This window comes from Streptomyces sp. NPDC040410 (genome assembly GCF_055595715.1).
In genome coordinates, this window is record NZ_JBVIVK010000012.1 from 169,568 (window position 1) to 283,665 (window position 114,098).

93 protein-coding genes, 2 tRNA genes and 5 pseudogenes (1 of these 100 cut by a window edge) are annotated in these 114,098 nt (G+C 71.2%); 49 read left to right on the plus strand and 51 right to left on the minus strand.

Annotation, left to right across the window (positions count from 1 at the left end; genetic code table 11):
• Positions 1 to 435: 435 nt before the first annotated feature.
• The 7 genes from ACZ562_RS24035 to ACZ562_RS24065 all read right to left on the minus strand — a co-directional run bounded on the left by ACZ562_RS24035 (position 436) and on the right by ACZ562_RS24065 (position 6,921).
• A tRNA-Lys gene (locus ACZ562_RS24035) sits at positions 436 to 509 on the minus strand.
• Positions 500 to 1,117: a bifunctional DNA primase/polymerase gene (locus ACZ562_RS24040; RefSeq protein ID WP_471182608.1), complete on the minus strand. Its 618-nt coding sequence runs from the start codon at positions 1,115 to 1,117 to the stop codon at positions 500 to 502. The genes ACZ562_RS24035 and ACZ562_RS24040 overlap by 10 nt, the downstream gene beginning before the upstream one ends.
• A gap of 113 nt (positions 1,118 to 1,230) precedes the next feature.
• Complete coding sequence (locus tag ACZ562_RS24045) at positions 1,231 to 1,596, minus strand: hypothetical protein (protein WP_471182611.1); 366 nt, start codon at positions 1,594 to 1,596, stop codon at positions 1,231 to 1,233.
• 298 nt (positions 1,597 to 1,894) lie between these two features.
• A complete protein-coding gene (locus ACZ562_RS24050) occupies positions 1,895 to 3,235 on the minus strand; it encodes an AAA domain-containing protein (RefSeq protein ID WP_471182612.1) in 1,341 nt (446 codons plus the stop codon).
• A complete protein-coding gene (locus tag ACZ562_RS24055; RefSeq protein WP_471182614.1) occupies positions 3,232 to 4,854 on the minus strand; it encodes a hypothetical protein in 1,623 nt (540 codons plus the stop codon). The genes ACZ562_RS24050 and ACZ562_RS24055 overlap by 4 nt, the downstream gene beginning before the upstream one ends.
• Complete coding sequence (locus ACZ562_RS24060) at positions 4,845 to 6,017, minus strand: hypothetical protein (protein WP_471182616.1); 1,173 nt, start codon at positions 6,015 to 6,017, stop codon at positions 4,845 to 4,847. The genes ACZ562_RS24055 and ACZ562_RS24060 overlap by 10 nt, the downstream gene beginning before the upstream one ends.
• Positions 5,968 to 6,921, minus strand: coding sequence for a phosphatase PAP2 family protein (locus ACZ562_RS24065; protein ID WP_471182618.1), 954 nt, complete (start codon positions 6,919 to 6,921; stop codon positions 5,968 to 5,970). The genes ACZ562_RS24060 and ACZ562_RS24065 overlap by 50 nt, the downstream gene beginning before the upstream one ends.
• A gap of 259 nt (positions 6,922 to 7,180) precedes the next feature.
• Between ACZ562_RS24065 and ACZ562_RS24070 the strand changes: the two genes are divergently transcribed.
• Complete coding sequence (locus ACZ562_RS24070; RefSeq protein WP_471182620.1) at positions 7,181 to 7,774, plus strand: histidine phosphatase family protein; 594 nt, start codon at positions 7,181 to 7,183, stop codon at positions 7,772 to 7,774.
• 341 nt (positions 7,775 to 8,115) lie between these two features.
• On the opposite strand, the gene ACZ562_RS24075 is transcribed toward ACZ562_RS24070, so the two are convergent.
• The gene (locus ACZ562_RS24075) at positions 8,116 to 9,561 is read right to left on the minus strand and encodes a tetratricopeptide repeat protein (protein WP_471182622.1); all 1,446 of its coding nucleotides are present in this window, start codon (positions 9,559 to 9,561) and stop codon (positions 8,116 to 8,118) included.
• Between the two features lie 298 nt (positions 9,562 to 9,859).
• Between ACZ562_RS24075 and ACZ562_RS24080 the strand changes: the two genes are divergently transcribed.
• The 3 genes from ACZ562_RS24080 to ACZ562_RS24090 all read left to right on the plus strand — a co-directional run bounded on the left by ACZ562_RS24080 (position 9,860) and on the right by ACZ562_RS24090 (position 11,708).
• Positions 9,860 to 10,264: a hypothetical protein gene (locus tag ACZ562_RS24080; RefSeq protein WP_471182625.1), complete on the plus strand. Its 405-nt coding sequence runs from the start codon at positions 9,860 to 9,862 to the stop codon at positions 10,262 to 10,264.
• A gap of 51 nt (positions 10,265 to 10,315) precedes the next feature.
• Positions 10,316 to 11,185, plus strand: coding sequence for a spermidine synthase (locus ACZ562_RS24085; RefSeq protein ID WP_471182631.1), 870 nt, complete (start codon positions 10,316 to 10,318; stop codon positions 11,183 to 11,185).
• A gap of 79 nt (positions 11,186 to 11,264) precedes the next feature.
• Positions 11,265 to 11,708, plus strand: a complete 444-nt coding sequence (locus tag ACZ562_RS24090; RefSeq protein WP_471182634.1) for a GNAT family N-acetyltransferase — start codon at positions 11,265 to 11,267, stop codon at positions 11,706 to 11,708.
• A 3-nt stretch (positions 11,709 to 11,711) separates the two neighbouring features.
• Here the strand turns inward: ACZ562_RS24090 and ACZ562_RS24095 are convergent, their stop codons facing one another.
• On the minus strand, positions 11,712 to 12,230 hold the full coding sequence (locus ACZ562_RS24095) for a hypothetical protein (RefSeq protein WP_471182637.1): 519 nt from the start codon (positions 12,228 to 12,230) through the stop codon (positions 11,712 to 11,714).
• A 97-nt stretch (positions 12,231 to 12,327) separates the two neighbouring features.
• On the opposite strand from ACZ562_RS24095, the gene ACZ562_RS24100 reads away from it, so the two are divergent.
• The 3 genes from ACZ562_RS24100 to ACZ562_RS24110 all read left to right on the plus strand — a co-directional run bounded on the left by ACZ562_RS24100 (position 12,328) and on the right by ACZ562_RS24110 (position 16,021).
• Positions 12,328 to 13,032, plus strand: a complete 705-nt coding sequence (locus ACZ562_RS24100) for a response regulator transcription factor (protein WP_471182640.1) — start codon at positions 12,328 to 12,330, stop codon at positions 13,030 to 13,032.
• Entirely contained in the window at positions 13,029 to 14,432 is a 1,404-nt protein-coding gene (locus ACZ562_RS24105; protein ID WP_471182642.1) for a sensor histidine kinase, read from the plus strand. The genes ACZ562_RS24100 and ACZ562_RS24105 overlap by 4 nt, the downstream gene beginning before the upstream one ends.
• A gap of 140 nt (positions 14,433 to 14,572) precedes the next feature.
• On the plus strand, positions 14,573 to 16,021 hold the full coding sequence (locus ACZ562_RS24110) for a glycoside hydrolase family 18 protein (RefSeq protein ID WP_471182645.1): 1,449 nt from the start codon (positions 14,573 to 14,575) through the stop codon (positions 16,019 to 16,021).
• A 169-nt stretch (positions 16,022 to 16,190) separates the two neighbouring features.
• On the opposite strand, the gene ACZ562_RS24115 is transcribed toward ACZ562_RS24110, so the two are convergent.
• From ACZ562_RS24115 to ACZ562_RS24130, 4 genes are all read right to left on the minus strand, one after another.
• Entirely contained in the window at positions 16,191 to 17,630 is a 1,440-nt protein-coding gene (locus ACZ562_RS24115) for a GH1 family beta-glucosidase (protein ID WP_471182648.1), read from the minus strand.
• Between the two features lie 128 nt (positions 17,631 to 17,758).
• Positions 17,759 to 18,667, minus strand: a complete 909-nt coding sequence (locus ACZ562_RS24120; RefSeq protein WP_471182651.1) for a carbohydrate ABC transporter permease — start codon at positions 18,665 to 18,667, stop codon at positions 17,759 to 17,761.
• 12 nt (positions 18,668 to 18,679) lie between these two features.
• Positions 18,680 to 19,693 carry a carbohydrate ABC transporter permease gene (locus tag ACZ562_RS24125; RefSeq protein ID WP_471182872.1) on the minus strand — a complete coding sequence of 338 codons (1,014 nt, stop codon included), beginning with the start codon at positions 19,691 to 19,693 and terminating at the stop codon, positions 18,680 to 18,682.
• Positions 19,694 to 19,698: 5 nt separating this feature from the next.
• The gene (locus ACZ562_RS24130) at positions 19,699 to 21,018 is read right to left on the minus strand and encodes an ABC transporter substrate-binding protein (protein WP_471182653.1); all 1,320 of its coding nucleotides are present in this window, start codon (positions 21,016 to 21,018) and stop codon (positions 19,699 to 19,701) included.
• A gap of 409 nt (positions 21,019 to 21,427) precedes the next feature.
• Between ACZ562_RS24130 and ACZ562_RS24135 the strand changes: the two genes are divergently transcribed.
• Positions 21,428 to 22,483 carry a LacI family DNA-binding transcriptional regulator gene (locus tag ACZ562_RS24135; RefSeq protein ID WP_471182656.1) on the plus strand — a complete coding sequence of 352 codons (1,056 nt, stop codon included), beginning with the start codon at positions 21,428 to 21,430 and terminating at the stop codon, positions 22,481 to 22,483.
• Between the two features lie 135 nt (positions 22,484 to 22,618).
• On the opposite strand, the gene ACZ562_RS24140 is transcribed toward ACZ562_RS24135, so the two are convergent.
• The 4 genes from ACZ562_RS24140 to ACZ562_RS24155 form a co-directional block, all read right to left on the minus strand.
• Positions 22,619 to 22,691 (minus strand) — tRNA-His (locus tag ACZ562_RS24140).
• 114 nt (positions 22,692 to 22,805) lie between these two features.
• Positions 22,806 to 23,408, minus strand: a complete 603-nt coding sequence (gene orn / locus ACZ562_RS24145) for an oligoribonuclease (protein WP_471182659.1) — start codon at positions 23,406 to 23,408, stop codon at positions 22,806 to 22,808.
• Between the two features lie 104 nt (positions 23,409 to 23,512).
• On the minus strand, positions 23,513 to 24,754 hold the full coding sequence (locus ACZ562_RS24150; protein ID WP_471182662.1) for a helix-turn-helix domain-containing protein: 1,242 nt from the start codon (positions 24,752 to 24,754) through the stop codon (positions 23,513 to 23,515).
• Positions 24,755 to 25,132: 378 nt separating this feature from the next.
• The gene (locus tag ACZ562_RS24155) at positions 25,133 to 25,438 is read right to left on the minus strand and encodes a hypothetical protein (protein ID WP_471182664.1); all 306 of its coding nucleotides are present in this window, start codon (positions 25,436 to 25,438) and stop codon (positions 25,133 to 25,135) included.
• Between the two features lie 319 nt (positions 25,439 to 25,757).
• On the opposite strand from ACZ562_RS24155, the gene ACZ562_RS24160 reads away from it, so the two are divergent.
• Positions 25,758 to 26,285 carry a universal stress protein gene (locus ACZ562_RS24160; protein ID WP_471182666.1) on the plus strand — a complete coding sequence of 176 codons (528 nt, stop codon included), beginning with the start codon at positions 25,758 to 25,760 and terminating at the stop codon, positions 26,283 to 26,285.
• A gap of 150 nt (positions 26,286 to 26,435) precedes the next feature.
• Positions 26,436 to 26,999 carry a GPR1/FUN34/YaaH family transporter gene (locus tag ACZ562_RS24165; RefSeq protein ID WP_471182669.1) on the plus strand — a complete coding sequence of 188 codons (564 nt, stop codon included), beginning with the start codon at positions 26,436 to 26,438 and terminating at the stop codon, positions 26,997 to 26,999.
• Positions 27,000 to 27,099: 100 nt separating this feature from the next.
• On the opposite strand, the gene glmS is transcribed toward ACZ562_RS24165, so the two are convergent.
• Complete coding sequence (glmS, locus tag ACZ562_RS24170) at positions 27,100 to 28,917, minus strand: glutamine--fructose-6-phosphate transaminase (isomerizing) (protein ID WP_471182672.1); 1,818 nt, start codon at positions 28,915 to 28,917, stop codon at positions 27,100 to 27,102.
• An 11-nt stretch (positions 28,918 to 28,928) separates the two neighbouring features.
• Positions 28,929 to 29,186, minus strand: a complete 258-nt coding sequence (locus ACZ562_RS24175; protein ID WP_471182675.1) for a hypothetical protein — start codon at positions 29,184 to 29,186, stop codon at positions 28,929 to 28,931.
• On the opposite strand from ACZ562_RS24175, the pseudogene ACZ562_RS24180 reads away from it, so the two are divergent.
• Positions 29,163 to 29,627: pseudogene (locus ACZ562_RS24180) on the plus strand (fibronectin type III domain-containing protein); the annotation flags it as partial. The gene ACZ562_RS24175 and the pseudogene ACZ562_RS24180 sit on opposite strands and share 24 nt — an antisense overlap.
• Before the next feature lie 181 nt (positions 29,628 to 29,808).
• On the opposite strand, the gene ACZ562_RS24185 reads toward ACZ562_RS24180, so the two are convergent.
• The 11 genes from ACZ562_RS24185 to ACZ562_RS24235 form a co-directional block, all read right to left on the minus strand.
• Complete coding sequence (locus tag ACZ562_RS24185; RefSeq protein ID WP_471182678.1) at positions 29,809 to 30,693, minus strand: DUF4429 domain-containing protein; 885 nt, start codon at positions 30,691 to 30,693, stop codon at positions 29,809 to 29,811.
• Positions 30,694 to 30,883: 190 nt separating this feature from the next.
• A complete protein-coding gene (locus ACZ562_RS24190; protein WP_471182681.1) occupies positions 30,884 to 32,653 on the minus strand; it encodes an IucA/IucC family protein in 1,770 nt (589 codons plus the stop codon).
• On the minus strand, positions 32,650 to 33,204 hold the full coding sequence (locus tag ACZ562_RS24195) for a GNAT family N-acetyltransferase (RefSeq protein ID WP_471182684.1): 555 nt from the start codon (positions 33,202 to 33,204) through the stop codon (positions 32,650 to 32,652). The genes ACZ562_RS24190 and ACZ562_RS24195 overlap by 4 nt, the downstream gene beginning before the upstream one ends.
• Positions 33,201 to 34,487, minus strand: coding sequence for a lysine N(6)-hydroxylase/L-ornithine N(5)-oxygenase family protein (locus ACZ562_RS24200; protein ID WP_471182688.1), 1,287 nt, complete (start codon positions 34,485 to 34,487; stop codon positions 33,201 to 33,203). The genes ACZ562_RS24195 and ACZ562_RS24200 overlap by 4 nt, the downstream gene beginning before the upstream one ends.
• Entirely contained in the window at positions 34,471 to 35,913 is a 1,443-nt protein-coding gene (desA, locus tag ACZ562_RS24205; protein ID WP_471182691.1) for a lysine decarboxylase DesA, read from the minus strand. Before desA ends, ACZ562_RS24200 begins: the two co-directional genes overlap by 17 nt.
• Before the next feature lie 141 nt (positions 35,914 to 36,054).
• Entirely contained in the window at positions 36,055 to 36,963 is a 909-nt protein-coding gene (locus ACZ562_RS24210) for a siderophore-interacting protein (RefSeq protein ID WP_471182694.1), read from the minus strand.
• Between the two features lie 41 nt (positions 36,964 to 37,004).
• Positions 37,005 to 38,051: an ABC transporter substrate-binding protein gene (locus ACZ562_RS24215; protein ID WP_471182697.1), complete on the minus strand. Its 1,047-nt coding sequence runs from the start codon at positions 38,049 to 38,051 to the stop codon at positions 37,005 to 37,007.
• A gap of 475 nt (positions 38,052 to 38,526) precedes the next feature.
• Positions 38,527 to 39,687 carry an acyl-CoA dehydrogenase family protein gene (locus ACZ562_RS24220; RefSeq protein ID WP_471182700.1) on the minus strand — a complete coding sequence of 387 codons (1,161 nt, stop codon included), beginning with the start codon at positions 39,685 to 39,687 and terminating at the stop codon, positions 38,527 to 38,529.
• A 5-nt stretch (positions 39,688 to 39,692) separates the two neighbouring features.
• The gene (locus tag ACZ562_RS24225) at positions 39,693 to 40,640 is read right to left on the minus strand and encodes a hydroxymethylglutaryl-CoA lyase (protein ID WP_471182703.1); all 948 of its coding nucleotides are present in this window, start codon (positions 40,638 to 40,640) and stop codon (positions 39,693 to 39,695) included.
• On the minus strand, positions 40,637 to 42,709 hold the full coding sequence (locus tag ACZ562_RS24230; protein ID WP_471182706.1) for an acetyl/propionyl/methylcrotonyl-CoA carboxylase subunit alpha: 2,073 nt from the start codon (positions 42,707 to 42,709) through the stop codon (positions 40,637 to 40,639). Before ACZ562_RS24230 ends, ACZ562_RS24225 begins: the two co-directional genes overlap by 4 nt.
• An 8-nt stretch (positions 42,710 to 42,717) precedes the next feature.
• Complete coding sequence (locus ACZ562_RS24235; protein WP_471182709.1) at positions 42,718 to 44,334, minus strand: carboxyl transferase domain-containing protein; 1,617 nt, start codon at positions 44,332 to 44,334, stop codon at positions 42,718 to 42,720.
• Positions 44,335 to 44,429: 95 nt separating this feature from the next.
• Between ACZ562_RS24235 and ACZ562_RS24240 the strand changes: the two genes are divergently transcribed.
• From ACZ562_RS24240 to ACZ562_RS24255, 4 genes are all read left to right on the plus strand, one after another.
• Positions 44,430 to 45,023, plus strand: coding sequence for an SACE_7040 family transcriptional regulator (locus ACZ562_RS24240; RefSeq protein WP_471182712.1), 594 nt, complete (start codon positions 44,430 to 44,432; stop codon positions 45,021 to 45,023).
• A gap of 110 nt (positions 45,024 to 45,133) precedes the next feature.
• Positions 45,134 to 46,291, plus strand: coding sequence for an acyl-CoA dehydrogenase family protein (locus ACZ562_RS24245; protein WP_471182875.1), 1,158 nt, complete (start codon positions 45,134 to 45,136; stop codon positions 46,289 to 46,291).
• A gap of 36 nt (positions 46,292 to 46,327) precedes the next feature.
• Positions 46,328 to 47,197, plus strand: coding sequence for an acyl-CoA thioesterase (locus ACZ562_RS24250; protein WP_471182715.1), 870 nt, complete (start codon positions 46,328 to 46,330; stop codon positions 47,195 to 47,197).
• 253 nt (positions 47,198 to 47,450) lie between these two features.
• On the plus strand, positions 47,451 to 48,101 hold the full coding sequence (locus tag ACZ562_RS24255) for a maleylpyruvate isomerase N-terminal domain-containing protein (protein ID WP_471182718.1): 651 nt from the start codon (positions 47,451 to 47,453) through the stop codon (positions 48,099 to 48,101).
• Here the strand turns inward: ACZ562_RS24255 and ACZ562_RS24260 are convergent.
• A complete protein-coding gene (locus ACZ562_RS24260) occupies positions 48,022 to 48,828 on the minus strand; it encodes a phosphatase (RefSeq protein WP_471182721.1) in 807 nt (268 codons plus the stop codon). The two genes, ACZ562_RS24255 and ACZ562_RS24260, sit on opposite strands and share 80 nt — an antisense overlap.
• Before the next feature lie 62 nt (positions 48,829 to 48,890).
• Positions 48,891 to 50,381, minus strand: a complete 1,491-nt coding sequence (locus ACZ562_RS24265; RefSeq protein WP_471182724.1) for a PucR family transcriptional regulator — start codon at positions 50,379 to 50,381, stop codon at positions 48,891 to 48,893.
• A gap of 171 nt (positions 50,382 to 50,552) precedes the next feature.
• Between ACZ562_RS24265 and ACZ562_RS24270 the strand changes: the two genes are divergently transcribed.
• From ACZ562_RS24270 to ACZ562_RS24280, 3 genes are read left to right on the plus strand one after another with little or no spacing between them, the layout of a single operon-like run.
• On the plus strand, positions 50,553 to 52,016 hold the full coding sequence (locus tag ACZ562_RS24270) for a sodium:solute symporter family protein (protein ID WP_471182726.1): 1,464 nt from the start codon (positions 50,553 to 50,555) through the stop codon (positions 52,014 to 52,016).
• Between the two features lie 57 nt (positions 52,017 to 52,073).
• Complete coding sequence (gene speB, locus ACZ562_RS24275; RefSeq protein ID WP_471182729.1) at positions 52,074 to 53,042, plus strand: agmatinase; 969 nt, start codon at positions 52,074 to 52,076, stop codon at positions 53,040 to 53,042.
• Complete coding sequence (locus ACZ562_RS24280) at positions 53,039 to 54,724, plus strand: thiamine pyrophosphate-binding protein (protein WP_471182731.1); 1,686 nt, start codon at positions 53,039 to 53,041, stop codon at positions 54,722 to 54,724. Before speB ends, ACZ562_RS24280 begins: the two co-directional genes overlap by 4 nt.
• Positions 54,725 to 54,742: 18 nt before the next feature.
• On the opposite strand, the gene ACZ562_RS24285 is transcribed toward ACZ562_RS24280, so the two are convergent.
• The gene (locus ACZ562_RS24285; protein WP_471182733.1) at positions 54,743 to 55,345 is read right to left on the minus strand and encodes a DUF7691 family protein; all 603 of its coding nucleotides are present in this window, start codon (positions 55,343 to 55,345) and stop codon (positions 54,743 to 54,745) included.
• A 112-nt stretch (positions 55,346 to 55,457) separates the two neighbouring features.
• Complete coding sequence (locus ACZ562_RS24290) at positions 55,458 to 56,261, minus strand: endonuclease I family protein (RefSeq protein ID WP_471182734.1); 804 nt, start codon at positions 56,259 to 56,261, stop codon at positions 55,458 to 55,460.
• 367 nt (positions 56,262 to 56,628) lie between these two features.
• On the opposite strand from ACZ562_RS24290, the gene ACZ562_RS24295 reads away from it, so the two are divergent.
• The 6 genes and pseudogenes from ACZ562_RS24295 (at position 56,629) to ACZ562_RS24320 (ending at position 64,662) form a co-directional block, all read left to right on the plus strand.
• Complete coding sequence (locus ACZ562_RS24295) at positions 56,629 to 57,366, plus strand: DUF899 domain-containing protein (RefSeq protein ID WP_471182736.1); 738 nt, start codon at positions 56,629 to 56,631, stop codon at positions 57,364 to 57,366.
• A gap of 119 nt (positions 57,367 to 57,485) precedes the next feature.
• The gene (locus ACZ562_RS24300; RefSeq protein ID WP_471182737.1) at positions 57,486 to 58,337 is read left to right on the plus strand and encodes a serine hydrolase; all 852 of its coding nucleotides are present in this window, start codon (positions 57,486 to 57,488) and stop codon (positions 58,335 to 58,337) included.
• Positions 58,338 to 58,457: 120 nt separating this feature from the next.
• Positions 58,458 to 58,691 (plus strand): annotated as a pseudogene (locus ACZ562_RS24305) (esterase-like activity of phytase family protein); the annotation flags it as partial.
• Between the two features lie 165 nt (positions 58,692 to 58,856).
• Positions 58,857 to 62,588, plus strand: a complete 3,732-nt coding sequence (locus ACZ562_RS24310) for an ABC transporter ATP-binding protein (RefSeq protein ID WP_471182739.1) — start codon at positions 58,857 to 58,859, stop codon at positions 62,586 to 62,588.
• A 75-nt stretch (positions 62,589 to 62,663) separates the two neighbouring features.
• On the plus strand, positions 62,664 to 63,050 hold the full coding sequence (locus ACZ562_RS24315) for a hypothetical protein (protein ID WP_471182740.1): 387 nt from the start codon (positions 62,664 to 62,666) through the stop codon (positions 63,048 to 63,050).
• A 163-nt stretch (positions 63,051 to 63,213) separates the two neighbouring features.
• Positions 63,214 to 64,662 (plus strand): aminopeptidase, encoded by a 1,449-nt coding sequence (locus tag ACZ562_RS24320; protein WP_471182741.1) that lies wholly within the window; start codon positions 63,214 to 63,216, stop codon positions 64,660 to 64,662.
• A 25-nt stretch (positions 64,663 to 64,687) separates the two neighbouring features.
• Here ACZ562_RS24320 and ACZ562_RS24325 read toward each other — a convergent pair whose 3' ends face one another.
• From ACZ562_RS24325 to ACZ562_RS24335, 3 genes are all read right to left on the minus strand, one after another.
• Positions 64,688 to 65,338, minus strand: coding sequence for a hypothetical protein (locus ACZ562_RS24325; RefSeq protein WP_471182744.1), 651 nt, complete (start codon positions 65,336 to 65,338; stop codon positions 64,688 to 64,690).
• Positions 65,339 to 65,477: 139 nt separating this feature from the next.
• The gene (locus tag ACZ562_RS24330; protein ID WP_471182747.1) at positions 65,478 to 67,313 is read right to left on the minus strand and encodes a glycoside hydrolase family 3 protein; all 1,836 of its coding nucleotides are present in this window, start codon (positions 67,311 to 67,313) and stop codon (positions 65,478 to 65,480) included.
• Positions 67,314 to 67,635: 322 nt separating this feature from the next.
• The gene (locus tag ACZ562_RS24335; protein WP_471182750.1) at positions 67,636 to 68,553 is read right to left on the minus strand and encodes a LysR family transcriptional regulator; all 918 of its coding nucleotides are present in this window, start codon (positions 68,551 to 68,553) and stop codon (positions 67,636 to 67,638) included.
• Between the two features lie 120 nt (positions 68,554 to 68,673).
• Between ACZ562_RS24335 and ACZ562_RS24340 the strand changes: the two genes are divergently transcribed.
• The 3 genes from ACZ562_RS24340 (at position 68,674) to ACZ562_RS24350 (ending at position 72,777) form a co-directional block, all read left to right on the plus strand.
• The gene (locus ACZ562_RS24340; protein ID WP_471182753.1) at positions 68,674 to 69,588 is read left to right on the plus strand and encodes an EamA family transporter; all 915 of its coding nucleotides are present in this window, start codon (positions 68,674 to 68,676) and stop codon (positions 69,586 to 69,588) included.
• Positions 69,589 to 69,592: 4 nt separating this feature from the next.
• The gene (gene aroA / locus ACZ562_RS24345; RefSeq protein WP_471182756.1) at positions 69,593 to 70,828 is read left to right on the plus strand and encodes a 3-phosphoshikimate 1-carboxyvinyltransferase; all 1,236 of its coding nucleotides are present in this window, start codon (positions 69,593 to 69,595) and stop codon (positions 70,826 to 70,828) included.
• 335 nt (positions 70,829 to 71,163) lie between these two features.
• A complete protein-coding gene (locus ACZ562_RS24350; RefSeq protein ID WP_471182759.1) occupies positions 71,164 to 72,777 on the plus strand; it encodes a hypothetical protein in 1,614 nt (537 codons plus the stop codon).
• Between the two features lie 37 nt (positions 72,778 to 72,814).
• Here ACZ562_RS24350 and ACZ562_RS24355 read toward each other — a convergent pair whose 3' ends face one another.
• Positions 72,815 to 73,765, minus strand: a complete 951-nt coding sequence (locus tag ACZ562_RS24355; protein WP_471182761.1) for a LysR family transcriptional regulator — start codon at positions 73,763 to 73,765, stop codon at positions 72,815 to 72,817.
• A 49-nt stretch (positions 73,766 to 73,814) separates the two neighbouring features.
• Between ACZ562_RS24355 and ACZ562_RS24360 the strand changes: the two genes are divergently transcribed.
• Positions 73,815 to 74,420 (plus strand): RBBP9/YdeN family alpha/beta hydrolase, encoded by a 606-nt coding sequence (locus ACZ562_RS24360; protein ID WP_471182764.1) that lies wholly within the window; start codon positions 73,815 to 73,817, stop codon positions 74,418 to 74,420.
• On the opposite strand, the gene ACZ562_RS24365 is transcribed toward ACZ562_RS24360, so the two are convergent.
• The 3 genes from ACZ562_RS24365 to ACZ562_RS24375 form a co-directional block, all read right to left on the minus strand.
• Positions 74,392 to 75,723, minus strand: a complete 1,332-nt coding sequence (locus ACZ562_RS24365) for an MFS transporter (protein ID WP_471182767.1) — start codon at positions 75,721 to 75,723, stop codon at positions 74,392 to 74,394. The genes ACZ562_RS24360 and ACZ562_RS24365 overlap by 29 nt on opposite strands.
• Positions 75,724 to 75,833: 110 nt before the next feature.
• The gene (locus ACZ562_RS24370; protein WP_471182769.1) at positions 75,834 to 76,634 is read right to left on the minus strand and encodes a sugar phosphate isomerase/epimerase family protein; all 801 of its coding nucleotides are present in this window, start codon (positions 76,632 to 76,634) and stop codon (positions 75,834 to 75,836) included.
• Between the two features lie 330 nt (positions 76,635 to 76,964).
• Positions 76,965 to 78,011: a LacI family DNA-binding transcriptional regulator gene (locus ACZ562_RS24375; protein WP_471182771.1), complete on the minus strand. Its 1,047-nt coding sequence runs from the start codon at positions 78,009 to 78,011 to the stop codon at positions 76,965 to 76,967.
• Between the two features lie 668 nt (positions 78,012 to 78,679).
• Here ACZ562_RS24375 and recD2 point away from each other — a divergent pair.
• Complete coding sequence (recD2, locus tag ACZ562_RS24380) at positions 78,680 to 80,938, plus strand: SF1B family DNA helicase RecD2 (protein ID WP_471182774.1); 2,259 nt, start codon at positions 78,680 to 78,682, stop codon at positions 80,936 to 80,938.
• A gap of 232 nt (positions 80,939 to 81,170) precedes the next feature.
• Positions 81,171 to 82,460: a citrate synthase gene (locus tag ACZ562_RS24385; RefSeq protein ID WP_471182777.1), complete on the plus strand. Its 1,290-nt coding sequence runs from the start codon at positions 81,171 to 81,173 to the stop codon at positions 82,458 to 82,460.
• A 696-nt stretch (positions 82,461 to 83,156) separates the two neighbouring features.
• On the opposite strand, the gene ACZ562_RS24390 is transcribed toward ACZ562_RS24385, so the two are convergent.
• From ACZ562_RS24390 to ACZ562_RS24400, 3 genes are all read right to left on the minus strand, one after another.
• Positions 83,157 to 85,400: a heavy metal translocating P-type ATPase gene (locus tag ACZ562_RS24390; protein WP_471182780.1), complete on the minus strand. Its 2,244-nt coding sequence runs from the start codon at positions 85,398 to 85,400 to the stop codon at positions 83,157 to 83,159.
• Between the two features lie 37 nt (positions 85,401 to 85,437).
• Positions 85,438 to 85,680 carry a heavy-metal-associated domain-containing protein gene (locus ACZ562_RS24395; protein ID WP_471182783.1) on the minus strand — a complete coding sequence of 81 codons (243 nt, stop codon included), beginning with the start codon at positions 85,678 to 85,680 and terminating at the stop codon, positions 85,438 to 85,440.
• Between the two features lie 83 nt (positions 85,681 to 85,763).
• The gene (locus tag ACZ562_RS24400; protein ID WP_471182785.1) at positions 85,764 to 86,459 is read right to left on the minus strand and encodes a TetR/AcrR family transcriptional regulator; all 696 of its coding nucleotides are present in this window, start codon (positions 86,457 to 86,459) and stop codon (positions 85,764 to 85,766) included.
• 185 nt (positions 86,460 to 86,644) lie between these two features.
• Here ACZ562_RS24400 and ACZ562_RS24405 point away from each other — a divergent pair, with 185 nt between their 5' ends.
• Together ACZ562_RS24405 and ACZ562_RS24410 are read left to right on the plus strand one after the other, a co-directional pair.
• Positions 86,645 to 88,852, plus strand: a complete 2,208-nt coding sequence (locus tag ACZ562_RS24405; protein ID WP_471182787.1) for an MMPL family transporter — start codon at positions 86,645 to 86,647, stop codon at positions 88,850 to 88,852.
• A gap of 197 nt (positions 88,853 to 89,049) precedes the next feature.
• A complete protein-coding gene (locus ACZ562_RS24410) occupies positions 89,050 to 90,093 on the plus strand; it encodes a zinc-dependent alcohol dehydrogenase family protein (RefSeq protein ID WP_471182790.1) in 1,044 nt (347 codons plus the stop codon).
• On the opposite strand, the pseudogene ACZ562_RS24415 reads toward ACZ562_RS24410, so the two are convergent.
• From ACZ562_RS24415 to ACZ562_RS24425, 3 genes and pseudogenes are all read right to left on the minus strand, one after another.
• Positions 90,074 to 90,675, minus strand: a pseudogene (locus tag ACZ562_RS24415) (GNAT family N-acetyltransferase). The gene ACZ562_RS24410 and the pseudogene ACZ562_RS24415 sit on opposite strands and share 20 nt — an antisense overlap.
• 62 nt (positions 90,676 to 90,737) lie before the next feature.
• On the minus strand, positions 90,738 to 90,938 hold the full coding sequence (locus tag ACZ562_RS24420; protein WP_471182792.1) for a helix-turn-helix transcriptional regulator: 201 nt from the start codon (positions 90,936 to 90,938) through the stop codon (positions 90,738 to 90,740).
• A 196-nt stretch (positions 90,939 to 91,134) separates the two neighbouring features.
• Complete coding sequence (locus tag ACZ562_RS24425; protein ID WP_471182795.1) at positions 91,135 to 92,052, minus strand: sugar phosphate isomerase/epimerase family protein; 918 nt, start codon at positions 92,050 to 92,052, stop codon at positions 91,135 to 91,137.
• Positions 92,053 to 92,216: 164 nt separating this feature from the next.
• Here ACZ562_RS24425 and iolC point away from each other — a divergent pair, with 164 nt between their 5' ends.
• Genes iolC through mmsA form a run of 5 tightly spaced genes read left to right on the plus strand, consistent with a single transcriptional unit; the run spans position 92,217 to position 98,322 of the window.
• Positions 92,217 to 93,167, plus strand: coding sequence for a 5-dehydro-2-deoxygluconokinase (gene iolC / locus ACZ562_RS24430; protein ID WP_471182797.1), 951 nt, complete (start codon positions 92,217 to 92,219; stop codon positions 93,165 to 93,167).
• Positions 93,164 to 94,045, plus strand: a complete 882-nt coding sequence (locus ACZ562_RS24435; protein WP_471182800.1) for a Cgl0159 family (beta/alpha)8-fold protein — start codon at positions 93,164 to 93,166, stop codon at positions 94,043 to 94,045. The genes iolC and ACZ562_RS24435 overlap by 4 nt, the downstream gene beginning before the upstream one ends.
• 7 nt (positions 94,046 to 94,052) lie before the next feature.
• A complete protein-coding gene (gene iolB / locus ACZ562_RS24440) occupies positions 94,053 to 94,901 on the plus strand; it encodes a 5-deoxy-glucuronate isomerase (RefSeq protein ID WP_471182802.1) in 849 nt (282 codons plus the stop codon).
• Positions 94,898 to 96,799: a 3D-(3,5/4)-trihydroxycyclohexane-1,2-dione acylhydrolase (decyclizing) gene (gene iolD / locus ACZ562_RS24445; protein ID WP_471182804.1), complete on the plus strand. Its 1,902-nt coding sequence runs from the start codon at positions 94,898 to 94,900 to the stop codon at positions 96,797 to 96,799. Before iolB ends, iolD begins: the two co-directional genes overlap by 4 nt.
• A gap of 14 nt (positions 96,800 to 96,813) precedes the next feature.
• Entirely contained in the window at positions 96,814 to 98,322 is a 1,509-nt protein-coding gene (gene mmsA, locus ACZ562_RS24450; protein WP_471182807.1) for a CoA-acylating methylmalonate-semialdehyde dehydrogenase, read from the plus strand.
• 61 nt (positions 98,323 to 98,383) lie between these two features.
• Here the strand turns inward: mmsA and ACZ562_RS24455 are convergent, their stop codons facing one another.
• Entirely contained in the window at positions 98,384 to 99,223 is an 840-nt protein-coding gene (locus ACZ562_RS24455) for an SCO4651 family lipoprotein (protein WP_471182809.1), read from the minus strand.
• A gap of 78 nt (positions 99,224 to 99,301) precedes the next feature.
• Between ACZ562_RS24455 and ACZ562_RS24460 the strand changes: the two are divergent.
• The 4 genes and pseudogenes from ACZ562_RS24460 to ACZ562_RS24475 form a co-directional block, all read left to right on the plus strand.
• A pseudogene (locus ACZ562_RS24460) lies at positions 99,302 to 99,630 on the plus strand (hypothetical protein); the annotation flags it as partial.
• Positions 99,631 to 99,848: 218 nt separating this feature from the next.
• A complete protein-coding gene (locus ACZ562_RS24465) occupies positions 99,849 to 102,485 on the plus strand; it encodes a CocE/NonD family hydrolase (protein ID WP_471182812.1) in 2,637 nt (878 codons plus the stop codon).
• Positions 102,482 to 103,336 carry an ABC transporter permease gene (locus ACZ562_RS24470; RefSeq protein WP_471182815.1) on the plus strand — a complete coding sequence of 285 codons (855 nt, stop codon included), beginning with the start codon at positions 102,482 to 102,484 and terminating at the stop codon, positions 103,334 to 103,336. The genes ACZ562_RS24465 and ACZ562_RS24470 overlap by 4 nt, the downstream gene beginning before the upstream one ends.
• A 147-nt stretch (positions 103,337 to 103,483) precedes the next feature.
• Entirely contained in the window at positions 103,484 to 105,046 is a 1,563-nt protein-coding gene (locus ACZ562_RS24475) for a vWA domain-containing protein (protein ID WP_471182818.1), read from the plus strand.
• Positions 105,047 to 105,298: 252 nt separating this feature from the next.
• Here the strand turns inward: ACZ562_RS24475 and ACZ562_RS24480 are convergent, their stop codons facing one another.
• Complete coding sequence (locus ACZ562_RS24480; protein WP_471182821.1) at positions 105,299 to 105,709, minus strand: rodlin; 411 nt, start codon at positions 105,707 to 105,709, stop codon at positions 105,299 to 105,301.
• Between the two features lie 465 nt (positions 105,710 to 106,174).
• On the opposite strand from ACZ562_RS24480, the gene ACZ562_RS24485 reads away from it, so the two are divergent.
• The 6 genes from ACZ562_RS24485 to ACZ562_RS24510 all read left to right on the plus strand — a co-directional run bounded on the left by ACZ562_RS24485 (position 106,175) and on the right by ACZ562_RS24510 (position 109,771).
• Positions 106,175 to 106,402 (plus strand): chaplin, encoded by a 228-nt coding sequence (locus ACZ562_RS24485; protein WP_471182824.1) that lies wholly within the window; start codon positions 106,175 to 106,177, stop codon positions 106,400 to 106,402.
• Positions 106,403 to 106,504: 102 nt separating this feature from the next.
• Positions 106,505 to 107,326, plus strand: a complete 822-nt coding sequence (locus ACZ562_RS24490; protein ID WP_471182827.1) for a chaplin — start codon at positions 106,505 to 106,507, stop codon at positions 107,324 to 107,326.
• Between the two features lie 213 nt (positions 107,327 to 107,539).
• On the plus strand, positions 107,540 to 107,779 hold the full coding sequence (locus ACZ562_RS24495) for a chaplin (protein WP_471182830.1): 240 nt from the start codon (positions 107,540 to 107,542) through the stop codon (positions 107,777 to 107,779).
• 186 nt (positions 107,780 to 107,965) lie between these two features.
• Positions 107,966 to 108,463 (plus strand): DUF5949 family protein, encoded by a 498-nt coding sequence (locus ACZ562_RS24500; protein ID WP_471182831.1) that lies wholly within the window; start codon positions 107,966 to 107,968, stop codon positions 108,461 to 108,463.
• The gene (locus tag ACZ562_RS24505) at positions 108,463 to 109,047 is read left to right on the plus strand and encodes a vitamin K epoxide reductase family protein (protein WP_471182834.1); all 585 of its coding nucleotides are present in this window, start codon (positions 108,463 to 108,465) and stop codon (positions 109,045 to 109,047) included. The genes ACZ562_RS24500 and ACZ562_RS24505 overlap by 1 nt, the downstream gene beginning before the upstream one ends.
• A gap of 199 nt (positions 109,048 to 109,246) precedes the next feature.
• A complete protein-coding gene (locus ACZ562_RS24510; protein WP_471182836.1) occupies positions 109,247 to 109,771 on the plus strand; it encodes a hypothetical protein in 525 nt (174 codons plus the stop codon).
• Between the two features lie 126 nt (positions 109,772 to 109,897).
• Here ACZ562_RS24510 and ACZ562_RS24515 read toward each other — a convergent pair whose 3' ends face one another.
• Positions 109,898 to 111,727 carry a DUF4012 domain-containing protein gene (locus tag ACZ562_RS24515; RefSeq protein ID WP_471182838.1) on the minus strand — a complete coding sequence of 610 codons (1,830 nt, stop codon included), beginning with the start codon at positions 111,725 to 111,727 and terminating at the stop codon, positions 109,898 to 109,900.
• A 9-nt stretch (positions 111,728 to 111,736) separates the two neighbouring features.
• Positions 111,737 to 112,339 (minus strand): annotated as a pseudogene (locus ACZ562_RS24520) (sugar transferase); the annotation flags it as partial.
• Between the two features lie 239 nt (positions 112,340 to 112,578).
• Here ACZ562_RS24520 and ACZ562_RS24525 point away from each other — a divergent pair.
• Positions 112,579 to 113,577: a UDP-glucuronic acid decarboxylase family protein gene (locus ACZ562_RS24525; protein WP_471182840.1), complete on the plus strand. Its 999-nt coding sequence runs from the start codon at positions 112,579 to 112,581 to the stop codon at positions 113,575 to 113,577.
• A 59-nt stretch (positions 113,578 to 113,636) separates the two neighbouring features.
• A protein-coding gene (locus ACZ562_RS24530; RefSeq protein ID WP_471182843.1) for a WecB/TagA/CpsF family glycosyltransferase crosses the window boundary here: on the plus strand, positions 113,637 to 114,098 show its 5' portion. The gene runs 342 nt beyond the window's last position; 462 of the gene's 804 nt are visible here — the first part of the coding sequence; it begins with the start codon at positions 113,637 to 113,639; its stop codon lies off the right edge, out of view.

Consider the following 114,098-nt stretch of genomic DNA (forward strand, 5'->3'; position numbering starts at 1 on the left):
TCGCGTGCGGGTTCGCATGGCGGCCTCACGGCCGTCGCGTCCGGCGGCGAGGGGGCGTGGGTGGCGGGGCCTCTGCCTTGAAGGTCGCGTGCGGGTCCGCATGGGCGGTCTCACGGCCGTCGCGTCCGGCGGCGTGGGGGCGTGGGGGCGTGGGGGCGTGGGGGTGTGGGTGGCGGGGCCTCTGCCTTGAAGATCGCGTGCGGGTTCGCATGGCGGGCTCACGGCCACTGGGTCCGGCGGCGAGGGGGGGCGTGGGTGGCGGAGCCTCTGCCTTGAAGGTCGCGCGGGTTCGCATGGCAGCCCCACGGCCACTGGGTCCGGCGGGGAAGGGGGGTGTGGGTGGCGGAGCCCCCACTGCGCGCGGCGAAGCCGCGCACGAACAACGATGGCGAGGAGGTTCGCGCTATCCGCGAACACGCCTCGCCATCGCCATCGTGCGCCGCCAGGGACTCGAACCCCGGACCCGCTGATTAAGAGTCAGCTGCTCTAACCAACTGAGCTAGCGGCGCCTGCTGACGTCGTAGACCTTAGCATCCTGATCGGCGGGAGGAAAAATCGATATCCGCACGGCCGCGCGAGCCGCCCGTACGGCCGCCCACAGCAGGATCTCCGGGCCCGGCAGCCAGGGCTGACGGGTGTCGGGGGCGACCAGCCAGCGGGCGTCGAGCCGGGGCGGGGAGGCAGCGGAGCCCAGCGGCGCGGGGACGGTCACCGCGTCGCCGGTGCCGTGGCACAGCAGTGGCGGGATCGACCCCGTACGAGCGCATCCTCCGTCCTCGGTGCCCCACTCCTCCCAGTGCAGCAGCGAGGGCAGCCGCTGTGCCGTGCCCGGCGCGGCGAACAGCAGCATGCGCCCGCGGAACGTCGCGACCGGCCCCGACCCCGGCCCCTCCTCCCACAGCCGGTCGGTCATCCGGCGCCCGAAGACCACGGGCGCGCTGACGACGTCGAAGACGGAACCGCAGGGCAGTACGACCGGTGCGTCCGGCCGCTCCTCCCAGAGCGCCAGCGTGCTGCGCGGATACGTTCCCGCCGAGGCGAGCCAGGCGGCTCCGTCCGGGGCGACCCCCGAGACGTCGAGGCGGGCGGAGAAAGGCTCGTCACGTGTACTGCTCATGCCGCCTAGATGTACCGGGTGTGAGCACTCTGTTCCCGAGAGTTGCCGGAATCCGGGACAGGGAGGGGCGGGAGAAGGTATCTTGCCCGGCTGGCATATGCCAGGGCCCGATTTCACACCGGGTCGACGTGTCCCCTGCCCTCGACCCCGCGCAGCAGATCCTGCCCGAACTCCACCATCTTCTTCGCGTAGTCCTCGGTCCACTCGGCCCGCGCCGCGATGTCCGCCGGCGTCAGGCGGTCGAACCGCCGGGGATCCGCCAGCTGGGCCGCCGCGATCGCCTGGAACTCCACCGCCCGGTCCGTCGCGGCGCGGAACGCGAGCGTAAGCTCCGTCGCCCGGGCCAGCAGCGCGCGCGGATCGTCGATCGACTCGAGGTCGAAAAAGTGCTCCGGGTCGTCGGCCGCCTGCGTGGGCTCGAAGAGCAGGGGCGCGGGGCGTAGCCGCGGTTCGTTCCGACGCGGCGTGGGCTCCGCCATGTCTTCTCCTCCTCGTGTTGCGGATGTCCGTCTGCTGCGGATGTCGCGGGTGACCCGTCTGCGGGGTGGGCCACCCTCCATTGTCCCGCGCCGGCGCAAGAGAGGCCCGTGTGATTCGTCTCCCGCTGGCCGGGCTGTGCTCACTACGCTGACCGAGGGTGCGCACGGCGAGCCTGGCGTGGGGATACATGTCGCTGAACGACGGGGGAACGACATGCCCGTGCTCGTACCGCAGGCAGGTCCGTAACGGGCGCGGGGGGCCGGCCCCCGTCAGGGGCACGACGGGGCCCGGGGCGTGTCACGGCCGCCAGCACACCCGGTGCTCGGCCAGCCGGGCCAGCACCGCGTGGTTCGCCTCCCATCCGTCCGGGAACTTCACGATCGTCCCGAGCTGCACCGGCTCCGTCGACGGATAGGCGTCCAGCAGGTCGCCCACGCCGGCCCGGCACACAACGATGCACGCGTGCCGGTGCCGGGAGGCGAGGACGCACAGGCGGCCCGTCTCCAGGTGGAACGCGGTGGCGTCGGGGCGGCCGGAGAGGGGGTGCAGGACGACCGTCACGTCGAACTCACGGCCCTGCAGCCGGTTCGCCGTGTCCACGGTGATGTCCGTGACGCCCAGCTCCGTCAGGGCCGCGCGGACCGCCGCTGCCTGGTCCCGGTGTGCCGTGCCGACGGCGATGCGGCCGGCGGTGAGGGGGGCCGGCCCGGCCGAGCGTTCCGACGTGGCCGCGCCGCCACGGTCCAGCAGGCGTCGTACGACCGTCGCCACCGCGCGGACCGCTTCCGGGTCCGTCCGCGGGGTGTGCCGCGCGGGCAGCTCCAGCAGGCCCCAGCCGCACTCGGCGGCCTCGTCGATCACCCGGTCGGGGCCGGAGCCGTCCGAGGGCACCGCGAAGGCGAGCCGCCGGTCGCCGTGGTCCGTGCCGCTGCGGAACGGGGTGTACGGGTAGAAGGCGTCGGACACGAGGGGCGCGGCGGACGCCGGGAGGCGCCAGGACACCGGCAGGCGGTGCTGCGGCAGCTCGGGGTTGTGGGCGAGCAGGGTCGTCACGGCGGAGGCCGACGGGTCGTACGACAGGCCCGCCCACTGCTCGCTGCCGACGACCGAGAACGGGTCCAGCTGGCCGGGGTCACCCACGAACAGCGCCCGTTCGAAGAGCCCGGCGACGGCGAGCAGCGCGTCCGAGCGCATCTGGTAGGCCTCGTCGACGATCGCGTGCCGCCATGGTTCGTCGACCTTGACGTGGGCCCACTTGGCGGCGGTGGAGATCACGACCGCGAGACCGGTCAGGTCGGCGGCCTTGGCCGACTTGCGGACGTTCGGCAGGTCGTCCAGCGCCTTGTCGTACGGGTCGGCGTCACTGCTGTGCAGGCGGCCCACCGGCAGGCCGGGGCTCTTCTCGGCGAGTCGGACGACGAGGTCGTCGACCTGGGCGTTGGTCTGTGCGACGACCATCAGCGGGCGTCCGGCGTCGGCGAGTTCCAGCGCGGCGCGCACGACGAGCGTGGACTTGCCGGCGCCGGGCGGGGAGTCGACGACGACACCGCGCCGCGTGCCGTGCAGGGTGTCGTGGAGGATCGCGTCGGTGGCCCGGGCGGCTGCGGCGCCCGGGTCGAATGCGGCCTGGGCGGTCACAGCACGTCCTCCGGGGTCATGGGGTCGGCGGCTTCCGGCGCGGCCGGCCCGCCCGGCGGGCCGCCGTGCGTCCACGGGGTCTGCTCCGGGTCGGGCAGCTTCGCCCCGCCGCGCTGCTCGTGCTCGAACAGGGTGAAGCAGACGCGGTCGCCCTTCTCGGGGACGGAGCCCGCCTCGGGCTCCTTGCCGCGGCCCATCTTGTCGACGATCCGCAGGACGACGAGCGTGGCACCCTCCACGGAGACCTCCGGGTCCTCGATGCCGACGTACTCCACGAATTCAGCCGCCTGCGGCTTGCCGCCCACCGAGCGGTAGACCCTGGCGCGCTCCCCGAGGTGCGGCCGGTCGTCCGTGCGGACGGTCACCAGCGGGCGTGGGCTGGGCCGCTTGCCCTCGCTGTACGCCATGACGACATCCGTGACCTCACCCGCGAACGCCTCCCCGGCCAGCCGCCGCCCCGCCATCACCATCGGGTCGTCGAGAGCCTCCTGGGCCTCCAGCCGGGCCTGCTCGCGCTCCCGTGTGGCGAGCTTGTTCGCGGCGGTCACCGCGTCGTCGCGGCGCGGCTGCGGGGGCTCGCCGGCGACGACGCGGTCGCGGTGGCCGGTGAACGACCAGCGGTCGCGCGTCCACCGCTCCTCGACGTGCCGGCCCGCGGGCAGCTCCCGCAGCAGGTCGAGACCGCGCCACACCGCGTCCCAGGCGGGCCGGGTGCGGCTCTCGACGAGGGCGCGGATCTCCCGCTCGGCGGCGCTGAGTGCGCCGAGCCGGTCGTCCGCCTCCAAGCCGTCCTCGGCGGCGGCCAGCGCGGTGCGGGCGCGGTCGTACCGCTCGATGGCGGGGGCGAGCAGCTTGTTGTCGAACGCCGGGTCGGTGGCGGGGCCCGCGGGCGGGCACAACAGCTGTCCATGGGCATCGCGCGCCAGCTCGGCCCGGAGCGCGGCCTCGGCGCCCGAGGTTCCCTCGGGTGGGTCGAGCCAGGCGAGCAGCGCGCCCAGGTGCTGGTCCTCCAGCGTGGACTGGCCGGTCGCCCAGTGCCGGGCGAGTACGTCCGTCATGGCCAGCAGCAGCGACGATCCGGGCACCCGGGCCCGCTCTCCGAAGTGGGTCAGCCACCGGCCGAGCAACGGCACGCGGGGCGGGGCCGGGTGCGGGGTCTCCGGGTCCTGTTCCGCCGTACGCCTGAAGCGCATGGAGCGCCCGAGCAGCCGTACGAGGTCGATGCCCGCGCGGCTCGGCACGATGAGTTGCGGGGCGTCCGCGCACAGTTCGACCTCGGTCTTGACCCGCTTGCCGGTCTCCGGGTCGGTCTCGGTGCGCTCGGCCGCCTCGACGGTGTCGGCGTACGCGTCGATGTACGGCAGGACGATGTCGGCGAGCTCGGCCAGGAACGCGAACCGCAGGTCGCGGTCGCGCGGCTGCGGTACGACGAGCAGGTGCGGTGTGTCCCGGTCGGTGCCGGCCAGCGCGGCGAGCGGGGCGCCGGCCTCACCGGCGGTGGTGAGCGGCACCAGGACCAGCGGCCGGTCCGACAGATACCGGTGCCGGACGGTGGCGGCGGGCTGGGCTCGGCCGGTGCTGACGGCCTCGAGACGGGCGAGGGTGGAGATCAGCGACATGCGGACGCCACCTCCCGGCCGAGCTCGCCGGGAGCAGCCCGGCGCTCACCCAGCGCCTCGGCCCGCAGGTCCGCCGCTCTGCGCAGCGCCGCCACCGCCGGATCCTCGGGATCGCCGGTTTCCCCGCGGGCCGCGGCCAGGACGTCCTCGACGGTCGTCAGACCTCCCAGCTCCGCCCGGACAGAGCGGCCGAGGGCCGTGACCGCGCCGGCCGTGCGGGAGCGGTCACGGCAGTGGAAGGCCAGTTCGCAGGCGGACAGGCACTCGGGCGCGTACGTCGCCGGGACCGACTCGACGGCGGCCGTCAGCTCGGCGGCGGGCAGGTCCGGGGCGAAGCACGTGCCCTCGGGGAGGGTCTCGGCGATGTCCTGGATGCGGGTGAGGCGGGCCAGCTGCCGGGCGGTGACCGCGCGCTGTTTGCGGACGTCGACGGCGGACGCGGTCGCCAGGTTGGAGAAGTCCTTGGGGCAGACGAGCAGGACTCGGTGGCGCACGCGCGGGGCCGGGGCGGTGTCCTCGGCGAGGCGGGCGGCGACCTCCTCCAGCGCGATCACGTACACCGCGGCCTGGCGCGCGGCCGCGCCCACCTTCGCCGGGTCCGCGGAGCCGTCCAGCATCGGGAAGGACTTGATCTCCACGACCGTCCAGCTGCCGTCCGGGTGCACCACCACCGCGTCCGGTTCCAGGAAGGCGGGGGAACCCGCGACGTCGAGCGCGAGCATCGGGTGGTCGAGCAGCGTCCAGGCGCCGGCCGCCGTGGCCTCGCGCAGGGCGAGAGCCGTACGCGCCGCACGACCCTCGGGGCCGATGGCTGACAGCTCGGGCACCCGGGCGTCCGACGGCGGCTCCGCTCCAGGGTCCAGCCTCTCGTGCACCAGCCGCAGCAGCTCCGCGCCGCCGTCCGCCTTGACGCGCGCCTCGAACGCGTTGCCCCGGGTGAGCGCGAACTGCGACTGTCCGAAGGCGGACGGCGAGCCCAGCGCGCTCGCCAGCGCCGCCTTGTTCACCCCGGCGCCGTCGAGGATCGCGCGCCGGTTGCACCCGGGGTTGGCCGCGAGGGCGGCCAGGGCGCGCGCGTCCAGTGCCTTGGCCGGTACGTCGGGACCGCGCAGGTCAGCGAGCCGCTGCCGGAGCGCCGTCCCCCGCGTCCGTGGGAGAGGCACCCGGCTCGGCTCCTGATGCGATCCGTGACTCGCGCTGCCGTGGAATTCGCTCACCCGCGGAAGTCTGGCATCCGCCACTGACAATCGGGGCCTCTGCGCCAACGGAGCGTGCTGCGACGAGTGCGCCCCGGCCCTCGAACCGGGCCCTGACCCGGTCCGCGCCCCGCATCACGGACGGCGCGAGCAGCAGTCCGGCCCCCATCACGGCCGCGCCCGCGACCGCGTCGAGGAAGTAGTGGTTCGCGGTTCCCATCACCACGATCGTGGTCAGCAACGCGTAGGCGACACCCAGGGTCTTGGCGGTAAGCGTCCCGCTGTACCGCCACAGAATGACGCCGCACCACAGCGCCCAGCCCACGTGCAGGCTGGGCATCGCCGCGTACTGGTTCGTCATGCCGCCCAGGCCCCGCGGTGCGCTCGCCTCGCCGCCCCACCAGCCGTACGAGCTGTACTGGGCCATCGTGTCGACGAAGCCGTGGCCGGCGGAGAGGAGGCGGGGCGGGCAGGTCGGCAGCAGGGTGAAGCCGATCAGGCCGATGAAGGTGGACGTCATCAGCCAGGTGCGGGCCGCACGGTAGTGCAGGGTGCGCGATCTGAAGAGCCAGACCAGGATCACGGGCGTGACCAGGTAGTGCAGCGACGCGTACCAGAAGTCGGCCGGGACGCCGAGCCACGCCTCGCGCGTGAAGAGGCGGTTGAGCGGGTGTTCGGCGTTGATGTGCAGGAACTTCTCGACGCGCAGGATGGCCAGGCCGTGGTCGACGGCGGTGGTGACGTCGCCCCGCGCGAGGAGCCGGCCGGCGGAGTAGCAGGCGTAGACCAGCAGGATCAGCGGCAGTTCGGTCCACCAGCGCAGGCGGGTCCGTGGGGCCGCCTCGATGCCCGGTATCTCGGTCTGCGGCATCCGATCGCCCTCCCCCTTCGATGTCGCGCGGCGCCCGGAGCTCCGGCCGTGCCACTTTACGGTGTACGCGCTCGCCCCCATGGGGCGCCCCCGGCCCTCGAAGACGCAGAGATCGCCCGGCAGGTTGCCCCCGGGTCTGCAGTCACATTCAGGCCCCGGACAGGGTGATGGATGATGGAGGGGTTCCGCCTCGCTATTTCCTCATTTCTTCATGTCCTCATGTCCTCTTGTCCTTTTTTCCTCGAAAGGTCCTCCTCGCATGGCACCGCGCATCCTGCTGGCCCGGCACGGACAGACGGAGTGGTCGTTGTCCGGCAAGCACACCGGCAGGACCGACGTGCCCCTGCTGGAGGAGGGCCGGCGTGGCGCCAAGCTGCTCGGCGAGCGCCTGAACCGGGCGCCGTTCGACGGGCTGGCCGGGGTCGAGGTGCGCACCAGCCCGCTGGCACGCGCGCGCGTGACGTGCGAACTCGCCGGGTTCGGCGAGCGCGCGAGCGCCTGGGACGCGCTGCTGGAGTGGGACTACGGCGCGTACGAGGGCATGACGCCGCAGGAGATCCAGGATGTACGGCCCGGCTGGCTGATCTGGCGGGACGGGGTGCCGCAGGGCGAGTCGCTCGCCGAGATGACCGCTCGGGCCGACGAAGTGGTGGCATGGGCGCGGGCGGCGGACCGGGATGTGCTGGTCTTCGCGCACGGGCACATACTGCGGTCCATCGGCGCGCGGTGGCTGGGCCTGCCGCTCGACTTCGCGGCGCGGATCCGCCTGAACCCGGCGTCGCTGTCCGTCCTGGGCTGGGCGTACGGGGAGCCGGCCATCGAGAGCTGGAACGACCTGGGCCACCTGGACTAGTGCCGCGTCAGCCAAGGTTCGCCCCGTCGCGGCGTCCGGCACGCCCTCTCGCCGCACCGGCCGAAAGCCCAAGTACGTCCAGTACGAGGACTTCCGGCCGGCACGCCGAGAGCACGCACCGGACGCCGCTCCTCGACGGGCAAACCTTGGCTGACGCGGCACTAGGCCCCATGCCGGTGACCGGGGGCTTCCAAGGTGTGCCGAACGGAGCATCGTTGCAGTTCAGGGACTTGCAGGCCTTGCTGAGTCAGTGGCATGGGGGCCAGGCCCTGCCGTCGCGTTCCCGCCTGCCCCGCGACGCGAACCGACGACAGGACCCCGAGCCCGCCGGGGCCGGCCGCTCACGGGTTGCGTGGCAGGCCGGCGTGCCGTTCCAGGAACGCCGACACTCCGGACGCCCGCCGGTGCGGCAGGAGCACCCGGGCCGTCCCGGCCAGCATCGCCTGGATGCGGGACGACTGCACCTCGCTCAGCAGGCCGAGGACCCGCATCCCCGCCGCCGCGGCTTCGTCGGGGCGGCCGCCGCGGGCGAGGTCGTCCGCGAGTTCCGCGGTGTACAGGGCGATGTTGCGCTTGAAGTGCGGGTCCTGCAGATGGGCCGCACGGCGCGCGTGCCGGGATGCGCGCGGCCAGTCGCCCAGGGTCGACCAGCACTGGGCCTCCAGCCCCTCCAGTTCGGCCTCGCCGTAGAAGCTCATCCACTCCGGGTCGGCGTCCGAGGAACCGCGCTCGAAGAGGGCCTGCGCGCGGGCGAGCGCCTGTTCACAGCCGGTACGGTCGGCGAGCCCCGCCCAGCCGCCGGCCTCGCGCAGCGCGAGCAGCGACATCAGGCGGGGGGAGCCCAGGGAGCGCGCGACGCGCTGTGCGGCCTGGGCCGCCCGTACCGCCTCGCGCGGCCGGCCCGAGTCGCGCGCGAGGAACGCCGTGTTGCAGAAGGCGTGCGCCTCCAGGGCGTCGTCCCCGGTCATCCGAGCGGTCGCGAGCGCCTCCGCGTAGTGCGAGCGGGCGTCGTCGAACCGGCCCGAGTCGTGCGCCAGCCAGCCAACGGAGATGGCGAGTTCACCCGCTCCGGAGTGGAGCCGGTCGGCGGTCGCCTGCCGGGTCGCTCCGGCGTCGAGCAGCGCGTACGCGGCGCGCAGCGGAGCCGCCGCCCGCCGGTAGAGGCCGTCCGCGCCGTGCCGGTCGTCGAGCAGCCGGATCCGGCGGACGGCTTCTTCGAGGGCACCCGCCTCGCTCGCCCCGACGCGGCTCATGGGCCGCTGTGCGGCCGCGGCGTCGGGCGCGAACGCCAGGGGGCCCAGTGAGGCGGCGGCCACGGTGGCGCCTCCGCCGGTCATGAATAGGCGACGCAGCACGTCGCTCTCCTCGTGGTTCTCGTGGTTCTCGCGGGTCTTGTGGTTCTCGTCGCTCTGGTGACGGTCGTGGTGCGGGTCGAGCGGGTCCCGCGTGTCATACGGCTGGCACTCCCCCTGCGTCTCATCCGTGGCGCGCGCCCGGCGTCCGCGTACGGACGAGCGGGGCGCGAAGCCCAGGTCGGTGAGCGTGCGGCCGGGGAACATGTGCAGGAACACCCGTTCGTACGCGTAGTTGGGGCAGCGGATCTCGCCGGCCTCGACCCGTCCGACATAGCGCGCGTCGCAGCTGACCCGCTCGCCGATCTCACGGGCCGCCCGTCGTACCGCCGCGGCGAACTCGGCCGGCGAGCGCTTTCCGCGCAACCGCCGGAAGGCGAGATTCGGCTGTGGTGGCGTGGGGGGCTGGGACGAGGTCACCGTTGACGACGCCATGGCCGGGTCCTCTCGTGCGAACCGTCGAACCATGCCGGGGTGGGGGTGAGTTGTCTCACTTGTCAGTGTGTTCACCCTGATTTCCGGCGGGCAAGAACGTACCTGCTGTGCCGGACCCGCCACGCAGTGTTTGGCTACAAAACCGGATATCTCATACGTGATCTGCCATGAACTGCCATCCTTTGCGGCGGACTTCTTCCGTAGCCGTTGACGCGCGGGCGCGTTGGACCCTGTGGACCGGGAGCCGCCCGACTCCCGACCCGCTCGTCCGAGGAGGCGTTCTGTGGTGGAGGCCGGGATGGAGACCAGGCAGAGCATCGATCCTGGTACGCCGTACAGCGCACCGTCGTGCCCGGGAGTCGCGTGCGATGTCGTCACGGTGCCGACGCGGCAGGGGCTGGAGGCGGTCGACATCCTGCGGCGCGGGGCGGGTGACGCGATGGGGCCCGTGCTGCACGACGACGGGGGCGACACGCTGGGTTTCGTGGTGCCGCCGGGGACCGCGGCGGCGTGGGACGTGCCGGGCAGCACGTGCACGGAGACCGAGGGCCAAGGGCCGAGCCCGAATCCCGAGCCGCCGGTGGAGGGCTCGGACTGGCTGCTGCCGCCCGGGGAGGCGGATCTCGCGACCGATCCCGTGGTGCTGCGGGCGGCGCTGGGAGAGGCGGCACGGTTGATCGAGGCGGCGGACAACTGTCGGTGACCTCGCGACGCCCGCTGGGCCGTCCTCCCCGAACGCCCTGATAATGACTTAATGGGAAAGTCCAGGAACCCCCGGCGTGGCGGCGGGTCTGCCGAAGCCGTCGTCGAGGCCGTCGACGGGGGGCTCGCCGAGCTCATACCCGACCGGGACCGGGCGCGGGCCTGGACGCTGCTGATCGACGGGGCGCCGCAGTCGCACGTCGACCTCGACGACCCGGCGTACCTCTCCTTCGAGTACCAGCGTCGCCTCGGGCACGTCATCGACCTCGCCGCCCCGGCCGGCAAGCCCGTGCACGCCGTGCACCTCGGCGGCGGCGCGCTGACCCTGGCGCGTTATGCCGCCGCCACCCGTCCCCGCTCCACGCAGCAGGTCGTCGAGCGGGACGCCGCGCTCGTCCAACTGGTGCGCCGAGAACTGCCGCTGGAGGCGGGCGCCCGGATACGGGTGCGGTCGGCGGACGCGCGGGAAGGGCTCGCCAAGGTGTCCGACGGCTGGGCCGACCTCGTCATCACCGATGTGTTCAGCGGGGCCCGTACCCCCGCCCACCTCACCTCGACCGAGTTCCTCGACGAGATCCGCAGGGTGCTGAAGCCCGGCGGGCTCTACGCCGCCAACCTCGCCGACGGGCCACCGCTGGCCCATCTGCGCGGCCAGATCGCCACCGCGGCCGACCGCTTCCCGGAACTCGCGCTGGTCGCCGACCCGACCGTGCTGCGCGGCAAACGCTTCGGCAACGCGGTCCTGGTCGCCTCCGACCACCCGCTCCCGGTCGCCGAACTCACCCGCCGGGCCGCCACCGACCCGCATCCGGGCCGCGTCGAACACGGCAGGCAGCTCACCGACTTCACCGGAGGGGCCGCCCCGGTGACGGACGCGGCTGCGGTGGCCTCGCCGGCCCCGCCGCCGTCGGTGTTCCGTTAGGTCCTGAAGTACCCCCGGCGCCGGCAGCGGCAGACGACGCGTGGCCGCCGCCGGCGGTGGCCGGGTTAGCATCGCGATCATGGCGGACTGGGAGATGCGGCCGGCTTCGGCGGCGGACGTCGAGGCGGTGGCCGGGCTGCGTGCCGTGGTGCTGCGGGCGGACCTGGAGCGCCTGGGCCGCTACGACGAGCAGCGCGTGCGGCAGCGGCTGCGGGACGGATTCGCCCCGGCGCACACCTGGGTGATCGAGGTCGGCGACGACTTCGCCGGGTGCGTCGCGCTGCGCCCGGCCGAGGACGCCCACTGGCTGGAGCACTTCTACCTGGACCCCGGCCTGCAGGGCAGGGGAGTCGGTTCCGCCGTGCTGCGCCGGCTGCTGGAGCGGTGCGACCACGACGGTGTCCGGGTCCGGCTGAACGTGCTGCGGGGCAGCGCGGCCCGGCGGTTGTACGAGCGGCACGGCTTCACGCTCGTGACCGAGGACCCGGTGGACGTGTTCCTGGTGCGCGAACCGGCCCAGTAGGCGTCAGTACGTGCCCACTTCGACCCGCGGCGGTCCGTCGTGCCAGGTGCAGAACAGCGACACCCGGTCCGCGCCCGAGGAGAACTCCACCCGGATCCACGACTCCGTCTTCCACACCTGCATCGACCAGCCCGATCCCGGCGTGGCCGACACCAGCGTCGCGGACGTCCTGCCGAGGTCGAAGACCACCCGGCCGCCGTCGGTGTCATAGCTCTTGACCCGGCCGGAGACGGTCGGCGAGGGGCCGGTGCTCGCGGTGGCGGTCCGCGAGGGCGTCGGAGTCGGCTTCCGGGACGGCTCGCTCGGCTTTCGCGACGGACTCTTCGACGAGGACGGCCGGTTCGTCGACGAGGCCAGCGGCTTCGACTCCTGCGTGGTCGCGTCGGCCGCCGTGATCGGCAGTGCGCGCGGCGGGTCGTACGCCGTGCCCGTCATCACCGTGTGGACGCCCCACCACGACAGCGTGACCGCCGCGCCCGTGGCGAGCGACCATGCCAGTACGTGTACGAGTCCTCTGCGCATCGCGGGCCATACTGCCTCACGCGTCCCACGGGGCGCACATGGTCGGAGTTATCCACAGGCCCGGCCGGGCCCGTCCGCATGGCGTACGGTGCCGCGCATGGCAAGTGTGCTCGTGGTCGAGGACGACCAGTTCGTACGCTCGGCGCTCATCCGGCATCTGACCGACGCCGCACACACGGTGCGCAGCGTCGGTACGGCGCTCGAGGCGCTGCGCGAGGTCGCCCATTTCCGCTTCGACGTCGTCATCCTGGACCTCGGACTGCCCGATCTGGACGGCTCCGAGGCCCTGAAGATGCTGCGCGGCATCACGGACGTCCCTGTGATCATCGCCACCGCGCGGGACGACGAGACGGAAGTCGTCCGGCTGTTGAACGCCGGAGCGGACGACTACCTCACCAAGCCCTTCTCCGTCGAGCACCTGTCGGCCCGGATGGCCGCCGTTCTGCGGCGGTCCCGCTCCCCCGCCGGGGACGTCCCGCCGTCCACCGTCATCCGCGTCGGCGGCCTGACCGTCGACCCGCTGCGCCGCCAGGCCGAACTGGACGGCGTACGGCTCGATCTCACCCGCCGTGAGTTCGACCTGCTCGCCTTCCTGGCCGGCCGGCCGAGTGTCGTCGTACCGCGCAAAGAGCTGCTCGCCGAGGTGTGGCAGCAGTCGTACGGCGACGACCAGACCATCGACGTCCATCTGTCGTGGCTGCGGCGGAAGCTGGGCGAGACGGCCGCGGCGCCGCGCTATCTGCACACCCTTCGGGGCGTCGGCGTGAAGCTGGAGCCGCCCGGAAGGGAGCCGTCGCGATGAGATGGGCACTGGTCAGGGTCTGCCTGGCGGTCACCGCGATGGTGGTGGTCGCCTTCGCGGTCCCGCTCGGACTCGTCATCAAGGAGATGGCCCGGGACCGCGCGTTCTCCAACGCCGAGCGGGAGGCCGCCGCCGTCGCCCCGGCGCTGTCCATCACCACCGAACGCGACCAGCTGGAGCGGGTCGTGGCCTCCGCGGGCTCCGACGCGGGGATGGCCGTGCACATTCCGGCGGGCGTGGGCGCGGCGGCCGTCGACCTCGGCCGGCAGCGAGCCGCCGACGAGGACATCGCGACCGTGCGGAAGCTGGGCCGCGCCTCCACCACCGCCGTGCCCGGCGGCTCCACGCTGCTCCAGCCGGTCGCGCTGAGCTCCGGCGAGATAGCGGTCGTCGAGGTGTACGTCCCCGAGGCCGAGGTCAGCAACGGCGTCGGCACGGCCTGGGCGGTGCTCGCCGCGGTCGGGGCCGCGCTCGTCGTTGGCTCGGTCGCCGTGGCCGACCGGCTGGGCGTGCGGATGGTGCAGCCCGCGCAGCGACTCGTCGAGGGCGCCCATGAGCTGGGGGAGGGGAAGCTGGGGGCCCGCGTACCGGAGGAGGGGCCGACCGAACTGCGGCTCGCGGCGGTGGCGTTCAACTCCATGGCCGACCAGGTCGTACAACTCCTCGCCAACGAGCGGGAGCTGGCGGCGGATCTGTCCCACCGGCTGCGTACACCGCTGACCGTGCTGCGGCTGAACGCGGCCTCGCTCGGCGACGGGCCGGCCGCCGACCAGACGCGGGCCGCCGTCGCCCAGTTGGAGCGCGAGGTCGACACCATCATCCGGACGGCCCGGGAGGCCAAGCCGCAGACCGCTGCCGCCGGTCCGGGAGCCGGGTGCGACGCGTCCGAAGTGGTCCGGGAACGGATGGGGTTCTGGTCCGCGCTCGCGGAGGACGAGGGCCGCAAGTGGCGGGTGGCCGGTGCGGACCGGCCGGTGCGGATACCCGTGGCCCGCACGGATCTGGCGGCCGCCCTGGACGCGCTGCTCGGCAACGTCTTCCGGCACACCCCGCAGGGCACGGCCTTCGCGGTCGACCTGCACAACGGCGAGGACGCGGTGATCGTGCTGGTGTCGGACGCGGGGCCCGGCATCCAGGACCCCGAGGCGGCCATGGCGCGGGGGCGGGGCTCCGGCAGCGACGGCTCGACCGGGCTCGGCCTGGACATCGTGCGCCGGCTCGCGGAGGAGACCGGCGGGGACGTGCGCATCGGGTCGTCCGTGCTCGGCGGAACCGAGGTGCGGATCTGGATCCAGCTGGACGGCAGAGAGCCGGTCCGGCGGGGGCATCGCGGGGCCGTGCGCCGCCGCCGACGCGGCAGATTGGTCTCTACCTTTAACCGCTCCCGATCCCTTCCTTAAGCGCACCCTAAGGTCCCCAACGCCCGTCCGGATCAAGCTATTTGCCCGATTCCGGATCGCTAGCGTGCTGCCGCATCCACCCCCCGGGAAGCCCTGGGGATTCCCCCGGGACCCCCGTGAACAGCGAAGGCAGGCACGCGATGAGCACGCACCGGCGCAAGGTCAGTGGCAGAGACAAGGCGATCGGAGGCCTGGTGGCCGCCGCCGTCGTGGGCGGCGGCGCCGTCCTGCTCACCGGCACCGCGCAGGCGGCCGGCGTCGGCGCCGCGTACACCAGGACCAGTGACTGGTCGAAGGGTTACACCGCGCAGTACGTCGTCACGAACAACAGCGGTGCGACCGAGAAGGACTGGACGCTGGAGTTCGACCTGCCCTCCGGGTCGAAGCTCGGCTCCCTCTGGAACGCCGAGTCGAGCGTCAGCGGGCAGCACGTCACCGTGAAGCCCGCGAAGTGGGACACCGACGGCCTGGCGCCCGGCAAGTCGGTCACCGTCGGCTTCGTCGTGAACGGCACCGGCAACCCGACCGGCTGTCTCATCGACGACGCGAAGTGCTCCGCGGACGGCGGCGCCACCCCCGAGCCGACCGGCCGCCCCACCCAGTCGCCCGCCCCTACGGCGACCCCCACGAAGACCTCCACCCCGACCCCCACCGCGACCGCGTCCCCCTCGGAGAGCACCGGCACCGGCACCCCCGCCACCGCCGGCTTCGCCCCGTACGTCGACACCTCCCTCTACCCGGCCTTCGACCTGGTCGCGAGCGCGAAGGCCACCGGCGTGAAGAACTACAACCTCGCCTTCATCACCGACGGCGGCGGCTGCACCCCGAAGTGGGGCGGTGTCACCGACCTCGCGAGCGACGGCGTGGCCTCCCAGATCGGCGCGCTGCGCGCCAAGGGCGGCGACATGCGCGTGTCCTTCGGCGGGGCCGCCGGATCCGAGCTGGCGACGACCTGCTCGTCCGCGGACGCGCTGGCGACGGCGTACGCCAAGGCGGTGGACGCCTACAAGCTCACCAAGGTCGACTTCGACGTCGAGGGCGGCGCGCTGCCGAACACGGCCGCGAACACCCGCCGCGCCCAGGCCATCGCCAGGCTCCAGCAGCAGCACCCGGGCCTCGACGTCTCCTTCACCCTCCCCGTCATGCCCGAGGGCCTGACACAGGACGGGGTGAACCTGCTCTCCAACGCCAAGTCCAACGGCGTGAAGATCAACACCGTCAACATCATGGCGATGGACTACGGGCCGGCGTACAGCGGCGACATGGGCACCTACGCCGTACAGGCGGCCACCGCCACGCAGGCCCAGGTCAGGAGTGTTCTCGGCCTGTCCGAAAGTGCCGCCTGGAAGACGGTCGCCATCACACCGATGATCGGTGTCAACGACGTCGCGTCCGAGATCTTCAAGGTGGACGACGCGTCCCAGCTGGTGGACCTCGCGAAGGCGAAGGGCCTGGGATGGCTGTCGATGTGGTCCTCGACCCGTGACAAGCAGTGCACCGGCGGCGCCAAGAACTCCGCGGACGCCACCTGCAGCTCCATCGTTCAGGAGGCGCACGCGTTCTCCAAGGCGTTCTCGGTCTACAAGTAGGACCTCGGCCGCTCACCGCCCGCCCGGGAGGCGCACAGCCACACGGCTGTGCGCCTCCTTCCGAGCCGGTCCGCACCACATCTGAGTAGGCCGCGCGAATCGAGGGCGCGGCACCTCCCTCCGCGTGCCGCGCCCCGTCCCCCGGTCCTGCCGGGTGCCGCTGGGCCGCCTACTCGACCGACGTCACCGCCGGAAGCGTCGCCGTGCGTGCCGCCTCGCCGTACCACCGCGCGCTCGACTTCGGGGTCCGGGCCAGCGTCGCGTAGTCGACGTACACCGCGCCGAAGCGCTTGCCGAAGCCATAGGCCCACTCGAAGTTGTCCAGCAGGGACCACAGGTAGTAGCCGCGGACGTCCGCGCCGTCGGCGATGGCGCGGCGCACCGCCGACAGGTGGCCGTGGAGGTAGGCGATGCGCTCCGGGTCGTGGACGCGGCCGTCGGGGTCGGGCTTGTCGTCGTAGGCCGCGCCGTTCTCCGTGACATACAGCGGCAGGCCCGGGGCCTCCCGCGTGTAGCGCATGATGAGTTCGTGCAGGCCCGTCGGGTCGATGGTCCAGCCCATCTCGGTGCGCTCGCCCGGCGTCTGGTGGAAGGCGACGTCGTCCGCGCCCGGCCAGGGGGAGTGCTCGCTGGCGCCGTGGCCGTCCGCGCGCGGGCGGTCGGCCTCCGGGTCGGCCGCCGACACGAGCGTCGGCGTGTAGTAGTTGAGGCCCAGCGCGTCCAGTGGCTGGTTGATCGCCTCCAGGTCGCCGTCGTGGACGTACGACCAGTCCGTGACCAGTTCCGTCGCGGCGAACAGCGTCTGCGGGTACGCACCGCGCAGCAGCGGGCCGTGGAAGACGCCGTTGGCCAGGTCGTCGATCCTGCGAGCGGCCGCGAGGTCCGCCGGGTCCTGGGAAAGCGGCCTGACCACCGACGAGTTGAGGCTCACCGCGACCGAGTTGCGGGCCGCCATGACCGACCGCAGGGCCGAACTGCCCAGGCCGTGCGCCAGGTTGAGGTGGTGGGCCGCCTTGAGCGAGGCCGCCGGGTCCGTACGGCCGGGAGCGTGCACCCCGGAGCCGTAGCCCAGGAACGCGCTGCACCACGGCTCGTTGAGAGTGATCCACTGCTCCACGCGGTCGCCGAGTGCCTCGCCGACGGTCTGCGCGTACTCGGCGAAGCGGTACGCCGTGTCCCGCTCCGGCCAGCCGCCCGCGTCCTCCAATTCCTGCGGCAGGTCCCAGTGGTAGAGGGTGACGGCCGGCTTGATGCCGTGCCCGAGCAGTTCGTCGACCAGGCGGCGGTAGAAGTCCAGGCCCACCTGGACGGCAGGGCCGCGGCCCGTGGGCTGGACCCGGGACCAGGAGACGGAGAAGCGGTAGGCGCTCAGGCCCAGCTCCGCCATCAGCGCTACGTCCTCGCGGTAGCGGTGGTAGTGGTCGACAGCGATGTCACCGGTGTCGCCGCCGGCGGTCTTTCCCGGCGTATGGCTGAAGGTGTCCCAGATGGACGGGGTGCGGCCGTCCTCCCGCACCGCGCCCTCGATCTGGTACGCGGAGGTCGCGGCGCCCCAGAGGAAGGCGGGAGGAAAGGCCACCGGGGTCACCGGCTGTACGGACTCAGGCATCAAAGCGCTCCCAAGGAGGTCGTGAAGACCGACGATTGAGGGGAGAGGGGAAGAGAGAAGAGAACAGGGGAGAGAAGGGGCCGAGGCGGCGCCGGCTCGGCCCCGTGGTCAGGGCTGCGGGAGGAGCCTCAGCCCTTGACGGCACCCTGCATGATGCCGCCCACGATCTGCTTGCCGAAGATCGCGAAGACGATCAGCAGCGGCAGTGTGCCGAGCAGCGCGCCCGCCATGATCAGGGACTGGTCGGGGGTGTACCCGCGACCCAGACCCGCGACCGCGACCTGCACGGTCGGACTGCCGTTCTGGCTCAGCACCAGGAACGGCCACAGGAAGTCGTTCCACGTCTGCACGAACATCAGCATGCCCAGGACCGCCATCGCGGGCCGGGCCGCCGGGAACACGATGTGCCACACCACGCGCCAGCTGTTCGCACCGTCCACCCGGGCCGCCTCGATCAGCTCGTCCGGCAGGGCCTGCAGCAGGTACTGCCGCATGAAGAACACTCCGAACGCACTCACCAGCGACGGCAGGATCACCGCCTGCAGCTGGTCGGACCAGTCGAGCTCGGCGACCATCATGTACAGCGGGATCACACTGAGCTGCGGCGGCACCATCATCGTGCCGATCACGATCAGCATCAGCGCGTTACGGCCCTTGAAGCGCAGCTTGGCGAATGCGAACCCGGCGATCGTCGACAGGACGACGATGGTCGCCGCCGACACACCCGCCACGAACGTGGTGTTGATGAACGCCTCGCCCAGACTGGCGTCGTTCCAGGCGATTTCGAGGTTGTCGAAGAGGTTCGAGCCGAACCAGAACGGCGGCGGGGTCTGCGCGAGCCGCTGGTTGTCGCGCGAGGCGGCGATCGCCGTCCACACCAGGGGGAACAGCGAACCGACGGTGAACAGGGCGAGGATCAGGTAGGCGACGGGCCCGGCGTGCAGCGTGCCGCCCGCGCGGGCCGCCTTGGGCGGCCTGGACCGCCTGGGCGGCTCGGGCGCCGCGTCGGCCGGGGGTTCCGTCAGGGTCGTCGTCACGGCCGGTTCTCCTTAACCACTGGCGCGCAGCCGGCGCGAGATGACGTAGTTGGCGATCCCGATCACGATGAGGATCAGGAACATCGTCCAGGCGATCGCCGAGGCACGGCCCAGGTGCTGGTTGACCCAGCCCTGCTCGTACAGGTACAGGCCGAGCGTCTGGAACTGGTGCTCCGCGCCGCCGGACGCGCCCTTGTTGGCGTCGAAGAGGAGCGGTTCGCCGAAGACCTGGCTGGCGCCGATCGTCGAGACGACGACCGTGAACAGGATCGTCGGCCGCAGCGACGGCAGCGTCACATGGAAGAACTGCTGCCAGCGGTTGGCGCCGTCGAGCGCCGCCGACTCGTACAGGTCCTGCGGGATCGCCTGCATCGCCGCGAGGTAGATCAGCGCGTTGTAGCCGGTCCACCGCCAGATGATGATCGACGACACGGCGATCTGCGAGGGCCACTTGTCGTTCTGCCAGTCGATCGCATCGATGCCGGCGAAGTGCAGCGCCCAGTTGATCATTCCGTAGTCGCGGCCGAAGAGCAGCACGAAGACCAGGGAGGCCGCGGCGATCGACGTCGCGTACGGCGCGAGCATCACGACGCGGTAGAACGTCGACGCGCGCAGCTTGTAGTTGAGGATGTGGGCGAGTCCCATCGCCGTCAGCAGCTGCGGAACGGTGGAGATGACGCCTATCGTCAGCGTGTTCTTCGCCGCGTTCCAGAAGAAGTCGTCGTCGAAGATCCGCGTGTAGTTCCGCAGGCCGGCCCACTCCATGTCGGTGGGCGCGGTCAGCTCGACCGTGTGCAGCGAGGCCCAGCCGGTGTAGATCAGCGGGAACAGGCCGAACGCGAGGAAGAGCAGGAAGAACGGGGAGACGAACGCGTACGGGCTCCAGCGCATGTCCCGCTGCCAGCGGCGGGAGAGCCGGGCCCGGCGGCGCCTGTCCGCGTCGGGCACGGCGTCGGCGGGCGGACGGCCCGGGGCCGCGCCCCCCTCCTTCACGGGGTGCGCGGCGGTGTCGTGCCGGGTGGCCATACCGGTCACTTCTCCAGGTTGTTGTCGATGGTCTTGGTGGCCGTGTTCCAGGCCTCGTCGGGCGACTTGCCCTTCGTGACCAGGATGACGCCGTTGTCCGTCAGGCCCTGCTGGATGATCTGGTCCTTCGGGCCGATGACCTGGACGGGGCTGGACCTGGCGGCCTCCGCGAAGATCTCGCCGATCGGGGCGTCACCGGTCATCTCGTTCTTGGCGCCGGTCACCTCGGGCGAGCTGTACGCGGCCTGCGCGCTCGGGAAGCTGCCCTGCACGGCGAACAGCTTGGCCTGCTGCTCGGGCGCGGTCAGCCAGGCGGCCAGCTCCGCGGCCTCCTTCACGTGCTTGCCGCTCTTCGGCACGGTCAGGAACGAGCCGCCCCAGTTGCCGGACTTGGGCGCGACGGCCACGTCCCACGTGCCCTTGGCGTCCGCCTTCGACTTGCCCTTGATGTAGCCGAGCATCCACGGCGGGCAGGCCATCGCCGCGAACCTGACGTTGGCGATCGTCTGGTCCCAGGCCGGCTGGAACTGCGTCTGGGCGCCGACCAGTCCGTCCTCGGCGGCCGTCGCGGTCAGGTCGAAGGCGCTCTTGACGGCAGGGTTCGTCTTGTAGACGACCTCGCCGGCGGAGTCGTAGAACTTCTCCTTCTCACTGCTCAGCACGGCGTTGAGCAGACCGCCGGGGGAGTCCATGAAGGTGGTGCCCTCGGGCGCCTTCGCCTTGTACTGCTTGCCGACGTCGATGAACTTGTTCCAGTCGCCGGCCCACAGCTTCCCGACGTCCTCGCGGTCGGTGGGCAGCCCGGCCTTCTTGAACAGGTCCTTGCGGTAGCAGATCGCCATCGGGCCGACATCGGTGCCGAGGCCGATCGTCTGGCCGTCCTTGGTGGTGGCCTGCTGCCACTTCCAGTCCAGGAAGCCGTTCTTGTCCACGCCCGAAACCTTGGAGAGGTCCTCGAGTTTGCCCGCCTGGGTGCTCACGACCTCGGCTATGTTGCCGACCTCGACGCCCTGGATGTCCTGCAGGCCGCTGTTGGTGGTGAGGTGGTTGACGAGCGCGGGGTAGTAGTTCTCGTTCCGCTCGGTGACGTTCTCGGCGATCTTGATGTTCGGGTGGGACTTCTCGTACTCGGCGTAGAGGCCGGCCTCCTTGAAGCCGAACGTGCCGAAAAGCCCCAGCGTGATCGTGGTCCTGCCGCTGCCGCCGCCCGACGGCGAGCCGTCGCCGTCGCCGTCGTCGGCACAGCCGGCCAGCAGCCCGGCGCCCAGCGACGCGACGGCCGCGAGGACCACCGCCTTGCGGGCGGTTCGGGTACGTGCTCGCATTGCGTCCTCCTGTTGCCCTGACGTGCCGACCCCCCGGCCAACTGCGTTGCTGGGCCCGTTGGTTATCGCTGCGGCTCGGGCGGGGAACGTGCGGGATGTGTATGTGTCAGGTACTGTGGGAGCGCTCCCATGAGTGATGTGTTGAAGAGTCGCCGCTTCGAGCGGGGGTGTCAAGGGTGCGGGCGCGGAGAGATGTGTTGAGTTGTCGGGCCGTTGACCGACCGCGGGGGACGGTGCCGACTCGGTCGAGGCCGGTGGTGTTCAGCCCGTCCGGCGTCCGGGGACGAGGCCCGTCCGGAGGCTGGACCGAGGGTCCGGGGGCTGCGGCTCCCGGCGGCGGTCACCGCAGCTGACGGGACTGTTAGATTCCAGGCCAGCCGTAAAGTGCGGGCTACAGGAGGCGGAGCCAATGGCAGGCCACGGAGCGCGGGGCCGGAGCGGAGGCCGGCCGACCTTGGAAGAGGTCGCCGCGCGTGCCGGTGTCGGGCGCGGGACGGTCTCCCGGGTGATCAACGGCTCGCCCAGGGTCAGCGACGCCACGCGCGCGGCGGTCGAGGCGGCGGTGGCGGAACTCGGCTACGTCCCGAACACTGCGGCACGGGCCCTCGCGGCCAACCGCACCGACGCGATCGCCCTCGTCGTCCCCGAGCCGGAGACCCGGTTCTTCGCGGAACCGTACTTCTCGGACATGCTCAAGGGCGTCGGAGCCGAGCTGTCGGACACGGAGATGCAGCTTCTGCTGATCTTCGCGGGCAGCGACAAGGAGCGCCGCCGCCTCGCCCAGTACCTCGCGGCCCACCGGGTCGACGGCGTCCTGCTGGTGTCCGTCCACGCCGACGACCCGCTGCCGGACCTGCTCGCCCAGCTGGAGATCCCGGCGGTGATCAGCGGCCCGAGGTCGGCCGCGGAGGCGCTGGCGTCGGTGGACTCCGACAACTACGGCGGCGCCCGCTCGGCGGTGGAGCACCTGCTGTCCCGCGGCCGCCGCGAGATCGCCCACATCACCGGACGGCTCGACGTGTACGGTGCCCAGCGGCGCGTCGACGGCTACCGCGACGCGCTGACCGAGGCGGGCCACAAGGTGGCCGAACAGCTCGTCGAACCGGGCGACTTCACCGAGGAGGGCGGCCGCCGCGCGATGGCCGCGCTGCTCGCCCGCCGCCCCTCCCTGGACGCGGTATTCGCGGGCTCGGACGTGATGGCGGCCGGCGCGCGTCAGGTACTGCGCGAGGCGGGCCGCCGTATCCCCGGCGACGTGGCCCTCGTCGGCTACGACGACTCGGCCATCGCCCGCCACATGGACCCGCCCCTGACGAGCGTCCGCCAGCCCATCGAGGAGATGGGCCGCCGCATGACCGGCCTCCTTCTGGCAGAGATCGCGGACCGCCGCCCGGCGGCGAGCCGGGGGCTGGAACGGCGGCAGGTGGTGCTGGCCACGAAGCTGGTGGAACGCGCGTCGTCGTGACGCGGTCATGGCCTGGGGAGGTTCGGGAGCCGGATCCCCGTCTCCAGCTCCACCCGGCTGGCGCCTAATGGACCGCGCGGGGGAAACGCGATCAGCCGGTGACCCTTGTCCGAAGGTCACCGGCTGACTACTCAGGGTGAGTGACGGGACTCGAACCCGCGGCATCCTGGACCACAACCAGGTGCTCTACCAGCTGAGCTACACCCACCATGACCGGCGGTTCGTCGCGTGGTTTCCCCGACCGGCTGAGAAAAAGTGTACAGGGTCCGAAGGGGTGCTCGCGCCAGGGTTTTGCGGCGCCCCTCCATGGCCCCTCGTGCGGCTACTGCGCAGGCAGGACGTGCTTGGCGGCGATCGTGCGGGCCGTGTCGGAGTCGGGTCCCGGCTGCGGTACGAAGATCGCCTCGCGGTAGTAGCGGAGCTCCGCGATGGACTCGCGGATGTCGGCGAGGGCGCGGTGGTTGCCGTTCTTCTCGGGGCTGTTGAAGTACGCCCGCGGGTACCAGCGCCGCGCCAGCTCCTTGACCGAGGAGACGTCGACGATCCGGTAGTGGAGGTAGTCCTCCAGCGTCGGCATGTCACGGAGGAGGAAACCGCGGTCGGTGCCCACCGAGTTGCCGCACAGCGGGGCCTTGCCCGGCTCCTTCACGTGTTCCCGTACATATGCCAGGACCTGCTCCTCGGCGTCCGCCAGCGTCGTGCCGCCGGACAGTTCGGTGAGCAGCCCGGACGCGGTGTGCATCTGACGCACCACCTCCGGCATCGTCTCCAGCGCCGAGTCGGGCGGACGGATGACGATGTCCACCCCCTCGCCGAGCACGTTCAGCTCGGAGTCGGTGACGAGGGCGGCCACCTCGATGAGCGCGTCGTCGGACAGCGAGAGGCCGGTCATCTCGCAGTCGATCCACACCATGCGATCGTTCATGCGACCACCCTAAGGCTGACATCCGCCGATGTGGTCCCCTGGCCTCGTCGGCAAAACGCCGGACGGGCTCGATGCCCGCCCGGCGTCACGAGGTACTCGTCCTCTCACGTACCGCTGCGCTGCCCCGGCAGGCTCGCCCGGCTCGCCAGGTACGCGTCCGGCAGCGACGCTCCCGCCCCCACCGCGCTCGCCGCCGCGGTGCGGCGGGACTGCAGCGGGACCGGACCGCCCTCCGGGTGCAGGGTGGGCGTCGGCCCCGCGGGGCCGAGGGAGGACGGTGCGCCGGCCGGGCCCGTGGCGCCCTCGCTGTCTGCCGGCCGCTCGCTCTGCGGCCTGCGGGCGCGGTACGCGGCCCGGTAGGCGGCCGGGGACGACCCGAGCTGGCGGCGGAAGTGGCCGCGCAGCGCCACCGGCGAGCGGAAGCCGCAGCGCCCCGCGACCTCGTCCACCGAGTAGTCCGACGTCTCCAAGAGGCGCTGGGCCTGCAGTACGCGCTGGGTGATCAGCCACTGCAGCGGTGCGCTTCCGGTCAGCGAGCGGAAACGGCGGTCGAACGTACGCCGGCTCATGTACGCGCGCGCCGCCAGCGTCTCCACGTCGAACTGCTCGTGGAGGTGTTCCAGTGCCCAGGCGACGACCTCCGCGAGGGGGTCGGCGCCGATCTCCTCAGGTAAAGACCTGTCGAGGTAGCGCTCCTGACCGCCGCTGCGGCGCGGCGGGACCACCAGGCGCCGGGCCAGGGCCCCTGCCGCCTCGTTGCCGTGGTCCGTCCGCACGATGTGGAGGCAGAGGTCGATCCCGGCCGCCGTGCCCGCCGACGTCAGGACGTCGCCGTCGTCGACGAACAGCTCTCTCGGATCCACGTGCACCGACGGATAGCGTTTCGCCAGCGTCGGCGCGTACATCCAGTGTGTGGTCGCGGGGCGGCCGTCCAGCAGGCCCGCCGCCGCCAGCACGAAGGCGCCGGTGCACAGCCCGACGATGCGGGCGCCTTCCTCGTGGGCCCGGCGCAGGGCGTCGAGCGCCTCCTCCGGCGGCGGCGAGGTGATCGAACGCCAGGCGGGCACGACGACGGTGCCCGCCCGCGAGATCGCCTCCAGGCCGTGCGGTGCGGTGAGTTCCAGGCCCCCTGTGGTCCGCAGCGGGCCTTCCTCGCCGCCGCACACGAGTAGTCGGTAGCGCGGCACGCCGGCGTCCTGGCGGTCGATGCCGAACACCGACAGCGGTATGGAACTCTCGAAGATGGGGCCGCCGCTGAACAGCAGCACCGCGACGATCTCCTTGCGGCGTCGCCCGGAAAGTTTCCGGGCCGCGTTTTCCGGCGCGGCAGTGGAGTCGTGGCTCATACTGCTAAGCCCCCCTCGGTGGTCGCGGCTCCTCGGTTGTGTCGCTCCTGCACGTTTCCCCTCGGTCCTGCACGAGTCCCCCGCCATAAGACAGTCAAGATCGAATCTACTGTGTCCCGTGGTGCCGGGGTGACAAGTTCAGCACCCGGCAGATTGTCGACATGGCAACTTGGCGTGAAGCATTCGATCACGAAGCGTTGCACTCAGGGGCCGTGCAGGGAAGTGCGCCTTGTCGCAGTGGCCAATCCCCGTAGGGTGCACAGGGCCCTCGGAGCCCTTTCCGTGCAGGTCGAACGGGGGTTGAGGGGTGGTCGGGGGAGGGGTTGCGGGTGACTCGGAAGTTGGCTGAAAAGAAGCGGGCGCTTGCGCGGAAACCGGTCAGACGACCGGTGTATTTCCCCCGGAGCGAGGTGTCCCTCTGTGTGCACGCGTGCCGCTTCTGTGACGGCGCTCGGGCGGATGCGGGTCCTCCTCGTCGAACGGGCGGGCCGCGCCGCGTTCGGACCGGCGCAGGAGGATACGGCAGACGGTCGTGACGGCGGCGAGCCCGAGAGCGGTACCGGCGGCGCCGGCCGGGGAGGCGCCGTGCCAGAGCAGGACCACCGGAACCAGGGCACAGCTGAACGCCGCCCAGCGGACCACGCCAGTCGCGGTGTCCTGCGCGGGCGTCCGGGGTCCGGGCATGGCGTGCTCCCTGTGGTGCGGTTCAGGGGGTTCAACGCGTGTTCGACAAGTCGGTCACCCGTGAATCCTGTGCAAACCGCCTGTACGCCGCAGCAACCATTGCGTTGCGGGCGCCACCTCGTGCATGCTCCCTGGAACCCCCGTCATGGGGGTCCCCCGGTTCGAGGGAAGTCGAGACCTGGGGGAGCGCGCGGGCACTGGGCCAAGGAGGCGTGCCGCCGTAACCTTGGGGGTATGGGGTTGGGAAGATGATTCCCGGACACAGCTCCGCCGCACACCGTCGTCCCACCCGACAAAGGATCAATACGCCGAGACAGCCATGGCCGGTCACGAATTCTTCGAACCCGCGGACCGCAAGCGGCCGGTCGCCGATCCCACGGCGTCCGAGCCCCTGGCGGCGGAAGAGTCACGCCGTTCCTGCGACCCCGCCTTCAGGCACGGCGTCGTGGTCGGCTTCGACGGCTCCATGTCCAGCGAGCGAGCTCTCGCGTACGCCGTCGGCATGGCCCACCGCTCCGGCTCGGGTCTGATCATCGTCCATGTCGCCAACCGGCTGCCCACCACGGTGTGGGCGGGCTGCGAGCCGCCGGTCTTCGTCGACGTGCCGGATCACCGGACGGAGGTGCTGGGCCTCGAACTCGCCTGTGCGGACCATCTCTCCGAAGTGCCCTGGATCCTCGTCGAGCGCGGCGGTGACATCTGCCACGAACTCGAGGAGGTCGGGCGGGAGTACGAGGCGGACGCGATCGTCGTCGGCTCCACGCACGGCATCGTCGGGCGGATCTTCGGGTCCGTCGCGGGGCGGCTCGCCAAGCGGGCGCAGCGGCCCGTCGTTGTCATTCCGTAACTCGCCGTTGTCCCAGGTGAGATGTGCCGTGTGCGTGGTCCGACCCTCTTGTGCGGTGCGTAAATCTACTCGCGCGTAGAGGTGTTTGTGCCCTTGTGAAGGGCATATATCGCTCACCGCACAACTGCACATGCATGAAGGGAGCCCGCCGTGGACAACGACGTCTCTGCGGGAAGCGGAACCACCACCGTCGGCCGACTCGCCCTGGGTATCACCCTGTTGGCATTCGGGATCGGGCACACCGATGTGATCGACGGTGTATCGGCCGCTGACGCCGTATCACTGGCCCACTACATAGGCGGCGTTGCGTTGTTCGTCGCCGGACTGCTCGCGTTCCGCGACCGTGACCCGGCAACCGGTACGGCCTACTCGGCGTTCGGCGCCCTGTGGTTCACCTGGGCCGTCACGGCGGGCAACACGATGTCCGCCAACGCGGCAGGGCTGTTCCTGCTGCTGTTCGCTCTCGTGGCCCTCTCGCTGACCCTCGCGGGCGGGGACCAACTCACCCAGGGCACCTACGGGTTGTTCTTCGTCTCCCTCGTGCTCCTCGCCATCGCGGAGTTCGCGACCAGCAGCAGTCTCACGAAGGCGGGGGGCTGGTTCGCCGTGGCGGCGGGCGCGGTGGCTTGGTACGCGGCGACCGCGGCGTTGGCCCACTGGCCGACGGCACTTCCCAGGCGCGCTGCCGGCCGAGGTGTGACGGCCACCGGCTGATCGGCAGCCGACGCCGGGGTATTGGGCGGCCCCGGCGATGAGAGCGGACCCCCCGTGCTTGATGGCAGCACGTGGGGGTCCGTCCTCCTCTGCGCGAGTCCTACTCCACCGTCACCGACTTCGCGAGGTTCCTCGGCTTGTCGATGTCCCGGCCCAGGGCCAAGGCCGTGTGGTAGGCGAGGAGTTGCAGCGGGATGCCCATGAGGATCGGGTCCAGCTCGTCCTCGTTCTTCGGGACGACGATCGTCTGGTCGGCCTTCTCCTGCTCCTGGTGGGCCACCGCGAGGATCCTGCCGCTGCGGGCCTTGATCTCCTCCAGGGCCGCGCGGTTCTTCTCCAGCAGGTCGTCGTCCGGGACGATCGCCACCGTCGGCAGCGCGGGCTCGATCAGGGCCAGCGGGCCGTGCTTGAGCTCGGACGCCGGGTAGGCCTCGGCGTGGATGTACGAGACCTCCTTGAGCTTCAGGGAGGCCTCACGGGCCACCGGGTATCCCCGGACGCGGCCGATGAAGAGCATCGAGCGGGCCTCGGCGTACTGCTCGGCCAGCTTCTTGATCTCCTCCTCGCGCTCCAGCATCTCGGCGATCTGGGCGGGCAGCCTGCGTAGGCCCTCGATGATCCGCTTGCCGTCGCGGACCGAGAGGTCGCGGGTGCGGCCCAGGTGGAGCGCGAGGAGGGCGAAGGCGACCGTGGTGTTCGTGAAGCACTTGGTGGACACCACGCAGACCTCCGGGCCGGCGTGGACGTAGATGCCGCCGTCGGCCTCGCGGGCGATCGCGGAGCCGACCACGTTGACGACGCCGAGCACCCGCGCGCCCTTGCGCTTGAGCTCCTGGACGGCTGCCAGGACGTCGTACGTCTCGCCGGACTGGGAGACCGCGACGTACAGCGTGTCGGGGTCCACGACCGCGTTGCGGTAGCGGAACTCGGAGGCCGGCTCGGCGTCCGCGGGGATGCGGGCCAGCTCCTCGATCATCTGGGCGCCGATCATGCCCGCGTGGTACGAGGTGCCGCAGCCGAGGATCTTCACACGGCGGATCTGCCGCGCCTCGCGGGCGTCCAGGTTCAGGCCGCCGAGGTGCACGGTGGAGAACCGGTCGTCGATACGGCCGCGCAGCACACGGTCCACGGCGTCGGCCTGCTCGTGGATCTCCTTGTGCATGTAGGTGTCGTGGCCGCCCATGTCGTACGACGCCGCCTCCCACTCCACGGTGGTCGGCTCGGCCGTCGTACGGGTGCCCTCGGTGGTGTACGTGCGGAAGTCGTCGGCCTTGAGCGTCGCCATCTCGCCGTCGTCGAGAGTCACTATCTGCCGCGTGTGGGTGACCAGGGCGGCGATGTCCGAGGCGACGAACATCTCCTTCTCGCCGATGCCGAGCACGACCGGGGAGCCGTTGCGGGCCACCACGATGCGGTCGGGGAAGTCGGCGTGCAGGACGGCGATGCCGTACGTGCCCTCGATGACCCGCAGGGTCTCGCGGACCTTGTCCTCCAGCTTCTCGCCCTGGGCGCGGGCGATCAGGTGGACGAGGACCTCGGTGTCGGTCTCCGAGAGGAACTCGACGCCGTCAGCCTCCAGCTTGCGGCGCAGGTCGGCGGCGTTGTCGATGATGCCGTTGTGGACGACGGCGACCTTGCCCTCGGCGTCCAGGTGCGGGTGGGCGTTCACGTCGGACGGGGCGCCGTGGGTGGCCCAGCGGGTGTGGGCGATGCCGGTGGTGCCCTTGAAGCGCGCCGGGACCTTGGCCTCCAGGTCGCGGACCCGGCCCTTGGCCTTGACCAGCTTCAGGCCGGTCGACTTCGGGGACGTGACGACGATGCCCGCGGAGTCGTAGCCGCGGTACTCCAGCCGCTGCAGGCCTTCGAGCAGCAGCGGAGCCACGTCACGCTTACCGATGTATCCGACGATTCCGCACATATATGTATTCCTCAGCCGTAGACCATGCGGCGCAACTGCCTGAGCGTAAGCTCTGGCGGCGCCACCGCCCGGTATTTCAGGTCCGCCTCGATCCGTTCGAAGATCTCCGTGTTGACCAGACCCTGGGCCTGGAGCTCGCGGTGGCGGCGACGGACGTACTCGTCGGCCGTCTCGTCGAAGTAGGCGAGCACGTCCTGGATCACGCGCAGCGCCTCGCCCCGGTTCAGGGGCGTGGACCGCATCAGATGATCAACAAGTTCGTCGTGCACCCGGTAGATCCTGGAGTACCGGAGGCAGTTTCGCAAGAATCCTGCCCGCTTTCGGGCACGTGCCACGGGCAGCGCACGATGATCCGGGGTGGCGCCGTCACGCTCGGCGCCGTCGTGGGTGGCGCGTTCGTACCGGGTGCCACCGCCCGGGCCGCCGTGCGGGCGCAGACCGTCACGGCGGCCCGAGAGCGTCGACGGCGCCCTCGCCGCCCCCTTCGGCCGTCACCTCGCCTACGGCAACGACCCGCGCACCGAGATCACCGTCTCCTGGCAGGTCCCGGTCGCGGTGGAGAAGCCCTCATCCGCATCGGCGCCCGCCCCTGGGACGTCTCCCGCAGGATCGAGGCCGAGGTGCGCACCCTGTACACCCCGGCCGGCGTCGGCACGAGCGGCGGCCACACGCAGTACTACCTCCACGCCGAGCTCACCCACCTGCGCCCCGAGACCCTCGCCTGGTCCCGGGTGCGCTACCTCGACTCCTCCTTCCTGCGCGTGGACGTCGCACCCGCGCCGAAGGGCCGATACGCCACGCTGAAGTTCCAGGGCATCGCCGAGACGGGTGACCGGATCGACCACTTCACCGGGGCACGCAAGGCCAGGTGACGTCCGGCCCGGGCGGTCCTCACATCCGCTTGAGGACCGCCTGCTTGGCCATCGTGAACTCCTCGTCCGTCAGCACGCCGGTGCGGTGCAGCTCCCCGAGCTCGCGCAGCCGCCTCAGCAGCGCGTCGTGGCCGTCCTCGGCGGCGGGCGGGAGCTGCCGGGGGACTTCAGGGTGCGGCTGTCGTACGTCCGTGGGGACGGCCGCGGCCGGATGCGTGAGCCGGGCCTGTACGGCCGCCGCGACCAGGCCCATCAGCGGGTCCTTCTTGAAACCCCACAGCTCCACGGCGTTGGGGTCGTACTTCGGCGGCGCCTTGGTGGGGGCGTGGCGCACGGTGAAGCGGAGGTGGCCGTTCTCCAGGCCGGCCGCCGGGTGCCACTCCACTGCGGTGATGTCGGTGAGCTCCAGGACGCGGGCGCCGGCGGCGGCCTTGGCGTCCTCCGTCTTCCAGTTCCACTCCAGGCGGACCCGCTCGCCGTCGAAGCTCGCGGTGCCGTCCCCGGCGGAGGCCGACAGCGGGACGGCCGGACCCGGCAGCAGGTACGCGTCCACCGGGCCGGCCGGGACCCGGTCCAGGAGCAGGGCGTCGCGGACCTCTTCCGCGAAGTACTCGGCGACGCCGTACCGGTCGGACTCGACGATCAGCTGGTAGGGGTCGTTCGGCTCGGTGAGCCGGCCGCCGGTCGCGTGCAGCAGCGGGTCGGCGCCGTCGCGCAGCCGCAGTCTCAACCGGCCGGCCTTCTTGCCCTGCTCGAACGAGATGCCGGCCAACGCGCCGAGAGGAACGACGAGTTCACCCAGGGTCTTGCGGAGCAGGCTGACGTTCTTGTCGCGCCCCGGTGTGAGTCGCAGGGCGTCGCCGTCGAAGACCCACGTGCCGTCCTTCTGGATGATTTCCGCCATGCGGGGATTGTTCCACCGGCTTGGCGAATGAGTGGTCTATACCTGACGTGGTCCATGCCCATCCCTGGAAGGGAGCGCATGTGACACGGCACCACAGATCGCCCCGCCTCCTCGGTGCGCTGCCCGGCAGGTGAGCGAGGCTGACGGGCACCCCGCGGGACCGTACCGCGGGGGGGCCCGTCCGTCTTGGTCAGAACCCGGCTATGGGGTTCTTCAAGTTGCCGACGAGCTGCAGCGCGCCGGACGGGTCCGCGAGGTCCACCATCTGCTCGTTGTTGCGCAACTGGAGCCGGTTGAGGCAGGACAGCGCGAACTCGGGGGCGAACATGTCGTACTGCCGGAACCTGTCGGCGAGTTCGGGCACCGACCGCTGGTAGTCGTGGGTGACCTCCGCGACCGTGCGCCAGAAGTCGTCCTCCTCCAGGATCCCCTCGGTCGCGAGGTTCGCGGCGAGGAAGCGGAAGAAGCAGTCGAAGACGTCCGTGAAGACCGACAGGAGTTTCGTGTCCTCCGGCACCTCCACGCGGATCCGCTGCACGTCGGGCGGCAGCACCGCGTCCGGGTCCATGACGACGATCTCCTCGGCGATGTCCTTGTAGATCGCGCGCCGGACCACGCCGTCCTCGAGGACGAGGATCACGTTCTCGCCGTGCGGCATGTAGACCAGGTCGTAGGCGTAGAAGCTGTGCAGCAGCGGAGTGAGGTACGCCCGCAGATAGTGCCGCAGCCACTCCTTGGGCGCGAGCCCGGACTGCTCGATCAGGGCGCCCGCGAACGAGGCGCCTTCGTGGTCCACGTGGACGAGGGAGGCCATGGTGGCGAGCGACTCGCCCTCCCGCAGGGACGCGGCCGGGCTCTCGCGCCACAGGGCGGCGAGCATCTTCCGGTACGGGGAGTAGCGGTCCGTCGCCGCCTCGTACTCCAGGTGCCGGTAGCCGACCGCCGCCCGCTCGCGGATGATCGACAGGCCCGTCGACTTCAGGACAGGGTCGCCCTCGACGAGCTGGGCGAGCCAGTCGTTGATCGCCGGGGTGGCCTCCATGTAGGCGGCCGAGAGCCCGCGCATGAAGCCCATGTTGAGGACGGACAGGGCCGTCTTCACATAGTGCTTCTCGGGGCTGGACTTGTTGAAGAAGGTCCGGATGGACTGCTGGGCCAGGTACTCGTCGTCGCCCTCGCCGAGGCAGACCAGGTGCCGGCGCGCGACCTCGGCGGCGAAGGTGACGGTGAGCTTGTTCCACCACTGCCAGGGGTGGACGGGTATGAGGAGGTAGTCGGCCGGGTCGAGACCCTGGCCGGTCAACTGCCGGTGGAACCGCTCGACCGTCTCCTCGCCCAGCTCCTCCCGCACAAAGGACTCGTACTCGATCCCGACGCCCGCGGTGAACGCCGCCCGCGAGCGGTGCGCGGCCAGCCACACCAGGCGGACCGGGCTCGCGGTCTCCGGCGCGTACGACAGGTACTCGTGGATGCCGAAGCCGAGCCGGCCGTTGTTGGCGACGAAGCAGGGGTGGCCCTCGGTCATCCCGGTCTCGATCGCCTGGAAGCCGCTCTTCACGAGCTCGGCGACCGGGATCTGCGGCTTGGTGAGCTTGTAGCAGATGCCGGAGAGGGTGGAGGAGATCTCCTCCAGGTAGACCGGCAGGATCTCGTCGCTCAGGCCCAGTGACTCCTTCAGCTCGATGAAGAAGTCCAGGGCGGCGAGCGGGAGTTCGCCGCCGTCGCGGTGGCGGGTGATCGAGCCGGCGTCCACCTGCCAGTGGTCGAGGGCCCGGCGGGTCGCGGTGAACCGGTAGAGCGTCAGGCCGTCGTCGCTGCGGACGGCGTACTCGTCGCCGTCCCGCTCGGGGGTGATCAGCCGCTCGTGCGCGAACTCGGCGAGTGCCTTGCGGACCAGCAGACGGTTGGCCTGCGCCCAGCGCTCGGGGGAGAGGTGGGCCACGGCGTCGGCGAGGCTCATCCGGCCACCCCCGTCGCCGCGACGAACTGCTCCCGCGTGCAGAAGCTCAGCAGCGCCTTCTTCTCCGGCTTCTGGATCTCGCGGGCGGGCACGAACCCGACGGCCTCGTTCAGGGCGTGCACCGCCTTGTTGCCCACGTCCGGCTCGACGACGACACGGGCGGTGGCGGGGTCCTCGAAGAGGTGCGCCATCACGGCGGTGATGACGGCCCGGGTGAAGCCGTGCACGGGTGTGCCGGCCGGGGCGACCAGGAAGTGCATGCCGACGTCGCCCGGCTCGGGCTCGTAGAGGCCGACGAGCTCGCGGTGCGCCGGGTCGTACTTCTCCATGAGGAAGGCGGGAACGCCGTCGCGCAGGCCGAGGTACGCGTGGTGGTGCTCGTCGGCCGAGATCTCCAGGTAGGCGCGCTCGACGTCCTCCGGCCTGGCGTCCTGCATCATCCAGAAGGCCGCCTTGGGGTGGGTGACCCAGCCGTGCAGCAGCTCGGCGTACTTCAGGGCGTCGAGCGGGCGGAGGGTCAGGGTTCCGACGCCGGTGACGAGGGTGCTCATACGGCGAACTCCTGGAAGGCGATCGTCTTCTCGACGGGGTAGTACTCCGTGCCGAGCAGCTCGCGGATGATGCAGCTGTTGCGGTAGGCGCCCATGCCGAGGTCGGGCGAGGTGATGCTGTGCGTGTGGACGCCGGCGTTCTGCAGGAAGACGCCCCGGCCGGAGGTGTCGATGGCGTAGTTGCGGGCCACGTCGAAGCGGCCGTGGCCGTCGAAGCGCAGGCGGTCGCGGACCGGCTCGAGGAAGGCCGGCGGCTGGTAGTGGTAGCCGGTGGCCAGCACCAGGCCCTCGGTGCCGATCTCGAAGTCCTTGTCCTGCTCGTCCTGGTGGAAGCCGAGCGTGTACGACCCGTCCTCGTACCGGGCGGCGGTCAGTGAGGAGTTGGTGAGCAGGCGGGTGGGCACCGGACGGTCGCCGCTCTCGACGTTCTTCTGGTACAGCAGGTCGAAGACCGAGTCGATCAGGTCCGAGTTGATGCCCTTGAACAGGCCCTTCTGCTGCTTCTCCAGCCGGTAGCGGGTCTCCTCGGGCAGCGCGCGGAAGTAGTCGATGTAGTCGGGCGACGTCATTTCCAGGGTCAGCTTGGTGTACTCCAGCGGGAAGAACCGCGGGGAGCGGGTGACCCAGTTGAGCTGGTAGCCGTGGTCGTCGATCTCGGACAGGAGCTCGTAGTAGATCTCCGCGGCGCTCTGCCCGCTGCCGACGATCGTGATCGACTTCTTCGCCTGCAGTTCCGCCTTGCGGTGCATGTACTGCGCCGTGTGGAGGAAGTCGCCGCCGAGGTCCTGGCACGCCTCGGGCACGAAGGGGACCGTGCCGGTGCCGAGGACCAGATGACGGGCGCGGTAGAGCGCACCGGCGCCGGTGCGCACGACGTAGCGCTCGTCCTCGAACGTCACCCCGGTGACCGTGGTGCCGAAGCGGATGCTGGAGACCTTGGAGGCGGCCCAGCGGCAGTAGTCGTCGTACTCGACGCGCAGGGGGTAGAAGTTCTCGCGGATGTAGAAGGGGTAGAGCCGGCCCTTCTCCTTCAGGTAGTTGAGGAAGGAGTACGGCGAGGTCGGGTCGGCGAGGGTGACCAGGTCCGACATGAACGGGGTCTGGAGGTGGGCGCCGTCCAGGAACATGCCCGCGTGCCACTCGAAGTCCGGCTTCGACTCGAGGAAGACGCCGTCGAGTTCGGCGATCGGCTCGGTGAGGCAGGCCAGGCCGAGGTTGAAGGGGCCGAGCCCGATGCCCACGAAGTCGTAGGTCTTCTCGGGGGATTCAGCAAGCGCGGTCAAGGGACTCTCCCAGGTACTGCTCGGCGTGGCCGGCGATCAGATCGAGAACGGCGGCGATGTCGTCCGTCGTGGTCTCGGGGTTGAGAAGGGTGAACTTCAGGTAGTGGCGGCCGCCCGTCTTGGTGCCCGCGACCACCGCGTCGCCGGAGGCGAACAGGGCCTTGCGGGCGTACAGGTTGGCGCGGTCGATCTCGGCCGGGTCGGTGACGGCCGCCGGGATGTAGCGGAAGACCAGAGTGGACAGGGACGGCTGGACGACCACGTCGAACCGGGGGTCGGCGGCAAGGAGCCGCCAGCCCTCCACGGCGAGGTCGCAGACCTCGTCGAAGAGCTCGCCGATGCCGTCGGCGCCCATCACGCGCAGCGTCATCCACAGTTTCAGCGCGTCGAAGCGGCGCGTCGTCTGCAGGGACTTGTCGACCTGGTTGGGGATGCGTTCCTGCACCATACGGCGCGGGTTGAGGTACTCCGCGTGGTAGGTCGCGTGGCGCAGGGTCGAGGCGTCGCGGACCAGGACGGCGGAGGAACTCACCGGCTGGAAGAAGGACTTGTGGAAGTCCACGGTGACCGAGTCGGCGCGCTCGATGCCGTCGATGCGGTCCCGGTACTTGAGTGAGGCGAGCAGTCCGCAGCCGTAGGCCGCGTCCACGTGCATCCACGCACCGAACTGGGCGCACAGCTCCGCGATTTCGGGCAGCGGGTCGATGGAGCCGAAGTCGGTGGTGCCGGCGGTGGCGACGACGGCCATGGGGACCAGCCCGTCCTTCTCGCAGCGCTCCAGCTCGTGGGCGAGCGCGACGGTCTGCATGCGCTTGTCGTGGTCGACGGGGATCGAGACGACGGCGTCCTGGCCGAGGCCGAGCAGTTTCGCGGACTTCTTCACGCTGAAGTGGCTGACCTCGGAGGCGAAGATGCGCAGTTCGGCGGACGAGTCGGCCTTTGACTCCTCGCGGGCCAGCAGCAGTGCCTGGAGGTTGGACTGGGTGCCGCCGGAGGTGAACACGCCGTCGGCGGCGGGGCCGAGGCCGATGCGCTCGGCCGTCCAGTCGATGAGCCTGCGCTCGATGAGGGTGCCGCCGGCCGACTGGTCCCAGGTGTCGAGGGAGGAGTTGACGGCGGACAGCACGGCCTCGCCCAACACGGCCGGGATGACGACCGGGCAGTTGAGGTGGGCGAGGTAGCGGGGGTGGTGGAAGTAGATCGCGTCCCGGAGGTAGACCTCCTCCAGCTCGTCCAGGACCGCCGTGGTGTCGTGCAGCGGCCTGTCGAGGTCGATCTGCTCGATACGGGGGACGAGGGCGTCGACCGAGACGCCGGTGAACGGACGGTCGGTGGTGGCGAGTTTGGCCGCCACCCGCTCCACGCCTTGTGTCACGGAGCGGCGGTAGTGCTCCGCGGTCGTGTCATTGAGCAGGTGCGAGCGCATGGTGGGGGTCCTCCGGTGGGGACGGTCCGGCGTGCGGGACGAAGAAGGGACGGAAGTCGCGGCTATCAACTTAGGTTAGCCTAACCTAAGTTGATACTCCAGACTCCGTCCCTCCCGTGACCGCCGTCACTTCGAGCGCGGCTACTCGCGCTCGCGCAGCTCTTCCTCGCTCAGCCCCTGCCGCCAGTAACCGACGAAGGTCACCCGCCGGCGGTCGACCCCGCGTTCGCCGACGAAGTGGCGGCGCAGCGCCTTCACGCAGCTCGACTCGCCCGCGATCCACACGTACGGGTGCTCGGCGGGCGGGAGCCCGGCGGAGCGGATCGCGTGGAGAGCCATGGGGGTGGGGGCACCGCCCACGCCCTCAAGGCGGTGGGGTGTCTCCACGCCGTCTTGGCCGTGCTGTGCGCGCACCAGCCAGGTGATCTCGGCGTCCGCCTCGGTCGCCAGGTCCTGGATGTCCCCGGCGTCGCGCACCTCCAGCCAGACCCGCGCGCGGGTGCCGGCCGGCAGCGACTCGACGATCGCGGACGCGGCCGGCACGGCGGTCTCGTCGCCCCAGACGACCACCAGGTCGGTGTCCTCGGGGGGCCGGAAACGGATCGCCCGGTTGTCCGCGATCGCCGGGCCGAGCAGCAGGACGCGCTCGCCGGCGGCGGCCCGAGAGGCCCACCGGGAGGCGGGGCCCGCCGGGACGGCCGCGCCTGGTTCGACGCCGTGCAGGACGAAGTCGATGTCGATCTCCGTCGGCTGCCCGTGCGCGTCGCGGCGCAGCTCCCGGAGCGTGTACGAGCGCATCACCGCCCGTACGTCGTCCGGGAGTTCACGCCACGCCTGCCACCAGCCGTCGCCCAGCTCGATGGGGACGACCGGTTCGCGCTGGCCGGGGTGCGGCAGGAACAGGGACAGGCTCTGGTCGCGCCCCTCGGAGTGGAACGCGGCCAGGTCGGGCCCCGCGAAGGTGACCCGGACCAGTGACGGGCCGAGCCGCCTCGTCCGTACGACCTGGAGGGAGAAGAAACGGAACGGGGCGGCAACGGCCGTCGTCATGAGGGCTCCTGAGGGGCAGGGCGTGTCAGGAAGGGCGGGGGTCAGCTGACCTTCTTCGCGTTCTCGAGAGCCGCGGCGAGGTCGGTGAGAAGCGGGGTGCACTTGTCGTACGACAGGATCGGCTCGGGGGAGCGCGCGATGACCTGGCCGGCCTTGACCGCGGGCAGCTTCTTCCAGGTGGCCTCGGTGACGTCGGCCGGCTGGATGGTCGAGGAGCGGTCGTCCATCATGATGATGTCGGCCTTGTACTTGTCGACGTTCTCCCAGCTCAGGCTCTCGTACCAGCCGCCACCCTCGGCCTTGGCCTTCTCCGAGGGCTCGACGAAGTTCACGCCGAGGGCCTTGAAGTACTCCAGGTCGATGGAGAGGTCGGTGCCGGAGACGTAGAAGAGTTCCTGGCTCGCGGAGCCGGCCATCACCTTGATGTCGGGCTTGGCCTTGGCGGCCGCGCGGAGCCGGGTGGCGGCCGCCTCGAACTTCTTCTTGGAGTCCGTGACCGCGGCGGCCGTCATGTCGGCGCCCAGCGATTCGGCGAGCTCCCACACGCGCTGCAGCGGCTCGGTGAGCTGGCGGTCGTAGACGGAGATGCCGACGCTGGGGGCCAGCTTGGAGATCTTGTCCTTGGAGGCCTCGGGCACGTACCAGAGGGTGCCGGCGTCGTCGAACATCGTGGAGACGAGGACCTCGGGCGCGAGCGCCGCGTACTTCTCGACGTTGAACTGGTCCCAGGCGTTGCCGAGGACGGTCACCTTGCTGATGTCCATGTCGCCGGCCTGGACGTCGGCCTTGCCGTCGGCGGTCTTGGTCGGTCCGAAGACGCCCTTGACCGAGATGCCGTAGTCGTACAGGGCGGCGGCGACGCCGGTGAACGCGACGATGTTCGCCGGGATCCTGTCGAGCTTCACGGTCGTGCCGCGGTCGTCCTTGAAGGTCCACGGGCCCGACTTGGCGGCGGTCGTCTCGTTGCTCGAACCACCGCTCTTGTCTTCGGCGTCACCGCAGGCCGCGAGCGCGGCACCGAGGCCGAGGGCGCCGCCCGCGGCGAGGATGCCGCGGCGGGTGAGGTGGGTGGCACGGGCGTTGGACATGAGTGTGGCCGCTTTCGAACGGGGCGGAGCGCCCGCCGGACAAGTTCGAAGGTAGGTTAGCCTAACCTCAGCTCGTGTCCAGAGGGTGGGCGCCCCTCCGCTCCAACCTGTGCGCAGCCTGTGGTGCGTCGGCCGTTCCGGGGTGGCTATGCCTTCGTGAACAGTTCCTCGTGTCCGCGGCCGTGACCGCACGGTCGAGCCAGGTGCCGAGGGTGTCTGGGCGTCGCCCAGACCGATCTCGGTGTATTCCGCCCAGTCCACTGCGGCCTCGCCGCCGGTTGGATTGCCGTGGGTTCCGGGAAGGTGATGCCGGCCTTCGGGAGGACCCGGGTGAACAGTCCCGGATCCTCCCTGAAGATCTGGTGCATCGCCTGATGCGCCGAGCTGACCGTGTGACGGAACGCAGTGGCTGCCATGCGTTTCGGTGGCCGGACGGGACGGACTCGGCCGTTCGGGTGACCTGTCAGTGGTCTGCTCAGCTCGTCAGCCCCAACTCCCGTGCGATCAGCATGCGTTGGACCTCGCTCGTGCCCTCGCCGATCTCCAGGATCTTGGAGTCGCGCCACATGCGGGCCACCGGGTACTCGTTCATGAAGCCGTAGCCGCCGTGGATCTGGGTGGCTTCGCGGGCGTTGTCGACGGCGATCGTGGACGAGTAGAGCTTCGCCAGTGCCGCCTCCTTCTTGAAGGGTTCGCCGGACACCAGACGGGAGGCCGCGTCACGCCAGGCGAGGCGGGCCGTATGGGCCTTCATCTCCATGTCGGCGACCTTGAACTGGATGGCCTGGTTCGCGCCGATCGGACGGCCGAAGGCCTGGCGCTCCTTGGCGTACTTCACCGACTCGTCCACACAGCCCTGCGCGAGGCCGGTGGCCAGGGCGGCGATGGCGATGCGGCCCTCGTCCAGGATGCGGAGGAACTGCGCGTAGCCGCGGCCCTCCTCGCCCAGCAGGTTCGCCGCCGGGACCCGCACGTCCGAGAAGGACAGTTCCCGGGTGTCCGAGGCGTTCCAGCCGACCTTCGAGTAGGGGGCGGCGACCGTGAAGCCCGGGGTGCCGGACGGGACGATGATCGCGGAGATCCGTGGCGCGCCGTCGGGCTTGCGGCCGGTGACGGCGGTGACCGTGACCAGGCCCGTGATGTCCGTGCCCGAGTTGGTGATGAAGCACTTCGTGCCGTTGATCACCCACTCGTCGGTCTCCGGGTCCAGGCGGGCCGAGGTGCGGGTGGCTCCCGCGTCACTGCCGCCGTCCGGCTCCGTCAGCCCGAACGCGCCCAGGATCTCGCCCGAGCAGAGGCGGGGGAGCCACTCGCGCTTCTGCTCCTCGGTGCCGAAGAGATGGATCGGCATCGCACCCAGCGAGACACCCGCCTCCAGGGTGATGGCGACCGACGAGTCGACGCGGGCCAGCTCCTCCAGCGCGATGCCGAGGGCGAGGTAGTCGCCGCCCATGCCTCCGTACTCCTCCGGGAACGGCAGCCCGAACAGGCCCATGCGGCCCATCTCGCGGACGATCTCGTACGGGAACTCGTGCCGCTCGTAGAGGTCGCCGATCTTGGGCGCGACGACGTCGTGCGCGAACTCCTCGACGGTGCGCCGGAGTTCTTCCAGCTCTGGGGAGAGTCGGTGGTCCATGACGGTCACTGCTCCTTGGTGTCCTGGTCCTCGTGGGACAGGGCTCGGACGGTGCGGGACGGGCTGGGTCGGCCCAGTCGGCCGGCCATCCACACGCTCGTGGCGACGAGACGGCCGAGGTCGACTCCGGTGTCGATGCCGAGCCCCCGCAGCATCCACACGAGGTCTTCGGTGGCGAGATTGCCGGTGGCGGACTTGGCGTACGGGCAGCCGCCGAGACCGCCCGCCGAGGCGTCGACGGTGGTGACGCCGTGCTGGAGCGCGGCCAGGGTGTTGGCGAGCGCCTGGCCGTAGGTGTCGTGGAAGTGCACGCCCAGCGCGGTGGTGGGAACGCGCTGTTCGTCGAGGGCGGCGAGGAGTTCGAGGACGTGGCCCGGGGTCGCCACCCCGATCGTGTCGCCGAGGCTCAGCTCGTCGCAGCCCATGTCGATCAGGGCCCGGCAGACCCGGACGACCTGGGCGATCGGCACCGGGCCCTCCCACGGGTCGCCGAAGCACATGGAGACATAGCCGCGGACATGCGCCTGGCCCGCCTTCGCCCGGGCGACCACCGGCTCGAACATGGCCAGGGCCTCGTCGACCGTCCGGTTCAGGTTGGCCTTCGCGAAGGACTCGGTGGCGCTGGCGAAGACGGCGACACGGCGGGCGCCGAGTGCGAGCGCGCGGTCGAGGCCGCGTTCGTTCGGCACGAGGACGGGCAGCTCGACCGGCAGACCGGCGACGAGCGGGAACAGCGCTTCCGCGTCCGCGAGTTGGGGCACCCACTTGGGATGGACGAAGCTGGTGGCCTCGATCGTCGTCAGACCGGAGTCGGCCAGCCGGCGGATGAACTCCGCCTTGACCTCCGTCGGGACGGTGCCCTTCTCGTTCTGCAGCCCGTCCCGCGCGCCGACCTCGTGGATCCGCACCCGTGCGGGGAGGCCCTGGGCCGGGACGGCCATCGGGAGTGTCATCGCTCCTCCTCTGCCGGGGTCTGTGCCAGGTTCTCTGCCGGGGCGATGACTGCCAGCACCTGGTCCATGGCGACCGTCGTGCCCGGTGTGACGTCCAGTTCGGCGACCGTGCCGGCGTGCGGGGCGGAGATGACGTGCTCCATCTTCATCGCCTCGACGACCAGCAGGCTCTGGCCGGCCGCCACCTCGTCGCCCACGGCCACCTTGACGACCGTGACCGTGCCGGGCATGGGCGCGGTGAGCGAGTCGGCGCCCGCGTGGGCCCCGCGGGTGAGGGACTCGGCGACCGGGTCGTGGTCGCGCACGTGCCAGGCGTCGCCGTCACGGCCCAGCCAGGTGCCGTCCGGCAGCGCGGCGAACGTGTGGGTGACGCCGTCGAGCGGGCAGGTGAACCGGGGCTCGTCTCCCGGCCGCGGGGGCAGGCCCCCGGATCCCCGCAGCGGGGTGTCCTCCCCGTCCAGGAGCACCTCGGCCCCGCCGTCCGCCATGCCGCGCACGCGGATGGTCACCGGGTCGTGTCCAGGCACCTGCAGGTGATGTGCCGTCCAGGCCCGCTCGCCGCCCAGGCGCCAGCCGTCCGCGGCCGCGAAGGGATTCACCCAGCCGGGACGGTGCGCGGGGGCGAGCGCGGCCTGGCGCAGCAGCGCCGCCGCCGCGTAGACCTCCCTCGGCACCTCGGCCGCCACGAGCCCCGCGACCTCCCGCTCGACCAGCCCCGTGTCCAACTCGCCCGCCGCGACCGCCGGATGCGCGAGCAGCCGCCGCAGGAACCCCGCGTTCGTCTGCACGCCCAGCGTCACCGTCCGCGCCAGAGCGGCCCGGAGCTTCCTGAGCGCGGTCTCCCGGTCAGGCCCGTACGCGATCACCTTCGACAGCATCGGGTCGTACAGGCTGCCGACCTCGGTGCCCTCGCTGAGCCCGGAGTCGGTGCGGACGCCGTCGTCCTGGGGTTCGTGGAGCCTGAGGACCGTGCCGCCGGAGGGCAGGAAGCCGCGGGCGGGGTCTTCGGCGCAGACCCGGGCCTCGATCGCATGCCCGGTGAGGGTGATGTCCTCCTGGGCGAAGGGCAGTCGTTCCCCTGCCGCGACCCGCAGCTGCCACTCCACCAGGTCCAGGCCCGTGATCAGCTCGGTGACCGGATGTTCCACCTGGAGGCGGGTGTTCATCTCCATGAAGTAGAACGACGACACGGGCGGTTCGAAGGGTGTCCCCCCGATGGGCGCAGTGCCGCCGGGGACGATGAACTCCACCGTGCCCGCGCCCCGGTAGCCGCAGGAGCGGGCGGCCTGGACCGCGGCCTCGCCCATCGCGGTGCGAGTGACCTCGTCCAGCAGGACCGACGGCGCCTCCTCGATGATCTTCTGATGACGGCGCTGGAGGGAGCACTCGCGCTCGCCCAGGTGGATCACGTTCCCGTGGCCGTCGGCCAGGACCTGGATCTCGATGTGCCGGGGCCGGTCGATCCACCGCTCGACGAGCAGGGTGTCGTCGCCGAAGGCGGCGCGGGCCTCGCGGCGGGCGGCGGCGATCTCGTCGGCCAGTACGGAGACGTCCCGCACCAGCCGCATGCCCTTGCCGCCGCCGCCGGCGGACGGCTTGAGCAGCACCGGCATGCCGATCCCGCGTGCCGCGCCGGCGAGCTGATCGTCCGTCAGTCCGCTGCCGGTGGACCCGGGGACCACCGGCACCCCGGCTGCCTTCACCGTCTCCTTGGCGCGGATCTTGTCGCCCATCAGGGAGATGGCGTCAGCCGGCGGTCCGATGAAGACCAGCCCGGCCTCGGCGCACGCGCGCGCGAAGGACGCGTTCTCCGCGAGGAAGCCGTATCCGGGGTGGACGGCCTGCGCTCCCGTGCGGGCCGCGGCATCGAGGATCCGCTCCGCCGACAGATAGCTCTCGGCGGCCGGCGCCGGTCCGATCCGTACCGCCGTGTCGGCCTCCCGGACGTGCCGCGCATTCGTGTCGGCGTCGGAGTGGACGGCCACCGAGCGCACGCCCAGGGCCCGGAGCGTCCGGATGACGCGGACCGCGATCTCGCCCCGGTTGGCCACAAGCACCGTGTCAAACATGGGTCCCCTCACATCCGGAAAACGCCGAACTGGGGGTCACCCAGTGGCGCGTTGGCGCACGCGGTCAGTGCCAGGCCGAGCACCTGCCGGGTCTCCAGCGGGTCGATCACGCCGTCGTCCCAGAGGCGGGCGGTGGCGTAGTAGGCGTTGCCCTGGCGCTCGTACTGGGCGCGGATCGGCGCCTTGAAGGCCTCTTCCTCCTCGGCCGGCCACTGCTCGCCCCCCGCCTCCAGCTGGTCCCGCTTGACGGTGGCCAGCACGGACGCGGCCTGCTCGCCGCCCATCACGGAGATCTTGGCGCCCGGCCACATCCACAGGAAGCGGGGCGAGTACGCCCGGCCGCACATCGAGTAGTTGCCCGCGCCGTACGACCCGCCGACCACCACCGTCAGCTTGGGCACGCGCGTGCACGCCACCGCGGTCACCATCTTGGCGCCGTGCTTGGCGATACCGCCCGCCTCGTAGTCCCTGCCCACCATGAAGCCGGAGATGTTCTGCAGGAACACCAGCGGGATCCCGCGCTGGTCGCACAGCTCGATGAAGTGGGCGCCCTTCTGGGCGGACTCGGAGAAGAGGATGCCGTTGTTGGCGACGATCCCGACCGGGTGGCCGTGGATCCGCGCGAAGCCGGTGACGAGGGTCTGCCCGAACTCGGCCTTGAACTCGGAGAAGCGGGAGCCGTCGACCACGCGCGCGACGATCTCGCGCACGTCGTAGGGGGTGCGGGGGTCGACGGGCACGGCGCCGTAGAGCCCGTAGGGGTCCACCTTCGGCTCCACGGAGGCCTCCACCGACCACGGCAGCGGCCCGCGCGCGGGAAGCGTGGCGACGATGTTCCGCACGATCCGCAGCGCGTGCGCGTCGTCCTCCGCGAGATGGTCGGTCACGCCCGACACGCGCGCGTGGACCTCGCCGCCGCCCAGCTCCTCGGCGGTGACGACCTCACCGGTGGCGGCCTTCACCAGCGGGGGCCCGCCGAGGAAGATCGTGCCCTGGTTGCGGACGATGACGGCCTCGTCGCTCATGGCCGGGACATACGCCCCGCCGGCCGTGCAGGACCCGAGCACCGCCGCGATCTGCGGGATCCCGGCGCCGGACATCCGGGCCTGGTTGTAGAAGATCCGCCCGAAGTGCTCGCGGTCCGGGAACACCTCGTCCTGCATGGGCAGGAAGGCCCCGCCGGAGTCGACGAGGTAGAGGCACGGCAGGCGGTTCTCCAGGGCCACCTCCTGCGCGCGCAGATGCTTCTTCACGGTCATCGGGTAGTACGTGCCGCCCTTGACGGTGGCGTCGTTGGCGACGATCACGCACTCGCGTCCGCCCACCCGCCCGATCCCGGCGATGACGCCGGCGGCCGGGGCCTGTCCGTCGTACATCCCGTCGGCGGCCAGCGGCGCCAGCTCCAGGAAGGGGGAGCCCGGGTCGAGCAGCGAGTCCACCCGGTCGCGCGGGAGCAGTTTCCCGCGCGCGGTGTGCCGGGCGCGCGCCTTCTCGCCGCCGCCCAGCCGGGCCGCGGCCAGCTTGCCGCGCAGTTCCCCGACGAGCGCGCGGTGTGCCTGCTCGTTGGCCCGCCAGGCCTCCGACGCGGGATCTTCCGCGCTCGTCAGCTCCGGTGCCTGTTGCATCCTGCGGTCCCCTCACCCAGCGATCGACTGTTAATGAGCGTTAACCATTTCCTTCAGGTTAACGAGCGCTAACCTCCCTGTCTAGAATTGCTTCCATGGCCACCAGAACCGACGCCCCCACGCGGCGCGAACAGATCCTGAAGGAGGCCGCCCGGCTGTTCGCCGAGCGCGGCTTCCACGGCGTCGGAGTCGACGAGATAGGAGCCGCTGTCGGCATCAGCGGACCGGGTCTGTACCGGCACTTCGCCGGCAAGGACGCGATGCTCGCCGAGCTGCTCGTCGGGATCAGCGGTCAGCTGCTGACCGGCGCGAAGCGGCGCCTGCAGGAGGCCGACGGGGTGGCCCCAGAGGCGGTCCTCGACTCGCTCATCGAGGGCCACATCGACTTCGCGCTCGACGACCGTCCCCTCATCACCCTGCACGACCGCGAGCTGGACCGCCTCCGGGACACCGACCGCAAGCTGGTGCGCCAGCTTCAGCGGCAGTACGTCGAACTGTGGGTGGAGGTGGTCCGCGAGGTGTACCCCGAGCTGGCCGAACCGTCGGCCCGCTCGGCGGTCCACTCGGTGTTCGGCCTCCTGAACTCCACCCCTCACCTGGGCCGTCCGGGTGCGCTCCCGGGCCGTGTGGGCACGGCGGCGCTGCTGCACCGGATGGCCAGAGGGGCCTTCGCGGCTGCCGGGGCGTGACGAGCGTTACGCGCCGACCCCTCTGGACGCCTCTCCCTACCGGCCGGTACGGTAATGATCTGAGCAAGCGCTTAGATATGGACCCTTTGAGCCAGGTGGAGGTGGCGGCGGTGCGCCGTACGGTGTTCAACGAGGATCACGAGGCGTTCCGGGAGACCCTCCGGGCCTTCATCGAGGCCGAGGTCGTCCCCGTGTACGACGAGTGGTTCGCCGCCGGCCAGGCGCCGCGCGACTTCTACTACAAGCTCGCCGAGCTCGGCGTGTTCGGCATCCGCGTGGACGAGGAGTACGGCGGCGCCGGCATCGACTCGTACAAGTTCGAGGCCATCATCTACGAGGAGACCTCCCGCGCGGGCGTCCAGTTCGGCGGCTCCGGCGTGCACGTGCTGCTCGGCCTGCCCTACATCAAGATGCTCGCCAGCGACGAGCAGAAGAAGCGGTTCCTGCCGAAGTTCGTCTCCGGCGAGGAGATGTGGGCCCTCGCGATGACCGAGCCGGGCGCCGGCTCCGACCTCGCGGGGATGAAGACCACCGCCAAGCTCTCCGAGGACGGCACGCACTACGTCCTCAACGGCGCCAAGACCTTCATCACCGGCGGTGTCCACGCCGACCGCGTGATCGTCTGCGCCCGCACGTCCGCCCCCACGGCCGAGGACCGCCGCTTCGGCATCTCCCTCTTCGCCGTGGACACCAAGTCCGAGGGCTACTCCGTCGGCCGCAAGCTCGACAAGCTCGGCCTGAAGACCTCCGACACCGCCGAGCTGGCGTTCGTCGACGTGAAGGTCCCGGTCGAGGACCTGCTCGGCGAGGAGAACAAGGGCTTCTACTACCTCGGCCACAACCTGGCCTCCGAGCGCTGGGGCATCGCCTTCGGCGCGTACGCGCAGGCCAAGGCCGCCGTCCGGTTCGCCAAGGAGTACGTCCAGGAGCGCACGGTCTTCGGTAAGCCGGTCGCCCACTTCCAGAACACCAAGTTCGAGCTGGCCGCCTGTCAGGCCGAGGTGGACGCCGCCGAGGCCGTGGCCGACCGCTCGCTCGAAGCCCTCGACGCGGGCGAGCTGACCCCCGCCGAGGCCGCCAGCGCCAAGCTGTTCTGCACCGAGGTCGCCCACCGCGTGATCGACCGCTGCCTCCAGCTGCACGGCGGCTACGGCTTCATGAACGAGTACCCGATCGCCCGCCTGTACGCGGACAACCGCGTCAACCGCATCTACGGCGGCACCAGCGAGATCATGAAGTCGATCATCGCGAAGGACATGGGTCTGTAAGCCCACCGCACCTACTGGCCGATACAACTGGACGTCATGAGCCAGGCACTCCACGATCTCCTCGATCTGCTCGACCTGGAGCAGATCGAGGAGAACATCTTCCGCGGCCGGTCCCGCTCCGCCGTGGTCCCCCGCGTCTTCGGCGGACAGGTGGCGGCGCAGGCGCTGGTCGCCGCCGGACGTACGGTCCCCGCGGACCGGCACGCCCACTCCCTGCACGCGTACTTCCTGCGCATGGGAGACCCGGGCGCGCCCATCGTCTACAACGTCGAGCGCATCCGCGACGGCCGCTCCTTCACCACGCGCAGGGCGGTCGCGGTCCAGCACGGCAGACCGATCTTCGCGCTCTCGGCGTCCTTCCAGACGTACGAGGAAGGCCTCGACCACCAGGCCCCCATGCCGCCCGCCCCCGATCCGGTGACCCTTCCCACCTCGCAGGAACGTCTGCGGGGCTACGACCATCTCGCTCCCGAGATCCTCGAGAGGTTCCTGGAGTCACGCCAGGCGATCGACCTGCGCTACGTCGACGAGCCGCCGTACGGGAAGTTCGGCGAGCCGCGCGAGCCGCACTCCCAGGTGTGGTTCCGCACCAACGGCAAGCTCGCTGACGACCCCCTGCTGCACGTCGTGCTGGCCACCTATGTCTCCGACATGACCCTGCTCGACTCGATCCTCCTCGCGCACGGCCGCGGCGGCTGGGCGGTCGGCGACGTCGTCGGGGCGTCGCTGGACCACGCGATGTGGTTCCACCGTCCGTTCCGGGCCGACGAATGGCTGCTGTACGACCAGGAGTCGCCGTCGGCACACGGCGGCCGCGGCCTCGGCCAGGCCCGCATCTACACGCAGGACGGCCGGCTCGCCGTCTCGGTCATCCAGGAGGGCCTGGTCCGCGTCCCCAGGCAGTGACTCCCTGGCCGCGGCCGCCCCGGGTCGGGTTCGATGGGTCCATGACAGTCACGTCGGAGACCTGGAACTGGCGGGGCGGACGGATCCGGGAGGCCTTCCCGGAGGCGGCGGACCGCACACTCGAGCTGCTGTCCGGGCCCGCCGTCGCCGCCGCCTGGGACAAGCCCGGCGCGCTCAGGGAGTTCAGCGTCCGGGGGCTCGCCGGGCACACCTTCTGGCCGGAACCGGCCTCCCGGGGCTGCTCGCGGACCCGGTGCCGGCCGAGCCGGTGGTGTCGTTGCGCGAGTACTACCTGGAGCGGGTCGTCTGGCCGGACGCCGGCGCTCCCGTCAGCGCACGGATCAGGCAGGGCGGAGAGGCGGCCGCGGCCGACGGGCACGAGGTGCTGCTCGCGCGCGTACGGGACGCCCTGGGGCAGCTGCGGACACTGGTGCCGGACGCACCCGCCGTACGTCCCGTCCGCGTCCCGTCCTGGGGCGACTGGTCCCTGGACCTCGACGACTTCCTGCCGACCCGGCTCATGGAACTCGTCGTGCACGCCGACGACCTGGCGTGCAGTGCCGCAGTGCCGGCCCCCGACTTCCCCGAGCGGGTGACAGCCCCCGTCGTGGAGCTCCTGGCGTGTCTCGCCGTCCGCCGCCATGGCACGGTCGACGTGATCCGGGGGCTGGCCCGAGCCGAGCGCGCCCCCGGATCGATCGCCGGTGTCCAGTTCCAGTGCCGCGTCGGCCAAGGTCTGCCCGTCAAGGAGCGGCGTCCGGTGCGTGCACCCGACGCCGCGGTGCCCGCCCTCCGGGCGGACGACGGGAATGCGGCGACAGGACCTAGGCCTGTCCGTCCTGGCCGGCGAGGCCCGCCTCCGCCAGCAGATACGCCGTCATCGGGTCGTAGTGGCGCGGGCTGAGCACGTGGTCGTCGAGGGGGACGGTCACCTGGAGGGTGCCCTCCGCCTCGGCGATGAACAGGGCCGGGTCGTTGCAGTCGGCGTAGCCGACGGAGTCGACGCCGTGCTGGCCCGCGTAGCCCGCCCAGCCGTGGTCGGCGACCACCAGGTCGGGCAGCGGGCGGCCCGAGCGCTCCAGGGCGGTCAGGATGGCCTTCATCGGCTCGCCGGAGTGCGTGTGCCACAGCGTGGCGCCGTGCTCGAGCACCGCCACGTCCGCGAACTGCATGACGTACCCCTCGTCCGTCTGCAGCCCGTCCGGGATGACGACGATCTCGCAGCCGGCAGCGCGCAGGGCGGCGGCCGTCGCGCGGTGCACGTCGAGGAGGCCGCCCGGGTGACCGGTGGCGAGGAGGACCCGCTGCTGGCCGTCGGCCGCCTTGCGCAGCCGGCCCGCGAGACGCTGCAGGGCGTCGACCGTCAGCTCGGGGTCGATGGTGTCCTGGCCGTACCGGTACTCGGGGTCGTCGTTCACCCCGACCCGCTCCGCCATCACCGCGAGCACGTCCTGTTCGTCGGTCCAGCGGTCGCCGAGTTCCAGGCCGAGCCAGAAGTTGCGGACGCCGTTCGCGAGCTGGCGGTAGTGGGAGAGGTTGTTCTCGCGGGGCGTGGCGACGTCGCCCGCGATGCGGGTCCGTACGAGGTGGTCGACGAGCTCGGCGCGGCTGGGTGTCCCGGGTATCGGCATGAACACCATTGTGGAGCAGGCGGCGGTGGGAGTTCTTCGCGTATCGCTCCCTGGGACGTGGGTCACGTGTCCCGTTGCCGCAGGGCGAACCACAGCTCCATGCGTACGTCCGGGTCGTCCAGGTCCGCGCCGAGGAGGTCCGCGCACCGGGCGATCCGCTGCCGGACGGTGTTGCGGTGCACGGCCAGGGCGACCGCCGTTCGGTCCCAACTGCCGTGCAGGGAAAGCCAGGTGCGCAGGGTTTCGGTGAGGGCCGGGGGCGCGGCGATGGGCGCGAGGAGGGCGCGGGCGTGGGCCTCGGCCTCGTCGGCGGGAACCAGGGCGGCGAGGTGGGGGCGGGCGCCGTGGCGGACCAGCGCCGCACGGGTGGCGCGGGCGCGGGCCAGGGCGCGGGCGGCCTGGGTGTCGGCGGCGGGCCACTCGTGCGCGGCGGCGGCGGCACTGACGCCCAGCGTCCAGCCGGGCTGCCGGGCCGGTTCGCGGTCGGCCGGCACGAGAACCCGTACGACGTCCTGCGCCAGGTCGACCAGCGGGGAGCCGAGAGCCGCGCCGAGCGCGGAGGCCGCCACGGCGTCGGGGGCCTGGGCGTCCGGTCGGGCGTGCACGACGAGCCACCGCTCTCCGCCGAGCAGCGGCGCGACCGCCTCCGGCGCGGCGCCCAGCAGCAGCCGTACGAGCGCCGAGGAGCGTTCCGCGCCCGCACCGCTCTGGTGCTCGCCGGTCAGCAGCGAGAGCAGCACGGCGGCGACGGAGGCGATGGTGTGGTCACCGGGCTCGCGATGCGGGGCGGCGACACCCAGCACGAAGCCCTGCCCGGTGCCGAGGGCGTAGGCGGCGAGGTGGGTGCCGGCGAAGATGTCCGTGGCGGAGGCGGGGGCGGGGGTGCGGCCGGGACGCACGACCTTCGCCAGCTCCGCCAGCGCCCCCCTTGCCCCCTCGCCGTGCGGCTCCCGTCCCGCCGACGCGATCTCCGCCCCCTCCGGGCCGTACAGCACCGACCAGCCCCCCACCCGCTGGGCAAGCCGGCGCAGTACCGACGGCACCGGGTCGGGGCGGGAGGCCGCGGCCGCCAGGCCCTGCTGGGCCGCCGTGACGCGACGGAGTTCGGCCAGGCGGGCCTGGGCCATGATTTGCCAGACCGCGCGGGCCACGCCCGAGAACGTGGTCTGCGGAGGGACCTCCAGGAGGGGGAGTCCGTACGCGTCGCAGGCCGCGACCAGCGCCCGCGGCACCGTGTCGTGCACGGGGGCCAGGCCGAACCCCAGGGCCGCGCCGCCCGCCGCCACGATCCGGGACACGTACGCGTCGAAGTACGTACCGGAGCCCGCGGCCTCCGGGATGTGTACCCCGGCGGTCAGCAGCAGCTCCCCGCCCAGCAGATACGGATACGGGTCCGCCATCTCGGAGGTGTGCGCCCAGTGGATCACGATGTCCGGATCGGCCGGACCGGCGATCCGGCGCAGGGCGAGGTCCTCGCGGGCCAGCAGGGCGGCGAGGGGCACGGGCGGTGTGGGGGGAACCGCAGGGTCCGGCACGATGGACGTTCCTTCCATCCGGCTCGGCTCGAATGGATGAAACGTACACTTCGCAGTCGCTTTCCAGCCACCTAGTGTCGGTCCCGACCGGCAGCCCGCGGGTACGGGCGGATGTCCCCGCGAGCCCCTGCCGACCGTCCCCGGTATCTGCACGACACGCCACAGACAGTGCGCGAAGGAGGCCCCAACATGGCCGTCGACTACACCGTGATCGTCGTCTATCTCGCCGGCATGCTGGCCATGGGCTGGTGGGGCATGCGGCGCGCCAGGTCGAAGAGCGACTTCCTCGTCGCCGGACGACGGCTCGGGCCCGCGATGTACTCCGGCACCATGGCGGCCATCGTCCTCGGCGGAGCCTCCACCATCGGCGGCGTCGGACTCGGCTACCAGTACGGCCTCTCCGGCGCCTGGATGGTCTTCACCATCGGCCTCGGGCTGCTCGCCCTCTCCGTCTTCTTCTCCGCCCGCATCGCCCGCCTCAAGGTCTACACCGTCTCCGAGATGCTCGACCTGCGCTACGGCGGCCGGGCAGGCGTGATCTCCGGCGTCGTCATGTGGGCGTACACCCTCATGCTCGCGGTGACCTCCACCATCGCGTACGCCACGATCTTCGACGTCCTCTTCGACATGAACCGGACCGTCGCGATCGTCCTCGGCGGCTCGATCGTCGTCGCCTACTCGACGCTCGGCGGCATGTGGTCGATCACGCTCACCGACATGGTGCAGTTCGTCGTGAAGACCGTCGGCGTGCTGCTCCTGCTCCTGCCGATCGCCGTCGTGAAGGCGGGCGGCTTCTCCGAGATGAAGGCGAAGCTGCCCACCGAGTACTTCGACCCGCTGGGCATGGGCGGCGAGACGATCTTCACCTACGTGCTGATCTACACCTTCGGCATGCTCATCGGGCAGGACATCTGGCAGCGCGTGTTCACCGCGCGCAGCGACCGGACGGCGAAGTGGGGCGGCACGGTCGCCGGCACCTACTGTCTCGCCTACGCCCTCGCCGGCGCCGTCATCGGCACCGCCGCCAAGGTGCTCTACCCCGACCTCGCCAGTGCCGACGACGCCTTCGCGACCATCGTCAAGGACGAACTCCCCGTCGGCGTAAGGGGACTGGTGCTCGCCGCCGCCCTGGCCGCCGTCATGTCGACGTCCTCCGGCGCGCTCATCGCCTGCGCGACCGTCGCCAACAACGACATCTGGTCCCGCCTGCGGGGCGTCGTGAAGGCCGACGGCGGGGAACACGACGAGGTCAGGGGCAACCGCGCCTTCATCCTGGTCATGGGTCTCGCCGTGATCTGCACGGCGATCGCCCTCAACAACGTGGTCGAGGCGCTGACCGTGGCGTACAACCTGCTCGTCGGCGGTCTCCTCGTCCCGATCCTCGGCGGTCTGCTGTGGAAGCGCGGCACCGCGCAGGGCGCCCTCGCCTCCGTCCTGGTCGGCGGCCTCGCCGTCATCGGCCTGATGGCGGGCTACGGCATCCTCGCCAACGAGCCCGTCTACTACGGCCTCCTCTCGTCGCTGGCCGCCTACGTCGCCGTCTCCCTGACGACCCGGCCGACCGACGCCGCCGTCCTCGCCGCCTGGCGTGAGCGCCTCGCCGGACGGGCCCCCGAACTCCCGTCCGAAGAGCGGGTCCCGGCTCCCCAGTAGAGTCGTAGGAAGACGCAGTACATACGCGATGAAGCGTAGGAAAGAAGGCATTTCCCGATGAGCAGCAACGAGACGCCCCGCGGCCCTGTCGACTCCTCCCGTATCCCGCGGTACGCCGGACCCGCGACCTTCGCCCGGCTGCCGCGCCTCGACGAGGTCGGCCGCGCCGACGTCGCCGTGGTCGGCGTGCCGTTCGACTCCGGCGTCTCGTACCGGCCGGGCGCCCGCTTCGGCGGCAACGCCATCCGCGAGGCGTCCCGGCTGCTGCGCCCCTACAACCCCGCACAGGACGCCTCCCCCTTCGCGCTGGCGCAGGTGGCCGACGGCGGCGACATCGCGGTGAACCCCTTCAACATCAACGAGGCCGTCGACACCATCGAGGCGGCCGCCGACGAACTGCTCGGCACCGGCGCCCGCCTGATGACGCTGGGCGGAGACCACACCATCGCGCTCCCGCTGCTGCGGTCGGTCGCGAAGAAGCACGGCCCGGTCGCCCTCCTGCACTTCGACGCGCACCTGGACACCTGGGACACCTACTTCGGCGCCGAGTACACACACGGCACCCCGTTCCGCCGGGCGGTCGAGGAGGGCATCCTCGACACGTCGGCGCTGTCGCACGTCGGCATCCGCGGCCCGCTGTACGGCAAGCAGGACCTCACCGACGACGAGAAGATGGGATTCGGCATCGTCACCTCCTCGGACGTCTACCGCCGGGGCGCCGACGAGGTCGCCGACCAGCTGCGCCAGCGCATCGGCGACCGCCCGCTGTACATCTCCATCGACATCGACTGCCTCGACCCGGCGCACGCGCCCGGCACCGGGACGCCGGAGGCGGGCGGCATGACCTCCCGCGAGCTCCTGGAGATCCTGCGCGGCCTCGCGTCCTGCAACCTGGTCTCCGCCGACGTCGTCGAGGTGGCGCCCGCGTACGATCACGCCGAGATCACGTCGGTGGCCGCGTCCCACACGGCGTACGAACTGACCACCATCATGTCCCGCCAGATTGCCGAGGCCCGCTCGAAGTGACCCACGACCACGACCTGGTGCTCCGCCCGACGCCCGCCCAGAGGGAGGCCGCGCTGAACCCGCCCCCCGGCCGCAACGGCGGAGACCTGGTAGTGGAGACCCTGGCCGGGCTCGGCGCGACGACCGTCTTCGGCCTGCCCGGCCAGCACGCCCTCGGCATGTTCGACGCGCTCCGCCGCTCCGACCTGAGGTACATCGGCCTGCGGGTGGAGAACAACGCGGGCTTCGCCGCGGACGCCTACGGCCGGGTCACCGGTGAGGCGGCCCCCCTCCTGCTCTCCACGGGCCCGGGCGCGCTGACCTCGCTGGCCGCGCTCCAGGAGGCCGCGGCCGCCTCGGCCCCGGTGCTCGCGATCAGCAGCCAGGTCCCCACCCCCGGACTGGGCGGCGGCCGTCACGGCTACCTCCACGAACTCCCGGACCAGGCGGCCTCGTTCCGGGGCGTGGTGAAGTCGGTCCACACCGTCCGCACCCAGTCCCAGATCCCGTCCGCGATCGCGGCGGCCTGGAAGTCGGCGCTGACGGCCCCGCACGGGCCGGTGTGGGTGGAGATCCCGCAGGACGTGCTGCTCGCCGGGACCCCCGTTCCGGTGGTGACGGCGGCGGACGCGACCCCCGACGAACTGCCGCCGCGCCCCGAACTGACCGCGGTGGCGGCCGACCTGCTGTCCCGCGCCGCGCGCCCCGCGATCATCGCGGGCGGGGGAGTCGTACGGGCGGACGCGTCGGGGAAGCTTCGTCAGCTGGCGGAGAAGCTCCAGGCCCCGGTCGTCACGACCTTCGGCGGCAAGGGCGCCTTCCCCTGGGGGCACCCCCTCTCGCTCCAGTCCTGGCTGGAGGACCGTCACACGACGGACTTCCTTCAGGACGCCGACGTCCTGCTCGTCGTCGGCTCGGGCCTCGGCGAACTCTCCTCGAACTACTACACGTTCAAGCCCAGCGGCCGCGTGATCCAGATCGAGGCGGACCTCGGCAAGCTGGAGTCCAACCACCCGGCGCTGGGCATCCACGCGGACGCGCGCCTGGCGTTGCAGGCGCTGCTGGAGACGGTGGAGCCGCGGGAGGACGAGACGGTCAGGGAGCGCGTACGGACCCTGCTGTCGCGGGTGCGTGAGCGCATCGACGCCCAGGAACTCACCCTGGAACAGGACGTGCTGGCGTCGGTGCGGGGGGCGCTGCCGGCCGACTCGCCCTCCTTCTGGGACATGACGATCCTGGCGTACTGGGCCTGGTCCGCCTTCGACGCGAAGGGCCCCAACCGCATGCACTCCGCCCAGGGCGCCGGCGGCCTCGGGTACGGCTTCCCGGCGGCGCTGGGCGCGGCGGCCGCCGAACCCACCCGGCCGGTCCTCGCGGTGTCGGGCGACGGCGGGGCCCTGTACTCGATCGCCGAGCTGGCGACGGCCCGGCAGTACGGCCTGAACGTCACCTGGCTGATCGTCGACGACGGCGGCTACGGCATCCTGCGCGAGTACATGACGGACGCGTTCGGCCAGGCCACGGCGACCGAGCTGAGCCGCCCGGACTATGTGGCGCTGGCCGAGTCGTTCGGGGTCCCGGGAGTGCGGACGACCCCCGAGACCCTGGAGCAGGACCTCGTCAAGGCACTCGCGTCCCCCGGCCCCTCGGTGGTCGTCCTGCCGGCACTGCTGCGGATGTTCGCGCCGACGCACCTCGGCTGACCGCCGCGGCGGGCCGGTTCAGCAGAACCAGAAGAAGATCGTGTCCAGCGTCTGGCCGAGCGTCCGGGCCTGCTCCCACTCCTCGGCCTCGAACCGCATGAGTTCGGCGAACTTGCGGGCCGTGTCCCGGTATTCGGGGTCGAGACGGCCGAGTACGGCCTCGTAGGAGTCGGCGAGCGCGGCCGCCCGCGGGGTGGGCAGGGTGCCGACGGAGGGGAACGCGTCGCCGGGATGGGGCAGCCTGAGCGGCGGCCCGCTGAACAGGAACGAGCCGGGCAGCAGGTCGGACGGTACGCCGTGCCGGGCCAGTTCGTCGTCCATGCGGTAGAACCAGGACGGCCGCCGCCACACCCCGAGGTCGGTCGTGTCGGAGAAGTGGGACGCCACCACCTCGTGGAAGGCGTAGGTGTACGCGGGGCTCATCTCGACGCTGGGCGCCCCGTCGATCAGTTCGTCGAGCGCCTGGCACACGGTCACGTCGAGGTCGATGTGCTGTTCACGGAACCGCGCGTCGGTCCGCGCGCACCGCTCGCGCACGACGCCTAGGACCCGCTCCTGCTTCTCCGTCCGCTCCACAGTGGTGAGGAGACGCATCACGTCCCGCATGTCCCCGGTGCTCATCTCCAGGCAGTGGCCCACTCTTTTCTCCCCTTCGCCGGACGACTGCGTCCATGATCCGCAACAGGGGAGAGGCGCGGTGCGGCGGGGGGCACCGCGCCCGGTTTCCGGGGTCCTACCAGATCGCCTCGACCCACTCCGGGTGGTCGACGAACGGGTTGCGGTTGTGCTGGTAGGTGTCGTAGATGACCTGGTTGCGGCGCTCCTCGAAGGCGTCCGGCGGGTCCTCGTCGTTCCACGCCTTCAGGACGGAGAGGCGACCGTGGCAGGGGACGCTGCTGTTGGTGACGAGGTCGTTGGGCTCCAGGTCCGGCCGGCCGTCGTCGCCCTCGTAGCGGACCGCCATGTAGAGGATCATGCGGGCCACGTCGCCCTTGACGGCGTCGCGGGGCTCGAAGGAGTTCGAGTCGGTGAGGCTGCCCCCGGAGTCGGTGAAGCTGCTGCCGCCGTTGTCGAAGTCCTTGTTGCCGCGGATGGAGTTGACCGTCACGTCCTCGGGGCGGATGTGGTGCAGGTCGGTACCCGGGCCGGCCGTGGTGCCGAAGTCGCCGTGCGACTGGGCCCACACGTGCTCGCGGTTCCAGTTGCCGGTGGAGCCGCCGTTGAGCGACTTGCTGCGCGAGATGCCCGAGTACAGCAGCTTGACGTTGCCGCCGTTGCCCGGGTCCTGGTCCGTGTCCTTCAGGGCCTCCCAGAGTGCCGAGTACGAGAGCTTGGTCTGGCTGCTGATGATCGTGTGCAGCGAGGACTTGAGGCTCGTGCCGGTCTTGCCGACCGCGTTCTTGTAGTACGTCGAGTCGTACGCGGTGGTGGTGGCCGCGGCCGGGGTCGCGGTCAGGGCCGGTGCGGTGAGGCCGACCAGCACGGCGGCGGTGGCGAGCGCCACCGACTTCCAGCGGCCTGTGTGTGTCGCCAGCATGTGGGGTGTCCCATCTACGCGGGTTGAATGGAGGCGGCAACGGGAGGGTGACATGGACATGCGAGCCTGTCCATGGATTCCACATGTCGATCGGGTGACCGGAACCGGCAAACCACCCTTTGTCCAGGCGAGTTGACCTCGTCGGGGGCGCCGGCGGAGGCCGGTCGGGGGCACGGTCTCGTGGTGGGCGTGGATCGGTGGCACATGTCACCCGCGCGTCGTGCGGGGCGGGGTGAGCGCGCGCTGTGCCGTACCCGGCCGGGTGTGAGAACGCAGAGGGCTCCGCAAAGAGATTTTGTCGCCGCGCGCGTACGGTGGACGCATGGCCGGTCGGGTCCGTTCTGCTCCCGCAGAGGAGGGAAAGGCAATGCCCGAGCACAAGGTGGGCACACGGGACGAGTTCGAGGCGGCCCGAGCGGAGCTGCTCGCGGAGGAGAAGAAACTCACCCGACGCAGCGACGAGCTCGCGCAAAAGCGCAGGGAGCTGCCCTGGGTGCCGGTCGAGAGGGACTACAGATTCGAGACCGAGGGCGGGTCCAAGTCGCTCGCGGACCTCTTCGACGGGCGCTCGCAGCTGCTCGTCTACCACTTCATGTTCGGCCCATCGTACGAGGCCGGGTGCCCGGTCTGCTCCTCGATCGCGGACACCCTCGACCCCAACACGGTCCATCTCAAGGGCCGCGACGTGACGCTGATCTGCTCCTCGCGCGCGCCGATCGACAGGCTCCTCGCGTACCGGGAGCGGATGGGCTGGAGCTTCGACTGGGTCTCAACCGTCGGCAGCGACTTCCACCGCGACATCGGCTTCATGTACACGGAGGACGAGCTGAGACCGTTCCTCGACGGCGACATCCCGCCGACGGTGAGTCAGATGGCGGAGCTGTGCGGCACGGACGTGCTCGGCTACGTCACCGAGGGGCCGGGGTTGAGCGCCTACGCGCTCTCGGAGGGCACCGTCTACCGGACGTACGTCACCACGGCGCGCGGCCTCGAACCTGCCATGCCCTACTACGGCCTCCTCGACCGGACCCCGATGGGCCGCCACGAGGAGGGCGAGCAGCTGCACTGGCTGCGCCGGCACGACGAGTACGGGCTCAGGAGCTGAGCTCGGAGCCGAGCCGCGCCCTTGAATCGGCGACGGACGTGGTGACGCTTTGGCCGGCCTTTGCCCAACGGCGCAGGTGACGCGTACAACCTTTCACGCCCCGGTGAGTCATCAGGGGCATGACTCTCGGGACATCCAGGCGTGCGAGACATCTCGCGGTGGCCCTCGGCGCCGGCGCACTCATAACCGTGGCGGCGGCCACGCCCGCCGCCGCGGCCACGACCGTCAGCTGCACATCCGGCACGGCGGGCCTGGCCACCAAGCTGAGGAACGACATCACAGCGGCACTCGCGAACCGCAGCGGCACGATCTCGGTCGGCCTCTACGACCGCTCCACCAAGACCACGTGCACCTTCCGCCCCGCAACGGCCTACGACTCCGCGAGCGTCGTCAAGGTCACCGTCCTCGCCACGCTGCTGTGGGACGCGCAGAAGACCGGTCGCACCCTCACCAGCACCGAGACCTCCCTCGCCAAGGCGATGATCACACAGTCGGACAACACCGCGACCAGCAAGCTCTGGAATCAGCTGGGTCTGACGAAGATCAAGGGCTTCCTCGCCGCGGCCAACATGGCCAACACCACGCCCGGCGCGGACGGCTACTGGGGCCTGACCCAGATCAACGTCACCGACGAGCAGCGCCTGCTCAAGCTGATCACCGCGCACAACACGGTGCTGAGCGACGACTCCCGTTACTACGTCCGCAAGCTGATGAGCCAGGTCGTCTCCTCGCAGCGCTGGGGCACGCCGTACGGCGCTCCGTCCACCGTCTCGGTGCACGTCAAGAACGGCTGGCTGGAGCGCGCCACATACGGCTGGCGGGTGCACAGCGTCGGCACGTTCAAGGGCGGCGGCCACGACTACATGATCACGGTGCTCACCCGCGGCAACACCACGATGACCTACGGGATCAACACCATCCAGGGCGTCGCCAAGGTCATCCACCGGGATCTGGCCGCTTCCACCGCCTGACGCATGGCGGCCTCCCGCACGTCACCGACCCGGCCCACGGTGATCATGCCCCTGAGAGCCGTACTCGCGACCGCCGCCGCCGGCCTGGCGGCGGCCGCCTGCCTGACCGCCGCCGGTCCCTCCGGACAGGACGGAGTGCGGCTGATCAAGAAGACACCACTGGCGGACATCGCCACCTGCCCGCCCCTGGGCGCCACCGCCAAGCAGCCCCAGCCCAACCCTCTCCTCGACAACATCGAGGGAATGGTGATCACGGGCCGGAGCAGGGGCAGTCTGACGGTGCTCCTGGCAAGCGACGACAACCAGAACCAGGCACAGACGACCCGTTTCTGCCGTCTCCGGGTGAGGACGTAGGCCTTGAGGGCCGGGGCGGTATGCGGCTCCGCCGCGTGGGCGTGACCAGCCACGACGTTGCCGGACCCGATAGACGACCAGAACCCGAATGTGACGGGGGGATGAAATCGTCCTTCGTTTGCGTTGGTGCCTTCCGGTAGATCAGGACGAACGGAGGGCACCCGCGTGGGACCGCAACGGGGATGGGCACGCCGACTGGCCGGCTACGCCTGGAGACATCCCAAGGACGTAGTCCTCGCCCTCGGCTCCTCCCTCGCCGGCATGGCCGTCATGGCACTGGTCCCGCTGGTCACCAAGGTGATCATCGACGATGTGATCGGCGACCACAGCCGAGACATGGCCCCCTTGGCCGGAGCCCTGATCGGCGCGGCCGTGCTCGTCTACGTCTGCACCTACGTCCGCCGTTACTACGGCGGCCGCCTCGCCCTCGACGTCCAGCACGACCTGCGGACCGAGATGTACGAGACGATCACCCGGCTCGACGGACGGCGTCAGGACGAGCTGTCCACCGGCCAGGTGGTCGGCAGAGCGACGAGCGACCTCCAGCTGATCCAGGGCCTGCTCTTCATGCTCCCGATGACCATCGGGAACCTGCTTCTCTTCCTCATCTCCCTGGTGATCATGGCGTGGCTGTCCCTGCCGCTCACGCTGGTCGCCCTCGCCGTGGCCCCCGCCCTGTGGTGGATCGCCAGGCGAAGCCGTACAAAACTGCACCCCTCCACCTGGTTCGCCCAGGCCCAGGCCGCCGCCGTCGCCGGCGTGGTCGACGGCGCCGTCAGCGGCGTACGCGTGGTGAAGGGTTTCGGGCAGGAGGAGCAGGAGACCGGGAAGCTGCGGGAGGTCGGCCGGCGGCTCTACGCGGGGCGGCTGCGCACGATCCGCCTGAACGCCACGTACACGCCGGCCCTCCAGGCCGTACCCGCCCTCGGCCAGGTCGCGATGCTCGCGCTCGGCGGCTGGCTGGCCGTTCGCGGCCACATCACGCTCGGTACGTTCGTCGCCTTCTCCACCTATCTCGCCCAGCTGGTCGGCCCCGTGCGGATGCTCGCCGTGGTCCTCACGGTCGGCCAGCAGGCCCGGGCGGGCACCGAACGCGTCCTGGAACTGATCGACACCGAGCCCTCCCTCGCCGACGGCACGAAGGAACTCCCCGCCGACGCTCCCGCGACCGTCGAGTTCGACGACGTGTCCTTCGGCTACGACCACGCCTCCGGCAGAACCAGCCCCGTCCTCGACGGGCTCAGCTTCGAGATCCGCCCGGGCGAGACCCTCGCCGTCGTCGGCGCCTCCGGCTCCGGCAAGTCCACCGTCTCGCTTCTCCTCCCGCGCTTCTACGACGTGACGCACGGCGCCGTACTCATCGGCGGCCACGACGTCCGCGAGCTGACCCTCGACTCGCTGCGCGCCGCCATCGGCCTCGTCCCCGAGGACTCGTTCCTCTTCTCCGACACCGTGCGCAACAACATCGCGTACGGCCGTCCCGACGCGACCGAGGAGCAGATCGAGGCGGCCGCCCGTGCCGCTCAGGCGGATCGTTTCATCGCCGCGTTGCCCGACGGCTACGACACCAAGGTCGGCGAGCACGGCCTCACCCTCTCCGGCGGCCAGCGCCAGCGCATCGCGCTCGCCCGCGCGATCCTCACCGACCCGCGGCTGCTCGTCCTCGACGACGCCACCTCCGCCGTGGACGCCCGGGTCGAGCACGAGATCCACGAGGCGCTGAAGCAGGTCATGGAGGGCCGGACCACCCTCGTCATCGCCCACCGCCGCTCCACGCTCAACCTCGCCGACCGCATCGCCGTCCTCGACGGCGGCCGCCTCGCCGACCTCGGCACCCACGACGAGCTGCAGGAACGGTCCGCCCTCTACCGCCGCCTCCTCACCGACCCCGACGAGCTCGGCGGCGTCTCGCCCGGCCACGCCCAGCCCGCGGCACCCCAGGAGGAGACCTCCGTACGCGACGAACTGGACGCCGAGTTCGACGCCGAGCGCGGCATCACCCCCAGGCTGTGGGCGGGGGAGCGCGCACAGCGGGACACCGCCATGGAGGGAATGCCCGCCACCCCCGAACTCCTCGCCCAGGTCGAGGCGCTGCCCCCGGCGGCCGACACCCCGGACATCGACGAGGCACGCGCGGTCACGCCCGAGGAGTCCTACGGCCTGCGCAGGCTCCTCGGAGGCTTCGGCCTCCCCCTCCTCGTCAGCCTCGGCCTCGTCGCAGTCGACGCCGGCATGGCCCTGCTGCTGCCGGTCATGATCCGGCACGGCATCGACAAGGGCGTCTCCGCGGTCGCCCTCGGCGCGGTCTGGACGGCCTCGCTCCTCGCCCTGCTCGCCGTCGCCCTCCAGTGGGCGGCCCAGATCGCCGAGACCCGGATGACCGGACGCACCGGCGAACGCGTTCTCTACTCGCTCCGGCTCAAGATCTTCGCCCAGCTGCAGCGGCTCGGACTCGACTACTACGAGCGGGAGCTGACCGGCCGGATCATGACCAGGATGACGACGGACGTCGACGCGCTGTCGACCTTCCTCCAGACCGGCCTGGTCACCGCCTTCGTCTCGGTCGTCACCTTCTTCGGCATCATGGGCGCCCTGCTGGTGATCGACCTACAGCTCGCGCTCGTCGTCTTCGCCACGCTGCCCCCGCTGATCGTCGCCACGTACTTCTTCCGCCGGGCGAGTGTGAAGGCGTACGAACTGGCGCGGGAGCGTGTGGCGACCGTCAACGCCGACCTCCAGGAGTCGGTGTCCGGGCTGCGGATCGTGCAGGCCTTCCGGCGTGAGCGGGACGGCGGGCGCAGGTTCGCTGAGCGCAGCGACAGCTACCGCCAGGCCCGCATCCGCGGCCAGTGGCTGATATCGATCTACTTCCCGTTCGTGCAGCTCCTGTCGTCGGTCGCCGCGGCCGCGGTGCTGATCGCGGGCGCGGGCCGGGTGGACGCGGCGACGCTCACCACCGGGGCGCTGGTCGCGTACCTGCTCTACATCGACCTGTTCTTCGCGCCCGTGCAGCAGCTCTCGCAGGTCTTCGACGGCTACCAGCAGGCGACGGTCTCGCTGGGCCGCATCCAGGAGCTGCTCCGGGAGCCGACGTCGACGCGGGCCGCCGACGAGCCGCTCGACGTGCCGTCCCTGCGGGGCGAGATCGCCTTCGAGGACGTGCACTTCGCGTACGGCGGGGAGGAAGAGGCGCTCAGCGGGATCGAGTTGCGGATCCCGGCCGGCCAGACCGTCGCCTTCGTCGGCGAGACCGGCGCGGGCAAGTCGACCCTCGTCAAGCTGGTGGCACGCTTCTACGACCCCACCGGCGGCCGGGTCACGGTCGACGGATCGGATGTGCGCTCCCTCGACATCACCGCGTACCGCCACCGCCTCGGGGTCGTCCCGCAGGAGGCGTACCTCTTCCAGGGCACCGTCCGCGACGCCATCGCCTACGGCCGCCCCGACGCCACCGACGCCGAGGTGGAGGCGGCGGCGCGCGCGGTCGGCGCGCACGAGATGATCGCCACCCTCGACGGCGGCTACCTCCACGAGGTCGCCGAACGCGGCCGCAACCTCTCCGCCGGACAACGCCAGTTGATCGCCCTGGCCCGTGCCGAACTGGTCGACCCGGACATCCTGTTGCTGGACGAGGCCACCGCCGCGCTGGACCTGGCCACAGAGGCCCAGGTCAACCAGGCCGCCGACCGTGTCGCCAGCCGCCGCACCACCCTCGTCGTCGCCCACCGTCTGACAACCGCCGCCCGCGCCGACCGGGTCGTGGTGATGGCCCACGGCCGGATCGCGGAGGACGGCACGCACGACGAGCTGCTCGCCCTCGGCGGGCCGTACGCCGAGCTGTGGCGGACCTTCGTCGGGGCGCCCGAGCCGGAGGAGACCGTCGCCGCGTCCCAGTGACGGTCGCGCAACCATCCGACACACGTCCTGCGTCCGTACACCAGTACGCTCATGTGCGGTGCGGGAGGGACGACAGTGGACAGTGGTGCGATACGCCGGCGGCTCGTGCTCGTCCTGGCCGTGCTGACCGCGTCCGTTCTGCTCGCCGTCGCGGCGCCCGGCGACGCACAGGCCGCCACGCCCTGCTCGGGCCGCAAGGTCAGGACGCTCCCGTTCAGAACCGGTGCCGTGCACGTCTACAAGCAGGGCGGCTACGTCTGCGCCGTCACCCTCACCAAGCGTCCCGGTACAGAGCGGTTCATGTCGGTCAGCGTCCAGGCGCGCGGCAACCGTCCGGTCGTCGACGACGGGCGCTACACCCACCGGGCCGGCCCGGTGACCGTGCACGCGGGCCACCGGTGCGTATGGGTCAAGGGCAGGGTCGGGCGGGGAACGGTCAGCTCCGGCTGGATCCTCTGCTGATCTCACGCTTTCCCGGGGCGGTTTCAGCTGGGCTTCTCTGGCGGGCCGGGTTCCTCTGGCCGGTTTCCCAGAGGGTTTTCCCCAGATCTCCCCATCTCCCCTGGTGCTGAAAGGAGTTGCTCCGCTAGCTTCCGGCGCACATCTGTCTCACAGGGGAGTGTGCATGCGCAAGGCGCTCAGATGGCTGCTGGCGCTCACGGTGCTCATGGGTACGGTGAGCACGGCGGGGGCGGCCACCGCCGCCGAGCCGGAGGCCACCGGCACCACCGCCACGACCGACACCGACATCAAGGACCGGCTGCTGTCCATACCGGGCATGAGCCTCATCCAGGAGAAGCCGTACAACGGCTACCGCTACTTCGTCCTCGACTACACCCAGCCGGTCGACCACCGGCACCCGTCCAAGGGCACGTTCCAGCAGCGGATCACCGTGCTGCACAAGGACGTCTCCCGCCCGACGGTCTTCTACACCAGCGGCTACAACGTCTCCACGACCCCGAGCCGCCGCGAGCCGACCCAGATCGTGGACGGCAACCAGGTCTCCATGGAGTACCGCTTCTTCACCCCCTCCCGGCCCGACCCGGCCGACTGGAGCAAGCTGGACATCTGGCAGGCGGCCGGCGACCAGCACCGCATCTTCAGGGCCCTGAAGTCCGTCTACACCAAGAACTGGGTCGCCACCGGCGGTTCGAAGGGCGGCATGACCGCCACCTACTACGAGCGTTTCCACCCGCGTGACATGGACGGCGTCATCGCGTACGTCGCTCCCAACGACGTCGTCAACGACGAGGACTCGGCGTACGACCGCTTCTTCGCGAAGGTCGGCACCAAGGAGTGCCGGGACCGGCTGAACGCGGTGCAGCGCGAGGCGCTCGTGCGCCGGGAGCCGCTGGAGAAGAAGTACGAGGCCGTCGCGGCCGAGAACGGCTACACGTTCGACACCATCGGCAGCCTGGACCGGGCGTACGAGGCTGTCGTCCTCGACTACGTCTGGGGCTTCTGGCAGTACAGCCTGCTGTCCGACTGCGACTCGGTCCCGGCGAACGCGGCGACCGCCACGGACGACGAGATCTGGAACTCCGTCGACACGATCTCCGGCTTCTCCTTCTACACGGACCAGGGCCTGGAGCCGTACACGCCGTACTACTACCAGGCGGGCACGCAGCTCGGCGCACCGACGATCCACTTCCCGCACATCGAGAGGAAGTACCTCCGCTACGGCTACCAGCCACCCCGGAACTTCGTCCCGCGCTCGATCCCCATGAAGTTCCAGCCCTCGGCGATGCGTGACGTCGACACCTGGGTCCGCCACAACGCCCGCCACATGCTGTTCGTCTACGGCCAGAACGACCCGTGGGGCGCGGAGCGGTTCCGTCTCGGCAAGGGCGCGAAGGACTCGTACGTCTTCACGGCTCCCGGCCTGAACCACGGTGCCGATGTCGCGGGCCTGGTCGCCGACGAGAAGGTCCTCGCCACGGCCCGGATCCTTCAGTGGGCGGGCGTGGCGTCGTCCGCCGTCCGGGCGAACCCGTCGGCCGCCAAGCCGCTGGCCGAATTCGATGCGAGGCTGGACAAGAGGGACATGGAGCGCGAGCCGGCGCTGCGTCCGTAACTCTTCAGCCGCGCCCGGCCGTTGCTCAGACCGGCCGGGCGCAGCCCACCGGATACGTGCCGCCGAGCTGAACGTACAGCGCGGTGGACACCGGGCACTTCGAGCGGCTGCCGACCGCCTTCGTCACCTTGTACTGCGGCTGCTTCCCGTCCTCGCCGTCGCACGCCGTCTCGCGGACCTTGCCGCCGCCCAGGCCGTAGACGCAGTCCCCGACGACGGTGCGCGGGCCGCCGCCGCCACCCGGGTCGCCGGGGTGCGGCGGCTGCAGGTTGCGCATGCAGGCGTAGCCCTTCGGGACCGTCCCGTCGCCGTCCTCGTCGAAGGACGGGCGCTGTTCACTGATGTGCAGGACGAAGTCGGTCGTCCCCGGGCACGGCGGACCGTCGCCCACCTTGCCGTCGTGGCGCGCCACGACTCGTGCCGAGGCGCGCTCACTGGTGCACGCCACATCGGTGAAGCCGGCCGTCCCGAAGGAACTGCACTCGTCGACCGCGAGGAACACCGCGCCGTGGCCGGAGGCCCGCGTCGCCGTCGCCGTGGCCGTCGGCTCCCCGCCGAGCCTGCCGTCCTCCTCGCCGCCCCCCGCACCGGACGCCGATCCCTGACATCCCGTCAGCAGCGCGGCGAGCAGCGCGAACAGCGCGCTGACCACCCCCACGGCACATCTCTCGCGCATCGCCATCCCCCGGCCACCCCCGTCCAGCGTGGCCCGCCGGGGCGGGCACACGCCAGATAAGTGGGATGCTTTGCGCCTTTTGGTGGTGATGCGCCGGGTGTGTGGCGTACGGGCGCTACGTCTGATACGAGTACGGCGCCTAGTACGACAGCCCGTACCCGACCGGATACAGCACCTGTGCCGGATCGTCCGCCCGCTGCACCGGCACCGGCAGCTTCCCGCGCGGCCTCACCTGCCCCGCCACCACGCGTGCGGCGGCGCGCAGTTCGACGTCGGTCCAGGAGTACGTGGCCAGGCAGGCGGTGACGGACGGCAGTTGGGCAACGTCGTACGGATTGCGGATCGCGACCGCCACCACCGGCTTCCCGGTCGCCGTCAACTGCTCGACCAGCGTCTTCTGCGAGCCGGTCGCGGTGACGTTGTACGTCCCGACCACCACCGCGTCCGCGGTCCGGGCCGCCTCGACGGCCTTGGCGATGGTAGCGGCCGACGGGGCCGTACCGGTGGACAGGGCCGTCGCGGTGAAGCCCAGCTCGGACAGGGCCGTCGCGAGCACGCCGGTGGGCGGTCCCGTGGTGCCGGACGGGGAGGCCGGGTCGGCGCCGACGACGAGGAGCGCCTTGTGGGTGCGCCGGGACAGCGGCAGCAGGTTCCCCTCGTTGACCAGCAGGGTCGTCGTCCGCTCGGCGATCCGGCCGGCCGCCGCCAGGTGCGCCTTGGTCCCGACCGTGCGGGCGACGCCGGCCCGGCTGACGTAGGGCTCGTCGAAGAGCCGCAGCTTCGTCTTGAGCCGCAGGATGCGCAGGAGGGACTCGTCCAGCCGGGACTCGGTGAGCTCACCGTCCCGTACTGCCTTGAGGACGGCGTTCCAGGCGACGTCCAGGGAGGGCGGGTTGAGGAGCTGGTCGGCGCCCGCCTTCAGGGCGAGCACGGGCACCCGGTCGTCGCCGTACTTGGTCCGCACGCCCTCCATGGTCAGCGAGTCGGTGACCACGACCCCGTCGTAGCCGAGTTCGCCGCGCAGGATGCCGGTGAGGACCGGGCGGGAGAGGGTGGCCGGGTCCCCGGAGCCGTCGAGGGCCGGCACCATGATGTGCGCGGTCATGATCGAGTCGATGTCCGCCTCGATCGCGGCCCGGAACGGCACCGCGTCCAGCGTCTCCCACAGCTCGCGGCTGTGTGTGATGACGGGGAAGCCGTAGTGGCTGTCGACGGCGGTGTCGCCGTGGCCCGGGAAGTGCTTGGCGGTCGCGGCGACCTCGGAGCGCTGGTACCCGGTGACCTCGGCGGCCACCAGCGAGGCCACCGCGGCGGGGTCGGCTCCGAAGGAGCGTACGCCGATGACCGGGTTGGCCGGGTTGACGTTCACGTCGGCCACGGGGGAGTAGTCCTGCCGGATGCCGAGCGCCCGCAGCTCGGCGCCCGCGAGACGGCCGAGGGTGCGGGCGTCGGAGCGGGAGCCGCCGGCGCCGACGGCCATCGCGCCGGGGAACAGGGTGGCGGGCTTGCCCACGCGCGCGACCATGCCGTGCTCCTGGTCGGTGGAGATGAGCACGGGCAGACCGCGCGGCTGATCGAGGGAGGCCCGCTGGATCCCGTTGGACAGGTCCGCGATCTGGTGCGGATCCCGGGTGTTGTGCGCCCAGGCGAAGTAGATGATGCCGCCGACCCGGTACTCGGCGATCAGCTCGGCGGCCGTGCGGACGCCGATCTCCTTGAGGTTGGCGTCGATGTCGGCCTGGTCGGGAGCGGTGGCGGAGTGCCCGTACACCCGCATCACGAAGAGCTGCCCGACCTTCTCCTCCAGCGTCATTCGGGAGATGAGCGTGCGGAGCCTCTTGTCGTCGGCGGGTGTTCCGGCGTACGCGGCGCCCCCGACCGCCAGGGAGGCCGAGACGCCGGCGGTCGCCGCGAGGACCGTACGTCTTGACGGGCTCGCGGTGTTTCCCGTGCTTCCTGTGCCGGAGTCGCGCACGTGCGCTCCTTCCCTCTGAAGGAAACTTCCGAGGAGTCACGAATATCCGGGAAGTTTCTGCCAGTCAAGGGAACGCGCAGCAAACCGAAGAGGGGCGCGGTGACCGAAGAGGGGCCGCCATCGGCGCTGTTGGAGGGGGGCGCGCCGATGGCGGCGTGCTGCCGGCCGCAGTACGGCGGAGAGGGTAAGTCAGCGATCGCAGCCAGCAGCGAGGGCCGACACCGCACCGCGGTGACTCTCCGGCAGCATGCGGGTTGGACGAGCGGGGACGGGGCTGGGTTCCCGGGTCCCGCCGGATTCCCGGAAGTTGGTGGCCGTGGGGTCAGCGGGACGCGTGGGCCGCCACACCGGGCCAGTGCCGCTGCAGCGTGCGCACGGTCTCCACGATCGCCGGACGCCCCGCGGCCCCCGTGCGCCACAGCGCGTACAGCCGCCGTACGGGCATGGGGTCGAGCGGCACCTCCACCGCCCCGCCGGGCAGCGGCCCGCGGCCCAGCCGCGGAATGAGCGCCACACCGAGACCGGCCGCGACGAGCGCGACCAGCGTCGGGTTCTCGTCGGCCTGGTGCACGATGTCCGGCTCATGACCGGCCGCCCGCAGTGTCCGTACCAGCCAGTCGTGGCACACCCGGCCGGGCGGCTGGCAGATCCACCGCTCGCCCCCCAGCTCCGCACGCCGTACGGCCGTCCGCCCGGCGAAGGGATGCCCCTCGGGCACCAGCAGATCGCACAGGTCGTCCCCGATGACCGCCTGCTCCACCCCGGCCGCGGCCGGCAGCGGCGCGATGTCCCAGTCGTGTGCGACGACGAGGTCGACCGCCCCCTTCGCCACCAGGTCCACGGACAGATGCGGGTCGATCTCGGTGAGCCGCGTGTCGAGCGCCGGATGCCGCTCGGCCAGCTCGGCCAGTACGCCGGGCAGCAGGCCCCGGGCCGCCGAGGCGAACGCGGCCACCGTCAGCCGCCCCGACGGCACGCCCCGCCGCTCCTCCAGTTCGGTCTCCGCCCGCTCCATGATGGCGATCAACTCCCGTGCGGTACCGGCAAGTTGCCGCGCCTCGGCGGTGAGCCGCACACCACGCCCCTCCCGCTCCAGCAGTACGGTCCTGGTCTCCCGCTCCAGCTTCGCGATCTGCTGGGACACGGCGGAGGGCGTGTACCCGAGCGCGGCGGCCGCCGCGCCGACGGTGCCGTGGACGGAGACGGCGTGCAGGGCGCGGAGACGCTGGAGGTCGAGCATGGGTGGCTCCCCTTGCGTGGGCGGGCGTGGCTCACATGGGGCACTCATTAGCAGTGCTTCATCCAACTATGCAGCAATCGTCGCTGGTGCTACATGGTCGTCGCACGTGATGCTCGACGCATGCGACCCGCACACCTCACCCTCGCCGTCCTCGTCGCCGCCGTCTGGGGCGTGAACTTCACGGTCATCGAGATCGGCCTCGACCACTTCCCGCCCCTGCTCTTCTCCGCCCTGCGCTTCCTGGTGGCGGCCGTCCCCGCGGTCTTCCTCGTGGGACGCCCGAAGGTCGCCTGGAAGTGGATCACGGCGGTGGGCCTGGCGCTCGGAGTGGCCAAGTTCGGCCTCCTGTTCGTCGGGATGGACGCCGGGATGCCGGCCGGCCTGTCCTCGCTCGTCCTGCAGATCCAGGCGGTGTTCACGGCCCTGATCGCGTTCGCGGTGCTCGGTGAACGCCCGTCCCGCATCCGGGCGTCGGGCATGCTGGTCGCCCTCGCGGGTATCGGCGTCGCAGCCGTGGACGAGGGCACCTCGGGCCCGCTCGGCGCGTTCGCGCTGGTCGTCGCGGCGGCGGCATGCTGGGGCGTCTCCAACGTCCTCACGCGCAAGGCGGCACCCCCCGACGCCCTGAACTTCATGGTCTGGGTGAGCACCGTCCCGGTCCTGCCCCTGCTGGCCCTCTCCCTCCTGACGGAGGGCCCGAGCCGGGACCTGGAGGCGCTGCGGAACCTCGACTGGCAGGGCGCGGGCACCCTCGTCTACGTCGCCTGGATCACCACCGTCTTCGGCTTCGGCGCCTGGGGGTGGCTGCTGCGCCGCCACCCCGCCTCCACCGTCGCCCCCTTCTCCCTGCTCGTCCCCGTCTTCGGGATGTCGTCCGCGGCCCTGTTCCTGGGCGAGTCGGTGAGCCCGCTCAGGTGGTGCGCGGCGGCCCTGCTCGTGGGCGGCGTGGCGCTGACCTCGGTGGCCCCCCGGCGTCGGGTCGCGGTCCATCCCGTGGACGCACCGGCGCCGGAGACTGCCGCCGTCCGATCATGAGGGCATGCCCGTAGCCGACATCCCCGGTTCCAAGTCCATCACCGCCCGCGCCCTCTTCCTCGCGGCGGCCGCCGACGGTGTCACCACGCTCGTACGCCCGCTGCGCTCGGACGACACGGAGGGCTTCGCAGAGGGTCTGGTACGGCTCGGCTACCGGGTGGGCCTGGCACCGGACGCCTGGCAGGTCGACGGCCGGCCGCAGGGCCCGGCGGTCACGGAGGCCGACGTGTACTGCCGCGACGGCGCCACCACGGCGCGCTTCCTGCCCGCACTGGCCGCCGCCGGCCACGGCACGTACCGCTTCGACGCGTCCGCGCAGATGCGGCGCCGCCCGCTGGGCCCGCTCAGCCGCGCCCTGCGCGACCTGGGCGTCGACCTGCGGCACGAGGCGGCGGAGGGCCACCACCCGCTGACGGTCGCGGCGGCGGGCGTCGAGGGCGGTGAGGTGACCCTGGACGCCGGCCAGTCCTCGCAGTACCTGACCGCCCTGCTGCTGCTCGGCCCGCTGACGCGCAAGGGCCTGCGGATCACGGTGACGGACCTGGTCTCGGCGCCGTACGTCGAGATCACCATCGCGATGATGCGGGCGTTCGGGGCGGAGGTGCGGCGGGAGGGGAACGTCTTCGTGGTGCCGCCGGGAGGTTATCGGGCGACGACGTACGAGGTCGAGCCCGACGCCTCGACGGCCAGTTACTTCTTCGCGGCGGCCGCCGTGACACCGGGCGCCGAGGTGACGGTCCCGGGGCTGGGGACCGGGGCGCTCCAGGGCGACCTGGGCTTCGTGGACGTACTGCGGCGGATGGGCGTGGAGGTGTCGACGACCGCGGAGGGCACGACGGTCCGCGGCACCGGTGAACTGCGCGGATTGACGGTCAACATGCGGGACATCTCGGACACGATGCCGACACTGGCGGCGATCGCGCCGTTCGCCGGCGGTCCCGTACGGATCGAGGACGTGGCGAACACACGGGTGAAGGAGTGCGACCGCCTGGAGGCGTGCGCGGAGAACCTGCGGCGGCTGGGGGTGGAGGTGGCGACAGGACCGGACTGGATCGAGATCCGGCCGGCGGCGCCGGCGTCGTACGCCGGGGCGGAGATCAAGACGTACGGCGACCACCGCATCGTGATGTCCTTCGCGGTCACCGGGCTGCGGATACCGGGTGTCTCGTTCGACGACCCGGGGTGCGTGCGGAAGACGTTCCCGGGTTTCCACGAGGCCTTCGCGCGGCTCGGGCGTTGACCTGGGCGGGCGGGGCCGGCCTGGAGGAACCCTGCCAGGAAGGCGCGTATGCGTCGTTCCGGGAGCTGTTGCCCTGCCTGACGGACGGCCAACTCGACGCCCTGCAGGCGGGCTTCACCTGGCTCGGTGCGTCCGCCCGGGGGTGATCCTGAAGCACCGCTTCCCTGCGGTGCACGTCACATCGCACGCCCCTATAGTGGCGACGACGCTCGGCCGAAGAGGGGGCACCAGTGGATGGTGGGTTGAAAGATGGGGCGCAGTTCGAGCCCTTCGGGAAACGAGCGGCCCAGCGACTCGACGAGTGGCTCGTTCAGACACGGCGCACCATGCGCCTGGTGCGGTGGCTGAACACCGGCCGCAGTGGCGCGAAGGTCGCCGTCGTGTACATCAACGACAGGGATGTAGACCGCCTGATTCGCAAGCTCGTACTGAAGCTCTGCGTGCGCGACGAGGGCTCTGTCGTCGAACCGGCCCACCACAGGGACGCCTTGCGATCTTGGCCCCGCCAGAACCCCGATTTCGTGGAGAACCACCTCGTCGAACAGCTCTATGACCCACTGCCCGTAGGTGACGGCAGCTGGTTCACGTTCCAGCGCATCGCGAGTGGCAGCCTGGAGGACATGGTTCCCCTCGCCGACCTGCAGACGAGTCCTGAGGTCGCCGACGTGGCCGGTGCGATCGTCCAGTCGCTGCTCCAGGACTGGAACCCCGACGAGGACGGCGGCGACGGCCTGACCGCACGCGACTTCGTGGTCGAGTTGCTCGCGCACCGCCTCGACGCGGGTGGCCCTCTGGCGCAGTGGGTCGGGCAGCTGCCGGGATTCACGGAATCGTCCCCGGCCTGGATCGTGTTACCCGGATACGCCGACCCCCTGCCCAACCCGCTTCACCTGGCCGACGATTCGCCTCTGAGCCGGGGGTGGATCTCCTACGCGGCGCGCGGCCGTGCACACGGCGATCTGCACCCCGGCAACATCATGATCCAGACCCAACCGACAGTGTCGGGGGCGGACTTCCGGCTCATCGACCTCTCCCGGTTCTCCGCCCAGGCGCTTCTCGCCCGCGATCCCGTACACCTGATGCTGTGCATGGTGAGGGACTATCTGCCGGGAATCTCCGGTGCGGGGCGCACTCAGCTCGTCGATCTGCTCGTCGGCCGTGACACCGCCGGCACTCTCGTGCCCCAGGGGCTCCACGACATCATCAAGAGCATGCAGGATGCTCCCTCCGGCTGGCTCAGGGAGCGGGCCATCAGCGCTGAGTGGCGGGACCAGACCCTCCTGTCGATTCAGGCGTGCGCACTGATGTTCACCGCGCGGCCAAGCCTCGACGCGGTCGACCGGTGGTGGTTCTTCCAGTTGGCGGCCGAGGCGGCAGCCGCCTACTTGCGGATCATCGACGCCTACGCCCCCGTCGACGCGCGCCCGGTGACCCCGCCTCCGAGTGCCACAGGCGAACGCGCTGAGCCAATGGTGAACACGGCCGTACCGACTCCTGCCGCCGTGCCGCGTAGTGAGCGGCCACAGCCGAAACACACATCTGACCTGGCGGTGCTGACTGCCGAACTCGTGGTGATGCGCGATTCGTTCAAACAGCCGCTCGGCAGGTTCCGTGCCACGCGGGCCGACCAGATCGGTCTCGACCTGCTGGACACTCTCGTGTTGATGTCCGTGGACAGACAGGACTGCCTTGAGGCGTGGCTCGACAACACCGGCTCACCCCCCGACCGATGGGTCAGAGCCGGCGTTCACGAGGTCCTCGGACGTCTCGCGGACGTGGTGCTGGAGGTCAACGTGTTGGGCGCTGCCCTGGAAGCCTTCTCACGCGGAGGCACGCAAGCGGACATCGAGCAGTTCAGGAACCTCGAAGCGGTCCGACGCCAGTCGGAGGAGAGACTGCGCGCGCTGCTCGGTTCCGTCAAGAAATTCCTGGCGGCGCTCAACGCATGAACGGTGCCTCGATCGGCAGGCTCCGGGGCGGAGGCCCTCAGCCGGCCCCACCCCCACCGGCCACCCTGCCTGCCGCCTCCCGCAGTTGATCCAGGACCGTCCTCAGTACCGGATCCCCCTCCGACCCCGTTCGTACGGCCGCGAAGACGTTCCGCGACGGCGGCTCGCCCTTGGCCGGGCGCAGGGCCAGGTTCCGGTGGGTGTGGAGAGAGCGCACCAGGCGGGGCACCAGGGCCACGCCCTGCCCCGCCTCCACCAGCCCGGCCAGCGCGGCCCAGTCGTTCACGGCGTGGCGGATGTCGGGGGTGAAGCCCGCCGCCGCACAGACCGAGCGGGTCACCGCGCCGCAGCAGCTGAGCGCGTTGCCGACGATCCAGGTGTCCTCGGCCAGTTCTCGCAGGGGCACCTCGGTGTGGTTCGCGAGTGGGTGGTCGGGCGGGAGGGCGACGTCCAGGACGTCGGTGAGCAGGTCCGTCCTGGTGTAGCGGCGGTCCGTGTGCGGGGGAGCCGCCGCGAAGTCGACGGCCACAGCCAGGTCCACCTGGCCGCCGTCGAGCGCGGTGAACAGATCCGGCGGTTCGGCCTCCACGACGTCGATCCGGACGTGGGGGAGGTGGTCGCGCACCCCTCGCAGGGCGGTCGGCAGCAGGCCCAGGATGCCGCTGGAGAAGCAGCCGACCGTCACCGTGCCCCGGCCGCCCTCCGCGAATGCGGCAAGGTCGGCGCGCGCCCGCTCCAGTTGGGCCGCGATGACATCGGCGTGCGCCAGCAGTACCTGGGCCTGGCCGGTCAGCCGTACGCCCCGGCCCTCGCGTTCGGTGAGCGGGACGCCCAGGTCCCGGGTCAGCGCCGTGATCTGCTGCGAGACCGCCGAGGGGGTCAGGTGCAGGGCTTCCGCCGTCCTCGCCACGCTGCCCCGGCGCTGGAGTTCGCGCAGGACGGTGAGGCGGCGCAGGTCAATTGTGAAGGCTGAGCTAAAGGGTTCCACCCTGGAAGATTAACTGGACCTGATGGTCTCGGTCGGAAATCATCGGGTCATGACTTCACCGCGCTCTTCCTACCTTGTCCTGCACGGCTGGCAGAACCACCGGCCCGCCCGTCACTGGCAGCACTGGCTCGCCGACCGGCTGACCGAGCTTGGGCACGACGTCACCTATCCGCAGCTGCCCGACCCGGACGACCCCGGCCTGGAGGTGTGGCTGGGTGAACTGGTCCGGCATCTCGACGGGCTCGACGCCCGTTCCGAGCGGGTCGTCGTCGCGCACAGCCTCTCCGTCGTGCTCTGGCTGCACGCCGTCGCGCGGGGTGTGCCGGGCCTCGACGGCGTCGACCGGGTGCTGCTGGTGGCGCCGCCGTCCGGGTCCGTGCTGGCCCGGCACCCCGAGATAGCGGAGTTCGCCCCGCCGCCGCTCGACGGCCTCGCCCTGCCCGCCCCGACCCGCCTCGTCGGGGGCGACGACGATCCGTACTGCCCGGAAGGCATCCAGGAGGTCTACGGCGACCCCCTGGGCCTCACCGCCGAACTCCTCCCCGCTGCCGCCCACCTCGACCTCGACGCGGGCTACGGCTCCTGGCCCTCCGTACTGGAATGGTGCCTGGACGCCGACACCAAGTTCACGGTCCGGCCGGAGCCGGAGCGGTAGCCGGGGGTTCCTCGGGCCCGCCCTCCGCCGCCACCGGCGGCCGTCCGTCCCCCGCGGCCGCCAGTCCCGCCGGCTCTGTCCCCGCTTTTGTGCCCCGCAGTTCCGGCGTGGTCACCCCCACCGCCGTCACCGCCACCAGGCACAGCAGGCCTCCCGTGACCAGGGCCGTCGCACCCGACGACCAGCCGGCCACCACACCGGCGCGCAGGTTGCCGAGGTGGGGGCCCGCCTGGCCCACGATCGTCTCGGCCGCCGTCACCCGGCCCAGCAGGGCGTCCGGGGTGCGGGTCTGCACGATCGTGGTACGGGAGAGGACGGCCAGCGCGTCCGCCGCACCGGCCAGCACCAGCATCCCGAGGCCCGCCCACGCGCTGGTCGTCAGTCCGAACAGGGCGAGGGCCACGCCCCACGTGGCGGCCGCGCACAGCATCACCGGCCCGGGGCGGGCCAGCCGGGTCACCGGACCGGAGAAGGCGGTCGTGGCGACGCCGCCCACGGCCAGTGCGGACAGGAACAGTCCGAGCGTGCGCGGATCGCCGCCGAAACGCTCCGCGTTGACCAGGGGGAAGAGGCTGGCCGGCATCGACAGGACCGTGGCGGCCAGGTCCGTCAGCAGCGCGCCGCGCACCACCCGGTGGCCGGTCAGGAACCGCAGCCCGTCCAGGACGCCGTGCAGGCCGGGGCGGGACTTCTCGCCCTCGGGCGGCAGCGCGGGCAGACCGAAGGCGCCGGCGAAGGACACCCCGAAGCTGAGGGCGTCCAGCAGGTAGCAGACGCCGATACCCCACCAGCCGAGCACGACGCCGGCGACGGCGGGGCCGACCAGCATCATCGCCTGGCCTGTGACCTGGTTCAGGGCCAGCGCCGCGGCCACCTGGTCCTTCGGCAGCAGCCTCGGCACGAACACGCCCGCCGCGGGCGCGCCGATCGCCCCGAACGACGCCTGTGCCGCGACCAGCGCCAGGACGACGGCCACCGGCAGGTGCCCGGTGAGACCCTGCACGGCCAGCAGCAGGGAGCACAGGGCCTGGCCGAAGGTGCCGAGGAGATAGACCCGGCGCCGGTCGGCCCGGTCGACCCAGGAACCGGCGAACAGGCCGATACCGATCATCGGCAGCGCCTGCGCCAGGCCGACCGCTCCGCTCCAGACCGAGCTGTGGGTCATGTCCCAGACCTGGTACATGACGGTGACCATGGTCATGAAGCTGCCGAGCGTGGACACCGTGCGCCCGATCAGCAGCCGCCGGAAATGGCGGGACGTCCGCAGAGGCCGTACATCGATCAGCGTACGGGTGAGGCTCATGAGAGGAGGACCGGGCTCGGCACGGGCTGATGCACGCCGGGGACCTTAACCGGCCGCCCCCTCCCGGGCCACCGGATTACCCGGGCCGGCTCACGCCGATGTACGCCGGCTCACGCCGAGTCGTTGAGCAGCCGGGCGAGGTGCTCGCGTCCCGGGCCCAGCAGTCCGGTCAGCGGCGCGGCGGACTCGTACCACCGCTTCTCGTACTCCCAGCACAGCCAGCCGTCCCAGCCGTGGCGGGACAGCACCTCCACGCACTCGGCGAGCGGCAGAACGCCCGTGCCGAGCGGCAGCGGCGTGGTGTCCTCGGCCGAGGCGATGTCCTTGACCTGCACGTATCCGAGGTACGGGGCGAGGGCGGCGTACGTCTCCGAGGGCTGCTCGCCGCCCAGCCAGGTGTGCATGACGTCCCAGAGCGAGCCGACCTGACGGTGGCCGACCAGGCCCAGGACACGGATCGCGTCGCCGGAGGTGCGGTGCGAGTCGTGGGTTTCGAGCAGGATTCGCACACCGAGGTCGGCCGCGTACTCGGCGGCGGTACCGAGGCGCCGGGCAGCCGTGGCGTCGGCCTCCTCGTGGCTCCCGTTCGTATCGGCGCCGGGGAAGACCCGCACGAACGGGGCGCCCAGGTCGCGGGCGAGGTCGAGGAGCCCGTGGATCTCCTCGATGACGGCGGTGTCGTCGCCGGGAGCCGCCACGCGCGCGTACCCGGCGAGGCCCAGCACCTCCACTCCCGCGGCCTTGAACTCGGCCGCCGCCTCGGCCCGCCCGGCGGGGTCGAGGCCGGGGTGGACCGGTTCCTCGGGATGGGCGCGCAGTTCGACGCCGTGGTAGCCGTGCGTGGTCGCGAGCCGCAGGACCTCAGGGAGCGGGAGGCCGGGGACGCCGAGGGTGGAGAACGCCAGTTTCATGGTCCCTACTGTCACTCGCCGGTGCTGTGCAGGTCCAGGCGCCAGTCCTGGCCGACCAGGTCCTTTTCCGAGGGAGCGATGCGGATTCTCGGCGACGAGGACGAAGCCGGGGCGCTGGTGGACGCGGCGGGCGGCGGCGAGAACGTCGTTGGTCCACAGGACGAGTCCGCGGTAGCCGACGCCGTGCGCGAAGTCGACGACGGCGCTGATCTGCTGGTAGCCATGCCGAGGCCGCGCGCGGCGGGCTCGACGAGGAGGAGGCGAGGCGGGCGGTGGCGGGGGTTGGTCGCGTGTGGATCGCCGAGCTCACCGACACCGGGCAACGTCCTCTCAGTCCCGCGGCCCCCCGGAGGACCCCCGCACCATCAACTCCCCGCGAACCGTGGCGATCCCTCCAGGCGGCGGCTCCTCACGCCCCATCGCGATGCGTCCGGCCCGCGCCCCCGCCTCGGCGAGCGGCAGTCTCACCGTCGTGAGAGACGGCACCGTGTCGACACTGAAGGGCAGGTCGTCGAAGCCGGCGACGGACACGTCGTCCGGGATGCGCAGTCCGGAGTCCCGCAGGGCGGCACACGCCCCCAGCGCGACGGAGTCGTTCGCGGCCACCACGGCCGTCAGGGACGGGTCGCGGCGCAGCAGCTCCAGCGTCGCCTCGTAGCCGGACCGGCGGTCATAGCGGCCGTGCACCGTCCAGCGCGGGTCCTCCGCGATTTTGTGGGCCTCCAGCGCGGCCCGGTGGCCCTCCAGGCGGTGCCGCGTCGTGGTCCGCTCCTCCGGGCCGGCGATGTAGCCGAGCCGTCGGTGGCCCAGCCGGATCAGGTGTTCCGTGAGCTGCCGGGCGCCGCCGCGGTTGTCGAAGGTCAGCGTGATCACCTGGGTGTCCGGCGCGGGCGGGCGCCCGCACAGCACGACCCGCGTTCCCGCGTCCGCCAGTTTCCGCAGCTTCGCCGCCATCGCCGTCGCGTGCGGCGCGTCCTCCACCGCACCGCCGGTCAGGACGACGGCCGCCGCCCGCTGCCGCTGGAGCAGGGTGAGGTAGGTGAGCTCGCGCTCCGGCGAGCCGCCGGTGTTGCACACGACCGCCAGCCGTTCCCCGCCGGCGCGGCCGCCGGGCCCGCCGATCTCGGACTGGATCGCGCTCGCCATGATCCCGAAGTAGGGGTCGGCGATGTCGTTGACCAGGATGCCGACCAGGTCGGACGTCGCCGCCGCCAGTGAGCTCGCCGGCCCGTTGAGCACGTAGTCCAGCTCGTCCACCGCCCGCAGCACCCGTTCACGGGTGGAGGCGGCGACGGGGTAGTTCCCGTTCAGCACGCGCGACACCGTCGCGGGGGAGACCTGGGCTCGGGCCGCCACGTCCGCCAGGGTCACCGTCATCTCGTCGTCCTCCGGTCGCGCATCTCGTCGTACCTGGTCGTACACCGGCCCAGGACCGCAGTCGTACAGCGGCCGGGGCCGAGGCCGTACACGAGGGCCGCACGTTTCCGAGGCCGCACAGTGGCCCCCCAGCCAAATGGTTTCGAGCAGACCCTACGGGCACAGACCCCCGTTGTTCGCCCCCTCGAACAACTCGACCCCGTCACGGTCCTGCCCGAAGGGCTGGTCGGAGGCTGGCTTCTCAAGGGATGGGAAGCACTTGCTGCAAGGCTCGTCAGCAGGGCGCACATGTCCGCGTACGACGCTGCGTCGTTCAACGACGAGCTGTGGGCGCGGAACGGACGTGAGCTGCCGGCGGAGACCGCGGAACGGTTCGTGGCACACGTCATCCGCTGAGCCGGCAGGAGAATTGTTCAGACTCCGTGCAACCCTTCCCCGGCCTCGCGGGTCGTACTTGGCATCAGGACTTCTGGGGAGGGGATCTGGGGGGATCGCGGGGGTTCTGATACGGAGGGGAAACCCGAGGGGGCCCGGTCTTCGGACCGGGCCCCCTCGAAGTTCGTCACCCGTCGTCGCGGCCGGGGTCCGGATGCATACGGCTTGGCCGGCACCGGCGAATGGGCGCGGGAGCGGTCCGCACTGTCAGACGCCGCCTGTACCGTCGGATCATGTCCAATCAGGCGGGGAGCCGGGCGGAGAGCGGGGAGCGCCGACTGGCCGTACTCGAAGGCGTCCTTGAGCGCATCACGTACGCCAACGAGGAGAACGGCTACACGGTGGCCCGGGTGGACACCGGCCGCGGCGCCGGCGATCTCCTCACGGTCGTCGGGGCGCTGCTCGGCGCCCAGGTGGGCGAGTCCCTGCGCATGGAGGGCCGCTGGGGCTCCCACCCCCAGTACGGAAAACAGTTCACCGTCGAGAACTACACGACGCTCCTGCCCGCCACCGTCCAGGGCATCCGCCGCTACCTCGGCTCCGGTCTGGTCAAGGGCATCGGACCCGTCTTCGCCGACCGCATCACCCAGCACTTCGGCCTGGACACGCTGAAGATCATCGAGGAGGAGCCCAAGAGGCTCATCGAGGTCCCGGGACTTGGCCCCAAACGCACCAGGAAGATCGCGGACGCCTGGGAGGAACAGAAGGCGATCAAGGAGGTCATGCTCTTCCTGCAGACCGTCGAGGTGTCGACGTCGATCGCGGTCCGCATCTACAAGAAGTACGGCGACGCCTCGATCTCCGTCGTGAAGAACCAGCCCTACCGGCTGGCCGCCGACGTCTGGGGCATCGGCTTCCTCACCGCCGACAGGATCGCCCAGTCCGTCGGCATCCCGCACGACAGCCCGGAGCGCGTCAAGGCGGGCCTGCAGTACGCCCTTTCGCAATCCGCCGACCAGGGCCACTGCTATCTGCCCGAAGAACGGCTGATCGCCGACGCGGTCAAGCTCCTGCAGGTCGACACCGGGCTTGTCATCGAGTGCCTCGCGGAACTCGCGGCGCCCCCGGAGGACGGCGAGGACCCCGGTGTCGTACGGGAGAAGGTCCCCGGCCCGGACGGCGGAGAGCCGGTCACCGCCGTCTACCTCGTCCCCTTCCACCGCGCCGAACTCTCCCTCTCCGCCCAGCTGTTGCGTCTCCTGCGCACCGACGGGGACCGGATGCCCGGCTTCCACGACGTCGCGTGGGACAAGGCGCTGGCGTGGCTGAGGGCTCGGACGGGCGCGGACCTCGCCCCCGAGCAGGAGGCGGCCGTCAAGCTCGCGCTGACCAAGAAGGTCGCCGTCCTCACCGGCGGCCCCGGCTGCGGCAAGTCCTTCACGGTCCGCTCGATCGTGGAGCTGGCCCGCGCCAAGAAGGCCAAGGTGGTCCTGGCCGCCCCCACGGGCCGCGCCGCCAAGCGTCTGGCCGAACTCACGGGCGCGGAGGCTTCTACCGTCCACCGCCTCCTTGAGCTGAGGCCCGGCGGCGACGCGGCCTACGACCGGGACCGCCCGCTGGACGCCGATCTGGTGGTCGTCGACGAGGCGTCCATGCTGGACCTGCTGCTCGCGAACAAGCTGGTCAAGGCGGTGGCCCCGGGCGCTCACCTCCTCTTCGTCGGGGACGTCGACCAGCTGCCCAGCGTCGGCGCCGGCGAGGTCCTGCGCGACCTGCTCGCCGACGGCAGCCCGATTCCGGCGGTGCGCCTGACCCGTGTGTTCCGCCAGGCCCAGCAGTCGGGCGTGGTGACCAACGCGCACCGGATCAACTCCGGGCAGCACCCGGTCACCGACGGCATGAAGGACTTCTTCCTCTTCGTCGAGGACGACACGGAGGGGGCCGGGCGCCTGACCGTGGACGTGGCGGCCCGTCGGATTCCGGCCAGGTTCGGCCTCGACCCCCGCCGGGACGTGCAGGTCCTCGCACCCATGCACCGCGGGCCCGCCGGCGCGGGCACCCTCAACGGCCTGCTGCAGCAGGCGATCACGCCCGGCCGCCCTGATCTGCCCGAGAAGAGGTTCGGCGGCCGGGTCTTCCGTGTCGGCGACAAGGTCACCCAGATTCGCAACAATTACGAGAAGGGGACCAACGGTGTCTTCAACGGCACCGTGGGCGTTGTCACCTCGCTCGACCCGGTCGACCAGCGCCTCACGGTGCTGACGGACGAGGACGAGGAGGTGCCGTACGAATTCGACGAACTGGACGAACTGGCCCACGCCTACGCTGTGACCATCCACCGTTCGCAGGGGAGTGAATATCCGGCGGTGGTGATCCCGGTCACCACCGGTGCCTGGATGATGCTCCAGCGGAACCTGCTGTACACGGCGGTGACCCGTGCCAAGAAGCTTGTCGTCCTCGTCGGTTCACGCAAGGCGATCGGTCAGGCGGTGCGCACGGTGTCCGCGGGACGCCGCTGCACGGCACTCGACTTCCGGCTCGCGGGCCTGTGACCACACGCTTCACGCAGGTGTCGCAAAAAATGATCGATCAAACGAGTCACCTAGGTCACAGAGCCCTTCCGGAAGCGGGTTGAGGAGGGGCAGGATGAGCAGGTTGGCGGCACTGAGTGCCGCCAAAAGGCCCAATGGTCGGCCCCGAGTGCACTCTCATGCGCCAAATGGGGGATGGTAGAGACAGTCAGGGCAACCTCGAAGAAGAGGCACAACGTCGGTGAGGGATGACGTGAGCGACAACTCTGTAGTACTGCGGTACGGCGACGGCGAGTACACCTACCCGGTGATCGACAGCACCGTCGGTGACAAGGGCTTCGACATCGGGAAGCTCCGCGCCCAGACCGGTCTTGTGACCCTGGACAGCGGGTACGGCAACACCGCCGCCTATAAATCCGCCATCACGTACCTGGACGGCGAGGCGGGCATCCTCCGGTACCGCGGCTACCCGATCGAGCAGCTGGCCGAGCGCTCCACCTTCCTGGAGGTCGCCTACCTGCTGATCAACGGCGAGCTGCCGACCGTCGACGAGCTCACGACGTTCAAGAACAACATCACGCAGCACACGCTGCTGCACGAGGACGTCAAGAACTTCTACAAGGGCTTCCCGCGCGACGCCCACCCGATGGCCATGCTCTCGTCCGTGGTCTCGGCGCTGTCCACGTTCTACCAGGACAGCCACAACCCGTTCGACGAGAAGCAGCGCGACCTCTCGACGATCCGTCTGCTCGCCAAGCTTCCGACGATCGCGGCCTACGCGTACAAGAAGTCGATCGGTCACCCGTTCGTCTACCCGCGCAACGACCTCGGCTACGTCGAGAACTTCCTGCGCATGACCTTCTCGGTTCCGGCGCAGGAGTACGACCTCGACCCGGTCGTGGTCTCCGCGCTGGACAAGCTGCTGATCCTGCACGCGGACCACGAGCAGAACTGTTCGACGTCCACGGTCCGTCTGGTCGGCTCGTCCCAGGCGAACATGTTCGCGTCGATCTCGGCCGGCATCAACGCCCTGTGGGGCCCGCTGCACGGCGGCGCCAACCAGTCCGTGCTGGAGATGCTGGAGGGCATCCAGGCCAACGGCGGCGATGTCGACTCCTTCATCCGCAAGGTGAAGAACAAGGAGGACGGCGTCCGCCTGATGGGCTTCGGCCACCGGGTGTACAAGTCCTTCGACCCGCGCGCGAAGATCATCAAGGCCGCCGCGCACGACGTCCTGTCCGCCCTCGGCAAGTCCGACGAGCTGCTGGACATCGCGCTGAAGCTGGAGGAGCACGCGCTCTCCGACGAGTACTTCGTCTCGCGCAACCTCTACCCGAACGTCGACTTCTACACCGGCCTGATCTACCGCGCCATGGGCTTCCCGACCGAGATGTTCACGGTTCTGTTCGCCCTCGGCCGCCTCCCGGGCTGGATCGCCCAGTGGCACGAGATGATCAAGGAGCCGGGCTCCCGCATCGGCCGCCCGCGCCAGATCTACACGGGTGTCGTGGAGCGCGACTTCATTCCGGTCGAGGCCCGCTGAGCTTCTGATGGACCGGCGCCCCCCTTCACTCACTGCCGCCGACCCGGCGAGTGAGCCGAAGAGGCGCGTCGGTGCCGAGAGTCCGAGCGCGCGGAGCCGAAGGGCTGAGCACGGCCGGACTCTCGGCACCGACCGTGGCGCCCCGGAGGCGAACCGAGCCCCGAAAAAAGAGGAAGGCGCCCTGGCGGCGGTCCCCCCACGGGCCGACGTCCAGGGCGCCTTCCCATGTCCCGGTGCGGATTCCCCCCACGGGATCCGGCCGGGCGTCTGTGAGGACAGCGCCTGAATCGCTGTTGAGCAAAACGAGCAGAACTCGCCGTACTACTTGCTGTGTGCGATCTGCCGGGACAACGCACGCTGGGAGGGCCGCTCAAAGCTCCCCGGTGTACGTGCCCCGGCAACGCAATTCTGAGGAAGTCCCCCAAGACATCCTCAGCTGCCAGGCGGCGCCCCCCAAGACGCTTTCTGACATCGTCAACTTAGACCTTCGAACCCCTTCGATGGTTAGGTTCACATCACTGTGATCTGAGTCTCTTGCATATGTCCCTTAGATGCGCAAGAGCCCGGATACAGCGAACGGGACTCAAGCGTAAGGATGATGCGCGAGCCTTGTGAAGAGCTTATGTGAGGGTGGCGTCGGACTCCAGAGGGACTCCTGCCTCGACTTCGGCTAACCACCAGTAACATTCGCGGACTTCAGCGGAACCTCCGCAGCCGCAGGCTGTTCGACACCACGAACACGGAGGAGAAGGCCATCGCAGCCCCCGCGATCATCGGGTTCAGCAGCCCGGCGGCTGCCAGCGGCAGGGCGGCCACGTTGTAGCCGAAGGCCCAGGCGAGGTTGCCCTTGATCGTGGACAGGGTCCTGCGGGACAACCGGATCGCGTCCGCGGCCACCCGTAGGTCCCCGCGGACCAGTGTCAGATCGCCCGCCTCGATCGCCGCGTCCGTCCCGGTCCCCATGGCGAGACCCAGATCGGCGACGGCGAGCGCGGCCGCGTCGTTGACGCCGTCCCCGACCATGGCGACGGCACGCCCCTCGGCCTGCAGCCTCCGTACGACGTCGACCTTGTCCTCGGGCAGCACCTCGGCGATCACCTGATCGATGCCGACGGCATCGGCCACCGCTTGTGCCACCGCCCGGTTGTCCCCGGTCAGCAGTACCGGCGTGAGCCCCAGCGCGCGCAGTTCGCGCACCGCCTCGGCGCTGGTCTCCTTGACCGCGTCCGCGACGGCGATGACACCTCGTGCCACGCCGTCCCAGCCGACGACGGCGGCCGTACGGCCGTGCCGCTCGGCCTCGTCCTTCGCGCGGGCCAGCTCCTCGGGGAGCTCGTCGAAGAGCCGCCCGACGGCCACCTCGTGGCCCTCCACGTGCCCGCGTACGCCCCGCCCGGGCACGTTCTCGAACCGCTCGGCCTGCGGGAGCGCCCCGACCCGTTCCTCGGCTCCCGCGGCGACCGCCCGGGCGACGGGATGCTCGGAGGCGTGCTCCACGGCGCCCGCGAGCCGCAGCACCTGCTTCTCGTCGGTGCCCTCGGCGGCGTGCACCGACTGCAGGGCCATGCGGCCGGTGGTGACCGTTCCGGTCTTGTCCAGGACGACGGTGTCGACGCGACGCGTGGACTCCAGTACCTCGGGGCCCTTGATGAGGATGCCGAGCTGCGCGCCGCGCCCGGTGCCGACCATCAGGGCGGTCGGTGTGGCCAGCCCCAAGGCGCACGGGCAGGCGATGATCAGCACCGCGACGGCCGCGGTGAAGGCGGCGGCCGAGTCGCCGGTGGCGCCGAGCCACGCGCCGAAGGTGGCGACCGCGATGACGATGACCACCGGCACGAAGATCCCGGATATGCGGTCGGCGAGCCGCTGCGCCTCGGCCTTGCCGTTCTGCGCGTCCTCCACCAGCTTCGCCATCCGGGCGAGCTGGGTGTCGGCGCCGACGCGGACGGCCTCGACGACGAGCCGCCCGCCGGCGTTCACGGTCGCGCCGGTGACCCCGTCGCCGGCGCTCACGTCGACCGGTACCGACTCGCCGGTCAGCATGGAGGCGTCGACCGCCGAGACGCCCTCGACGACGATGCCGTCGGTGGCGACCTTCTCCCCGGGCCGTACGACGAAGCGGTCGCCGACCGTCAGCCGGGCCACGGGGATCCGTACCTCCCGGCCGCCGCGCAGTACGGCCACGTCCTTCGCGCCCAGCTCCATGAGCGCCCTGAGCGCCGCGCCCGCGCGCCGCTTGGACCGGGCCTCCAGATAGCGGCCCAGCAGGATGAAGGCGACGACTCCGGCGGCGACCTCCAGATAGATCGCCGAGGCGCCGTCCATGCGGGCGGTGAGTGTGAAGCGGTCCTTCATGCCGGGCATGCCCGCGTCGCCGAAGAACAGCGCCCACAGGGACCAGCCGAACGCGGCCAGCGTGCCGAGCGAGACCAGCGTGTCCATGGTGGCCGCCGCGTGCCGTGCGTTCGTCCAGGCGGCCTTGTGGAACGGCCATCCGCCCCACACCACCACGGGTGCGGCGAGGGTGAGCGCGAGCCACTGCCAGTTGTCGAACTGCATGGCCGGGATCATGGACATCAGTACGACGGGGGCGGCGAGCAGCGCGGATACGACGAGACGCCCGCGCAGGGACGCCAGTTCCGGGTCCTCGGGGGTTCCGGAGTCCTGAGGGGGCACCTCGGGCGCCACCTGCCCGGGTGCCGGCTCCTCCGCCGTGTACCCGGTCTTCACCACGATGGCGATCAGGTCCTCGACCTGGATCTCCGCGGGATAGGTGACCTTGGCCTTCTCTGTCGCGAAGTTGACCGTGGCGGCGACGCCGTCCATGCGGTTGAGCTTCTTCTCGACGCGGGCCGCGCAGGAGGCGCAGGTCATTCCGCCGATGAGCAGCTCGACCTCGGCCGTGGCGGCTGTCGGTGTCCCGGTGGTGGCGCTGGTCATGTCCGGACTCCGGTTCGGGCCAGTGGAGAGCTGTGGGTCAGGCCCTGCCGACGAGTTCAAAGCCGGCCTCGTCGACGGCGGCGCGCACGGCGTCCTCGTCCAGCGGGGCCGCGGAGACGACGGTGACCTCGCCGGTCGAGGCGACGGCCTTCACCGAGCTGACGCCGGGGATCTCGGAGATCTCACCGGAGACCGAGCCCTCGCAGTGGCCACAGCTCATCCCGCTCACCTTGTAGACGGCGGTGACGGAACCCGAGGCGGTCTCGGTCTGAGCGGTCATGTCGTTCTCCTCGTGGAGGCATGTGGGGCCCATGGTGCCCATCTCACCTCACAGTATACCCCTAGGGGGTATGAGCCAAGGGGTCAGGGCCCTGCCGGGGGCCCGGGGAGCGCCATCTTGTGGCCGACCAGCGGTTCGAGATAGCGGATGACGACGTTCTTCAGTTCCCGGACGTACGCCTCGCGTTCGGCGCCCTCGTGGGAGAGCACCAGTTCCAGGCCTGCCATGTACACGCCCATGCAGACCGTCGCGGTGCGGGTGAGGTCGGCGGCGGGGACGTCGGGCAGGAAGCCGGCGAGCAGGGCTTCGATACGGCTGACCAGGGTCGCGTGCAGGGCGTCGTGCTGCTCGGCGATCCGGCCCGGGGCGTCGGGGCCGTGCATCAGGGCGAAGAACACCGGATGCGCGCAGTTGAAGGCGATGAAGCGGTCGACGATGGCCGTGACGGCCTCCTCGAGCGGGGTCGCGGGGTCGACCGGGGCGAGCGCCTCGCCGTACATCTCCCGCATCTCGTGCATCAGCCGGTCACCCAGCTCGATCGCGATCGCTTCCTTGTTCGGGAAGAACTGGTACAGCGTCCCGGGTGAGACGCCCGCCTCGCGGGCGATGGCGTTGGTGCTGGCGGCGGTGTAGCCGGTGGTGCAGAAGACAGAGGCGGCGGCCTTGAGCAGCTGGGTGACGCGGCGCTCGCCGCGAGCCTGTCGGCGGCGCGGTCTGGTCTCGGCCGGCTGCTCCTTGTCCGGCTGCTCCTCGTCCGGCTTCCCGGTGTTCTCGGGCATGCGATATCCCCAGTTCTCCGCACGCGATTGACAAATGCGAGTGGGCGCTCGCATTCTGAGGGAAACGCGAGCGATCTCTCGTGTTTGCCAGTCTAAGGCAAGGACACCTCCATGCCGCCTGCCTGCGCACAGGGTGGGGGGCACGGTTCCACGGTGAAGTTCCACCCTGAAGGGGACACCGCACGATGACCGAAGTCAACAAGCCACCGCGGATCGGGAGCTGGACCCGTTTCGTGACCGCCCGCCCCAGGTTGTCGCTGCTCGTGGCCCTGGTGCTCACCGCGCTCGCCGTACTGGCCGGCAGCGGGGTCGCCGACCGTCTGGGCAGCGGCGGCTGGGAGGACCCGGCCGCCGAGTCCACCTACGCGACCAAGGCGCTGGAGCGCGAGTTCCCCGATTCCCAGCCCAACCTCCTGCTGCTTCTCGACTCGGGCCGCTCCTCGGTGGACGACCCGGCGATCGCCGCCGAGGCCAGGCGCCTCGCCGCGCGACTGGCCGGCGAGCAGGGCGTCATAGGCGTCAGCTCCTACTGGCAGTCCGGCGTACCCGCGCTGCGCGCGACCGACGGCCACGAGGCGCTGATCGCAGCCCGCATCACGGGCGACGAGAAGACCATGGGCGAGACCCTCGACCGCATCGCACCCTCGTACCGGGGCGAACACGGCCCGCTGGAGGTAACGGTCGGCGGCCCGGTCGCCGTACGGCACGAGATTCAGACGACCATCCAGGAGGACCTGACACGGGCCGAGATGATCGCCCTGCCGGTGACGCTCGTGCTGCTCGTCATGGTCTTCGGAAGCGCCGTCGCGGCCCTGCTGCCGCTCGGCATCGGCATCATCGCGATCCTCGGCACCAACGCGGTGCTGCGCGGCCTCACGGAGTTCACCGACGTCTCCGTCTTCGCGCTGAACCTCACGACGGCCCTGGGCCTCGGCCTCGCCGTCGACTACGCCCTGTTCATCGTCCGCCGCTTCCGCGAGGAACTGGGATCCGGCAGCGAGCCGCTGACCGCGGTCGCCACCACCCTGCGCACGGCCGGCCGCACGGTCCTGTTCTCCGCTCTCACGGTCGCCGTGTCGCTGGCGGCGATGCTGCTCTTCCCGCAGTACTTCCTGCGCTCCTTCGCCTACGCCGGCATCGCCGTGGTGCTGCTGGCCGCGGCCGCCGCGCTGATCCTGCTCCCGGCCGCCCTGATGCTGCTCGGACACCGGGTCAACTCCCTCGACCTGCGCCGGCTGTTCCGGCGCGGCCGGCCGCCGAAGCCGTCCGGCGAGGAGGGCACGGCCTGGGCGCGCACGGCCACCCTCGTCATGCGCCGCGCCCCGTTCTTCGCCCTCGCCACCACCGCCGTCCTGCTCCTGCTCGGTCTGCCCTTCCTGGGCGTGAAGTTCGGCACCGCCGACGACCGTCAGCTGCCCTCGTCCGCCGAGTCCCACGTCGTGCAGCAGCACATCCGGGACGGCTTCCCCGGCAGCCCCAGCGGCGGCCTCGAAGTCCTCGCCGAGGGGCGGGCGACCCAGGCGCAGTACGCCGCCTACAAGGAGCGGATCGCCGCACTGCCCGAGGTGCTGCGCGTCGACGGACCGCTGGTCAAGGGCGACGCGGCGTACTTCACGGTGCTCCCGAAGGGCGAGGGCGTCGACGACCCCGCCCAGCGCCTGGTGAGCCACCTGCGCGCGACGGACGCGCCCTTCGACACCAAGGTCACCGGCACGGCCGCCGTCCTGGTCGACTCCAAGGACGCGATAGCGGAACAGCTGCCGTGGGCCGCCGCCTTCATCGCGGTGGTCACCCTGTTCCTGGTCTTCCTCCTCACCGGCAGCGTGCTGATCCCGGTCCAGGCGGTGCTGCTCAACGCGCTCAGCCTGACGGCGATGTTCGGCGCGGTGGTCTGGGTCTTCCAGGACGGCCACCTCTCCGGCCTGCTCGGCTTCACCAGCACCGGATCGATAGAGACGACGCTTCCGGTCCTGATGTTCTCTGTGGCCTTCGGTCTCTCCATGGACTACGGCGTCTTCCTGCTCTCCCGCATCAAGGAGGAGTACGACCACACCGGCGACCACAACGGCGCTGTCCGGCACGGTCTGCAGCGCACGGGCGGCCTGATCACCGCGGCCGCGGTGATCCTCGCGGTGGTGATGGTCGCCATCGGCACCTCCCGCGTGACCAATACCAAGATGCTCGGACTGGGCATCGCGCTGGCGGTCCTGATGGACGCGATGATCATCCGTAGCCTGCTGGTCCCCGCGGTGATGCGTCTCACAGGCCGGGCGACCTGGTGGGCCCCGGCCCCACTGCGCCGCTTCCACGAGCGGTTCGGCCTGAGCGAGGGCGGCGGCGAACCGGCGGCGGCCGTGACACAGGACCGGGAGAAGGTCGCTGCGCACGGATAGTGTTGATCAGAAGTTGCGGCCTCCGGGGTGATCCGGCGCGAGTGAGCCGAAGGGGCGCGCCTGTTTCGAGGGTTCGAGCGCGCGGAGGCCCGTAAGGCCGAGCACGGTCGGGCTCTCGACACAGCCAGGCGGCGGCAGCCGGGCGTCTGGCACTGCGGCGGCCCGGAAGGCGAACCGAGCGAAAAGGGAGGCGCCTGATGCGGGCAGTGGTGTTCGAGCGGTACGGGGAGCCGGCCGAGGTGCGGGAGGTGCCGGAACCGGAGCCCGCGGAGCACGGTGTCGTCGTGCGCGTCGAGGCCACCGGGCTGTGCCGCAGCGACTGGCACGGCTGGCAGGGCCACGACCCGGACATCACGCTGCCGCATGTGCCGGGCCATGAACTCGCCGGTGTGGTCGAGGCGGTGGGTGACCGGGTGACCGGCTGGTGTCCCGGCGACCGGGTCACCGTTCCGTTCGTCTGCGCCTGCGGGAGCTGCGGGGCGTGTGCGGCGGGCGACCAGCAGGTGTGCGAGCGGCAGACCCAGCCCGGGTTCACCCACTGGGGCTCGTTCGCGCAGTACGTGGCGCTGGACCACGCCGACGTGAACCTGGTCGCCGTACCCGGCGCGCTGTCCTTCGCCACGGCGGCCTCGCTCGGCTGCCGGTTCGCCACGGCGTACCGCGCGGTCGTGCAGCAGGGCCGGGTGGCGGCGGGGGAGTGGGTCGCGGTGCACGGCTGCGGGGGCGTGGGCCTTTCCGCGGTGATGATCGCGGCGGCTTCGGGCGCTCGGGTCGTCGCCGTCGACGTGTCACCGGCGGCCCTGGACCTGGCGCGGAGGTTCGGGGCCGCGGAGTGCGTGGACGCGGCACGGACACCGGACACGGCCGAGGCGGTCCGTGACCTCACCGGCGGCGGCGCCCACCTCTCCCTCGACGCTCTGGGCTCGCCCGCCACCTGCGCCGCCTCCGTCAACGGCCTGCGCCGCCGCGGCCGTCATGTCCAGGTCGGGCTGCTGCCCTCACCCACCGGCACCACCCCCGTCCCCATGGCACGCGCCGTCGCCCTGGAGCTCCAACTGCTCGGCAGCCACGGCATGGCGGCGCACACCTACCCGCCGATGCTGGAGCTGGTGCGGGCGGGTGTACTGCGCCCGGACCTCCTGGTGGCGTCCACCATCACCCTGGACGCGACACCCGCCGCGCTCGCGGCGCTGGGGACGGCGCCTGGGGCGGGCGTGACGGTCATCGAGCCGTGGAGCTGACAGCGGCCGCCCACTCGCGGTCGAGCATCGACATCAGCACCTCGTCGACCCACTCCCCGTCCCGCAGCGCCGCCTCCCGGCGGACTCCCTCCACCACGAACCCGACCTTCTCGTACACGCGCAGGGCCCGGTGGTTGTGGCCATAGGCCTCCAACTGTATCCGGTGCAGCCCGAGTTCCTCGAAGCCGTACCCGACGATGAGCCGCGTCGCCTCGGTGCCGAGCCCCCGGCCGCGGCCGCGCGGCCCGAGGAGGGTGCGGAAGGTGCAGCCGCGCGCGTCCGGGTCCTCCCCCACTCTCGGCTTCGCTCGAGCGGGGGGACCTCCATGTGGAGGACGACCTCGCCGACGAGCTCGCCCGTGGTCCGGTCGGTGACCGCGAGGTCGAGCCGGTCGGACCGGGCGGCTCGTGAGCCGTACCAATCACGCAGCCGCTCCAAGGTCAGCTCCGTGGACGGCTCGAAGGTGAAGCGGATGACCTCGGGGTCCTGGATGATCTCCCAGACGGCCTCCGCGTCCTGCTCGGTGAACGGCCGCAGTACGGTTCTGTCGCCGGTGAGGACGGGTTTGACGGAGAAGCTCATGGGACGACTGTGCCCGGCGCGCTAAAGGAGGCACAGTTCTTTTTCCGGGGGCGGCCGCGTGGTCAGTCCGGTCTCCGGCCGCGATTGCCCGGACGGGACGCCACCCACGCCCGGACGGTGTCCGCGTACCAGAACGGCTTGCCGCTCTCCACATGGTCGGGCGGTGGCAGCAGACCGTGCTTGCGGTAGGACCGTACGGTGTCCGGCTGCACCTTGATGTGCGCCGCGATCTCCTTGTACGACCAGAGCCTTCGGTCGGTCATGAGCTGCACCTCCGCGCCGGCGATCACAAGCCTGTGCTCCGTGAACGACGGGGAGCGGGGGCAGGAACGGACTCGTGCGGCAGGTGTGACCCAATACCCGCGTACTCGGGATATCTGTAACAGGAAGCGGACATTTGTGACCGCTCAGCTACAGAACCCGGCAGACCCGTAGGTGCCCCGCCCAACCCCCGGAGGGCTACGCCCCGCACGACCTCAGGAACGCCCGCGTCCGCCGGGCGATCGGCAGCGGCTTGTCCGGCTCGCACGGGTACATGTCCTGCTCGACGATCGCGAACAGGTCGACGTCCAGCCTCTGCGCCGCCTCCAGCACGGGCCCCAGCGCGGGCACCCCGGACGGCGGTTCGCACATCACACCGCGCGCGACGGCGGGCCCGAACGGAACCCCGTCGGCCCGTACGTCCGCCAGGATCTTCGGGTCCACCTGCTTGAGGTGCAGGTACCCGATCCGCTCGCCGTAGGTCTCGATGAGCTTGACGCTGTCGCCGCCGCAGTACGCGTAGTGCCCGGTGTCCAGGCACAGCGAAACCAGCGACGAGTCCGTTCCGTCGAGGAAGCGGACGACGTTCTCCTCACTGTCGATGTGGGTGTCGGCGTGCGGGTGGACGACGATCTGCAGGCCGTACCGCTCGCGGACCTCCCGCCCGAGCCGCTCGGTCAGCGAGGTCAGGTTCCGCCACTGCCGGGGCGTGAGCGTGTCCGGCTCCAGCACCTCACCCGTCTTGTCGTCCCGCCAGAAGGACGGGATGACGACCAGATGCCGGGCGCCCATGGCCTGGGCCAGGGCCGCGTTGTCCGCGACGTGCGTCCACGTCTTCTCCCACACGTCCGCGCCGTGGTGCAGACCCGTGAAGACCGTGCCGGCCGACACTTTCAGGCCACGCCGGGCCGTCTCGTCGGCGAGGACGGCCGGGTCGGTCGGCAGGTACCCGTACGGACCCAGCTCGATCCACTCGTAGCCGGAGGCGGCCACCTCGTCGAGGAAGCGCCGCCAGGGGACCTGCTGCGGGTCGTCCGGGAACCAGACGCCCCAGGAGTCGGGGGCCGATCCGATCCGGATGCGGGACAGTGAGGGCTGAGGTGACATCGACGTCATGGCCGCCAGCGTGCGGATCCCGGCCAAGAGTGTCAAGACCTCGTCAGAATGTCTGGACAAAACATTGACAGGGCCATGGGCGCGGGACTACAAACCGGGGAGAGCCGATAAGAGCCGAGACGAGCCGGCACGACGGCACGACACGACGGCACGAAGGGAAGTCGATGGCGTACGACCTGATCACCATGGGGCGGATCGGAGTGGACCTCTATCCGCTGCAGACGGGCGTCCCGCTGCCGCAGGTGTCGTCCTTCGGCAAGTTCCTCGGCGGTTCGGCGACGAACGTCGCGGTCGCAGCGTCCCGCCTCGGTCGCCGTACCGCGGTGATCACGCGCACCGGCGACGACCCGTTCGGCACCTACCTGCACGAGGCGCTGCGGGACTTCGGCGTCGACGACCGCTGGGTCACCCCGGTGCCCGGACTGCCCACCCCGGTCACCTTCTGCGAGGTGTTCCCGCCGGACGACTTCCCGCTCTACTTCTACCGGCAGCCCAAGGCGCCCGACCTGGAGATCGGCGCCCACGAGGTCGACCTGGACGCCATCCGCGAGGCCCGCGTCTTCTGGGTCACCGGCACCGGCCTGAGCGAGGAGCCCAGCCGCACGGCGACCCTCGCGGCCCTCGCCCACCGGGCCAAGGCCGGGACGACGGTCTTCGACCTCGACTGGCGGCCGATGTTCTGGACGGACCCGGAGTCCGCCCGCCCCTTCTACACCGAGGCCCTGAAGCACACCACCGTCGCCGTCGGCAACCTCGACGAGGTGGAGGTCGCCACCGGCGTGCGCGAGCCGCACGCCGCCGCCCGGGCCCTCCTCGACGCCGGCGTCGGGATCGCCGTCGTGAAGCAGGGCCCCAAGGGCGTCCTCGCCGTCAGCAGGAACGGTGAGACGGCCCAGGTCCCGCCCCTCCCGGTCAACGTCCTCAACGGCCTCGGCGCCGGTGACGCCTTCGGCGGCTCCCTCTGCCACGGCCTGCTGGAAGGCTGGGACCTGGAGAAGATCATGCGGCACGCCAACGCGGCCGGCGCCATCGTCGCCTCCCGCCTGGAGTGCTCCTCCGCGATGCCGACACCTGACGAAGTGGAAGCGGCGCTGACCGCGGGGGCCGTCCTGTGACCGTCGACGTTCCGGAACTCGTCCGCATCCGCACCCGGCACCCCGAGGCGATCGCCGAGGCCGCCGCCCGCCGGGTCCGCCGCCCGCTCCTCGGCGACTCCGGACGGCTGATGATCGTCGCAGCCGACCACCCGGCCCGCGGCGCGCTCGGCGTCGGCGACCGCGACTTCGCCATGGCCAACCGCGCCGACCTGCTCGAACGCCTCTGCGTGGCCCTGTCGCGGCCCGGCGTCGACGGCGTCCTCGGCACCGCCGACATCCTGGACGACCTGCTGCTGCTCGGCGCCCTCGACCGCAAGGTCGTCATGGGCTCGATGAACCGCGGCGGCCTGCAGGGCGCCTGCTTCGAACTCGACGACCGTTTCACCGGCCACCGTCCCGAGGACCTCCAGCGCCTCGGCTTCGACGCCGGCAAGCTGCTGCTGCGCATCGACTACGACGACCCGGGCTCCCTCACCACCCTGGAGTCCACCGCCCGTGCCGTCGACGACATGGCCGCCCGCCGGCTCCCCGTCTTCGTCGAGCCGTTCATCAGCCACCGTACGGACGAGGGAGGGCTCCGCAACGACCTGAGCGCCGAGGCCGTCACCAAGTCGATCGCCATCGCCTCCGGGCTCGGCGGCACATCGGCGTACACCTGGCTGAAGGTCCCGGTCACCGACAACCCCGGCGACATGGCCGAGGTGATGGAGACCTCCACGTTGCCCGCCGTCCTGCTCGGCGGCGATGTCGGGGACGACCAGGACAGTGCGTACGAGAAGTGGCGCGGAGCGCTCCAGCTCCCCACCGTCCGGGGCCTGGTGGTGGGCCGCTCGCTGCTGTACCCGGCCGACGGCGGGGTGGCCGCGGCCGTGGACACCGCCGTAGGACTGCTGTGAGGGCCGCATGACGAACACAGAGCCGCACGCCACGACGGGCAACGGGCTGTACGTGCCGAAGGGGACCACCGCCGGCGCACAGTACGCCCTCGACATCGGCCCCGAGCGGGCCGGCTGGACCCACAGCAGCCTCAGGATCGTCGAGCTCGCGCCGGGCGGCACACACACCTTCAGCACCGGCGACAGCGAGTGGATCGTCATCCCGCTGCACGGCGGATGTACTGTCCAGACAGGTGCCGAACAGTTCCAACTCCTGGGCCGGAAAAGCGTGTTCGCGTCAGTCACCGATTTCGCTTACCTGCCCCGGGACGTCCGGGCACAGATCGCCTCCGACGCGGGAGGCCGCTTCGCCCTGGCAGGAGCGAGGTGCGAGCGACGACTCCCCGCTCGCTACGGCCCCGCGTCGGAGGTTCCGGTCGAGCAGCGCGGCAGCGGCACCTGCACACGCCACGTCCGCAACTTCGCCTCCGCCGACGCCTTCGACTGCGACAAGCTCATCGCGGTCGAGGTCGTCACACCCGGCGGCAACTGGTCCTCCTACCCGCCGCACAAGCACGATGAGCACCGGCCGGGCGAGGAAGCGGAGCTGGAGGAGATCTACTACTTCGAGATCGACGGCCCGAACGGTTTCGGCTATCAGCGCGTCTTCCCCTCCCGCGAGGGCGGATCGGACGTCCTCGCCGAGGTCCGCTCCGGCGACGCCGTCCTCGTCCCCGACGGATGGCACGGCCCGTCCATCGCCCAGCCCGGCCACGCCATGTACTACCTGAACGTCATGGCCGGTCCCGGCGAGACGCGGGAGTGGCGGATCTGCTTCCACCCGGCCCACGTCGAAACTACAGAGGGTTACCGATGACTCCGACGACCTCGACGGCCTCGACGACGAGGCTCACCGTCGCCCAGGCGCTCGTCCGCTTCCTGTCCGCCCAGTACACGGAGCGGGACGGCATACGGCAGCGGCTGATCCGCGCGACCTGGGGCATCTTCGGCCACGGCAACGTGGCGGGGCTCGGCCAGGCACTGATCGAGTACGCCGGCGACATGCCCTACCACCAGGGCCGCAACGAGCAGTCCATGGTGCACGCGGCCGTCGGCTACGCCCGCCAGTCGAACCGCCTGTCCACGCACGCGGTGACGACCTCGATCGGCCCGGGCGCGACGAACCTGGTCACCGGCGCCGCCCTCGCGACCGTCAACCACCTCCCGGTCCTGCTCCTGCCCGGCGACACGTTCGCAAGCCGCCCGGCGGACCCGGTGCTGCAGCAGCTCGAAGTCCCGTACGCGGGCGACGTTTCGGTCAACGACTGTCTGCGCCCGGTGTCGAGGTACTTCGACCGCGTCACCCGCCCCGAGGCCCTGCTCCCGGCGGCCCTCCAGGCCATGCGGGTGCTCACCGACCCCGTCGAGACCGGCGCCGTGACCCTGGCCCTCCCGCAGGACGTCCAGGCCGAGGCGTACGACTGGCCGGACGAGTTCTTCGCCGAGCGCACCTGGGTCGTCCGCCGTCCGGGCGCCGACCCGACCGAACTCGCCGAGGCCGTACGGGCGATCCGCGCGGCCCGCCGGCCGCTGGTGATCGCGGGCGGGGGAGTGCACCACAGCCGCGCCGAGGAGGCCCTCGCCGAGTTCGCCGGCACCACCGGCATCCCGGTCGCCTCCACCCAGGCCGGCAAGGGCTCCCTGCGCCACGACCATCCCCAGGACGTAGGCGGTGTCGGCCACACCGGCACTGCGACGGCCGACGAACTGGCCCGCCAGGCCGACCTGGTGATCGGCGTCGGCACCCGGTACACCGACTTCACCACCGCCTCCGGCACGCTGTTCACCGGTGACGGCGTCCGCTTCCTCAACCTCAACATCGCCCCGTACGACGGCCACAAGCTCGCCGGGATGCCGCTCGTCGCGGACGCCCGCAGCGGCCTGCAGGAGCTGACCGAGGCGCTGGGCATGCACGCCTACCGGGTAGCCGGCCCGTACGTCGCCGAGTACACCGAGGACAAGGAGCGCTGGGACCAGCGCGTCGACGCCTGCTACGAGGCCGACGAGCCGGACGTACGCCCGACGCAGCCGCAGGTGATCGGCGCGCTGGACGCGATCGTCGACGAGTCGGACGTGATCATCAACGCGGCCGGTTCGCTCCCCGCCGACCTGCACAAGCTGTGGCGGGCGCGGTCCCGGGACCAGTACCACCTGGAGTACGGCTACTCCTGCATGGGCTACGAGATCCCGGCCGCGATCGGCGTGAAGCTGGCCGCCCCGGACCGGCCCGTGTGGGCGCTGGTCGGCGACGGCACGTACCTGATGATGCCCACGGAGATCGTGACCGCCGTCCAGGAGGGCGTCGCGATCAAGATCCTGCTGGTGCAGAACCACGGGTACGCGTCCATCGGCGGCCTGTCCGAGTCGGTGGGCGGCGAGCGGTTCGGCACCGCGTACCGCTACCGGTCCGACGACGGTACGTACACGGGGGCGCCGCTCCCGGTCGATCTCGCCGCGAACGCGGCCAGCCTGGGCATGCGCGTCCTGCGCGCGAAGACCGTACGCGACCTGCGGGCTGCGCTCGCCGAGGCACGTGTCTCCGACACTCCCACATGTGTCTACGTCGAGACCGAAACGGCAGACAGAGTGTCGGGGGCGCCCCCCGCGCAGGCCTGGTGGGATGTACCTGTGGCCGAGACCGCGACCCGCCCGTCGGCGGTCAAGGCACGTGAGCTGTACGAACGGCACGTCTCCACCCGACGCCGCCATCTGTGAAGGAGTACTCGGTCATGACGAAGATCGTCAACCACTGGATCGGCGGCAAGACCGTCGAAGGCGCCTCGGGTACGTACGGGCCGGTCACCGACCCGGCGACCGGCGCGGTCACCACGAAGGTCGCGTTCGCGACGGCCGGCGAGGTGGACGCGGCCGTGGCCGCCGCAAAGGACGCCTACGCGACCTGGGGCCAGTCCTCGCTCGCCCAGCGCACCTCGATCCTGTTCAAGTTCCGTGCGCTGCTGGACGCGCACCGCGACGAGATCGCCGAGCTGATCACCGCCGAGCACGGCAAGGTGCACAGCGACGCGCTCGGCGAGGTGGCCCGCGGTCTGGAGATCGTGGACCTCGCGTGCGGCATCAGCGTGCAGCTGAAGGGCGAGCTGTCGACGCAGGTCGCCAGCCGCGTGGACGTCTCGTCGATCCGGCAGCCGCTGGGTGTGGTCGCCGGCATCACGCCGTTCAACTTCCCGGCGATGGTCCCGATGTGGATGTTCCCGATCGCCATCGCGTGCGGCAACACCTTCGTGCTGAAGCCGAGCGAGAAGGACCCGTCGGCCTCCCTGAAGATCGCCGAGCTGCTCGCCGAGGCGGGCCTGCCGGACGGTGTCTTCAACGTCGTGCACGGCGACAAGGTGGCCGTCGACCGACTGCTGGAGCACCCGGACGTCAAGGCCGTCTCCTTCGTCGGCTCCACCCCGATCGCCCGCTACATCCACACCACCGCCGCCGCGAACCACAAGCGCGTCCAGGCCCTGGGCGGTGCCAAGAACCACATGCTGGTGCTGCCGGACGCCGACCTCGACGCGGCCGCCGACGCCGCCGTCTCCGCCGCCTACGGCTCGGCGGGCGAGCGCTGCATGGCCATCTCGGCCGTGGTGGCGGTCGGTGCGATCGGTGACGATCTGGTGGACAAGATCCGCGAGCGCGCCGAGAAGATCAAGATCGGCCCGGGCAACGACCCGACCTCCGAGATGGGCCCGCTCATCACCAAGGTGCACCGGGACAAGGTGGCGTCCTACGTCACCGGCGCCGCCGCCGAGGGCGCCGAGGTGATCCTCGACGGTTCGGCGTACACCTTCGAAGGGGCCGGCTTCGAGGACGGCCACTGGATCGGCATCTCGCTGCTGGACAAGGTGCCCACGTCGGCGAAGGCCTACCAGGACGAGATCTTCGGCCCGGTGCTGTGCGTGCTGCGCGTCGACACCTACGAGGACGGCGTCGCGCTGATCAACAGCTCGCCGTTCGGCAACGGCACCGCGATCTTCACCCGGGACGGCGGCGCCGCCCGCCGCTTCCAGCTGGAGATCGAGGCCGGCATGGTCGGCGTGAACGTGCCGATCCCGGTACCCGTCGGCTACCACTCCTTCGGCGGCTGGAAGGACTCGCTCTTCGGCGACCACCACATCTACGGCAACGACGGCACGCACTTCTACACCCGCGGCAAGGTCGTCACCACCCGCTGGCCCGACCCGTCCGAGGCCCCGGCCGGCGTCGACCTCGGCTTCCCGCGCAACCACTGAGGCCGTACGGTGCCCCGTCCTGCCGGATGTTCCGGGCGGCGGGGCACCGCCGTGTCCGGGGTCAGCCTCCCTGCGCGGAGGCCTCCTTCAGCATCTCGGTGACGTCGGCCGTCTGCGAGGCGGGCGGCGCCTGCACCGCGGCCGTGGCACCGAACTTCTCGAAGTCCATGGTGACGGTCACGGCGCCCATCTCCTGCTTCAGACGGACCGGCAGGTTGTCGGCCCCGATCCACACGTCCATGGTGATGGTGTCGCTGCCGCCGGTCATCGAGTTGAGCAGGTTGTCCTCGTCCGAGTACGCCTCCTTGAACCTGCCCAGCTGGTCCTTGCCGAGCACCGCCCGGTAGTGGGTGGCGCTCCGCCCGTCCACCGTCTGCCTGCCGAGGTCCTCGACGTCGTCCGCGTACTTGAGGCTCCGCAGGGACGTCACCGGGCTGGCCCCGCTGCTCCCGCTGAAGGCCTGTGCGCCTTCCTCGCCGAACACCGCCGACGTGTCGACCTTCATCCACTCCTTGCCCGCGAGCGGGCCGGAGGGCTGCGGGTCGATGTCGTAGTAGTAGGCACCGCCCACGAGCAGGCAGCGGATCGTCGGATCGTCCGTCAGCGTCTCCATCTGAGCCGCCTTGGTGTCCATCTGGACGTCGTACGCGTAGCCGTCGCCCCAGGAGTACGTGCCGTCCATGGCGACCGGCTCGCCCGTCCCCATGTCGGCGGTCAACTCGACCTGGGCGGAGCCCAGACCCTCGGTCCGGTCCGTGGCCCGGGCGAGCGCCGCCATGATCGTGTCGGCCTTGTCCACCGTGTCGGCGGCCTGCTTCACGCCCTCCGCGCCGCACGCGGTCGTCACGACCACAGCCGCCGCCGTGAACCCCACCCAGGCAGCGGTGTACCTCAGCTTCATCTGTCCCCACCCGTTGCTGTGTTTCGACTGTGACAGGGACCTTAGCCCGTCCGGATTCCCGACTGCCGCACGTTTTGGTTCGCCTCGGCCCGCGACAAGGCCCGGCCCGAGCCGGTCAGCACCCGCTTCGCCGAACTCGGCCGCTTCGGCTCCCCCCGGGTCGCCACGCTCGCGGGACGTCCCCCGCGCGCTGCTCTGCTTCGTCGACCTCACCGGCGCCGGTGTCGCGCTGGCGGGCAGCGTCGGCGCCCTCGCCACCGCTGCCAACGCCCTCGCGTCCACGGAGGGACACCCTGTACGGCGTGACGGGCGTCTCCGTGACCTGCCACTACCTGCTCGTCGCGGTCGCCGCGTCGCTCGCCCGCCGCGGCGGCCACCGGCACCCGCCCGCCTGGCGCATGCCACTTCCGGACGGGCGGCATCAGCGCCGCCACCCTCTGCCGGGCCCTCTGCCTGCGCCACGCCGCGGCACCCGCCGGCTGGTGTCGCGGCGCGGGCGCCCTGAGAGCAGGCTCCGAGTACTGCGGCCGCTGTACGCCGACACCGGCCCGTACGCCCCAGGGAGGGCCCGGAGTTCGGCCTCCGGTCGGCAACGGCCGAAAGGTCGACCCCGTACCGTTGAAACATGGATCTTCGACTGCCCGGTCTGCGGGGGCCACGGCGGCCGCGACGGATCGTCTCTGCCGTGGCTGCCGTCGTCGTACTCGCCGGTGCCGGTACGTGGACGGCCGTAGCCGACGACGACGCGCCCCCGGTGCACCGCACCGACCGGATCATGGCCGTGGACGGGGTCCGCCTCGACACCTCCTTCTTCACCTCCGGCTCCGGCCGCCGCCCGGCCGTCCTGCTGGCCCACGGCTTCGGCGGCAGCAAGGACGACGTACGGCAGCAGGCACAGGATCTGGCCCGGGACGGGTACGCGGTGCTGACCTGGTCGGCGCGCGGCTTCGGCAGGTCGACCGGGAAGGTCGGCCTCAACGACCCCGACGGCGAGGTGGCCGACGTCTCCGAGCTGATCGACTGGTTGGCGAAGCAGCCCCAGGTCCGGCTCGACAAGAGCGGCGACCCGCGCGTGGGCCTGGCCGGCACCTCGTACGGAGGCGCGGTCTCGCTGCTGGCCGCGGGACACGACGACCGGGTGGACGCCATCGCCCCGGCGATCACGTACTGGAACCTCGCGGACGCCCTGTTCCCGGACGGCGTCTTCAAGAAGCTGTGGGCCGGCATCTTCATCAACACGGGCGGCGGCTGCGAGAAGTTCGAGCCCGGACTGTGCCGGATGTACGAGCGGGTCGCCGAGTCCGGCACCCCGGACGCGCAGGCCAGGTCCGTGCTGGAGGCCCGTTCGCCGTCCGCCGTCGGCGACCGCATCAAGGTGCCCACCCTGCTGGTGCAGGGCCAGGCCGACTCCCTCTTCACCCTCTCCCAGTCCGACGCGGCCGCGAAGGCGATCCGTGCGAACGGCGCCCCCGTGGACGTCGACTGGATCGCGGGCGGACACGACGGCGGCAACCTGGAGGCCGGCCGCGTACAGGCACGTGTGACGGCCTGGTTCGACCGCTACCTCAAGGGCGACAAGGGCGTCGACACGGGCCCGGCCTTCCGTGTCACCCGCACCGGAGGGGTCGACTCCACCGACGGGACCATCCCGCTGAGGGGCGCGAGCGGAGACACCTACACCGGCCTGGACAACGCACGGAAGACGATCGCGCTGACCGGGCGCGAACAGAGCTTCGCCAACCCCGCCGGAGCCGGCCCGCCCGCCCTCTCCGCCCTGCCCGGCTTCGGCGGCTCCAGCGGCCTCGCCCAGCTGTCCGCGTTCGGCGTCGGGGTCTCCCTCGACTTCCGAGGCCAGTACGCGGCGTTCGAATCGGCACCGGTGACAAGCGGTCTGCGGATCACCGGATCCCCGACCGTCACGGTCCATGTGAAGTCCACGAGCGACGACGCCGTCCTGTTCGCCAAGGTGTACGACGTCGACGGCGCCGGTACCCGGCAGCTGCCCTCCCAGCTGGTCGCGCCGATCCGGGTCGAGGGCGCCAAGGCCGGCAAGGACGTGACGATCACCCTTCCGGCGATCGACCACCAGATCGACAAGGGGCACCGGCTCCGCCTGGTGCTCGCCTCCACGGACCTCGGCTACGCCTCCCCGGCGGCCCCCGCGACGTACACCGTGTCCCTGAAGGGCGACCTGACAGTGCCGACCGCCCCCGGGGTGAAGACGGCCTCCGCCCCCCTGCCCTCCTGGGTCTCGTGGCTGCCCCTGGCGGGCGCGGCCATCGCCCTGGCGCTCCTTCTGACGGCCCGCCGCCGCACCACCACCCCCGCGCCCGATCCGGAGCTGGCCGAAGTCCCGCTCCAGATCACGGACTTGAGCAAGAAGTACGCGAACGGCGACCGGTACAGCGTCCGCGACGTGTCCTTCCGCGTGGAGAAGGGCCAGGTCCTCGGCCTCCTCGGGCCGAACGGCGCCGGCAAGACGACGACCCTGCGCATGCTGATGGGCCTGATCAAGCCCGACGGCGGCGAGGTCCGCGTCTTCGGCCACGCCATCCGCCCGGGCGCGCCCGTCCTCTCCCGGGTCGGCGCCTTCGTCGAGGGCGCGGGCTTCCTGCCGCACCTCTCCGGCCGGGAGAACCTGGAGCTGTACTGGCAGGCGACCGGCCGCCCGCCCGAGGACGCACACCTGGACGAGGCCCTGGAGATCGCCGGCCTCGGCGACGCACTCGCCCGCGCGGTGCGCACGTACTCCCAGGGCATGCGCCAGCGCCTCGCCATCGCCCAGGCCATGCTCGGCCTGCCGGACCTGCTCATCCTCGACGAGCCGACCAACGGCCTCGACCCGCCGCAGATCCGCGAGATGCGCGAGGTGATGATCCGGTACGCGGCCGCCGGACGGACGGTGATCGTCTCCAGCCATCTGCTGGCGGAGGTCGAACAGTCCTGCACCCACCTCGTGGTGATGGACCGGGGCCGCCTCGTGCAGACGGGCCCGGTCGGCGAGATCGTCGGCTCCGGCGACACCCTGCTCGTCGGCACCGCCACGCCCGTGGAGGAGCCGGTCGTCGAGAAGGTGGCCGCGCTGCCCGGCGTCGCCTCGGCGGTCCGCACCGACGAGGGCCTGCTCGTACGGCTCGACCCGGACGGCACCGCCCGGCGCCTGGTCGCCGAACTCGTACGACTGGAAGTGCCCGTCGAGTCGGTCGGCCCGCACCGCCGCCTGGAGGACGCCTTCCTCACCATGATCGGAGGTGCCGCATGAGCACGCTCACCGAGGTCGCCTCGGGCTACCGGGCGGGCCGCACGCTGCCCCTGCGCGTCGAGCTGGTCCGCCAGCTCAAGCGCAGGCGCACGATGATCATGGGCGGTGTCCTCGCCGTCCTGCCGTTCGTCCTGCTCATCGCCTTCGCCATCGGCGGCGAGCCCGGTGGTCGCAACAACGCGGTGACCCTGATGGACACGGCCACCGCGTCCGGCGCCAACTTCGCCGCGGTGAACCTGTTCGTCTCCGCCGGCTTCCTCCTGGTGATCCCGGTGGCCCTGTTCTGCGGGGACACCGTCGCCTCGGAGGCCAGCTGGTCGTCCCTGCGCTACCTCCTCGCCGCGCCCGTGCCGCGCGCCCGGCTGCTGTGGTCCAAGCTCGTCGTGGGGCTCGGGCTCAGCCTGGCCGCGATGGTGCTGCTGCCGGTCATGGCGCTGGCCGTCGGCACGGCCGCCTACGGCTGGGGACCCCTGGAGCTCCCCACCGGAGGGTCGCTCGCGGCGGGCACTGCGGCCCAGCGGCTCCTGGTCGTCGTGGCGTACATCTTCGTGTCCCAGCTGGTCACCGCCGGCCTCGCGTTCTGGCTGTCGACCAAGACCGACGCCCCCCTGGGCGCGGTGGGCGGCGCGGTCGGGCTGACCATCGTCGGCAACGTCCTCGACGCGGTCACCGCGCTGGGCGACTGGCGCGACTTCCTGCCCGCGCACTGGCAGTTCGCCTGGGCCGACGCCGTACAGCCGCACGTCGAGTGGTCCGGCATGATCCAGGGCACCGCGGTCTCCACAACGTACGCGCTGGTGCTGTTCGCGCTGGCCTTCAGGGGTTTCGCCCGCAAGGACGTGGTGTCGTAGGTCAACGGAAGATCACCCACCGGTCTCGGCGGGCGTCCTTCGTGCCCACTTCGAGACCCTTCCGCAACGCTCCGCAGCGCACGATCCGGCCCCCTGCGCCGTCACAGTCACACACGCCGGCGTCAACGGACACAGGGGGCACGCCAGATGGAGACCCACCGCACACAACGACCGCGCGTATCGCGCCCACGCGCCACACTGCTCGCCCTCGTCGCCGCGGCCGGTCTGCTCGCCGGCTGCGGGGCGGGAGGCTCCGGCAGCAACAGCGCGGACCGCCCGAACCACAGCGAACGCCTCCCCGCCCCAGCCCCGGCCCAGAGCCAGGGCAGCGGCGAGGTACAGGACGGCGAACAGCACCAGGACGGCGCGGCCCGCGAGACCGCACCCTCGCCCGACTACCTCTCCACCTTCGCCCTCGACGTCGACACCGCCTCCTACGGCTACGCGCGCCGCACCCTCGCCGACGGACAGCGGCCGGACCCCTCCACCATCCGCCCGGAGGAGTTCGTCAACAGCTTCCGCCAGGACTACGAACGTCCCGACGGCAACGGCTTCACGGTCACCGTCGACGGAGCCCGCACCGACGAGGAGGACTGGTCCGTCGTCCGGGTCGGCCTCGCCACGCGGGGTGCCGAAGGGACCGGCGAACGCCCGCCCGCCGCCCTCACCTTCGTCATCGACATCTCCGGCTCGATGGACGAACCGGGCCGCCTCGACCTCGCCCGGAAATCCCTCAGCACGATGACGGACCGGCTGCGCGACGACGACTCGGTCGCCATCGTCACCTTCAGCGACGAGGCCGAGACCGTCCTGCCGATGACCCGGCTGGGCGACCACCGGGGCCGCGTCCACGACGCGATCGACAGCCTGGAGCCGACGTACTCCACCAACCTCGGCGCCGGCGTCGAGACCGGCTACGCCACGGCCGTCGAGGGCCTGCGCGAGGGTGCCACCAACCGGGTCGTCCTCGTCTCCGACGCGCTCGCCAACACCGGCGACACCGACGCGGACACGATCCTCGAACGCATCGAGGGCGCCCGCCGCGAACACGGCATCACTCTCTTCGGCGTCGGCGTCGGCAGCGACTACGGCGACGCCCTCATGGAACGTCTCGCCGACAGGGGCGACGGCCACACGGTGTACGTGTCCGGCGAGGACGACGCCGTCGAGGTGTTCTGCGAGCGGCTCCCGCAGAACATCGACCTCACGGCCCGCGACGCCAAGGCCCAGGTCGCCTTCGACCCCGCGACCGTCGCCGAGTTCCGCCTCGTCGGCTACGACAACCGCCAGGTCGCAGACGAGGACTTCCGCGACGACCGCGTCGACGGCGGCGAGGTCGGCCCCGGCCACACGGTCACCGCCCTGTACGCCGTACGCACCAAGCCGGGTGCCGACGGCCACCTCGCCACGGCCACCGTCCGCTGGCTCGACCCCGACACCCGGGCTCCGCACGAGGAGTCCGGCCGGCTGGAGTCCGGCTCCCTGGAGAACTCCCTCTGGGACGCGAACCCCCGCCTCCAGGTCACCGCCGTGGCCGCCTACTTCGCCGACGCCCTCCGTTCGGGAGACGACCGCCGGCGTTCCCTGCCCGGTGAGCTGGGACTCACCGAACTCGAGGACCGCGCCGACGAACTGGCGCGGACCACCGAGGACAAGGACGTACAGCAGCTCGCCGAGACGATCGGCCGGGCGAGGGACATCCGGTACTGACGCAGCCGTGCGGGTCCAGCCGGACCCGTTGGCCTTTCCGAGACCGAGGCGCTGTACCGCAAGTGACCGGATGACACGCGAACGGCGGGCCACCGGGGAACCGGTGACCCGCCGCGCCGAGCGGTGGCTTCAGCTGTTGCCATGACCGATGCACCGGCGACGGAAGGGGCGACAGCCGCGGTTGCCGACAGCTTCTTCATATTGAATCCCTTTGAAAAAGCCGATTTCCGCGAGACCGAATTCGCGCGCGGCTCAGCCGTTGCCGGTGCCGTTTCCGGACAGGACCGGGACGTCGCTCAGAATGTTCGAGAGCGGCTCGTCGCCCTTGAGCATGGTGGAGTTCTCGGCACACTGCTGGTTCTGCGGCGCCGACAGGACCGGGATGTCCTGGACTCCGACCGGCACCAGGCCCACGAGGGAGGCGGCGCTCGCCTTTGCGGGAAGGCCGATACAAGGCTTGTTGAACGAGCCCTGGACGAGGGCCATCTGCGGGCTCATGTCGCCGTAGGTGGCCGAGTTGCCGTATTCCTGGATGGCACCGCTGCCACTGGTGGACGTCACGTCGCCGTCGTTGCCGATCGCCAGTGCGGCCGGCGCGGTGGCAGCCGAGACCCCGACGACGGAAACGGCGACTGCGGCGGCAGCCATAACCTTGTTGATCACTTGCTGGTCCCTTCTGGAGAAACCCCGTCCACCGGAGCGACCTGGTTCAACTGCGGCCCCCGCGCATGGTTGCTCCTGTTCACTCCGATGGCCCACCTGGGTGAAGCCCCGAAACCAATTCCGTCACGCCCGGTTGATGCGAGGGGGTTGATCTCACCCCCTGGTGACCGCTCGGGCCGCCCCCGTTCCTTCCCCGCGTGGGCTGCCCGAGCCTTTCCGTGACAACGTCCGTCCGCCGACCGTCGTTGTTGCGAGTCGCCGAAACCGTGAATTTCGCCCGAGTGCGGTGCCGGTGCCGGTTGCGGGCGGGGCGTTCGGGTGAATTCCGGCGAAGGTGGTGTTCCGCAGTTGCTTCCGCCGTCTATCCCTCGTTTACAGCCTGCAGGTCATGACGCGAGCCGTTCATGCCGTGCTCGCTCGGTTCAGGCCGGCAAGCATGACCGCAGTAAATGGGAAGGAAAGTTCATGAAGAAGAGCGCTGCTGTCGTGGCGGGCGTGGTCATGGCCATGGGCCTGGCCGCCCCGGCCTTCGCCGACACGGATGCCAGCGGAGTCGCGGGGAGTTCCCCGGGCCTCCTCTCCGGCAACGTGGTCCAGGTTCCCGTGCATCTGCCTGCCAGCCTGTGCGGCAACTCCCTCGACGTCGTCGCCCTGCTCAACCCGGCGCTCGGCACCAGCTGCGTCAACGACTGACGCCGCCGCACCAGCCGGCCTGGCTGCCACGGCCGGCCTTGGGAAGCCCGTAAGGCGCCAAGGCCGGCTTTCCACTTCTCCAAGCAGGAAGAAAAACAAAAAGTGCGACAGACCCTGAGCAGGGGCACGATCGTGGCCGCCGCCGCGACGAGCCTCCTGTCCCTGTACACCGCCGCCGCCTTCGCCGACGCGGACGCGATGGGGACCACCGAGAACTCACCCGGTGTCCTCTCGGGCAACAACGTCCAGGTGCCGGTGCACAGTCCCGTGAATCTGTGCGGGAACTCCGTCGACGTGGTCGGCCTCCTCAACCCGGCGTTCGGCAACCTGTGCCTCAACGACGACTCGGACAGCGCCGGGTCGGACACGGCGCAGGCCGCCGCCTTCGCGGACGCCTCGAACTCGCCCGGCATCCTCTCGGGCAACAGCGTCCAGCTGCCGGTGAGCGCCCCGGTGAACACGTGCGGGAACACCGTCGACGTCGTCGGTGCTCTCAACCCGACGTCCGGCACGGGCTGCGGCAGCGCCGACGGGGCTTCCAGCACCGTGGACGTCCCCGCGAACGAGGTCGTCCCGGAGGCCCCGGTCGTCCCCGAGGTGCCTGACGCGGTCGTCCCCGAGGCGCCCGACACGGTCACCCCCGCGGTCCCGGCCGGCAGCGACGACACGCCGGCCACTGAGGTCGTCGTGCCGCGCACCGATTCCTCGGTCGGGTCGCCGAGCGCACCGCGTCCCGAGGCCGCGCCCGAGAACGAGACCGAGTTCACCACGCCGGTGATGGACGACGCCCCTCTCGTCGAGCGTGCGCCCACTCTGGCCCACACCGGCAGCGAGGACATGATCGCGGCCTCGGCCGCCGGTGCCGCGCTGCTCCTCGGCGGAGCGATCCTGTACCGACGCGGCCGGGTCGCGGCTCGTAGGTAGCACGCCGCTCCAGCACCCCGCACCCGCCCCCGGGGCCCGGCGTTCCGGGCCGTCCGTGGGCGGCGTGCGGCCGGTGCCCGGACTCTCGTACGGGCGTGACCGCCGGGTACGAGCATCACCCCAATGGCGGCACAACCCCCGGGCGCGCCCTGCGTTGACACAATGCCGGGCGGCCCGCCCGGTGTTGTGTCAATACCAAGGAGCATCTACTCCATGTTGCGTATCGCGAAGGGCCTGGCCCTGACCACCATCGCCGCTGCGGCCGTGGCGGGCACCGCCGGCGTCGCCGCCGCCGACACCGGCGCCCAGGCCGCCGCCACCAGCTCGCCGGGCGTCCTGTCGGGCAACGCCGCCCAGGTTCCGGTCCATCTCCCGGCCAACGTCTGCGGCAACACGATCGACGTCGTCGGCCTGCTGAACCCGTCGTTCGCCGGCATCTGCGCCAACGACTGACTTCGGCGCGGTCCTTTTCCGTCGGCCGCCCTCCCCGCCGGGAGGGCGGCCGACGCGCGCCCGGAACGGAAACGGGGGGACGTCCGCCGCCCGTGATCCCTCGTTCGTGTGGAGACCCTTCGGGCACTGGCCTGTACGGGTGAGAACCCGGCCGGCTTCGTTCCGGCGCGTCGATAAGGTTCCGCGGTGACCTCAACCTCAAGCGAAACGCGCCCTCTCCGCGCCGCCGATCTGGGTACCCTCGTCGTGCTGGCCTGGAGCGGTGCGGCCCCCGACGGCGAAATGCCCTACCTCCTCGCCTACTCCCTGGGGGACGGCGCCGGCGGCCCGGAGGCCTCGTCCGCCGCCGTCGAACGGCTGCTGCTCAGCACCGGACTGCGCCCCGGCGACGGACTCGTCGACGCTGCCGCCCGCCCGAGCCTGCCCATCAGCCTGCTCGTCGAGGCCGGTCACGCGGTTGTCACCATGCCCCACCTCAACGGCCGGTGCGTGCCGCCGCCGGAGTGGCTCACCGCCGTCCGCCGGCGCGGACACGCCTGCCTCGTGTTCACCACCCGGCCCTGGCCCGCGGCCGAGCCCGGCAAGCCCGTCCATCCCGACGCCCTGGCCGCCTTCGTGGGCGCCGAGGAGACACTCCACGCCGCGGCGCACGTCCTGCTGCCGGCCCGCAGCCTGCGCGGCTGATGGCCAGGACCGCGGGCGGCGGCCGGGGGTTCGCCCTGCTGCTGGTGGTCATGGGGGCGGCCGGACTGCTCGCTTCATGGGTCATCACGATCGACAAGTTCAAATTGCTGGAGGACCCGGACTTCACGCCGGGCTGCAGCCTGAACCCGGTGGTCTCCTGCGGCAACATCATGAAGAGCGACCAGGCCTCGGCCTTCGGCTTCCCCAATCCGATGCTCGGCCTGGTCTCCTACGCCATCGTGATCTGCGTCGGCATGAGCCTGCTGGCCGGCGCGAGGTTTCCCGGGTGGTACTGGCTGACCTTCGAGGCGGGTGCTCTGTTCGGCATCGGATTCGTGACGTGGCTGCAGTTCGAGTCGCTGTACCGGATCAGCGCGCTGTGCCTGTGGTGCTGTCTGGCGTGGGTCGCCACGATCTTCATCTTCTGGTACCTGACCTCCTTCACCGTACGGAACCGCTTCCTGCCCGCACCGGGCTGGCTGAGGACGTTCTTCGACGAGTTCACCCACGGACTGCCGCTGCTGCACGTCGGCGTCGTCGGGATGCTGATCCTGACGCGCTGGTGGGACTTCTGGACGGGCTGACCGAACGGGGGGCGCGGTTGCGCATACCCGCCTTCCGCGATGCGCCGAGCGCTCCCTCCATCCGGCGAATTCACCTCCGCCGTATGGCCACGCAGCCGCCCGTCCCGCTGCACTGGGCCCGAACGTTCATCCACGCAGGCACGCCCTGCCCGTGGGCGGTCGGCCGGACCGCCCACTCCGCATCACCTGGAGGTACGCGATGGTTTCGGCACGGTGGACGAAGGCGCTGGCCTGGCTGGCCGCCGCGGCGGAGGACCCGTGGGCCTGCCGGCACGACTGGCGGCGCGGCAGCACGGCCGTGCATCTCCTGGCCGCCGGGCGCTTGTGGGACGTGCTGATCGTCCCCGAACGCCTCGGTCTGCGCGCTGTCGGCCTCCTGGACGACCTTCCAGGCGTGCCCGGCCCCATACTGCTGGACGGCAGAGGCCGCCGCGTCGGGTTCTTCCTGCCGCCCGATCCCGCAGCCGGCTGGGTCGGCCCCGGCACCCGCTACGTCACGTCGGGAGGCTGGATCGCCGCCCCCGCGCCCCACTGCCGCTGGGGCAGCCTGCGGTGGCTCACCCCGCCCGACGGCAGCGGCACCCTCAACCGGCCCGCGCGCCTGGAGTTCGCCCTGCGCCGCGCGATGGCGGAACTGGCCCGCGACCACGGCAGCCCACAGCACCGGCGTCGGCCCCCACGCCGCAGCCTGTTCGCCCCTTCAGCGGTGCGAGGCGCCACTTGAGACGGGCGGCGGCTGCGAGTGGTGCATGCGGACACGGCCCTTGCCCGCTGCTTCGGCGGACGACGTCGACACCCGCGGACCGGAAAAGGGGACACACCGCGGACCCGGCCGTGGTCATGACGAACGTCAGTAACCGCACGGACCGTACGGCAGCACCGTGGCCTGCAGCGGCCGGACCAGCGGCTGACGCAGCACGGCCGGTGCGCGGTCGGTGGGCCGCTCCAACAGGTGCAGCACCAACGTGCGGCTGGAGCGCGCGGGCATTTCCAGATCGAGGGTGTAGACCGGATGGCCGCGCTCGACGGCCTGTCCCAGCAGCGCGGGCCGGCCGTCCAGGGTGGCATCGACCAGCTTCGCCTGCTCGCTGGCGTAGTACGAGACCAGTAGCCGGTTGTCGCCGGGCCGGGTGCGATAGGCCGGTTTGTCCAACCGCTGGGTGACATAGGTCGGGAGCCCCGAGACGGGTGCCTGGTTGGACAGCCGTACGCTCACGGTGACTTCGCGGCCGTTCCGGGTGCACCGGCCCGGGGCCCAGACCAGTTGGCGGTCGAGGTAGTAGTCCAGTTTGGTGCCCGCCGCGTTGGTCACCACCAGCCCGGCCAACGGCGCGGGTCCTTCCGGCAGGGCACCACCGAGCGGTCGTTGCTGAAGTTCACGCTGCTCACCGGGGTCGGCGCTCCACACCTTGATCCGCCCGTCCTTGAGCTGCTGTTGCAGCGCGGCGAACAGCGCCGGGCGGCGTGCCGGATCGTCCGAGGCGTGCAGCAGGCGGTCCGCGACCGCACGCGCCACGTCGAGGAAGAACGCCTTGCGCTTCGGGACGTTCTGGTAGGCCGCGTAGCTTGTGCGCTCGGTGAGATCCACGATGTTGGCCGCGGTGACGACGGTTCCGTCGGCCAGCGAGACGGAACCGGCCGCGGCGAGCATCCCGGACAGCGCGCCGGGATCGAGTGAGAAGGCGCCGTCCACCCTGTGGCCGCTGTGCGCGCTCCAGGCCGCGGCCCAGATGCGCGCGGCATACGGGAAGTGCGGGCTGATGTTGCTGTTGACCCAGGTGCTCGTCGGGGCACTCGGCCCGTACAGGGCGGTGTACTCGGCGGGCAGGTCGACCGCCGCACGGATGGCGGGCAGTTCGCTGTCGTTGCCGAAGTCCTCGAAGCGCAGTCGGCCCCGCTCCGCGGTGACCACTGCGAAGGCGCCTGGAAGCCCGCCGGTACCGCGTGCCTCCGCGGTGTTCTCGAACACCGCCAGGTACCGCCTCGGCCCGTCCGCTCCGAGCATCGGCGGCATCACACGGGCCGCCATGGCGGCGTCGTCCGTGACACTGCTGATCCGCGCGAGCTGTCCGGCGAGCCGGGTGCGGGCGCGGTCGGCGGCCGGAAGCCACGTGCCACCCGGCAACCCGGTCACCTCCGCCTGCACGCCCGAGGCGCTGTGCGCGGCCCGCTCGAGCAGGGGAGCCGCACGGCGCAGGGCCGCCAGGTCGAGGTGTCCACCGCCGTTTCCGGCCGTGGCCGCCAGTTCGGCGGCGGTGCGTGTCAGTGGGGACAGGACCTCATGGGTGAGCTGGTCGGAGGCTTCGGCGAGACCGCGCACGGTGCGCAGCGGCTCTCCCAGAAGAGGGAGGTGCGAGGCGGGATACCAGGCCGGCCCGGTGGTGAGCCGGTGCGCCCGGGCCGCATGTCCCGCGGCGCTGCGTACAGCGGTGTCGGCAGACCGCAGTTGGGCGGCCGGACCTGCCGCGGGCTGCGCGTTCACCTGCCCCCGCACCGTCTCGAGATCCCGCTGCGCGGCCAGCAGTTCGCTGCGCGCCAGCACGGCGGTGACTGCGATCCAGCCGACGCCTGCCAGGAGGAGGCCGGCGAAGGCGCACACCGACAACAGGACGCGGGGGTCGCGCAGCAGGCTGCCGACGGCACGGGCCGCGACGGTCTTCGGCAGGCGCAGCATTGTCATCGGCTTCCCTCAGTAGGCGCCGCTACTGCGCAGCACGGCGGGCAGGGTCCGGAAGAGGATCGCCAGGTCCAGTTTGAGCGACCAGGTGTCGACGTATTCGAGATCCAGGCGCAGGGCGTCCGCCCAGGCCAGGTCGGACCGCCCGCTCACCTGCCACAAACCGGTGAGTCCCGGCCGGACCTGGAGGCGGCGCCGGGCCTCCCCGGTGAACGCCGAGTCCTCGACCGGCAGCGGCCGGGGGCCGACCAGGGACATCTGCCCCTTCAGCACATTGACCAGCTGTGGCAGCTCGTCCAGGGAATAGCGGCGCAACCAGCGTCCGACCGCGGTCACACGGGGATCGTCACGGATCTTGAACAGGTGCCCGTCCGAGTCGTTTCGAGCTGCCATGGCCTTTCGCATCTTCTCGGACCCGACTTGCATGGTCCGCAGCTTGAGGACGTGAAACTCCTTGCCCTGCCAGCCCGTTCGCCGCTGCCGGAACAGCATGGGGCCCCGTGAGTCGACCTTCACGGCGAGGGCGGCCACCAGAAGGATCGGCGCCAGCAGCAGGAGCAGGGCGGTGGCCCCCAGCAGGTCGATGGTGCGCTTGGCCGCCCGGCCTCCCCGTGTCGATCGCCGGCTCGCGGCCGGCTGACGAAGAGCCGTCTCTGTAGCGGATACGACCATCTCTTATCCCTTCTGCGGCAGAACGAGTGAAACATCCTCCATGAAGAGGCATATGCACAGATCTATGGCTCAACTGGCTCATAACTGAGTAATAGATAGAAACACGACACTCATCCCAGCTCTGGCAATGACACAACAACTTGCCCCCGTCCAGGCCGGGCGGGGCGGCCGAGAGGACCTGCATGCGTGCGGTAGTGACGGGTGGGGCCGGATTCATCGGTTCTCACCTGTGCGAACGGCTGCTCCACGAGGGCCACGAAGTGGTCTGCGTGGACAGCTTCCTGACGTCCAGTCCTGACAACGTCGAGCATCTCGGGGGCGACCGGCACTTCCAGCTGATCCACTGCGACATCACCCAGGGCCTGGACGTGCCGGGCCCGGTCGACGCCGTGTTCCACCTGGCCTCGCCCGCCTCGCCCGCCGACTACCTGCGCCTGCCCCTGGAGACGCTCCGGGTGGGATCGGCCGGTACCTGGCACGCCCTCGACCTGGCCGCCGCGAAGGGTGCCCGCTTCCTGCTGACCTCCACATCCGAGTCGTACGGCGACCCGCTGGTCCACCCTCAGCCGGAGAGCTACTGGGGCCACGTCAACCCCGTCGGCCCCCGCTCCGTGTACGACGAGGCGAAACGCTTCGGTGAGGCACTGACGACGGCCTACCGCGGATGCCAGGGTGTGGATGCCAAGATCGTGCGGATCTTCAACACGTTCGGCCCGCGCATGCGGGCGGACGACGGGCGGGCCATCCCCACGTTCATCTGCCAGGCGCTGCGCGGGGAGCCGATCACGGTCACCGGCGACGGCACCCAGACCAGGTCACTGTGCTACGTCGACGACACGGTCGACGGGTTGCTGCGCATGATGGCGAGTGAGCACGGCGGTCCGGTCAACCTCGGCAACCCCCATGAGGTCTCCATGCTCGAACTGGCCCAGTGGATCAGCAAGCTGACCAGGAGCACCTTCGAGATCACGCTGATCCCGCGGCCCCAGGACGACCCGGAACGACGGCGCCCGGACATCACCAGGGCCCGTGAACTGCTGGACTGGGAACCCACGACTCCCGTGGAACGCGGGCTGAGCGACACCATCGCCGACTTCCGTCGCCGGCTGGCCTCCCGGGACCTGACCGAACGTGCCGGCCGGCCCGGCCTCTCACCGCTGACCACCTCGGCTCGCCCATGACCGCTCCAGCGAGCACGGACCACGGGCCGACCCCCCACCCGACCCCCGTCGTCCGCTGCATGGGTGTGCCCATCACCGCGCACACCCGCGAGAGCGCCGCCCGGCACGTGGCGCATCTTGCCCAGCAGATCCGCGCGGCCCGCCGCGCCGACCCGCAGGGCCGGGCCGACGCACACCGGGTCGCCCATGCGGTTCCCCGTAGTGACGTGCACCTGTGCAACGCCTACACGCTCGCACTCGCCGACCGGGACCAGGAGCTTCACCGGATCCTCCGCTCGGCGTCCCTCAACCTCCCGGACGGACAGCCGGTCGTCTGGGCCAACCGGCTCCTCCACCGCGGCACGCTCCTGCCGGCCACCCGCGTCTACGGTCCCGACCTTCTGCTGGACGTCTTCTCCCAGGGGCGAGGTGCCGGGCTTCGCCACTACCTGCTGGGTTCCACCCCCCACGTGCTGGGCGCGCTCCAGCGCGAACTGCGGCGGCGCTTCCCGACCGCCGTGATCGCCGGTGCCTGCTCCCCG

Bases quoted from the DNA above. Each gene is read 5' to 3' on its own strand.
- ACZ562_RS24040 (WP_471182608.1), bottom strand. From the start codon at position 1,117: ATGAGCAGTACACGTGACGAGCCTTTCTCCGCCCGCCTCGACGTCTCG.
- ACZ562_RS24045 (WP_471182611.1), bottom strand. From the start codon at position 1,596: ATGGCGGAGCCCACGCCGCGTCGGAACGAACCGCGGCTACGCCCCGCG.
- ACZ562_RS24055 (WP_471182614.1), bottom strand. From the start codon at position 4,854: ATGTCGCTGATCTCCACCCTCGCCCGTCTCGAGGCCGTCAGCACCGGC.
- ACZ562_RS24065 (WP_471182618.1), bottom strand. From the start codon at position 6,921: ATGCCGCAGACCGAGATACCGGGCATCGAGGCGGCCCCACGGACCCGC.
- ACZ562_RS24070 (WP_471182620.1), top strand. From the start codon at position 7,181: ATGGCACCGCGCATCCTGCTGGCCCGGCACGGACAGACGGAGTGGTCG.
- ACZ562_RS24075 (WP_471182622.1), bottom strand. From the start codon at position 9,561: ATGGCGTCGTCAACGGTGACCTCGTCCCAGCCCCCCACGCCACCACAG.
- ACZ562_RS24080 (WP_471182625.1), top strand. From the start codon at position 9,860: ATGGAGACCAGGCAGAGCATCGATCCTGGTACGCCGTACAGCGCACCG.
- ACZ562_RS24085 (WP_471182631.1), top strand. From the start codon at position 10,316: ATGGGAAAGTCCAGGAACCCCCGGCGTGGCGGCGGGTCTGCCGAAGCC.
- ACZ562_RS24090 (WP_471182634.1), top strand. From the start codon at position 11,265: ATGGCGGACTGGGAGATGCGGCCGGCTTCGGCGGCGGACGTCGAGGCG.
- ACZ562_RS24095 (WP_471182637.1), bottom strand. From the start codon at position 12,230: ATGCGCAGAGGACTCGTACACGTACTGGCATGGTCGCTCGCCACGGGC.
- ACZ562_RS24100 (WP_471182640.1), top strand. From the start codon at position 12,328: ATGGCAAGTGTGCTCGTGGTCGAGGACGACCAGTTCGTACGCTCGGCG.
- ACZ562_RS24105 (WP_471182642.1), top strand. From the start codon at position 13,029: ATGAGATGGGCACTGGTCAGGGTCTGCCTGGCGGTCACCGCGATGGTG.
- ACZ562_RS24110 (WP_471182645.1), top strand. From the start codon at position 14,573: ATGAGCACGCACCGGCGCAAGGTCAGTGGCAGAGACAAGGCGATCGGA.
- ACZ562_RS24115 (WP_471182648.1), bottom strand. From the start codon at position 17,630: ATGCCTGAGTCCGTACAGCCGGTGACCCCGGTGGCCTTTCCTCCCGCC.
- ACZ562_RS24125 (WP_471182872.1), bottom strand. From the start codon at position 19,693: ATGGCCACCCGGCACGACACCGCCGCGCACCCCGTGAAGGAGGGGGGC.
- ACZ562_RS24130 (WP_471182653.1), bottom strand. From the start codon at position 21,018: ATGCGAGCACGTACCCGAACCGCCCGCAAGGCGGTGGTCCTCGCGGCC.
- ACZ562_RS24135 (WP_471182656.1), top strand. From the start codon at position 21,428: ATGGCAGGCCACGGAGCGCGGGGCCGGAGCGGAGGCCGGCCGACCTTG.
- orn (WP_471182659.1), bottom strand. From the start codon at position 23,408: ATGAACGATCGCATGGTGTGGATCGACTGCGAGATGACCGGCCTCTCG.
- ACZ562_RS24150 (WP_471182662.1), bottom strand. From the start codon at position 24,754: ATGAGCCACGACTCCACTGCCGCGCCGGAAAACGCGGCCCGGAAACTT.
- ACZ562_RS24155 (WP_471182664.1), bottom strand. From the start codon at position 25,438: ATGCCCGGACCCCGGACGCCCGCGCAGGACACCGCGACTGGCGTGGTC.
- ACZ562_RS24160 (WP_471182666.1), top strand. From the start codon at position 25,758: ATGGCCGGTCACGAATTCTTCGAACCCGCGGACCGCAAGCGGCCGGTC.
- glmS (WP_471182672.1), bottom strand. From the start codon at position 28,917: ATGTGCGGAATCGTCGGATACATCGGTAAGCGTGACGTGGCTCCGCTG.
- ACZ562_RS24185 (WP_471182678.1), bottom strand. From the start codon at position 30,693: ATGGCGGAAATCATCCAGAAGGACGGCACGTGGGTCTTCGACGGCGAC.
- ACZ562_RS24190 (WP_471182681.1), bottom strand. From the start codon at position 32,653: ATGAGCCTCGCCGACGCCGTGGCCCACCTCTCCCCCGAGCGCTGGGCG.
- ACZ562_RS24195 (WP_471182684.1), bottom strand. From the start codon at position 33,204: ATGAGCACCCTCGTCACCGGCGTCGGAACCCTGACCCTCCGCCCGCTC.
- desA (WP_471182691.1), bottom strand. From the start codon at position 35,913: ATGCGCTCGCACCTGCTCAATGACACGACCGCGGAGCACTACCGCCGC.
- ACZ562_RS24210 (WP_471182694.1), bottom strand. From the start codon at position 36,963: ATGACGACGGCCGTTGCCGCCCCGTTCCGTTTCTTCTCCCTCCAGGTC.
- ACZ562_RS24215 (WP_471182697.1), bottom strand. From the start codon at position 38,051: ATGTCCAACGCCCGTGCCACCCACCTCACCCGCCGCGGCATCCTCGCC.
- ACZ562_RS24220 (WP_471182700.1), bottom strand. From the start codon at position 39,687: ATGGACCACCGACTCTCCCCAGAGCTGGAAGAACTCCGGCGCACCGTC.
- ACZ562_RS24225 (WP_471182703.1), bottom strand. From the start codon at position 40,640: ATGACACTCCCGATGGCCGTCCCGGCCCAGGGCCTCCCCGCACGGGTG.
- ACZ562_RS24230 (WP_471182706.1), bottom strand. From the start codon at position 42,709: ATGTTTGACACGGTGCTTGTGGCCAACCGGGGCGAGATCGCGGTCCGC.
- ACZ562_RS24235 (WP_471182709.1), bottom strand. From the start codon at position 44,334: ATGCAACAGGCACCGGAGCTGACGAGCGCGGAAGATCCCGCGTCGGAG.
- ACZ562_RS24240 (WP_471182712.1), top strand. From the start codon at position 44,430: ATGGCCACCAGAACCGACGCCCCCACGCGGCGCGAACAGATCCTGAAG.
- ACZ562_RS24250 (WP_471182715.1), top strand. From the start codon at position 46,328: ATGAGCCAGGCACTCCACGATCTCCTCGATCTGCTCGACCTGGAGCAG.
- ACZ562_RS24260 (WP_471182721.1), bottom strand. From the start codon at position 48,828: ATGCCGATACCCGGGACACCCAGCCGCGCCGAGCTCGTCGACCACCTC.
- ACZ562_RS24265 (WP_471182724.1), bottom strand. From the start codon at position 50,381: ATGGAAGGAACGTCCATCGTGCCGGACCCTGCGGTTCCCCCCACACCG.
- ACZ562_RS24270 (WP_471182726.1), top strand. From the start codon at position 50,553: ATGGCCGTCGACTACACCGTGATCGTCGTCTATCTCGCCGGCATGCTG.
- speB (WP_471182729.1), top strand. From the start codon at position 52,074: ATGAGCAGCAACGAGACGCCCCGCGGCCCTGTCGACTCCTCCCGTATC.
- ACZ562_RS24285 (WP_471182733.1), bottom strand. From the start codon at position 55,345: ATGAGCACCGGGGACATGCGGGACGTGATGCGTCTCCTCACCACTGTG.
- ACZ562_RS24290 (WP_471182734.1), bottom strand. From the start codon at position 56,261: ATGCTGGCGACACACACAGGCCGCTGGAAGTCGGTGGCGCTCGCCACC.
- ACZ562_RS24295 (WP_471182736.1), top strand. From the start codon at position 56,629: ATGCCCGAGCACAAGGTGGGCACACGGGACGAGTTCGAGGCGGCCCGA.
- ACZ562_RS24300 (WP_471182737.1), top strand. From the start codon at position 57,486: ATGACTCTCGGGACATCCAGGCGTGCGAGACATCTCGCGGTGGCCCTC.
- ACZ562_RS24320 (WP_471182741.1), top strand. From the start codon at position 63,214: ATGCGCAAGGCGCTCAGATGGCTGCTGGCGCTCACGGTGCTCATGGGT.
- ACZ562_RS24325 (WP_471182744.1), bottom strand. From the start codon at position 65,338: ATGCGCGAGAGATGTGCCGTGGGGGTGGTCAGCGCGCTGTTCGCGCTG.
- ACZ562_RS24335 (WP_471182750.1), bottom strand. From the start codon at position 68,553: ATGCTCGACCTCCAGCGTCTCCGCGCCCTGCACGCCGTCTCCGTCCAC.
- ACZ562_RS24340 (WP_471182753.1), top strand. From the start codon at position 68,674: ATGCGACCCGCACACCTCACCCTCGCCGTCCTCGTCGCCGCCGTCTGG.
- aroA (WP_471182756.1), top strand. From the start codon at position 69,593: ATGCCCGTAGCCGACATCCCCGGTTCCAAGTCCATCACCGCCCGCGCC.
- ACZ562_RS24360 (WP_471182764.1), top strand. From the start codon at position 73,815: ATGACTTCACCGCGCTCTTCCTACCTTGTCCTGCACGGCTGGCAGAAC.
- ACZ562_RS24365 (WP_471182767.1), bottom strand. From the start codon at position 75,723: ATGAGCCTCACCCGTACGCTGATCGATGTACGGCCTCTGCGGACGTCC.
- ACZ562_RS24370 (WP_471182769.1), bottom strand. From the start codon at position 76,634: ATGAAACTGGCGTTCTCCACCCTCGGCGTCCCCGGCCTCCCGCTCCCT.
- ACZ562_RS24375 (WP_471182771.1), bottom strand. From the start codon at position 78,011: ATGACGGTGACCCTGGCGGACGTGGCGGCCCGAGCCCAGGTCTCCCCC.
- recD2 (WP_471182774.1), top strand. From the start codon at position 78,680: ATGTCCAATCAGGCGGGGAGCCGGGCGGAGAGCGGGGAGCGCCGACTG.
- ACZ562_RS24390 (WP_471182780.1), bottom strand. From the start codon at position 85,400: ATGACCAGCGCCACCACCGGGACACCGACAGCCGCCACGGCCGAGGTC.
- ACZ562_RS24395 (WP_471182783.1), bottom strand. From the start codon at position 85,680: ATGACCGCTCAGACCGAGACCGCCTCGGGTTCCGTCACCGCCGTCTAC.
- ACZ562_RS24400 (WP_471182785.1), bottom strand. From the start codon at position 86,459: ATGCCCGAGAACACCGGGAAGCCGGACGAGGAGCAGCCGGACAAGGAG.
- ACZ562_RS24405 (WP_471182787.1), top strand. From the start codon at position 86,645: ATGACCGAAGTCAACAAGCCACCGCGGATCGGGAGCTGGACCCGTTTC.
- ACZ562_RS24410 (WP_471182790.1), top strand. From the start codon at position 89,050: ATGCGGGCAGTGGTGTTCGAGCGGTACGGGGAGCCGGCCGAGGTGCGG.
- ACZ562_RS24420 (WP_471182792.1), bottom strand. From the start codon at position 90,938: ATGACCGACCGAAGGCTCTGGTCGTACAAGGAGATCGCGGCGCACATC.
- ACZ562_RS24425 (WP_471182795.1), bottom strand. From the start codon at position 92,052: ATGACGTCGATGTCACCTCAGCCCTCACTGTCCCGCATCCGGATCGGA.
- iolC (WP_471182797.1), top strand. From the start codon at position 92,217: ATGGCGTACGACCTGATCACCATGGGGCGGATCGGAGTGGACCTCTAT.
- iolB (WP_471182802.1), top strand. From the start codon at position 94,053: ATGACGAACACAGAGCCGCACGCCACGACGGGCAACGGGCTGTACGTG.
- iolD (WP_471182804.1), top strand. From the start codon at position 94,898: ATGACTCCGACGACCTCGACGGCCTCGACGACGAGGCTCACCGTCGCC.
- mmsA (WP_471182807.1), top strand. From the start codon at position 96,814: ATGACGAAGATCGTCAACCACTGGATCGGCGGCAAGACCGTCGAAGGC.
- ACZ562_RS24455 (WP_471182809.1), bottom strand. From the start codon at position 99,223: ATGAAGCTGAGGTACACCGCTGCCTGGGTGGGGTTCACGGCGGCGGCT.
- ACZ562_RS24465 (WP_471182812.1), top strand. From the start codon at position 99,849: ATGGATCTTCGACTGCCCGGTCTGCGGGGGCCACGGCGGCCGCGACGG.
- ACZ562_RS24470 (WP_471182815.1), top strand. From the start codon at position 102,482: ATGAGCACGCTCACCGAGGTCGCCTCGGGCTACCGGGCGGGCCGCACG.
- ACZ562_RS24475 (WP_471182818.1), top strand. From the start codon at position 103,484: ATGGAGACCCACCGCACACAACGACCGCGCGTATCGCGCCCACGCGCC.
- ACZ562_RS24485 (WP_471182824.1), top strand. From the start codon at position 106,175: ATGAAGAAGAGCGCTGCTGTCGTGGCGGGCGTGGTCATGGCCATGGGC.
- ACZ562_RS24495 (WP_471182830.1), top strand. From the start codon at position 107,540: ATGTTGCGTATCGCGAAGGGCCTGGCCCTGACCACCATCGCCGCTGCG.
- ACZ562_RS24505 (WP_471182834.1), top strand. From the start codon at position 108,463: ATGGCCAGGACCGCGGGCGGCGGCCGGGGGTTCGCCCTGCTGCTGGTG.
- ACZ562_RS24510 (WP_471182836.1), top strand. From the start codon at position 109,247: ATGGTTTCGGCACGGTGGACGAAGGCGCTGGCCTGGCTGGCCGCCGCG.
- ACZ562_RS24515 (WP_471182838.1), bottom strand. From the start codon at position 111,727: ATGACAATGCTGCGCCTGCCGAAGACCGTCGCGGCCCGTGCCGTCGGC.
- ACZ562_RS24525 (WP_471182840.1), top strand. From the start codon at position 112,579: ATGCGTGCGGTAGTGACGGGTGGGGCCGGATTCATCGGTTCTCACCTG.